The following is a 115,343-nucleotide window of genomic DNA, read 5'->3' on the forward strand; positions in this document are numbered from 1 at the left end:
AGGAGCGCCACATCAGCGACGAGGACATCCGCGATCCCGAGTTCCTGGCCAGGGTGCGGCGGGTGATGACGACGGGTGCGCCCGACACCCACGAGCCCGATCCCACGGATCCCGCCGACACGGTGCGCATCCACATCGTGCGCATCCAGCGGCGCTTCGCGGTGGTGCTCGCCGAGGATCTGGGCGAGGAACAGCGCGTGAACGCGATGCGACGGGACTTCATCGCGAACGTGAGCCACGAGCTGAAGACCCCGATCGCCGCGATCGGTCTGCTCTCCGAGGCCGTGCAGCAGGCCGCCGACGAGCCCGAGCTGGTGCGCGGCTTCGCGAAGAGCCTCGTGAAGGAGTCGCGCAGGCTCGGCGAGCTGAGCCGCGACATCATCCAGCTCTCCGAGGCGCAGTCCACGCTGCGCCCCGAGGATCGCGAGTCGGTCTCGCTGCGCGACCTCGTGCGCGGCGAGGTCGAGTCGCACCGGGAGTTCGCGGCGCAGCACGGCATCGAGTTGGTCGTGACCGACGATTCGGAGCCGGATCGCGACGCGACGATCCTCGGCCGCCCGACCTCGCTCGGCACCGCGGTCGCGAACCTGCTGAGCAACGCGATCCGGCACTCCCCCGAGGGCAGCCGGGTGGGGGTCGGCATGGAGCTCCAGCGCCGCAGCTTCCTCGTGACCGTCACCGACCAGGGCGAGGGCATCGCGCCCGAGCACCAGCCCCGCATCTTCGAGCGCTTCTACCGCGTCGACGGCGCCCGCACCCGCGGGGAGGGCGGCACGGGTCTCGGCCTCAGCATCACCCGGCACACGATGCGCGCGCACGGCGGCGACGTCGACGTGTGGTCGCAGCCGGGCGTCGGTTCGAGCTTCACACTCACCTTCCCCCTCCACGACCCGGAGGGCTCCTCGAAGAGCTCCAAGCGGGCGAAGAAGGCGCGACGCGCGACGCGCGGATCCGCCGAGGCGGCGCAGACCGCCGCCCCCGTTCCCCAGAAAGGACACCAGTAGTGGCACAGCACATCCTGCTCGTCGAAGACGAGGAGTCGATCTCCCGCCCGCTCTCGTTCCTGCTCGAGCGGGAGGGCTACCGCGTGACGGTGGTCGACAACGGCGCCGAGGCGGTCACCGTGTTCGGCGGCGCGCACCCCGACCTGGTGCTGCTCGACCTCATGCTGCCCGGCCTGCCCGGAACCGAGGTCTGCCGGGCGATCCGCCAGACCTCGCAGGTGCCCGTCATCATGCTCACGGCGAAGGACAGCGAGATCGACATCGTCGTGGGCCTCGAGCTCGGCGCCGACGACTACATCACGAAGCCCTACTCCACTCGCGAGCTGCTCGCCCGGGTGCGGGCCGCGCTGCGTCGCTCGGGTGTGAGCGATGAGGATCGCGAGGACGACCTCGACGAGATGGTGCTCGACGAGCTGGGGATCCGCCTCGACTCCGAGCGCCACGCGGTGACCGTGCGCGGCGAGGAGATCGCCATGCCGCTGCGCGAGTTCGAGCTGCTTGAGATGCTCATGCGGCACTCCGGCCGCGTGCTGACCCGCGGGCAGCTCATCGACCGGGTCTGGGGCAGCAACTACTACGGCGACACCAAGACCCTCGACGTGCACATCAAGCGCATCCGCGCCCGCATCGAGGAGGAGCCCTCGAAACCGAAGCTCATCTCGACGGTGCGGGGCGTGGGCTACCGGTTCGGGTAGGCCGCATCCCGGCCCCGTCCGAGCGGGCGCGGCGGGTCCTCCAGCACCGATCGACGTTCAGACACCCCTCTTCCGCGAAACGAGGTGCCCGAGCGTCGATCGGTGCCGCTGAGGGAAACATCGCGGGGGGGTATTGATGCGGCCGGGGCCTCGGTGCCGCTGAGGGAGCGTCGCCGGGGGTATCGGTGCGACCGGAGCATCGGTGCGGCCGAGAGAGCATCGGCCGGAAGAGGTGACCGACGCCCCCGGGGATGGCTGGAAAGAGGCCCCTACGCAGTGCGCCTCCGGGATCGTCGGGATCCCGGGGGCGCACCGCGTGCGGCGGAGGTTACTGGGGCTGATCCTCGTCGTTCTCGCCGACGTGGGACTGCGCGGCCTCCTGCTGCTCGGCGGTCGCCTGCTCGTCGCGCTCATCGGCGGCGCCGAAGTCGGCGGGCAGCACGTAGTCGCGGTACTCGGCGAGCGTGCCGTCGAGCACGGGGATCTGGTACTCGACCTCGGGGGTGCCGGCGGCCTGGAAGTAGGCGGTGACCGTCGCGCCCGCGGAGACGCCGGGCAGCGACACGAGCACGGGAGCCTGCTCGTCGTCGGGGTTGCCGAAGCGGGTGTTGCCCGTGGGGATGTCGAACTCGGCGCTGGCGGAGGCCGAGCCCTCGGTCACGAAGTTGATGGTGAGCTGCTGCTCGCTGCCGCTGCGGTTCACGGCGCTGAACACGACATTGAAGTTCTCGCCCGTCTCATCGGCGATCAGCATGATGTTGCGCACGTCGACGTTCTGGGTCGAGATGTCACGACCATCGCTGGGGGCGTAGGGCTCGAGCGTGCCCTGGGGCGCGATCAGGCTGCATCCGGTCGCGCCGAGCGCGAGTGCCGCCGCCAGAGCGATGGACGAGGCGATCCGAATCTTCAAGAGGTCCTCCGAGCCGTGGGTCGATGACGTGCGTCGCATACCGCGATCACAGTTTGAACTCATCATAACGGTCCGCGTTCGCCTCACGCAGCTTAGGTAAGCCTAAGTCAGAGATGACGAGTGTGGTATTCTAGTGGTTGAACTGCTGTAAAGGAGCCAACTCGATGCAATTTGAGGTCGGAGAGACCGTCGTCTTCCCCCACCACGGTGCCGCCAGGATCATCGATGTCAAGAAGCGCAAGCTCGGCGGTGAAGAGAAGCTCTTCCTGAAGCTGCAGGTCGATCAGGGCGATCTCACCATCGAGGTGCCGGCCGAGAACTGCGAACTCGTCGGCGTGCGCGATGTCATCGACAAGGAAGGCCTCGAGCGGGTGTTCGAGGTGCTGCGCGCCCCCTTCACCGAAGAGCCGACCAACTGGTCGCGCCGCTACAAGGCCAACACCGAGAAGCTCGCCTCGGGCGATGTGATCAAGGTCTCCGAGGTCGTGCGCGACCTGTGGCGCCGCGATCAAGAGGTGCGCTCGCTCTCCGCCGGCGAGAAGCGCATGCTCGCGAAGGCCCGTCAGATCCTCGTCTCCGAGCTCGCGCTCGCAGAGAAGACCGACGAGGAGAAGGCCTCCGAAGTGCTCGACCAGGTGCTCGCCTCGTAGCCGCAGAGCACTCGGGGATCCGCATCCCTCACCCGTGACGCCCCGCCCAGAGCGGGGCGTCACGCGTTTGCGCCCCGTCGCGGGGCGGCCGGGTACGCTGGGGCCATGAACCCACTCGCGAACGATCTGTCCGGATCGACCCCGCACGCGCTGCCCACCCTGGGAGTCGTGCTCGTCGCCGCGGGGCGCGGCGAGCGGCTCGGAGCGGGCACCCCCAAGGCCTTCGTCGAGCTGCACGGGCGCGCACTGCTCGAATTCGGGGTCGGCGTCGTCACCTCGCTGCCCCACCTGGGGCACCTCGTGGTCGTGGCGCCCGAGTCGCACGCCGCGATCGCGCTCGACATCGTCGAGCAGGTGCTGCCCGAGGGGTCGCCGTGGGAGGTCTCGGTCGTGCCCGGCGGCCGCGAGCGCCACGAGTCGGTGCGCTTCGGCGTGGAGGCGCTCCCCGAGAGCGTCGAGACCGTGCTCGTGCACGACGCGGCCCGGCCCTTCGCGAGCGCCGAGCTCTTCGAGCGTGTGATCGCCGAGGTGCGGCGAACTGGCGACGCGGTCGTTCCCGCGCTGCCGGTGGTCGACACCATCAAGCGGGTCGATGCCGACGGGATCGTGCACGAGACCGTGGACCGCGCGCCGCTCGTGGCCGTGCAGACCCCGCAGGGCTTCGCGCGCGAGACGCTCGCCGCAGCGCACTCCACCGCGCAGCTGCAGCACGAGGCGGGCCTCCCGACCGACGATGCCGAGGTCGTGCAGCGCGCCGGCGCGCAGGTGCGCACCGTGCCGGGCGAGCAGCGCGCCCACAAGCTCACCGCACCGGCCGATCTGGCGATCCTCGAGCACTTCCTCACCGCCAATCTGCTCGGCCTGGAGTCCGAGGCATGAGCGCGGCCGAGCCGGCTGCGAACCCCGGATCCGCCGCGGCGCAGATCCGCGTGGGCACGGGGTTCGACGTGCACGCGTACGATGCAGGATCACCGCTGCGCCTCGCCGGCCTCGACTGGCCCGGCGAGAGCGGCCTGTCGGGGCACAGCGACGGCGACGCCGTCTGCCACGCCGTCGTCGACGCGCTGCTCTCGGCGGCGGGGCTCGGCGACATCGGCGGCCTCGTGGGCGTGGACCAGCCGCGCACCGAGGGCGCCGCGAGCACCGGCTTCGTGCGCCTCGCGCTCGCGCGGCTGCAGACGCACGGCTGGCGCCCGGTCAACGTGTCCGTGCAGATCGTGGGCGACCGACCGAAGTTCTCACCCAGACGCGACGAAGCCCAGCGGGTCATGAGCGAGCTCGTGGGCGCGCCCGTGAGCCTCGGCGCCACCACGACCGACCACCTCGGCTTCACCGGTCGGGGCGAGGGGCTCGCCGCGATCGCGACCGCGCTCATCGAGCGCCGCGGATCTCAGCCCGCGTAGGAGCCGACGAGGCGCACCGCTCCCCCGTCCACGCCCTTCGCGCCCTGCGCGAAGCCCTCGAAGTCGCGCGACGACGTGGAGACCGTGCCCGCCACCCAGGTGTCGAGCCCCTCGCCGGTGAGTGCCGCGGCCACCTGCGGGGCGCGATCCGCGGCCACCACCGCGAACATGCCGACGCCGAGGTTCCAGGCGCCCTCGAGCGACTCGAGCGTGTGGCCGCCCAGCTCGGCGAGGTGCCGGAAGACGGGCAGCGGCGACCACGAGGTGCGATCCACCTCGACCCAGGCGCCCCTCGGCAGCACCCGCGCCAGGTTCGCCGCGATGCCGCCGCCGGTGACGTGGCTCAGCACGTGCACGGCGCCGTCGAGCGACGGATCCTCGAGCACGCGCAGCAGGGGCGCCGTGTACAGCGCGGTGGGCGTCAGCAGGGCCTCGCCGTAACTCGCCCCCAGCTCTGCGCTGCGGTCGCCGTAGCCGATGCCGCGCTCGGCGAGGATATGGCGCACGAGCGAGAAGCCGTTGGAGTGCAGGCCGGAGGCCGCCATCGCGAGCACCACGTCGCCGTGCTGCACGAGCGAGGGCTGCAGCATGCGGTCGGCCTCGACCACACCCGTCGCGGCGCCCGCCACGTCATAGTCGTCGGGCCCGAGCAGGCCGGGGTGCTCGGCGGTCTCACCGCCGACCAGCGCGGTGCCGGTGGCCTCGCAGGCCTCCGCGATGCCGCGCACGATGTCGGCGATGCGCTCGGGCACCACCTTGCCGCACGCGATGTAGTCGGTCATGAAGAGCGGCTTCGCCCCGACCACCACGATGTCGTCGACGACCATGGCCACGAGATCCTGACCGATGGTGTCGTGCTTGTCGATGGCCTGCGCGATCGCGACCTTCGTGCCCACGCCGTCGGTCGACGAGGCGAGCAGCGGGCGCTTGTAGCCGAGCAGCGCACTCGCGTCGAACATGCCGGCGAAACCGCCGACGCCCCCCAGCACCTCGGGGCCGTGGGTGCGGCCGACCGCCGACTTCATCAGTTCGACGGCGAGGTCGCCCGCCGCGGTATCGACTCCGGACTGGGCATAGATCGACGCGTTTTCGCTCACCCCACCAGCGTACCGTGCCGAACCGGGCGCGCCGGCGGCGAGTGCACGGCCCCGGGCGCAGGCGATCCCCCGCACCCAGCGGCGTGTGGGACACTAGAGCGTGCGTCTGTCTGACGCCCCATCGCATCCCAGGGAGCATTCACACCAGCATGTGCGGCATCGTCGGTATCGTCTCGCAAGAACCGGTCAACCAGCAGGTCTACGACAGCCTCCTCCTCCTGCAGCACCGCGGCCAGGACTCGACGGGCATCGCCACGCTCGACGGCGACTTCTTCCACGTCGTCAAAGCCAAGGGCCAGGTGCGCGAGGCCTACCGCACGCGCGACATGCGCACCCTGAAGGGCAACGTCGGCCTCGGCCACGTGCGCTATGCGACCCGCGGCTCGGCCGCCGCCGAAGAAGAGGCGCAGCCCTTCTACGTGGGCGCCCCCTACGGCATCATCCTGGTGCACAACGGCAACCTCACGAACACGCGCGAGCTCACCGCCGAGCTCTACAACGTCGACCGCCGCCACCTCAACACGCACTCCGACACCGAGCTGCTGCTCAACGTGCTCGCGAACGAGCTGCAGGCCGGGATCACCGGCCTCTCGCTCGACAAGGATCAGGTCTTCGAGGCCGTCTCCCGCGTGCACGAGCGGGTCGAGGGATCCTACGCCACCATCGCGCTCATCGCCGGCTACGGCCTGCTCGCCTTCCGCGATCCCCACGGCATCCGCCCTCTCGTGCTCGGCCGCCGCACCGCCGAGAACGGCGCCGACGAGTGGGTCGTCGCCTCGGAGTCGCTCGTGCTCGAGTCGGGCGGCTACGAGATCGTGCGCGACGTCGAGCCCGGCGAGGCGATCCTCATCTCCCCCGACGGCTGGATGTATTCGCAGCAGTGCGCGAAGACCACCCGCCTCGTGCCCTGCGCGTTCGAGTACATCTACCTCGCCCGCCCCGACTCGGTGCTCGACGGCATCGCCGTCTACGACGCCCGGCTGCGGCTCGGCGACGTGCTCGCCGAGGAGATCGCCGAGCAGCTGCCCGACGTCGACATCGACGTGGTCATGCCGATCCCCGATTCCGCCCGTCCGAGCGCGATGCAGGTGGCGCAGAAGCTCGGCATCGAGTACCGCGAGGGCTTCTTCAAGAACCGCTACGTGGGCCGCACCTTCATCATGCCCGGACAGGCGGTGCGCAAGAAGAGCGTGCGTCAGAAGCTCAACGCCATGAGCGTCGAGTTCAAGGGCAAGAACGTGCTGATCGTCGACGACTCGATCGTGCGCGGCACCACCTCGCGCGAGATCGTCGAGATGGCGCGCGCCGCGGGTGCGAAGTCGGTCGTCTTCGCCTCGGCGGCTCCCCCCGTGGTGTTCCCGCACGTCTACGGCATCAACATGCCGTCGCGCGGCGAGCTGATCGCGCACGGCCGCACCTCCGAGGAGATCGCCGCCGAGCTGGGCGCCGACCACCTCATCTACATGAGCGTCGAGGGCATGAACCGCGCCATCATGCAGGGTCAGGATCGCGTCACCGAGCTCGAGCAGAGCTGCTTCACCGGCGAGTACATCGCCGGCAGCGTCGACGCCGAGTACCTGGCGTGGGTCGAGGCGACGCAGGAGAGCTAGGGCCCAGCCCGGCGCCGATCGCACGAGCGCGGCCGACGCCGTCGCCGCGCAGGGATCCGTCTCGAGCGGATCGCCGGGCGGAGCGACGGGCTGAGGTGCGGGGAGGCGCCACGGGCTGAAGCGACGGGGACGACAGAGGCGGGCGCCGCGCTTCTCGCGCGGCGCCCTTTTCGAAGACCTTTTTGCAGGGCGTCGTCGAGCCAGGCGAGCGCCTCGTCGAACTCCTTGTCGCCCCAATCGCCGGAGGGGTCGTAGCCGAGGCCTGCGAGCACNGGCACTGGGCCAAAACAGTTTCGAAAAGGGTGAGGGCTCTGTCGTCGGTGAGAGCTCTAGGGCCTGTCGCCGGGGGTCGGATCGTCGCCGGGATCGCGGGGCTCGGTGCGGGGAGTCTCGTTCTTCGGCGCCTCGGGCGCGGCACCGGCGGGGCCGTTGCCCTTCGCGGTCGCGTCCGCGTCGTCGTTGCGCACCTCTTTCTTGAGGATGCGCATCGACTGTCCCAGGCTCTTCGCCAGGCCCGGCAGCTTCGGCGCGCCGAAGAGCAGCAGCACGATGAAGAGGATGACCACCAGTGTGGGGCCGTTGAGGTTACCGAGCATGCGGGAGCACTCCGATCGTCAGGGTCAGATCATTATGGCACGTCGGGGCGCGGCGGCTGCGGTGCGGCCTCCTGCGCGACGGGGGCGGCGGAGACCGCCGGAGCCGCCGCGGGGCGATCCTGAGCAGCCGCCTCCGTCGTGTCGGGATCGCTGCTCACCTCTTTCTTGAGGATGCGCATCGACTGCCCCAGGCTCTTCGCCAGCCCCGGCAACTTCGGCGCACCGAAGAGCAGCAGCACGATGAAGAGGATGACGACGAGGTGCGCTCCACCCAGGTTTCCTAGCATCGGGTGAACTCCGTTCGTGAGTGATGGGCCGATTATCGCACGTCGCGCTGAATGGCGATGCCGACGCCGCTGCCGCGCTTCGCGAGGAATCCGAGCACGAGCGAGAAGAGGCCGCCGACGCCCAGGCCGATCGCGGCGCCGATGATCGCGCTGAAGCCGATCACCTGGCCCATCGTGTACTCGGCGCCCTCGGGGATGGGGAAGAGCAGGCAGGCCAGCATGGCCACGATCGCCCCCAGGGCGGCGGCTCCCACGAGCACCCGGCCGTAGCGCACGGTGCGCTGCAGAGTGACCTCGTGCTCGGTCTCCTCGATCACGGGCACGGGCTCTGCGAGGGCCTCTTCGATCGCCTGCTGTGCGGAGATCTCGGCTTCGGGTTCGACGGCGGCGCGCTGCGGCTGCTCGCTCGCGGCATCGGGATTACTCATGCCTCCATTGTCGCAGCCGGCGACTGAGCGTCACCTCCGCTCGGCGTGCGAGACCGCCGAGTGCGCGCCTTCGCGTCGGGGCACGGGCGCTCGGCGGCGTGGGGCTCTCGGCGCTCCGCTCAAGCGGCTCGGGGCGCTCAGGCGAGCGGCAGCAGGCCGTGGAGATCGGCTCGGGATCCGGAGGCGACGACGCGCGAATCGGCGAGCGCGGTCTCCCAGTCGAGTTCGCCCGTCGCGAGCGCGATCCAGGTCGCCGGATCGGTCTCGATCACGTTGGGAGGGGTGCCCCGCGTGTGCCGGGGGCCCGCGACGCACTGGGTCGCTCCGAAGGGGGGCACGCGCACCTCGACCGAGTTGCCCGGGGCGCGCTCGGCGAGCTCCTCGAGCAGGTATCGCACGGCGGTCGCGAGCACGGTCCGGCCGGTCTCGCCCTTCCGCGCCGCGGCGAGCGCAGCGCGCCCGTCCTCGATCGCCACCTTCCGCTTCGCCACGTGATCCACTGTACCGCCGCCCCTCGCGCGTCCGGGTCCCGAGCCGAACCCGGAGCCTCGAACGGCGGCGCCTCGGCGACCGCTCTCGCGCGAAGCACCGATCGACGTTCACGCACCGAGAAGCAGCGGATCGAGGTGCCTGAGCGTCGATCGGTGCGCGAGAGCCGGGAAGGAAGCTCGAACGCGTGCGCGCAGAGCCCCGGATCGCCGCCCCACTATCCTGGAACGGTGAAGATTCTCGTCCTGGGGCCGGGTGCCCGCGAACACGCCATCGTCCTCGCCCTCCGCTCGGAGTCCGCCGATCACGAGATCGTCTGCGCCCCCGGCAACGCCGGCATCGCGGCGAGCGGCGTCGAGACCCCCGCACTGGCCTACACCGATCCCGAGGCGGTGGCCGCGTTCGTGCGCGAGCGCGGCTTCGATCTCGTGGTGGTGGGGCCCGAGGCCCCGCTGGTCGCGGGTGTGGCTGACCCGCTGCGCGCGGCCGGTGTGCCCGTGTTCGGGCCGGATCGGGCCGCCGCGCAGCTCGAGGGATCGAAGGCGTTCGCCAAGCGCATCATGGATGCCGCCGAGGTGCCCACGGGTCGCGCGGTGCGCGTCTCATCCGCCGATGAGGCGGGGGCCGTGCTCGACGAGTTCGGCGCCCCGTACGTGGTGAAGGCCGACGGCCTGGCCGCGGGCAAGGGTGTGCTGGTGACCGAGGATCGGGCGGCGGCGCTCGACCACGTGGCGACCTGGGCACCGCACGGCGACGTGCTGATCGAGGAGTTCCTCGACGGCCAAGAGGTGTCGCTCTTCTTCTTCGCCGACGGGCACGACGTGCTGCCGCTGACCCCCGCCCAGGACTACAAGCGCATCTTCGACGGCGACGAGGGCCCGAACACGGGCGGCATGGGCGCCTACTCGCCGCTGCCGTGGCTGCCGGGCGGCGTCGACGCCTTCGTCGAGGAGATCACCCGCACGGTCGCGCTGCCGACCGTGCGCCGGCTCGAGGCCGAGGGCACGCCCTTCACGGGTCTGCTCTACTGCGGGCTCATCGTGACCTCGAAGGGCGTGCGCGTCATCGAGTTCAACGCGCGCTTCGGCGATCCCGAAACCCAGGTGGTGCTCGCGCGCCTCGAGTCGCCCCTCAGCCGCTACCTGCTGGCTTCGGCGCGGGGCGAGCTCGCCTCGCAGCCCGCTCCCGAGTTCTCGGACGAGCCGGCCGTGATCGTCGTCGTCGCGAGCGAGGGCTACCCGGGTGAGGTCGTCACGGGACGCGAGATTACCGGCATCGAGGCCGCCGAGCGGCTCGCCGGGGTGCACGTGGTGCACGCCGCCACCGAGCGCGACGCCGAGGGGCGCTGGATCTCGACCGGCGGTCGTGTGCTCGGGGTGGTCGCCCGCGGCGCCGACTTCGGAGAGGCCCGGTCCCGCGCCTACGACGCCGTGGGGCGCATCGGTCTCGAGGGATCGCAGCACCGCACCGACATCGCGGCGCGCGTCGCCTAGGCGTCCCGCACGTCCTCGCCTCCCGCGAGGCGCTGCAGCACGAACGGCGCCCGCGCTCCGCGGATACGAGGGGTGCGGGCGCCGTCGTGTCGACGGCCCTTCTGGAAGACCGTTGATCGGAGACCGCTGATCAGAGACCTCGACTCAGCGCCCCCGACTCAACGCCCTCGCATGAGAGGCCCGGGTCAGAGGCCCCGGATCAGCGCGTCGAAGTCGGGGTCGCCCGTGAAGCCGGCGTCGTCGGTCTCGCGCCGACGGCCGGCCGGCTTCTGCTCGGCCGCGTCGGCAGCCTCTGCGTCGGCAGCCTCTGCGTCGGCGGCCTCTGCGTCGCCGCTCGCGTCGCGCTCGCCGGTTCCGCTCGCGCCGGCCGCTTCGTCGGAGTCGGCGGAGTCGTGCGCGGCCGCGAAACCTTGCACAGTCGCGGATCCTTGCGGGTCTTCGGCGTCGGGTGCAGCGTCGGGCGCGATCACGGGCACGACCCCTGTGTCGAGCTCGAGGTGCTCGCCGAGCTGCGGCTCGGCGTCGACCTCGATGGAGATCTCGGTCTCGACCTCGACGACCTCGCCGTCGATCTCCTCGGGCGCGAGCTCGATCGCCCCTGCAGGGGCCCCGCCGGTCTCGAGCGGCAGCCGCTCGACGGGCACCGTCTCATCGTTCGTCTCGGGCTCGACCGCGCCGGGGGCCTCGGCTGCAGCGCCCGGCTCCTCGGCCTCGTCGGACGGTCGCGGCTCGGGCTGCGGCGCCTCACCGGCGGCGATGGTGCCGGCGGCCACGGCGGCGTCGATGGCCTTCGACAGCGCGGCGAGCAGCACCTCCCAGCCCTGCTGCGAGGCGGCGGCGCGCTCGGCGGGGGCGGGCAGCGCGTCGAAGCCGGTCTCGGTGACGGTGACGCCCGTCTCGCTTCCCTGCGTGCGCAGCGTCAGCAGCACGGCGGTGTCGCGCAGGTCGCCGGCCTCGCGCCACGTGAACCCGATCGCGTGACCCTCGACCCAGACGTCGACCTGACCGGAGGCGTCGCGGCTCACCGTGGCGTCTCCGGAGCCCTCGCTCCAGCGCTCGGCGATCTCACCGCCGATGCGCGGCTCCAACTGCAGTTCGGGCCACCACTCGGCCCTCCTTCCGGGGTCGCTCACGTACGACCATACGCCGGCACGCGCGGCTCTCATCCGACTCCGCGCCACGACCGGTCCCAGCGGGATCATGTTTCTCCTCAGCGTCGCTCACCGGGTCGATATCTCCCTCGTGCCCGGCTCCCGGCGAGCACAGGGCACGGAGATTCCCCTCACTAGGAAGAGTAGTCCCACCCGCTGACAACGAGGTCTCATTCCGGTGGCAATTCGCGTGGAAGAATGGGATTCGTGACCGAACTCGCCTCGCCTCAGCAGCTCACCGGTTGGAAGCACGTCTACTCCGGGAAGGTGCGCGACCTCTACGTTCCCGCCGACGGCTCCGACGATTATCTGCTCGTCGTCGCGAGCAACCGCGTGAGCGCGTTCGACCACGTGCTGGAGCCGCCGATCCCGGGCAAGGGCGCACTGCTCACCGCCCTCTCGAACTGGTGGTTCGAGCGCATCGATCTGCCCAACCATCTGGCGGGGCCGGGGGCGCCCGCGATTCCCGACGAGGTCGCGGATCGCGCCGTCGTGACCCGCCGCCTCGAGATGCACCCGATCGAGTGCGTCGTGCGCGGGGCGCTCACCGGATCGGGCTTCGCGGAGTACCGTCGCACGGGCGCGGTCTGCGGGATCGAGCTGCCCGCCGGCATCGAAGACGGCGACCTGCTCGACACCCCCATCTACACACCTGCGTACAAGGCGCCGCTCGGCGAGCACGACGAGAACATCACCTACGAGCAGAGCGTCGAGCTGGTCGGCGAGGAGGCCGCCGCGGCCCTGCGCGACGCCTCGCTGCGCATCTTCACGGCGGCGCGGGATCTCGCCGCCGAGCGGGGGGTGGTGCTCGCCGACACGAAGTTCGAGTTCGGCCGCGACCCCCGCGCCGAGGGCGCCGCCGAGCTGGTGCTCGCCGACGAGGTGCTCACGAGCGACTCCTCCCGTTACTGGGACGCCGCGGCCTATTCCGACGAGCGGAAGCCGAGGAGGGATCGCCTCGCCTCGTTCGACAAGCAGATCGTGCGCGACTGGCTCGCCGCCAACTGGGACCGCACGGGCGAGCCGCCCGCGCTGCCCGCCGAGATCGTGTCGCGCACCTACGACCGCTACGCGGAGCTCTACACCCGCCTCACCGGCGCACCCGCCCGCTCCTGATTCCCCGCGGTTCGGCGTCCTGCGAATCGGGTCGCGGCTGCGGGTAGACTGGTGCTCGACTTCTGTGTTCTCGAGTTGGAGGCTCTCTAGTGCCCACGATTGTTGTTGATGTCATGCCGAAGGCCGAACTGCTCGACCCGCAGGGCAAGGCGACCACGGGGGCGCTCGCCCGCCTCGGCCACGACAAGTTCGAGAACGTGCGCATCGGCAAGCGCTTCGAGTTCACCGTCGACGGCGAGGTGACCGACGCCGTGCTGGCCGAGGTGCGCCAGGTCGCCGACGAGATCCTCTCGAACTCGGTCATCGAAGACGTCGTCGCGATCAGCGTCGACGGCGAGGCTCGCTGATGACCACCCGCATCGGCGTCGTCACCTTCCCCGGCTCGCTCGACGACCGCGACGCGCAGCGCGCGATCCGGCTCGTCGACGCCGAGCCCGTCGAGCTCTGGCACGCCGACCACGATCTGCAGGGCGTCGACGCGATCGTGCTGCCCGGCGGTTTCAGCTACGGCGACTACCTGCGCCCCGGCGCCATCGCGGCGGTCTCCCCCATCATGACCGAGGTCGTCGAGGCGGCGCGCAAGGGCATGCCCGTGCTCGGCATCTGCAACGGCTTCCAGGTGCTGGTCGAGTCGCACCTGCTTCCCGGCGGGCTGATCCGCAACGCCCACCAGCAGTTCATCCGCCGCGATCAGCGGCTCGTGGTCGAGAACGCCGACACCGCCTGGACCAACCGCTTCGAGCAGGGCGAGGAGATCGTGATCCCGCTCAAGAACGGCGACGGCGGTTTCATCGCCGACGACGAGACCCTGAAACGTCTCGAAGGCGAGGGGCTCGTCGCCTTCCGCTACGCGGGCGTCAACCCGAACGGGTCGCTCGACGACATCGCGGGTCTCACGAACGAGCGCGGCAACGTGGTCGGCCTCATGCCGCACCCCGAGCACGCGGTCGAGCCCGGTTTCGGCCCCGACATGACCGATGCCATGCGCTCCGGCGTCGACGGGCTGCGCTTCTTCGAGAGCGCCATCGCGGCGCTCGCGACGCGGGTGTAGTGCGTACGCGAAGCGTTCGAGCACGCCCGAGGCGCCGTCACAGCGGCAGCCCACGGAGCGAAGCGCGGGGTGGCGTGTGTAGCAACACACTGCGGTGAGGGGTGGAGGATCGTGCGATCCTCCACCCCTCGCCGTTTTGGAGGCCGACCTCTGGATATGGGATCTGCCGAAGATCGGGCGGATCCGGGCCGAAATCCCATATCTCCGGCAGATCCCATATCCACGGCAGGGCCAACCCTGCGACCGCTACGCGGGCCCGGCCTCGGCTGCGGCCCGCGCAGCCGCCGGCAGCGCTTCGATCACCCGCGAGATCGCGGCGTCGTCGTGGGCGGCCGTGACGAACCACGCCTCGAAGGCGCTCGGCGGCAGGTTGATCCCCGCGCCGAGCATCGCGTGGAAGAACGCCCGGTGGCGCTGCGTCTGCTGCCGCTGCACGGCGGCGTAGTCGAGGGGCGCCTCGGGAAATTCTCCGAAGAGCACGCTGAACAGCGATCCCGCGCGCTGCACGCGGTGCGGCACGCCGGCTGCGGAGAGCGCCGCGGCGACCTCGCTCGAGATCTCGTCGGCGGCGCGGCCGAGCGCCGCGTAGGCGGGCACGTCGGCGTGGCGCAGCGTCGTGAGGCCGGCGGCGACGGCGAGCGGGTTGCCCGAGAGCGTTCCGGCCTGGTACACCGGCCCGAGGGGCGCGAGCAGATCCATGATCTCGGCCCGCCCGCCGAGCGCGGCGAGCGGCAGTCCGCCGCCCACCACCTTGCCGAAGGTGAAGAGGTCCGGCACGAGCCCGGCGGCCACGCGGGCCTGCTCGATGCCCCAGTACCCCGAGGGGCCGGCCCGGAAGCCGGTGAGCACCTCGTCGAGGATCACGAGCGCGCCGTGCCGGTGCGCGAGACCGATCATGAAGTCGGTGAAGCCCGGCTCGGGCGGCAGCACCCCCATGTTCGCGGCCGCGGCCTCGGCGATCACCGCGGCGATGCGGTCGCCGTGCTCGGCGAACGCCGCGGCGAGTGCGGCCCGGTCGTTGTAGGGCAGCACGAGCGTCTGGGCCGCGGTCTCGGCGGTCACCCCCGCGGAGCCGGGCATCGCGAGCGTCGCCAGGCCGGAGCCGGCCTCGGCGAGCAGGCCGTCGGAGTGGCCGTGGTAGTGGCCTGCGAACTTGACGACGAGCGGCCGGCCCGTGGCGCCGCGGGCGAGCCGGATCGCGGTCATGGTCGCCTCGGTGCCGGTGGAGACGAGACGCAGGCGCTCGACCTCGGGCACGCGGACGATGATCTCCTCGGCGAGCTCGGCCTCTTCGGGCACCGAGGCGCCGAACCCGAGCCCTCTCGCCGCCGCGGCCTGCACGGCCTCGACCACGGCGGGGTGCGCGTGCCCCAGCAGGGCGGGCCCCCACGAGGCGACGAGGTCGACGTACTCGGTGCCGTCGGCGTCGGTGACGTACGGCCCGCGGCCCGCGACGAGGAAGCGGGGCGTGCCGCCGACGGAGCCGAACGCCCGCACCGGGGAGTTCACGCCGCCGGGGATCACGCGGGACGCGCGCTCGGCGAGCTGCGCGCTGCGGTCGGTCGATCCGGAGCTCATCGCAGCCACCCCGCGAGCTCGACGGCGAAGTAGCTCAGGATCGCATCGGCCCCCGCGCGCTTGATGCCGATCACCGACTCCTCGATGGTGCGGCGCCGGTCGATCCACCCGTTCGCCGCTGCGGCTTCGATCATCGCGGCCTCGCCCGACACCTGGTAGGCCCACACGGGCACGGGGCTCGCCGAAGCGACGTCGGCGAGCACGTCGAGGTAGCTCATCGCCGGTTTCACCATGACGACGTCGGCGCCCTCGGCGATGTCGAGCTCGGCCTCGCGCAGCCCCTCCCGCCGGTTCGCGGGATCCTGCTGGTAGGTGCGGCGGTCGCCCGACAGCTGCGAGTCGACGGCCTCGCGGAAGGGCCCGTAGAACGCGGAGGCGTACTTGGCGGAGTAGCCGAGGATCGCGGTGCCCTGGTGTCCGGCGGCGTCGAGCGCGTCGCGCACGGCGGCGACCTGGCCGTCCATCATGCCCGAGAGCCCGAGCAGCGCCGATCCGGCCTCCGCCTGCGCGAGCGCCATCGCGCGGTAGCGGTCGAGTGTGGTGTCGTTGTCGACCTCGCCGTGCGCGTCGAGCACCCCGCAGTGGCCGTGGTCGGTGAACTCGTCGAGGCAGAGGTCGGTCTGCACCACGAGCGCGTCGCCGACCTCTGCGGCGACGGCCCGGGTCGCGACGTTGAGGATGCCCCGGGGGTCGTCGGCGGCGCTGCCGCGAGCGTCGCGGACGGCCGGCACGCCGAACAGCATGATGCCCCCGATACCGGACTCGGCCGCCTCGACCGCGGCGCGGCGCAGGGAGTCGAGGGTGTGCTGCAGCACGCCCGGCATAGCGGAGATCTCGCGGGGTTCGCCGAGTCCCTCGCGCACGAAGGCGGGCAGGATCAGCTCGGCCGGGTGCAGCCGATGCTCCGCGGTGAGCCTGCGCATGGCGGGGGTGGTGCGCAGACGGCGGGGGCGGACTGTGGGGATCATGCGGAACTTCCTTCCGGGTGGTGCGGGGATTCGGAGCGGTCTGGGAGGCCGACGGCGCGTGCGGGCCCGGGGTCTACGGGGTCGGGGCCGGCCGGCTGCGCGGGCGCGGAGTCGCGGGCGAGAGTCGCGGCGAGGGTGTCGAGCAGTCCGGTCGAGGTGTGCCGGGGCGAGACGGCGTCGGCGCTCAGCCCGTGATCGGCGAGCGCCCGGGCCGTCGGCTGACCGATCGCGACGAGTCGTGTGCTCTCGGGGAGCGGCGAGAAGCGGCGGGCCGCCTCGGCCGCGCCGGAGCCGCTCATCACGAGGATCGCGTCGACGCCGCCGGCTCGCACCTGCGCCTCGAGCCGCGGATCCCGTGCGGCGGGGATGGTGCGGTACGCCGTGACCCGCTCGGCCGTGTGCCCCGCCGCGGCGAGCGCGCGCTCGAGCTCATCGCCCGCGATCTCGGAGAGCGGCAGCAGCACCCGCTGCGCGGGGGCGCCCGGGCCGACTGGACCGGAGCCGGAGCCTGCTGGGCCGGAGCCGGAGCCGAACGTCGCGAGCAGCGCCTCGGCGAGCCCGGTCGCGGAGAAGTCGTGCTCGGGCCGCGCATCGACCGTGAAGCCGCGCTCGCGCAACGCTTCGGCGGTGGCGGGGCCGACCGCGGCGACGCTCCCCGCGCTGGGGCGCGCACCGGCGTCGGCGACGGCGTGCGCCCCGTTCGCGCTCGTGATCGCGAGCCAGTCGTAGCCGCCGCGGTTCCAGCGCTCGACGGCCGCCGCGAGCGCGGCGGGATGCTCGGGAGCGGCGGTCACGGTGAGCGGGGCGATCATGGGGATCCCGCCGCGCTCGCGGATCTCGGCCGCCAGCCGCTCTCCGGCTTCGCCGCCGCGCGGCACGAGGATGCGGCACCCGGCGAGATCGCGCTCATCGGGTCGGTGTCCGGGCTGGTGATCGGGGCGGCGGAGGGTCACCGGGGCCCTCCGGGGCGCGAACCTCCGGGGTGCTCCGCGCCCGGTGCGGTACCCGCGCGCGGGGCGATCATCGCGGCTCCCTGGTCGAAGAGGCTCTGGGCGACGAGCCTGCCGAGGCGCTCCGGGATGCGCCGGTGCCCGGGATCCGCGGCGTCCCAGGGCAGTGCGTCCTCCGTGACGATCCGCTGGGCGCCGTCGAGGCTCGTCACCTCGGCGCGCAGCGCGAGGCGGCCGCTCTCCACGCGGGCGGTCGCCCCGACGGGGGCCGCGCACCCCGCCTCGAGCGTCGCCAACACGGCGCGCTCGGCGAGAGCGCTGGCGTGCGACTCGGCGTCGTCCAGGGCGGCGAGCGCTCCGGCGTAGGGTTCGCGGGCGAGGTCGTCGGCGCGCACCTCGACGGCGAGCGCACCCTGCCCGGGGGCGGCGGGCGCCTCGGCGAGCGGGAACCGCTCGGTGATGGCGGTCTGGCGCCCCAGCCGGTCGAGGCCGGCGCAGGCCAGCACGACCGCGTCGAGGTCGGCGCCGACCCGAGCGAGACGGGTGTCGACGTTGCCGCGCAGATCGACGACTTCGAGGTCGGATCTCCGCGCGCGGAGCTGCGCGGCTCGGCGCGGCGATCCGGTGCCGACGCGTGCGCCCGCCGGCAGCGCCTCGAGGGTCAGACCGTCCCGGGCGCAGAGCGCGTCGCGGGCGTCGGCCCGCGGGGGGATGGCGCCGATCTCGATACCGGGGCAGGGGCCCGTCGGCAGATCCTTCAGCGAGTGCACGGCGAGGTCGCACTCGCCGGCGAGCAGCGCGTCCCGCAGCGCGCTCACGAAGACGCCGGTGCCTCCGAGTTGAGCCAGCGAGGCCCGGGAGACGTCGCCCTGGGTCGTGACGATGACGAGCACCGCTTCGAGGCCCGTGGCCGCGGATACGGCTCGCGCGACGGTCGTGCACTGCGCGACGGCGAGCGCGCTGCCTCGGGTGCCGATGCGGATGAGGCCGGGTGCGGCCGCGACGGGCGCGTCGGATCGGCGTACGCGCGGCGCCTGCGCATCGGCGGCGGTCGTGCGTGCGGTCATCTGGGGCCTCCTTCGGGGTGCGGGGCTGGGACGTGCGCGGGCGCAGCGGGAGTGGGAGCGGGGCGCAGGATGCGCCGGGCGGCCGCGCGGGCGGCCGGGATGACGGAGGCGAGACCCGTGCCGCCGACCCAGTCCCCGGCGAATGCGACGCCGGGCGGCTCGGACAGGCCCGTGCGGTCGCTGCCGGTGGCGGCCGACGCTCGGACGGATCCGTTGTCCCACTCTCGGCGGAGCATACCGCGCACGGATGCCGGGTCGAGCTCCATTCCCAGGATGCGTGAGGCGTCCCGCAGCGCGAGCGCGAGCACCTCCTCGTCCGGCAGCCCGGCGGTCTCGGGGGCGCTGCCCAGGCGCCCGTAGGAGAGCCGCAGCAGGTGCCGGCCCGGCCCGAGCGATGCGGCACGCGCGGGCCACTTCGCGGTGACGTGGGTCAGGGCCTTCGCGCGGATGCGGGGGACGGCGTCGGCGGCCACCAGCGCGCCCGTGCCGCGGGGAGCCGCGTCGAGGCGCGGATCGTCGATCGCGAGTGCGACGATCTCGATGCGCGCCTCCGGCTCCGCGTCGGGGGCGCCGAGCATCTGCCGGGCCGCGCGCTCCGGAACCGCGAGGATCGCGGCGTCCGCGAGGGCCTCGGTCTCCGCGTCATCGGCGGCGGGGCCGGCGGTGGAACGTGCGGCGGCGAGGATCCGGATCCCGTCCGCCTCCCCGCGCTCCACCCGCCGCACTCGAGCGCTCGTGCGCACCTCGACGCCCAAGCGCTCGAGTTCATCGGCGAGCGCGTCGACGAGCTCGCCCATGCCGTCTCGGAGTCCGGCGACGGCTCCGCCCGCCGCGGCGCGGCTGTCGCGCAGCTCGCGGGCGGCTGAGATGAGCGTTCCGCGGCGCTCGAAGGCCTCGGCGAGGCCGGGCACCGCCTCGACCGGCAGATCGGCGGGGTCGGCGGAGTGCACCCCGAGCACCACCGGGCGTACGAGCCGGTCGAGCACGCGCGAGCCGAGCCGCGCGCGCACGAGGCGCGCGAGCGTCGCTCCGCGGCCGCCCGATCGGGGCAGCAGCGGTTCGAGGGCGGCCCGCAGCGACCCGCCGATGCCGAGCGCGCGCACGGCGTCGCGGGCGAGCGGCGCGGCGGGGATGCCGACCGTGCCCGCGGCCGGCAGCGGCATCGCGCCGTCGTCGGCGACCACCCATGAGCCGAGCGGCGCAGGGTTCACGATCTGACCGTCGAGGCCGAGCTCGGTCAGCAGCTCGGCGACGGCGCCGCCCCGCGTCGCGAACGCCTCGGCTCCGATGTCGAGCGGCACGTCGGCGACGTTCTCGCGGCGCACGCGGCCGCCGAGGCGATCCCGCTCCTCGTAGAGCACGACGCGGGCTCCCGCGAGCGCGAGCTCCCGAGCCGCGGTGAGCCCCGAGACGCCGCCGCCCACGACGGCGACGGCGATCCCGTCGGCGCGACGGCGGAGGCCGCCCGGCGCGTCACCGGATCCGTCAGCGCGCATGCGCGAGCTCCACGATGCGCGTGAGCACGCCGGGGTCGGTCTCGGGCGGGACGCCGTGCCCGAGGTTCAGCACGTGCGCCGGAGCACGCGATCCTCGTCGCAGCACGTCGTCGAGGTGGGCTTCGAGCCGTGGGGGCGGCGCCCCGAGGTAGGCGGGATCGAGGTTGCCCTGCAGCGGCACGGCGTCGCCCAGTCGGCGGCTCGCCTCGTCGAGCGGCGTGCGCCAGTCGACGCCGAGCGCGCCGGCCCCGATCGCGGCGAGCTCTTCGAGCAGGTGCCCCGAGCCCACGGCGAAGTGGATCGTCGGCACCGTCTCGTCGCGCGCCGCGTAGCCCTCGCGCAGCGGGTGCCGGTACGCGCGGCCGCGCACGGCGTCGAGCGTGCGGCGGGAGGCGGGGGCCACGTGCTCCCGGTAGTCCGCAGCGCTGAGCGAGCCGGCCCACGAGTCGAAGAGCTGCACCGCGCTCGCCCCCGCGTCGACCTGCCCCTCGAGGAAGACGCCGCTCAGCTCGGCCGTCCATTCGAGCAGCTCGCGCCAGACCCGCGGTTCGGCGTGCATGAGCGTGCGGGCCCGCAGATGATCGCGTGATGGGCCGCCCTCCACGAGGTAGGCCGCCAGCGTGAACGGGGCTCCCGCGAAGCCGATGAGCGGCGTGCCGCCGAGCTGGGCGACCGTCAGTCGCACGGCCTCGCGCACCGGGTCGAGGGCTTCCCGCAGGCGGTCCGCGGTGAACTCTGCGCGGCAGCGCGCCACGTCCGCGGCGGTGCGCACGGGCTCGGCGAACACCGGGCCGCGCCCGGCGACCAGGTCGACCTCGACGCCGGCGAGCTTCATCGGCACGACGATGTCGCTGAAGAACACGGCGGCGTCGACTCCGTGCCGCCGCACGGGCTGCAGCGTGATCTCGCTCGCGAGTTCGGGATTCACGCAGGCGTCGAGCATACGGTGGTCTGCGCGGATGCTTCGGTATTCGGGCAGAGACCGGCCCGCCTGGCGCATGAACCAGACGGGCGTGCGCTCCGGCCGGTGGCCGTGGAGGGCGCGGACCAGGGGGGCGTCGCTCGTGCGACCGTCGACGAGCGGGTGCGAAGCTGGGAGTGAGTTCATCGGTCGAGATGCTAGCTTATAGATCTGATGTGAAACATCAGATCTACTCAGCTTGGCGTGCCGCGCCCGGCAGACCTCCGAGCCCGATCCCGCCCAGAACACCTCCCGAGAACCCATGCTGCTCTGCCTCACCGTCGATCATCGAAACGCCGACCTGGCGCTGCTCGAGCGGATCGAGCGACGCACCGACACGGTGACCGCCGCGCTCAGCGACCCCGAGCTCGCCCGCGGCGCCGTCGTGCTCGCGACGTGCAACCGCTTCGAGGCCTACCTCGACGCTCCGGGGCTCGCGCCGGAGCAGGCGCTCGACGGCCTCGCGCGGGCGGCCGACCTGGCGCCCGCGGAACTCGCCGCGTCGTGCTCGGTGCACCGGGGCGACGCCGTCGTCGAGCATCTCTTCGCGGTCTCGAGCGGCCTCGAATCGGTCTCGGTGGGCGAGGGCGAGATCACGGGGCAGGTGCGGCGCGCCATCGACGCCGCGCGCGCATCGGGACGGTCGAGCACCGAACTCGAGCGGCTCTTCCAGCAGGCCATGGTCGTCTCGAAGCGCATCAAGCACCGCACCGGCCTGCAGACCCAGGGCCGGTCGCTCGTGCAGCTCGCACTGACCATGGTCGACAGCCGCGTGGGCGACTGGCAGGCCGCCCGGGTGCTGCTGATCGGCACCGGCGCCTACGCGGGAGCGAGCCTCGCCGCGCTGCGCGCCCGCGGCGCGCGCAGCATCGGGGTCTACTCCCCCTCGGGCAGGGCACGCGCCTTCGCCGACTCGCACGGCATCCGACCGGTGGAGCACGACGCGCTCGACGCCGAGCTGTGCGACACCGACCTGGTGGTGGCCTGCAGCACCGTGCACGAGCCGCTGCTCACGCGCGAGCGCTTCGACGAGACCGTCACCGAGGGCAGCCCGCCGTTCTGCTCCCGCTTCGGCAGGATCGCTCCGCCCGCGCGCAACCGTACCCGGCCCCGGCTGCTCATCGACATGGGTCTCCCGCGCAACATCTCCACCGACGTCGCCGGCGTCGCCGGCGTCGAGCTGCTCGACCTCGAGACGATCGCGCTGCACGCACCCATCCCCGAACTCGGAGCCGAGCTCGAGGCCCGGGACATCGTGCGCACCGCCGCCGCCGAGTTCGCGGCTCTGCGCGCCGAGCGGGGCGCCGTGCCGGCTCTGCGCGAACTGCGGTCGTTCGTGAACGGGATCCTCGAAGAGGAGATCGCGAGGATCCGGGATCGCGAGGCCGTGGACTCGAACAGCGCGGGCGTCGCGGCTGAGACCGAGGCCGCCCTGCGCCACCTCGCGGGGCGTCTGCTGCACCGGCCGACGGTGCGCCTCCGCGAGCTGGCCCGGGAGGGGCGCGCCGCCGAAGGGGTCGCCGCCGTCGCCGCGCTTCTCGGCGAGGAACCGGCACGCGGCGGACCAGGATCCTGATCCCGCATCTCGGACCGCGCCGATCCTGCGGATCCGACGGCAGCGCCACGGTCCGAAACATCGGCGCACCCCGCGGCACGGGCCGAGCCCCGCGGCCGCACCCGTGTGCCGAGCCCCGGGCCCGCACCCGCCGGCAGCGTCGGCGGCCTACGGCCGGTAGTAGACCGCGACGCGGTGCCCGCCGTGCTCGACCACGTCGACGGGGGTCTCGAAGACGCGCTCCAGCACCTCCGACGTGATGATCTCGTCGGGCGTGCCCGAGGCGACGACGCGCCCCTCGGCGAGCGCGACGATCCGGTCGGCGTAGGCGGCCGCGAAGTTCACGTCGTGGATCACCAGCACCACGGTCTTGCCGAGCGCGTCGGCGGCCGCGCGCACCTGCCCCATCATGCTCACCGCGTGCCGCATGTCGAGCCCCGTCAGCGGCTCGTCGAGCAGCACGAAGTCGGTGTCCTGCGCGAGCACCATGGCCACGAAGGCGCGCTGGCGCTGACCGCCGGACAGCTCGTCGATGAACCGGTGCTCGAACCCAGCCAGGTCGAGGAATGCGATGGCGGCGTGGATCGCACGCTGATCGGTCTCGGTGAGCCGGCCCGCCGAGTGCGGGAAGCGCCCGAAGGTGACGAGCTGCTGCACGGTGAGGCGCGCCATGAAGTGGTTCTCCTGCTTGAGGATCGACACCACCTGTGCGAGCTGCTTCGACTTGGCCGTGCGCACGTCGAGGCCGCCCACGCTCACGCGCCCGCTGTCCGGCTCGAGCAGTCGTCCGATGATGGTCAGCATGGTCGACTTGCCGGCCCCGTTCGGGCCGATGAGCGCGGTCACGCCGCCCCGCTCGATGCTGAGATCGACGGGGCCGAGCACCCGATGGCCGGAATAGGTCTTCTCGACGCCGCGCAGCTCGATGCCCGCGACCGAGCGCGGCGGCCCGTCAGGTGCGGCGGCGCTCCTAGCGTCGGCCGGGGCTGCCGCCCCGGCTCCGATGTGTGCGTCGGTCAACGCATCCCCTTTCTCAGCAGGACGATGAGGAACAGCAGGCCGCCCGCGAACTCGATGATCACGGTCACGAGGCCGGCCGCGGCGAACAGGTGCCTGAGCACGAAGGTCGCTCCGAGCAGCGTGACGAGCCCGATGCCGATGGCGAGCGGGATCGTCTCGGCGTGCGAGTCGCCCCGGGCGAACTGGTACGCGAGGGTCGCGACCAGGAAGCCGTAGAAGGTCATGGGCCCGACCATCGTGGCCGACACCGAGACCAGCACCGCCACGAGCACGAGCACGGTGACCACCTCGCGCCGGTAGTTCACGCCCAGCCCGACGGCGACGTCGCGGCCCAGGGCCACGACGTCGTAGGTGCGCCGGCGCAGCCACACGAACACGAGGATCGCGCAGACGATGGCGCCCGCGATCGGCAGGTAGTCGGGGTTACCCTTGCTGATGCTGCCGAAGAGGCGAGCGCTCAGCACGTCGAACTCGCTCGGGGTGAGCGTGCGCTGCATGAAGGTCGACACCGACCCGAAGCCGATCCCGAGCACCACGCCGACGAGCAGCAGCAGGTGCAGGTTCGCGCGCGTCCCCGAGAACAGCCATCCGTACAGCAGGGTGGCGAACAGCACCATCAGCACGCTCTGGGCGATGATCTTCGGGATCCCCTCCATGCTCGCGGCCGTCGTGCCGAAGACGAAGACGAGCGCCGTCTGGGTGAGCACGTAGAGCGCGTCGAACCCCAGGATCGAGGGGGTGAGGATGCGGTTCGAGGTGGCCGTGTGGAAGAGCACGGTGGCGAGCGCCTGGGCGACGGCGACGAAGGCGATCGTGCCGAGCGACGTGAGGCGCGACTGCACGATGACCCAGAACCCCGAGCTGCCCGCGGGCGCCGGATTGCCGTAGACGAGGATCGCGACGGCGAAGGCCGCCGCAGCCGCGAACACGACGACGACGGGGAGCGCGTCGCGCCAGCGCGAGGAACGCGACGACGGCGCGAGCGGGGGCTCCCCCGTGCTCGCGAGCCTGACGATGCTGCTCTCCATGATCACCTCTCCCGCTGCCGCAGCAGGAGCGTGACGAACACGACGGCGCCCACGAGGCCGAGCACCATCGAGACCGGGATCTCGAACGGCATGATGATGAGGCGGCCGATGATGTCGCAGACCACCACGAGCGCGATCCCGCCCAGGCACACCCAGGGCAGATTGCTGCGCACGTTGTCGCCGCGGATCATCGAGACGATGTTCGGCACGACGAGACCCAGCAGGGGCAGGAAGCCGACGACCACCGTGGTGACGCCCGCGGCGACCGCCACGAGCGCCGTGCCGCCGATCAGGATCGCCTCGTAGCGCACGCCCACGCTCGTCGCCACGTCCTTGCCGAGCCCCGCGACGGTGATGCGATCCGCCATGAGGAAGACCAGGATCGTGACGACCGCGACCACCCACAGCACCTCGTAGCGGCCGCGCACCACGGCGGTGAAGCTGCCCATGAACCACGTGCCGAGCATCTGCAGCAGGTTGAACTGCGCGGCGAGGAAGGTGGTGAGCGAGCTCACGATCGCGCCGAGCATGATGCCGATGAGGGGCACGACGAGCGTGGTGCGGATCACGATGCGTCGCAGGATCAGCATGAACAGCATCGCACCGACGAAGGCGAAGCAGCTCCCGATCACCATCTTGCCGACGAGCCCGAGCCCCGGCAGCAGCAGCGCCGAGAGCAGCAGTCCGAGCGCCGCCCACTCGGTCGTGCCCGAGGTGGTGGCGTCGACGAAGCGGTTCTGGGTGAGCATCTGCATCACGAGGCCGCTCGTGGCCATCGCGGCGCCCGCGAGCACGAGCGCGAGGGTGCGGGGCACGCGGGTGATCCAGAACATCTCCGAGCCGAAGTCGTTGCCCGTGATGTCGTAGACGCCGATCGCGAGCGACGCGGCGAGCAGACCGAGCACGACGACCGCCGCGACGACGAGCAGCCAGGGGCGCCGCCTCGGCGGGGCGAGCTCGGGGGCCACGGGCCGCGTGCCGCCGATCACCGCCGTGCCACCGGCCTCGGCGCCGGCGGGGGCCGAGGCGGTGCCGGCGGTCGCGGCGGCGGTCGCGGTGCCGGCGGTCGCGGTGCGGCGGACGCGGCGAGCGGGGCGCCCGTTCTCGCGAACGGGCGCCCCGCTGTCGGGCCCCTCGGGGGTCATGGCCGAGCGGCTCATGCGGCGGAGAATGCCTCCTGGAGCTGCGTGAACAGCTTCGTGTAGGCCTGGACGCCCTCGGTCAGGTAGAAGTTCGGATCGAGCACCACGATGCGGTCCTGCTGCACGGCGGGCACGTTCTGCAGCGCCTCGGAGTTCTTGATGAGCTCGTCGGCGGGAGCCGAACCGGCCTCGCGCTCCTCGGGAGCGAACGCGGCGTCGCGGTCGAGCGCCACGATCCAGTCGGGGTTCGAGTCGGCGATCGCCTCGACGCTGATGTCGTCGCCCTGGTGGTCGTCGGTCGCGCCCTCGACCTCGAGCGCGGGCTTCCAGCCGAGCGCCGGGAACACCGGGCCGAGGCCGCGGCCCACGACGGGCGCGAGGTAGCCGATCTGGCCGGCCGAGGTGTTGACGGCCATGACGGTGTCGGTGCCGTTGTAGGCCTCCTTCGCACCGGCGATCGCCTCGTCGAGGCCCTCGTTCAGCTCGGTCGCCTCGTCCTCGTGGTCGAAGATCTGGCCGAGGATCTCGGTCTGGCGCTTGAGCTCGTCGAACTCGTCCTCATCGTCGCGGGGAGAGATCTCGATGACCACCGCGTCGGGGTTCTGCTGCTTGATCTGGTCGTAATAGTCGCCGAAGCGGTAGCCGCCGATGATGAGGTCGGGCTGCTCCGCGACGATCACCTCGAGGTTCGGCTCGCGGTGGTTGCCGACGTTGGCGACCTCGGGGTCGTCGATGTAGTCGGGCCACACCGAGCCCATGACGTCCTTCGGCACAGCCGCGAGCTCGACGTCCCACTCGTCGAGGGTGTCGAAGATCGTGTTGTCGAGCGCGACGACGGTCTCGGGGTTGACCGGAACCTCGACCTCGCCGTGGTTGTCGGTGATGGTGACGGTGGTGGCGTCGGCCGACTCCGCGGGCTCCTCGCCTGCGGGGGCGCTCGATGCGCAAGCCGAGAGGACGAGTGCGGCGCCCAGGGTCAGCGCGACTGCTGCGCTACGGGTGGTGCGGATGGACACTGGTGTTCTCCTGAGGTTGGGCTGGCAAAAAGAAAGCACCGACGCGGTGCGCGCATCGATGCTTCGCGATCCCGGGCGACGCGATCACGACCCCCCGGAACCTCTGAGTAAGCCTATACATACATTCATCTGATGTTCAACCCGATTTCGGTTCAGCGTCACGGAAGCCCAGATCAGACGGGCAAAGCGTAGACCATCAAGAGCCTCCGCTCGCCCATCGCGATGAAGTCCCGCTCACGCTCGCGCACCCGCTCGAACCCCAAGCGCTCGTAGAGCCGCTGAGCGGCCACCATCTGAGAGGCCGTGTGCAGCACCAGCCGGCTCACCCCGCGCTCCCGGGCGAGCCCCGCGCAGTGCCGCACGAGCAGTTCGCCGATCCCCCGGCCCCGCGCCTCCCGGGCGACGCCGAGCAGCCGCAGATCCATCTCGTCGGCCTCGCTGTCGCGCTGCAGGCGTCGCCCCGGATGCGGGGTCGTCACACTGCCGAGCACTGCACCGCTTCCCTGATCAGCGGCAACCCACAGCTGCGCCGTCTCGGCCCGGCCGCGCACGTCCGCGATCTCGTCGAGGTAGGCGGGATCGAGTCGGTAGTCCCCTCCGTAGGCCGCCCGCATCAGCTCACCCGTCGCGTCGATCTCGTCGACGCGCATCCTGCGGACCTCTACGCCCGCGGTCACCCCCGGGGCGGCTGGAGCGCGGAGAAGTCGGGCTGGCCGTCCGGGCCCGCGGGAAGCGGACGCCCGTCGGGGAAGGTCGGCCAGGGCAGCAGCTGCTGCGGGTGCTCGACCGCAGGCGCCTGCGGCGCGGGCTGCGGCGCGAGCTGCGGCTGGGCGGGTGCGGGCGAGGGGCGGAGCGGCTGCGGGGCCGCCGCGGGGGCGCTGCCCCGAGCGGCGCGCGCGGCTTCACGAGCGGCCGAGCCGTACGACCAGCGCAGCAGCAGCGTGATCGAGAGGCCGAGAGCGGTGAGGATCAGCAGCGCGGTCGCGATCTTCCAGTACAGATCCGGGATGTGCAGATCGAAGGCCTCGATGCCGACCGGAGCGGTGAAGAGGATCCCCGAGAGCACCGCGAGCACGCTCGTCACGAACGCGAACCGCGTCACGACCGCGGGCAGCTTCGCGCCCATGCCCAGCAGCAGCTGGCAGCACAGGATCACGAGCCTCGTGACGAGGATCACGAACACCGACTTCCAGAAGATCTCGAGCATGAGTCCGAACGACGCGTACGGCGTCATCCAGATCACGATGAGCAGCAGCCCCAGGATGTAGGCGTTCGCGATGAGCGCGACGGGCGCGTACCACTCCGACTTCTGCTCGCGCCGCGTGTCGAGGGCGGTGAACAGCACGAACACCGCGAAGAGCGCGAACGTCGAGAACACGCGCTCGAACTTGCCCTCGAAGTCGCCGATGAACAGCAGCGAGATCGACGCCACCGTGAGGCCCGCGAGCAGGATGATGCTGACCTTCAGAAAGGTCGAGAGCCCCTCGCCGGACGCCTCGGGCTTGGCGGCCCGCTTGCGCTTCTTCGCCGGTGCCGCCTGCGGAGCGCGCGCCGCAGCGGCGCTCTCACCCGCACCGCTCTGCCACGAGAAGGCCTCCTGCCGGCCGCCCTGCTGCGACGCCTCCGGCGCGGGCTGCGACGCCTGCGGGTTCGGACGGGGTGCGTTCGTGTTCGGATCGCTCATGCTCCAAGTCTTGCGCGTTCCCCTGTGAAACGGCAACCGTGGCGTCATTCTCGCGACTCCGACCCCTCGAGGCGGCCCCGCACGGGGCGGGATAGACTGGAGACTGCATGTTTCGGCTCGCGAGCCGATCCCGATCTCTCACTCACTGGAGCACACCGAGCGTGACCGACACCGCCGCCCCCACCCACGCCCCTCGCCCCGACACGGTGGCCGACGCGATCGCCACCCCTGAGAAGGAGCAGCCCTACGGCGCCCTCGGCCTCAAGCCCGACGAGTACGAGCGGATCCGCGAGATCCTCGGCCGCCGCCCCACCTCGGGCGAGCTCGCCATGTACTCGGTGATGTGGTCCGAGCACTGCTCCTACAAGTCGTCGAAGATGTACCTGCGCCAGTTCGGCAAGAAGGTCAACGACAAGATGCGCGAGCGCCTGCTCGTCGGCATGGGCGAGAACGCCGGCGTGATCGACATCGGCGAGGGCTGGGCCGTCACCTTCAAGGTCGAGAGCCACAACCACCCCTCGTACATCGAGCCCTTCCAGGGCGCGGCGACGGGCGTCGGCGGCATCATCCGCGACATCATCTCGATGGGCGCGCGCCCCGTCGCGGTGATGGACCAGCTGCGCTTCGGCGACATCGACGACCCCGACACCGCCCGCGTCGTGCACGGCGTCGTCTCCGGCATCTCCTCCTACGCGAACTGCCTCGGCCTGCCGAACCTCGGCGGAGAGACCGTGTTCGACCGGGTCTACCAGCAGAACCCCCTCGTCAACGCGCTCGGCGTCGGCGTGCTGCGGCACGAAGACCTGCACCTCGCCAACGCCTCCGGCACCGGCAACAAGGTCGTGCTCTTCGGCGCCCGCACCGGCGGCGACGGCATCGGCGGCGCCTCGATCCTCGCCTCCGACAGCTTCAGCGAGGGCGGCCCGACGAAGCGCCCGGCCGTGCAGGTCGGCGACCCCTTCGCCGAGAAGGTGCTCATCGAGTGCTGCCTCGAACTGTTCCGGGGCGAACTCGTCGAGGGCATCCAGGACCTCGGCGCGGCGGGCATCTCGTGCGCCACCTCCGAGCTCGCGGCCAACGGCGACGGCGGCATGTTCATCGAGCTCGACAGCGTGCTGCTGCGCGACCCCTCGCTCACCGCCGAGGAGATCCTCATGTCCGAGAGCCAGGAGCGCATGATGGCGGTCGTGGCCCCCGAGAAGCTCGACGCGTTCCTCGCCGTCACCGAGAAATGGGACGTCGAGACCAGCGTGCTCGGCGAGGTCACCGACAGCGGCCGCCTCGTCATCAACTGGCGCGGCGAGGAGATCATCAACGTCGACCCCCGCACCGTCGCCGTCGACGGCCCCGTCTACGAGCGCCCCGTCGCCTACCCGTCGTGGATCGACGAGCTGCAGGCCTCGGGCGTGCGCGCCTCCGGCCTCTCGCGCGCCGGGTCGGGCGACGAACTGCGCGAGCAGGTGCTCGCCGTGGCAGGCTCCCCCAACCAGGCCTCCGTCGACTGGATCACCAACCAGTACGACAAGTACGTGCTCGGCAACACCGCACTCTCCTTCCCCGACGGGGCGGGCATGATCCGGGTCGACGAGCAGACGGGCCTCGGCGTCGCGATCTCGACCGACGCCAATGGCCGCTACTGCCAGCTCGACCCCTACGTCGGCTCGCAGCTCGCCCTCGCCGAGGCCTACCGCAACGTGGCCGCCTCCGGCGCCGTGCCCACCGCGGTGACCGACTGCCTCAACTTCGGCAGCCCCGAGAACCCCGAGGTCATGTGGCAGTTCTCGCGCTCGGTCGAGGGTCTCTCCGACGCCTGCCTCGCGCTCGAAGTGCCCGTCACCGGCGGCAACGTGTCGCTCTACAACCAGACCGGCGACACCCCCATCCACCCCACGCCCGTCGTGGGGGTGCTCGGCATCATCGACGACGTCGCCCGCCGAGTTCCGAGCGGCTGGCAGGATCAGGGCGAGCACCTCTACCTGCTCGGCACCACCCGCGACGAGCTCGACGGCTCGGCCTGGGCCGAGGCCGTGCACCAGCACCTGGGCGGCCGGCCGCCCGTGGCGGTGCTCGACGACGAGCGCGCGCTCGCCGAGCTGCTGCACGCGGGCACGCAGGGCGGTCTGATCTCGGGCGCCGTCGACCTCTCCGAAGGCGGCCTCGCGCAGGCGCTCGCCGACGGCGCGCTGCGCTTCGGCGTGGGCGCGCGCGTCTGGATCGACGAGATCGTGTCGCGCGACGAGGTCGACGACACCGCCGCGCTCTTCTCGGAATCGCAGGCGCGCGTGCTCGTCGCGGTGCCCCACGAGGAGGAGGTGAAGTTCCGCGGCCTGTGCTCGGGCCGGGGCTTCCCCGTGCTGCGCATCGGCGTCACCGACGGCGTCGGGCCCGACGCCGTGATCGAGGTGCAGGATCGCTTCACGCTGCCGCTCGCCGAGCTGCGCGGCGCCTCGCAGGAGACCCTGCCGTCGCGCTTCGGCGCCGTCATCGCGGAGTGAACGGGGCGCCGCCGGCACGGGGCGCTGCGGATCGGGGCGCCGAGGGTCGGACGCCGCAGAGCTGGGCGCCGCAAGGCGGCGCCCAGCGAAGCGGCGCGCCTGACAAGCAGGGCTCCTGACGAGCGGGGCTCCTGATGAGCGGAGTCTCGCCGAACCGCATCCCCGCTTGTTAGGGTGAGATCATGTCTCTCCGATGGGGGCGGCCGACCGTGATGCTCGCCGCGATCGCACTCGCCGCATCGGGGTGCGCGCAATCCGGGGGCGAAGGCGTCGATCGGACGGGGGCCGAACTCACCACCCCGATCGTCTTCGCCGCGGTTGCGAGCGTCGACGAGGGGGCGTGCCCCGCGGACCGGCCGAACACCTACGAATCACGCCTCAGCGGGGCGCAGTGCGTTGTCATCGACCCCGATGCGGTCGTCGAGGCCGAGAGCGGCAGCGTCGCGCTCGTCGCGGCGAGCGAGCAGACTCCCGATGTGCCGCAGTCGATCGAGCTCGTGCTCGAGGACGCCTCCTCGGAACGGCTCCGGGAACTCACGGCGGCACTCGCCGAGCAGTCGTCACCGCGCAATCTGCTGGTGATCGCGGTGGAGGGCGAGGTCGTGGCGATGCCCGCGGTCATGGACGAGCTCACCGGCCGAACCGTCAGCATCTCCGGCGACCGCCTCACAGCGCTCTACGACAGGCTCACCGCCTGACGGCCCGCGCACGCGCACCGCTCGGGGCCGGGCTCTACAGGGCGGTGAGCAGGGGCGCCACGCGCGCGATGACCGCGGCGTTCAGATCCTCGGGCGGCTGGGCGGCGTCGAGCACGAGGAAGCGGTGCGGATCGGCCTCCGCGAGCTCCAGGAACCCGGCTCGGACGGCCCGGTGGAAGTCATCGGCCTCGGACTCGAGCCGGTCGGTGCCTCCGCGCGATTCGAGTCGCGCGGCCGCGTCTGCCGGGTCGAGGTCGAGCAGCACGGTGAGCGCCGGGCGCAGCCCCTCGGTCGCCCACTCGCTGATCCGACGCACGTCGACGACGTCGAGCACGCGGCCCGCGCCCTGGTACGCGAGCGAGGAGTCGATGTAGCGGTCCTGCACCACCACGGCGCCGCGCTCGAGCGCCGGACGCACCACTCTCGCGACGTGCTGCGCACGATCCGCGGCGTAGAGCAGCGCCTCGGCCCGCGGATCGACCTCGCCGACCTCCTCGCCGCCGTGCAGCAGCAGCCGGCGTATCTCGACGCCGAGTCGTGTGCCCCCCGGCTCGCGGGTGCGCACGACCTCGTGCCCGCGCGCTTCGAGCCAGGCGCCGAGCAGTTCGGCCTGCGTGCTCTTGCCGGCGCCGTCGCCGCCCTCGAGGGTGATGAAGATTCCGCTCATGGTTCCACTCTTCCACTCCTCGGCGCCCGGCGCGAACCCCGCGCCCTGGCCCTGCTCTCGCGGAGGCCGCTCCTCTGCACGGAACGCCCGGCTCCGCCACCGGCCTCGAGAGGCGGAAATCGCATGCCTCCCCTGGTCATCGCGTGCGTTTTCCGCCTCTCGACGGGCCCCGCACGGGCCCGGACCCGAAGCCCCGGGCGGCCTCGGGCGGGATCGGCTACTGCGCCTGGGCGGCCTTCTTCGCGGCGTTCGCCTTGCGCGTCTCGGCGGCCTTCTTCGCGGCGGCCGACCGAGCCGGGTCGACGGCCTTCTTCGCGGCGCTCTTCTTGGCCGCGGGCTTCTTGGCCGTCGTCGTTTTCGCTCCCGAAGCCGCGGTCTTCTTCGCCGCCGTCTTGCGCGCCGGGGCCTTCTTCTTGGCGGGGCCCTTGGCCCGCTTGATGGCGAGCAGTTCGGTCGCGCGCTCGAAGGTGATGTCATCGACGCTGTCGCCGCGCGGGATCGTCGCGTTGGTCTCACCATCGGTCACGTAGGGCCCGAAGCGGCCGTCGCGCACGCGCACCGGCTTGCCGCTCACGGGGTCGGCGTCGAACTCCTTGAGCGCGCTGGAGGCCCGGCGCGCTCCGTACTTGGGCTGCGCGAACAGCTCTTGCGCACCGGCGAGGTCGATCGAGAAGATGGCGTCCTCGCTGGGCAGCGTGCGGGTGTCGGCGCCCTTCTTGAGGTACGGGCCGTAGCGGCCGTTCTGCGCGGTGATGTCGGCGCCCGACTCGGGATCCTGCCCCACGGTGCGGGGCAGTTCGAGCAGCGCGACGGCGGTGTCGAGATCGACGGTCGCCGGGTCCATGCTCTTGAAGAGCGACGCGGTGCGAGGCTTCTGACCCTTGGGCAGCTCTTCGCCGTCGTCGGGGAGTTCGGTGACGTAGGGCCCGAATCGGCCGTTCTTGGCGACGATGCGCTTACCGGTCTGAGGGTGCGTTCCGACGACCCGGTCTTCGGCGGGCTCGGCGTCGGCCAGTTCGTGGGCTTTCTCGGGGGTCAGCTCGTCGGGGGCCATGCCGTCGGGGATGTTGACGCTGCGCGGTTTGAGCGCGCCGTCGTCGCCGACCTCGCACTTCTCGTCGAAGACCTCGAGGTACGGGCCGTACTTGCCGTTGCGCAGCGAGATCTGGTCGTCGATCTTGATCGTGTTGATCGCGCGGGCGTCGATCTCGCCGAGGTTGTCGACGACGCCGCGCAGACCCGGGTGGGTCTCGGTGCCGAAGTAGAACTCGCCGAGCCACTTGCCGCGCGCGGCCTCGCCGGCGGCGATGCGGTCGAGGTCGTTCTCCATCTCGGCGGTGAAGTCGTAGTCGACGAGCTCGCTGAAGTGCTCCTCGAGCAGGCGCACGACCGAGAAGGCGATCCAGCTCGGAACGAGGGCCTGGCCCTTCTTCGTCACGTATCCGCGATCCATGATGGTGCTGATGATCGCGGCGTACGTCGAGGGTCGGCCGATGCCGAGCTCCTCGAGGCGCTTGGTGAGGCTCGCCTCGGTGTAGCGCGGGGGAGGGCTGGTCTCGTGCCCCTTGGCCTCGGGGTCGGCGACACCGAGACGCTGTCGTTCGGAGAGCTGCGGCAGCGACACGTTCTGCTCGGCGTCGCCGCGCTTCTCGTCGCGCCCCTCCTCGTAGGCGAGCAGAAAGCCGGGGAAGGTGATGACGGTGCCGCTGGCGGTGAACTCGAGCGCGGTGGGCGCGTTCGCGCCGGGCTCGGCCACCGAGGCGCCGACGGTGACGGTGTCGGTCGATCCCTTGGCGTCGGCCATCTGGCTCGCGACGGTGCGCTTCCAGATCAGCTCGTAGAGCGCATACTCGCCCTGGGTGAGCTTGCCCTTCAGCGAGCTGGGGCGCTGGAAGACGTCGCCGGCGGGCCGGATGGCCTCGTGCGCCTCCTGCGCGCCCTTCGACTTGCCCGTGAAGACGCGGGGCTTCTCGGGCAGCGTTTCGCCGCCGTAGAGCTCGGCCGCCTGCTTGCGGGCCGCCTGGATGGCCTGGCTCGACAGCGTCGGCGAGTCGGTGCGCATATAGGTGATGTAGCCGTTCTCGTAGAGCGACTGCGCGAACGACATGGTCTGGCGCGAGCTGTAGCGCAGCTTGCGCGAGGCCTCCTGCTGCAGGGTGGAGGTGGTGAAGGGCGCGGCGGGGCGCCGGGTGTGCGGCTTCGTCTCGATCGAGAGCACCGTCGCGGGGGTCTCGGGGGTGAGCAGCGCGGCGAGGCGCTCGGCGCGCTGCTGCTCGAGAGCGACGACGTTCGCCTTCAGCGCCCTGGCGGTGAGCTCGCCGTCATCGCCGAAGTCGCCGCCGGAGGCGAGACGCTGGTCGCCGAGGCGCACGAGCCGCGCCTCGAAGGCGGTGGGGTCGGCGGCGTCGGTTCCGGGGCGGAACGTGGCGGTGAGATCCCAGTACTCCGCGGAGCGGAACACCTGCCGCTCGCGCTCGCGGTCGACGACGAGGCGGGTCGCAGCCGACTGCACGCGGCCGGCCGACAGCTTGGGGGCGACCTTGCGCCACAGCACCGGCGAGATGTCGTAGCCGTAGAGGCGGTCGAGGATGCGACGGGTCTCCTGGGCGTCGACGAGCGAGATGTCGAGGTCGCGCGTGTTCTGCTTCGCCTGCTCGATGGCCTCGCGGGTGATCTCGTGGAAGACCATGCGGCGCACGGGCACCTTGGGCTTGAGCACCTCGAGCAGGTGCCACGCGATGGCCTCCCCCTCGCGGTCCTCATCGGTGGCGAGCCAGAGCTCGTCGGCTCCCTTCAGCGCCCGCTTGAGCTCGGAGACCGTCTTCTTCTTGTTGTCGTTGACCACGTAGTAGGGAGCGAAGTCGTTCTCGACGTCGACGGCGAACTTGCCGAAGGGGCCCTTCTTGAGCTCGCTCGGCAGCTCCGACGGTTCGGCGAGGTCGCGGATGTGGCCGACCGACGCGATGACCTCGTAGTCGTCGCCGAGGTAGGCGCCGATCGTGCGCGCCTTGGTCGGCGACTCGACGATCACGAGTTTCTTCGTACCCTCCACGGGTCTCCTTCGTTGCTCCGAGCTCACGGCTGGCGGGTCGCCTTCGCGGCGACTGACGGTTCATGCACCGACACGCGGTTCTGCACCGACACGATACACACTCTCGCGTAAGAAACCACTATCGGCGATTCCCGGCGATCCTCTATTCATACCACCGGCCCCGCGCGCCGAGCGCATCCCCATCATCCGATGATCCGGTGCGCTCAGGACCGCCCGAGGTAGGCGAACGGATCGATATCGGGGTAGGCGTTCGACGGCGACGAGGAGAGCGTGAAGTGGGTGTGAGGGCCCGAGGTGCAGCCGCTCATCCCGGCGCTCGCGACCCGCTGCCCCGCCCGCACCCGCTCGCCAGGTGCGACGCCGAAGCGCTGCGGCGAGCCCGGGGACACGTGGTTGTGGGAGCTGTAGATCGTGCGTCCCCCGACCTCGTGACGCATGAGCACGGTGTGGTTCGCGCCGCGCCACCACTCGGGCCTCGCGAGACACGCCTCGGGTACGCCTCCGCCGTCGGGCCCCGCTCGCACCACGACGCCCTCGTACGGTGCGTAGAGCGCGCCCTCGCCTGTCACCGCGAGATCGATGGAGAGGCCGTCGTGGAAGCCCTGCGAGATCGCCCGCAGGTCCGACGGCCAGGCCCAGCCGTTCGCACCGACCGCCCCGTCGGGTGCCGACGCCGCGCGGGGCAGCAGCCCCGCGCGCGCGACGGCGAGCGCACCGCCGAGCGGTGCCGGGACCCGCACCTCCACACGCGCTTCGGCGGTAGCGCTCGACACCTCGCACTCCGAGATCTCGCCCCTCGCCTCCACGACGACCCGCTGCGCCAGAGCGCAGGGCTCGCCGTCGATCCACCCGGACGCCGCGTCAGCAGCGGCGAGCGCGGCGGCGTCGGCCGCGCCCGCCGCTCGGTGCCCGGCTTCGAGCTGCGCGCTCGCCGCGATCACCGGGGGCCCGAGGCAGAGCGCGGCGGCGGCGCAGGCCAGCAGCGCGGGGGCGCTCACGGCGTGCCCTCGTGCTCGCCGCTCACCGCCGCGCAGGCCCGGCTCTCGATGCCGATCGCCGAGAGCATCCCGCCGCCGGGATGGGCCCCGAGGGTCACGCAGTGCAGCGGTCCGGTGCGCTCCCTCCGCACCGAAACGCCGGCCGCAGCGTCATCGAGCCGGGCGCGCGCCCGGTCCATGTCGCCCCGCGCCTCGAGCCGGGCCACCTCGGCCGCCAGCGTGACGAGCGTGATGCGGTGGGCCGCGATGAAGATGCCGCCGATCGCGAGACCGAGCACGACGAGCACCGCGGGCATCACCACGGCGAACTCGGCCGTGACGGTGCCGCGCTCGTCGCCGCGCAGCGATGCGAGCAGCTCGCGCGCCCGCGTGGGGCGGGCGCCCACGGCCGCGACGCGGGCGCCCACGGCCGCGACGCGGGCGCTAGCCGCCGGTGCCCAGGGCATTCTCGACCAGCTGCACGAGCATGGTGCGGATCTCATTCGAGCGCATGATCGCGACGAGGAGCCCAGCGAAGGCGACGGCTGCCATGATGACGACCGCGTACTCGGCGGTGATCGCCCCGCGATCGTCTTCGAGCAGCTCGCGCGCCGCGCCGCAGGCCGGTGCGGCGCGGTCGGCGTGCTCGGTGGACTCGAGGCTCCCCTCGGGCGGCGTCCGTCGAGCCGGCCGGTGCCGCACCGCGACGCCGCGGTCGGATACGAGTTCGAGTCTGGTCTTCATGGGGTTCTCCCTTCGTCGCGCACGGCCCGGCGGGTGCCGGTTCCCCCATCATGCGGTGTCGGAGGGAGGCGACCTCGCCGGAATGAGCGATCTGTGGAGAAGCGACGCCGGACAGCTTCGAATGGTCGCTTGTGAGCGGAGTGAACGGTGACGGTCGCGCCCGCTCACCCGCCCAGCATCGCGATGAGCACGGGTACGACCCCGAGCACGATGAAGGCGGGCAGCACGCACACCCCCAGCGGCACGAGCACCCGCACGCCCATGCGCTCCGCCTCCTGCTCCAGCTCGGCCTGCGCCCGGGTGCGCGCGGCCGCGGCCTCCTCCAGCAGCAGCGGTCGCAGCGGAGCGCCGGTACCGGTCGAGGCAGCGATGGTCGTCGCGAGCAGTTGCGAGCGTTCGAAGGCCGAGAAGGGCACCCACTCCGCACCGAACGCGTCGACGGCGTCGACGGTGCGCAGCAGCGCCGAGCCGGGCGGCGCCCCTCCCCCCAGCGCGATCCACGCGAGCTCGAGTTCGAGCCCGGCCACGCAGTCCTGCCGTTCGAGGTTTCGCAACAGCGCGCGGCACCAGGCGATCCCCGCGGTGAGCAGCAGCACTCCCGCCCCGAGCAGGGCCACGCCCAGCGGGCTCAGCAGCACCGGGACGGGGTCGAAGCCCAGCAGCGCACCGAGCAGCAGCGCGAGAGGCGGCAGCGCAGAGACGAGGCGCACCGTCGCGCGCGGGCCCGACAGCAGCACCGCTCGGCGCTCCCTCAACTGCTCCAGCGCCCGCAGCGCCGCACCGATGCGCTGCAGCGCCGGGGCCAGGGGCGCACCGCTCTGCTCGGCGAGCCGCCAGGCGATCGCGAGCACCCGCCACTCCGGCGCCGCGCATTCCGCGAGCGCCTCCGCTACGGGGGTTCCGGCCGCGATGCGCGCGGCGGCGCCCTCGAACTCGGTTCCGGCGGCACCCGGAGCGGAGGGGCCCCCGACATTCGCACGCGCCCGGGTGCCCGCCGCATCGGGAGGGACTCCTGCCGATGCGCGAGCGGCGCTCGACCGGCGAGGAGAGGCGCGCGGCAGGCGGGGAGACGCGCGCGCTTCCCATGCAAGTTCGGGAGACGAGCCCGCCTCCGCCGCGACCAGTTCGACCGAGCGGTTCGCCGTCACGCCTCCGCGCAGCAGCGACGCGCAGCGCAGCGCGACCGCCGCGGCGGTGCTCGCCCCGGTGACGCCTCCCTCGCCGCGGCCACGCACTCCGTCTCTCACAGCCGCACCTCCTCGATGCCGAGCAGCCCGTCGCGGTCGAGTCTCAGCCTGCCGACCGCCACCACGCGGTGACCGGAGCCGCCGCGCTCGAGGTGGATGACGCCGTGCAGCGCCGAGGCCGCCTGCCTGGCCAGCGCCCGCGGGTCGAGACCGGCGAGCGCCCCGAGAGCTTCGAGCCGGGCCGGCACGTGCGCGATCCGGCTCGCGTGCAGCGTGCCCGCGCTGCCGTCGTGCCCCGTGTTGAGCGCCGAGAGCAGCGTGGCCACCTCTGCGCCCCGGCACTCCCCCAGCACGATGCGGTCGGGGCGCATGCGCAGCGCCTCGCGCAGCAGGCGGTCGAGCGGCACCTCTCCGACGCCCTCGGCGCTCGATCGCCGCGCCTCGAGCGAGATCGCGTGGGGGTGTCGCAGCCGCAGCTCGGCGACGTCCTCGATCACTAGAATCCGCTCGGCGGGGCGGGCGAGGTCGAGCAGCGCCCCGAGCACCGTCGTCTTGCCGCTCCCCGTTCCGCCCGTCACCAGCAGGTTGCGCCGCGCGGCGACGGCGTCGCGCAGCGCGCGGGCCATCGCCTCGTCGCAGAGCCCGCCGCTCGCGAGCGCGTCGAAGCGCGGCGGCGAGATCCGCGGCACGCGGATCGACACCGCAGCGCCCTCCACCGCCACCGGCGGCAGCACGGCGTGCACCCGGATGCCGTCGCCGATCCGCACGTCGGCGCACGGGTGCAGCTCGTCGACGTGCCGCCCGCCAGCCGCGATCAGCTCGCATGCCAGGCGGTGCACGGCGTGCGGGGTCGCCCGCCACCCGACGACCGGTTGCAGCGCGCCGCTGCGGTCGATCCAGAGCCGCCCCTCGCCCGCGCGCACCTGCACCAGCAGGTCGCGCAGAGCCGGGTCGTCGAGCAGCGGCAGCAGCCCGCCGAGGGCCCGCCGCGCGGCGATCCCGAGCATCTGCGTGCGCGCGGGCGATGCGCTGAGCGCGAGGGCGGAATCGGCGGTCATGCCCCCACCCAAGCAGCATCCCGACCCTCCCGGGCCCGCGGGGGAGCGAATTGTGGACAAGCTGCGCAATCCATGCACACGACTGGATTGTGAGCGAAGTATCGGGCGACGGTGACCGCTGGAAAGGTATAGCCTGAAACCGCATTCACTCGCGCGCTCGCGGGATCTACGGCCTCGGCCGCGACCCCGGGCAGCGCACCCGCGATACGGATAAGGGCGTCCATGACTGATCAGAACGGCACCATCGAAAGCCACCCGCTGCAGCACGGCGAGGAGGTGGAGGCGTACCCGCCATCGGCCGAGTTCCGCGCACAGGCGAATGTGAACGATCCGGCCGTCTACTGGCACGCTGCGCAGGATCCCGAAGCCTACTGGGCCGAGCGCGCCCGGCAGCTCAAGTGGTCGAAGCCGTTCACCGAGATCCTCGACTGGTCGAACCCGCCGTTCGCCCGGTGGTTCGCCGACGGCGAGCTGAACGTCGCCGCCAACTGCCTCGATCGGCACGTCGCCGCGGGGATCGGGGATCGCGTCGCGATCCACTTCGAGGGCGAGCCGGGCGACACCCGCACGATCACCTACTCCGAGCTCACTCACGAAGTGAAGCGCGCCGCGAACATGCTCACGAGCCTCGGCGTCTCGGCGGGCGACCGGGTCGCGATCTACATGCCGATGATCCCCGAGACCGTGATCGCGATGCTCGCGGTCGCGCGACTCGGCGCAGCCCACTCGGTCGTGTTCGGCGGCTTCAGCGCCGAGAGCCTGCGCGCCCGCATCGACGACGCCCAGGCCGAGCTCGTCATCACCGCCGACGGCGGTTACCGGAAGGGCCGCGTCTCGGCGCTCAAACCGACCGTCGACGACGCCCTCGCGCTCGACACCGGCACGCCGCTCTCGGTCGAGCGGGTGCTCGTCGTGCAGCGCGGCGGCAACGAGGTCGTGATGCAGGAGGGGCGCGACCTCTGGTGGCACGACGAGATCACGGCCTTCGACGGCCAGCACGAAGCCAAGGGCTTCCCCGCCGAGAACCCGCTGTTCATCCTCTACACCTCGGGAACCACCGGCAGGCCGAAGGGCATTCTGCACACCTCCGGCGGCTACCTCGCGCAGGTCTCCGCCACGCACAGCGACGTCTTCGATCTCAAGCCCGAGACCGACGTCTACTGGTGCACCGCCGATGTGGGCTGGATCACCGGCCACAGCTACGTCGTCTACGGCCCGCTCGCCAACGGCGCCACGCAGGTGATGTACGAGGGCACCCCCGAGACCCCCGACTGGGGGCGCTGGTGGAGCATCATCCAGAAGTACGGCGTCACGATCTTCTACACCGCCCCCACCGCGATCCGCGCCTGCATGAAGGTCGGCCGCCAGGTGCCCGAGCAGTACGACCTGTCGTCGATCCGCGTGCTCGGCAGCGTGGGCGAGCCGATCAACCCCGAGGCGTGGCGCTGGTACCGCGAGGTGATCGGCGGCGGGTCGGCCCCCATCGTCGACACCTGGTGGCAGACCGAGACCGGCGCCATCATGATCGCGCCGCTTCCCGGTCTCACGGCGTTGAAGCCCGGCAGCGCGCAAGTGCCGCAGCCCGGCGTCACCGCGACGGTCGTGAACGACCAGGGCGAGCAGGTCGACCACGGCCAGGGCGGCCTGCTGGTCGTGCAGCGCCCGTGGCCCTCGATGGTGCGCACCATCTGGGGCGACGATCAGCGCTTCATCGACACCTACTGGGCCCGGTTCGGGGATCAGTACTTCGCCGGCGACGGCGCCCGCTTCGACGACGACGGCGACATCTGGCTGCTCGGCCGGGTCGACGACGTGCTGAACGTGTCGGGTCACCGGCTCTCGACGGCCGAGATCGAGTCGGCCCTCGTCGAGCACCATGCCGTCGCCGAATCAGCGGTGGTGGGCGCCCACGACGAGACCACGGGGCAGGCCGTCGTCGCCTTCGTGATCCTGAAGTCGCGGCAGACCCTGCTCACCCCCGAGCAGGCCGAGGCCGAGCTCAAGCAGCACGTCGCCGCGCAGATCGGGGCCATCGCACGCCCGCGCCAGGTGCTCGTGGTGTCCGAGCTGCCGAAGACCCGCTCCGGCAAGATCATGCGACGGCTGCTCAAAGACGTGGCCGAGGGCAAGGAGGTGGGCGACACCACCACCCTCGCCGATACGAAGGTGATGTCGACGATCCAGGACCAGCTCCGCAGGTAGCTAGCCCGCTCCCGAGCACGAGCAGAGCCCGGCGTTCCCCCTCGGGGAGGCCGGGCTCTGTCGCTGTCGGAGAGCCCGCGAACGAGCCGAGGGGCGGACCCGCGATGCGGATCCGCCCCTCGGCTTCTTGCGGGCGACGGCTCCGGAGTCTCCCGGCGCCGTTCGTGCACATGGCGCCCGGTGTCAGTCCTCGACCTTGAACACGAACTCGATCTCGACGGGGGCGTCGAGCGGCAGCACGGTGACGCCCACCGCGGAGCGCACGTGGATGCCGAGGTCGCCGAAGACGCGGCCCAGGAACACCGACGCGCCGTTCGCAACGCCGGGCTGGCCCGTGAAGGAGGGATCGGAGGCCACGAACGCCGTGACCTTGACGACCTGGGTGATCTTGTCGAGCGAGCCGATCACGCCGCGAGCCGCGGCGAGCGCGTTGAGCGCGCAGAGCCGTGCGAGCTCCTCCGCCTGCTCGGGGGAGACGAGCCCCTCCCCCTCGCCCACCTTGCCGGTGGCGGGCAGCTGGCCGCTCACGAACGGGAGCTGCCCCGCGGTGTACACGTAGTTGCCGTCGCGCAGCGCGGGCACGTATGCGGCGACCGCCGCGGCCACCTCGGGGATCTCGTAGCCGAGATCGTTCAGGCGCTCCTCGATCACAGACGTCATTTCAGGCCTTTCTCTTCAGATATGCGACGTTGCCGCCCGCCGGTCCCTCGATGATCTGCACGAGCTCCCAGCCCTGGGCGCCCCAGTTGTTGAGGATCTGGGCCTCGTTGTGCAGCAGCAGCGGCGTGACGAAGTACTCCCAGCGAGGTGCTTCGGTCGATTCACTCACGTGCGGATCTCCCTCGGTATGCGGTGACGAATTCGTTGCGGGCGACGGCGCCGCGGGCCGCAGGGGCCCCGCGCTTTGCTGTTTTGTCAGCTATGTCGCTTACCCTAGATTCTATGACCCGTCAGACATCAAGGTCCGCGCGCGTGCGCACCTTCAAGCCGCGCAGCGCGAGTGGGGCCCTCGGGGGCATTCTCGGCGCCCTCGCCATGAGCGTCATCGCCGGAGTGCTCGTCACCGCCGCGGTGACCCCGGTCGTCGCGCTGAGCGGCCACACGGCCAAGACCGCCGTCGACATCTTCGAGAAGCTGCCCGCGCATCTCGATCCGGGCCAGCTCGCAGAGCCGTCCACCCTCTACGCGACCGCGGCCGACACCACCGTGTACGAGCTCGCCACGTTCTACGATCAGAACCGCGAGTCGGTCGACTGGGACAGCATCTCGCAGTTCGTGAAGGACGCCGCGGTGGCCGAGGAGGATCCGCGCTTCTACACCCACGGCGGTGTCGACATCCTCGCCACGAGCCGCGCCGTGCTGCAGAACGCCGCCGGGCAGAACCTGTCGGGCGCCTCGACGATCACCATGCAGTACGTGCGCAACGTGCTCGTGCAGGAGGCGTACTCCATCCTCGACGAGGAGGAGCGCGACAAGGCCTACGAAGATGCGATGCGCCAGGATGCCGACCGCAAGCTCAAGGAGATGCGCTACGCGATCAGCATCGAGAAGCAGTATCCGAAGGACGAGATCCTGCTCGGCTACCTCAACATCGCGCTCTTCGGCCGTCAGATCTACGGCATCGAGTCGGCGGCCCAGTACTACTACGGCAAGTCGGCGAAGGAGGTCACGCTGGCCGAGGCCGCGAGCCTCGTGGCGATCGTGAACAACCCGTCGCTGTACCAGCTCGACGTCCCCGAGAACATCCCCGCCAACCAGGAGCGCCGCGACAAGATCCTCGGCAGCATGCTGCGCCACGGCAAGATCACGCAGGCCCAGCACGACGAGGCCGTCGCCACCCCGATCGAGCCGAACATCACACCCCGCGTGGCCGGCTGCTTCGTCGCCGAGCAGAACTTCGGCCTGGGCCACTTCTGCGACTACGTGCTGCGCTACATCAAGCAGGATCCCAACTTCGGCGATACCCCGGCCGAGCGCGAGTTCCGGTTCAGCCGTGGCGGGTTCCAGATCTACACCACCATCGACCTCGACATGCAGGGGGCGGGCCTCACGGCGATGCGCGAGACCGTGCCCGCGCTCATGGACGGCATCAAGGTGGGCGGGGCGAGCGTCAGCACCCAGGTGGGCACCGGAAGGGTGCTCGCGATGGTGCAGAACCGCCCGTTCAACGACGCCGAGTCCTTCCTGTCGGTGAACCCCGAGTACACCACCGTGAACTACAACACCGACTACGACTACGGCGGCTCCCACGGCTTCCAGGTCGGCTCGACGTTCAAGCCAGTCACCCTCGCCGAGTGGATCCGCACCGGTCACTCGATTCGAGACGTGGTGCAGATGGACGGCCGCACCGTGCAGCTGCAGTCGTTCCGCGACTCGTGCTCGCCCGACGGCGTCTACGGCTACGGCCCGTGGACGTTCTCGAACGACAACCTCGGCGTGCGGGGCAACCGACCGGTGCTGACGGCCATCACCCAGTCGGTGAACGGCGGCATCGTGTCGATGCAGCAGAAGATGGATCTCTGCGACACCTACAAGCTCGCCGAGAAGCTCGGCATCCACCGCGCGGCGAAGCAGGAGCACGATCCCAACTTCGACAACTACGGTACGACCAGGCTCACGCGCGTACCCTCGGGCACCTTCGCCGGCACCGACGAGATCGCGCCCATCACCATGGCGTCGGCCTTCGCCGCGTTCGCGGGCGACGGCACGGTCTGCACGCCGGTGCCGATCGACCGGATCCTCGATTCGGATGACAAACCCGTGCCGTTCACCCCGAGCAAGTGCACCGAGGGCGTCGCGCCGGAGGTCGCGGCCGGCGTGGCCTACGCGCTCGAGGAGACGGTGAGAACCGGCCTCGCCGACCACGCGCGCTCGCCCTACGGGGTGCCGCACCTCGCGAAGACCGGCACCACCGACGACGTGATCGACAACTGGACGGTGGGCGCGAGCACCACGGTGGCGACGGCCACCTGGGTGGGCAACGCCGACCCGATCTGCTACGACAACGGCGTGTGCGAGCGCGTGTCGACGCAACCCTTCGGCGGCCTGATGTTCGCCGACCAGACCATCTGGCCCGCGATGATGAACGTCGCCGACCAGAAATACGGCGGCACCGCGTTCCCCGAGCCTTCCGCGGCCTCGATCCGCCAGACGATGGTCGCCGTGCCCGATGTGAAGGGCAAGCCCTTCGACGAGGCGTCGAAGCTGCTCACCGATGTCGGGTTCTCCGTCTCGGACGGCGGCGAGATCGATTCCTCGGTCGCGCAGGGCCTCGTCGCCCGCACTGACCCCGAGGGCGGCGCCGAAGTGGGCCTCGGCTCCGGTGTCACCCTGTACCGCAGCAATGGCCAGGCCGCTGCCGTGCCCGACGGGCTCGTCGGGGCGACCGGCGACGACGCGAAGGCGACGCTGACGAGAGCCGGATTCTCCTCGGTCGGCTTCGTCTGCGAGGGCGAGGGCAAGACGAATCCCCGCAAGGATCTGGTCGTGTCGAGTGCTCCGGCGAGCGGCGCCGAAGCCCGTGTGAGCGCCCAGGTGACGCTGACGCTGGCCTGCGAAGACAAGGACTGACGGTGGCGTCTGCGCAGCGCTCCGCTGCGGCCGTTCTCGGAACGGCCGCAGCGGGGGTCGCCGTCTGGTCGACCCTGATCGAGCGCCGGCTCTTCACGGTTCGGCGACACACCGTGCCGCTGCTCTCGGAGGGAGCCGCCCCGATCCGGGTGCTGCAGCTCTCCGACCTGCACCTCGCCCCGTGGCAGTCCCGCAAGATCGACTGGGTGCGCTCGCTCGTCGAGCTGCACCCCGACCTCGTCGTGCTCACCGGCGACCTCATGGGCCATCTGCAGGCCCGGCCCGCGCTGCTGCGGGCGCTGCGCCCCCTGCTCGAGCGCACCCCCGCGGTCTTCGTGCACGGCTCCAACGACTACTACGGTCCGATCTTCAAGAACCCGGCCAGGTACCTCATGGAGCCCAGCGGGCTCAGCACGCGCAAGCCCGACATCGACAACGTCGCGCTCACCCGAGGCCTCGAAGGGCTCGGGGCGATCAACCTCAACAACTCGGCGGCTCGGCTCGAGCTGCGCGGCACGCGAATCGAGTTGCTCGGCCTGAACGACCCGCACATCCGTTACCACGACGCGAGCGCGATGCGGGAGGCGCTTCACGCGCTCCCTGACGAGGGCGCGGATGAACGCCCCGAGCGGGCCGAGCCAGCCGCGCCGCCGCAGCGAACCGAGGGCCGCGAGCCGCACAGCGGGCGGCACGCCGCCTCCGAGGCCGGCTCTCCCCTGCGCCTCGGAGTGGTGCACGCCCCCTACCAGGAGGCGCTGGGGGAACTGCTCGACGACGGCGCGGAGTTGATCCTCGCCGGTCACACGCACGGCGGCCAGGTGCGCGTTCCCGGTGTGGGCGCGCTGACCGCCAATTGCGACCTGCCCACCGCGCAGGCGCGCGGTCTCAGCGTCTGGTACGACGCGCACCGAGCCGCGTTCCTGAACGTGAGCGCCGGGCTCGGCAACTCGATCTACGCGCCCGTCAGGTTCGCCTGCCGCCCCGAGGCGTCGCTCATCACGCTCGAGGCGTCCCACTAGCCCGCATGCGGGGCGGGCCTCCTCAGCCCGCCTGCGCGCTCCCCCGGTGCGGATGAGCGTCCGTCGGCGCTGAGCAGACGCCCGCGCGCGAGCAGAGGGGCGGAGATCCGACCCGGATCCCCGCCCCGCGGCCGCTGCCGCTGCCGCGAGGCTATGCGGCGAGCTTGGCTGCGACCGTCTCGGCGATCTGCACGGCGTTGAGCGCCGCGCCCTTGCGGAGGTTGTCGTTCGAGATGAAGAGCGCGAGACCCCGCCCCTCGGGCGCCGACTGATCCTCGCGGATGCGGCCCACGAACGAGGGGTCCTGCCCCGCCGCCTCGAGCGGCGTCGGCACGTCGTTCAGCTCGACGCCGGGCGCCTCGGCGAGCACCTCTCGGGCGCGCTCCGCCGAGATGGGGCGAGCGAACTCGGCGTTGATCGACAGCGAGTGACCGGTGAAGACCGGAACGCGTACGCAGGTGCCCGCGACGCGCAGCTCGGGCAGCTCGAGGATCTTGCGGCTCTCGTTGCGCAGCTTCTTCTCCTCGTCGGTCTCGCCCTCGCCGTCTTCGACGATCGAGCCGGCGAGCGGCAGCACGTCGAAGGCGATGGGCTTCACGTAGACCTCGGGGTCGGGGAACGCCACCGCCGAGCCGTCGTGCACGAGGCGCTCGATGCCGCCCGCCTCGACCGCGGCGACCGCCTGGCCCGCGAGCTCGCGGGCCCCGGCGAGCCCCGAGCCCGAGACGGCCTGGAAGGTGGTGACGATCAGGCGCTCGAGCCCGGCCTCGCCGTCGAGCGCCTTCATGACCGGCATGGCGGCCATCGTGGTGCAGTTGGGGTTGGCGATGATGCCCTTGCCCGCCGCCACGATGTCGTCGATCGCGTGGGGGTTGACCTCGCTCACCACGAGCGGCACGTCGGGATCGAGACGCCACGCGCTCGAGTTGTCGATGACGATCGCCCCCGCCTCGGCGAACGCCGGCGCGTACTTCCTGGAGGCGGTGCCGCCCGCCGAGAAGAGGGCGATGTCGATGCCGCTCTTGTCGGCGGTGTCGACGTCTTCGACCGTGATCGACTCGCCGCGGAACTCGAGCACGCTGCCCGCCGAGCGGGCGCTCGAGAAGAGTCGGAGGCTCTTGATCGGGAAGTCGCGCTCGTCGAGCAGGCGGCGCATGACCGCCCCTACCTGGCCGGTGGCGCCGACGACGGCGACGTTGAAGCTCTGCTGCTCTGCCATGTCTGGGTTCTCCTTCTAGCGGCCGGTGCCGGCGTAGACCGTGGCCTCGGTGTCGGAGTCGAGGCCGAAGGCGGTGTGGAGCACGCGCACGGCCTTGTCCATGAGGTCGGCTCGGGTGACCACCGAGATGCGGATCTCGGAGGTCGAGATCATCTCGATGTTGATGTCGGCCTCGTACAGCGCGCGGAAGAGCTGCGCCGAGACGCCGGTGCTGGTGCGCATGCCCGCGCCGACGACCGCGACCTTCGCGATCTGGTCGTCGTACTGCAGGCTCTCGAACTCGAGGGTCTCGCGCTCGGCCTCGAGGGCGTCGATCACGCGGCGTCCGTCGCCCAGCGGGATGGTGAACGAGATATCGGTGCGGTTCGTATCGGCGGCCGATACGTTCTGCACGATCATGTCGACGTTGGCGTGGGTCTTCGCCACGATCTCGAAGATCTGGGCGGCCTTGCCCGGGGCGTCGGGCACGCCGCCGACGGTGACCTTGGCCTCGCTCTTCTCAGCGGCGATACCTGTGATGACCGGCTCTTCCACCTGATCTCCCTTCGGATGCCCCTTCTGGGGGTCGTAGACGATGGTGCCCTGCTCGTCCGAGAACGAGGAGCGGACGTGCAGTGCGACGCCGTGGCGGCGCGCGTACTCGACGGCGCGCAGGTGCAGCACCTTGGCGCCGGCGGCGGCGAGTTCGAGCATCTCCTCGGCCGAGATCGCGTCGATCTTGCGGGCCTGGGGCACGATGCGGGGATCCGTGGTGAAGATGCCGTCGACGTCGGTGTAGATCTCGCAGACGTCGGCCCCGAGCGCGGCGGCGAGCGCGACCGCGGTGGTGTCGGATCCGCCGCGCCCGAGGGTGGTGATGTCCCGGGAGTCGCGGCTGAAGCCCTGGAAGCCGGCGACGATCGCGATGGCGCCCTGATCGAGGGCCTCGCGCACCCGGCCGGGGGTGACGTCGACGATCTTGGCCGAGCCGTGCTCGGCAGTCGTGATCATGCCGGCCTGGCTACCGGTGAACGACAGCGCCTCGATGCCCATGCCCTTGATCGTCATGGCGAGCAGCGCCATCGAGATGCGCTCGCCCGCTGTGAGCAGCATGTCGAGTTCGCGGGGGGCCGGGATCGGCGTGCACGCGGCTGCGAGGTCGAGCAGTTCGTCGGTGGTGTCGCCCATGGCGCTCACCGCGACGACGACCTCGTTGCCCGCCCGGCGGGTCTCGACGATGCGCTTGGCGACGCGCTTGATGCTCTCGGCATCCGCGACCGACGAACCCCCGAATTTCTGCACGATCAACGCCACGCGGGTCCTCCTCAAAACTACGCGAAAGTCCAGTCTATCTGACTGCACGGCTCGGAGAGGTGCGAGGCGCTGCCGAGGAGCCGCCCTGCAATGAAGCGCGGCGCCCCGCGCCGGGGTGCGCCGCTCAGCGGGCCTCCGCGATCGCAGACACCCAGATGCCGACGAGGGCGACCGCCGCCATCATGAGCATGCAGGCGGCCATCCACCACAGCCGTGTCGGGCGGCGCCGGATCGCGAATCGCAGCACGACCAGGGCCGCGTAGAGCAGGACCACCGCCGCGATCGTCACGATCGCGATCGGCGAGGAGGCGCCGCCCGCGACCGCGAGCATCACGAGCGGGATGAGGCTCGCGACCGCGAAGCAGCCGCCCACCACGATCCAGATCAATCCGGTCGAGGTCTGCAGCGCGGGCTGGTTGCTCATGCTCATGGGGTCGCGGCGGCGGCGCTCCTCCGCCGATGTCGGATCGTGCTCGCTCATGGCGCTGCCTCGGTTCGCTCGGTCGCGAGCTCAGGCCCGGTCTACGAGCTCGCGCTCGGCGCTCGCCGCATCGTCGGCCGAGTGGCGTGCGCAGTGCGCGCAGCAGTAGATGGTGCCGTCGGCCTCGACCCCGTGGCCGAGGACGCGGCACCCGCAGTGGGCGCACTCCGGGGCGATGAGAGTCACCGCGCACTCGAAGCTGTCGAAGGTGCGCGTCTCGTCGCCCTTCGTCACTGTGAAGGTCTTGTCGTAGTCGTTGCCGCAGGTATCGCAGATGGACATCATCGGTCTCCTCTCGGGGGCCGGTCGAGCCGAGCCGCCGCGGCGACTGCGCTCTCGCCCCGCCCCTCCAGGATCGCTCTCGGGGCCGCCCGAAGCCAGGGGTGGCCGGAGGGAGGACACGCGGGTATCCTGTGGGTCCGCGGACGCGCGAGACGGGTCTCCCGTCGATGCCGACGCCTGCCTGCAGCCGCAACCCCTAGTCGATGCTGCGGCGCCCCTCGAAGGCGCGGCCGAGGGTGACCTCGTCGGCGAACTCGAGGTCGCCGCCCACCGGCAGACCCGAGGCGAGGCGCGACGCCGGCACCTCGATGCTCGTGAGCAGCCGCGAGAGGTAGGCGGCGGTCGCCTCTCCCTCGAGGTTCGGATCGGTGGCGATGATGACCTCGCGCACCTCGGCCTCCCCCAGCCGCCGCATGAGTGCGGGAATGCTGAGGTCGTCGGGGCCGATGCCGTCGATGGGGCTGATGGCGCCGCCGAGCACGTGATAGAGGCCTCGGTACTGGCGCGTACGCTCGATGGCGACCACGTCTTTGGGCTCCTCGACCACGCAGATGAGGGTCTGGTCGCGGCGGGGATCGCGGCAGATCGAGCACCGCTCCTGCTCGGTGATATTGCCGCACACCTCGCAGAAGCGCACCTTCTCGCGCACCTCGGAGAGCAGTTCGGCGAGGCGGGAGACGTCGAAGTTCTGGGTCTGGAGGATGTGGAACGCGATGCGCTGCGCCGACTTCGGGCCGATGCCGGGCAGCCGACCGAACTCGTCGATCAGGTCTTGGACGATGCCGTCGTACACGAGTGGTGTCTCCTCGAGATGGGGGTCTGGTGCGAGTCGGGTCAGGGTGCGCGCGGGGGCAGCGGGCGCTCTTCGACGAAGCGCGCGCCGAGCACCTCGCGCACCACGGCCTCGCCGTACCGGGTGAAGGCGGGGGCGGCGCGTTTGGCGCCGGCCCGGTCGGGAGCGTCGTCGGGAACGTCCGCGCCGGCCGCCGCAGCCGCGGGGACGTGGGCGGGGGTGGCCGCGGGGGCGGAGGCGGCCGCAGGCGCCGGGGCAGCCGGATCGGTGCCGGCCGCCGCGGAAGGGCGGGGCGGGGCCGTTTCACCGCTGCGCCGGCCCGGCGCGGGATCTGACTGCGGGGCGGTGGGTGCGGGATCCGCGCCGGCGTAGGGGTCGTTCCCCATGCCCGCGTAGGGGTCGCCGTCGGGGTCGTACGACGCCGGGATGTAGTCGTCGTCGGAGGCGGCTCGCGGCTCGGACGCCTGCCTCGCGGTCGCGACCGAAGCATTCGAGGCCGGAGCAGTGGTCGACGCCACGGGTGCGGCGCCGGGTGCAGGCGCCGCGGCGGCGCCTCCGGAGGCGCCGCCATCGGTGGCGCTCCGCGCAGCGGCTGGCGCGCCGGCCTCGGGCGCGGAACTCGCGAGCGGCCTCGCGTCGGTCGGGGGCTCGGGCGGGGGGTCGGCCCAGGCCGGCGCGGCGAGCGCCGGGCCGAGGCCGCTGAGGCGGGCGGCGGCCCGGGCGACGGGGTCGTCGGGATCGTCGCCCTGCGACGCGGCGGACGACGCCGAAGCGGCGGAACTCGGGGCGGGCCCCGAGGGCTGCGTGTCGGAGTCTTGCGATGAGGGGGTCGCCTGGCCCGCTCGGTGGGGCTCCTCTGAGTCGGGCTCCCGCTGCGGTTCGCTCTGCCCGCCCTCGCCCTGGGGCGCGGTCTCGCGGCTGCCGGTTCCTGGGGCAATGCGCTTGGGCACGTACTTCACGTTGATGCCGATGGCTGCCTGAATGGTCTCGCGCAGCGGTCCCGCGCCGGACGATTTGAACGCGGCGAGATCGGACTGGGAGGCGAGCCCGACGGTGAGCACGTCGCCGTCGAGGCCCATCGGCGTGACCACGCGCACCGCGTTCCACGCCTCGCGGTCCGCGTGCAGGATCTCCTCGAGCAGTTCGGGCCACAGCTCGACCAGGTCGTCGAAGCCGCCGGGCGCGGCCGACTCGGCATCGGGCTGCGGGGCGGCCGACGGCTGCGGCTCGGCCGCGGCGGCCGCTGCCGGTTGACCCGCCGTCGCGTCGGAGGCGGGCGAGGTGTCCGGGTCGGTCTGCTCGGGTCGGCTCTCGCTCGCCTGAGCGGCCTGCTCGGGCTGAGCGGCCTGCTCGGGCTGTCGACTCTTCGGCTGGGCGGGCTCACTCTGTCGGGGCGCGGGCGCGGGCTCGGGCTCGGCGGGAGCCCGGAACGCCGAGTCGCGCCCGATCCCCTCGAGCTGGGCTACGCTCAGCACATCGGAGATGGGGCGGCCGAACCCCGCGGCGCCCGCGTTGGGGTGGGTCTCCGACGAGTCCGAGTTCTGCGGCTCGGGCGCCGCCGCGTCGCCCGCGCCGGCCGGATCGTCGCGCAGGAACTCCCGGATCGACGCCGCGGTCTCGGCTGCGTTCGGCTGCGCGCCGCCCGAAGCGGCGTCGCCGGACTGCTCGGCAACGGGCGAGGCGCCGCTCGCCTCATCGCTCGGCTTCGCGGCTGCCGGCTGCGATGCGTCGAGCGCCCCTCGCGCCGCGGCGACGGCGGCGAGCGGATCCGGCCGCGGTTCCCGCGTCGCCGGCGCCTGCTGAGCCGCGGGGGCCGCAGGGGCCGGGGCGGTCGCCGTATCGGTGCGCTGCGAAGCGGCCGCGGTCGGAGTCGAGGCCGCGGGCCGCTGCGCGGGGGCGCCACCGGCCCGCTGCGGCGGGGGCGCCACCGCCTGGGAGGCCCGCTCGACCAGCGCACGGGCGATCATGAGCTCGAGCTGCAGCCGGGGCGCCGTGGCGCCCGCCATCTTGTCGAGCGCGCCGCTCACCACGTCGGCGATGCGCGACAGCTCGCCCGGCCCGAAGCTCTGCGCCTGCTCGAACATGCGCGTGAGCTGGTCTTGCGGAACGCCCCTGAACACGGCGGCGGCGCCGTCGACCGTGGTCGCGCTCACGACGATGAGGTCGCGCAGCCGCTCGAGCAGATCCTCGACGAAGCGGCGCGGATCCTGCCCCGTCTGCACCACACGATCGGTCGCGCGGAAGGCCGCGGCCGAGTCGTGGGCGCCCAGTGCGGCCACGACGTCGTCGAGCAGCTCGGTGTGGGTGAAGCCCAGCAGACCGGCCGCCCGCTGCGCGGTGACGAGATCGCCCTCGGAGCCGGCGATGAGCTGGTCGAGGATGGAGAGCGTGTCGCGCACCGATCCGCCGCCGGCCCGCACCACGAGCGGCAGCACCCCCGGCTCGACCCTCACTCCCTCGCTGTCGCAGAGCGACTGCACGTAGTCGATGAGGGTGCCGGGGGCGATGAGGCGGAACGGGTAGTGGTGGGTGCGCGAGCGGATCGTGCCGATGACCTTGTCGGGCTCGGTGGTGGCGAACACGAACTTGACGTGCGGCGGCGGCTCTTCGACGATCTTCAGCAGTGCGTTGAAGCCGCCTGGCGTCACCATGTGCGCCTCGTCGATGATGAAGATCTTGAAGCGGTCGCGGGCGGGGGCGAAGACCGCCCGCTCCCGCAGGTCTCGGGCGTCGTCGACGCCGCCGTGGCTGGCCGCGTCGATCTCGACCACGTCGAGCGATCCGCCGCCGTCGCGGCTCAACTCGCGGCAGCTCGCGCATTCGCCGCAGGGCGTGTCGGTGGGGCCCTCGGCGCAGTTGAGGCAGCGGGCGAGAATGCGGGCCGAGGTCGTCTTGCCGCAGCCGCGAGGGCCGCTGAAGAGATACGCGTGGCCGATGCGCCCCGTGCGCAGGGCGGTCATGAGCGGTTCGGTCACCTGGGACTGACCGATCATCTCGGCGAACGATTCTGGCCGATAACGGCGATACAGTGCGGCAACCACGGGGTCCATGCTACCGGCGACCACCGACATTGGGCTGGGTCGGGGTGTCAGCCGACGAGCGCCCGGGTCTGGCGCGCGATCTCGGCCTCCTCGTCGGTGGGCACGACGAGCACGTCGACGCGGGAGTCGTCGGAGCTGATGCGGCGGGCTCCCCCGGCCCCCGAGGCGTTGCGGGCCGGGTCGATGCGGATGCCGAACCACTCGAGCCCGGCGCAGACCTCGGCGCGCACGGCCGCGTTGTTCTCGCCCACACCGGCGGTGAACACGATCGCATCGGCTCCGCCCAGTTCGACGAGGTAGGCGCCGAGGTAGCGGCGGATGCGGTGCACGTACACCTCGATGGCCAGAGCCGCCGCCGCGTCGCCCGCGTCGGCGGCGGCGCGCACGTCGCGGAAGTCACCGGTGCCGGTGAACCCGACCAGGCCGGACTCGTGGTTCAGCAGCCGATCGAGGTCGTCGATGGAGGAGCCCTCGCGCAGCAGGTGCAGCAGCACGCTCGGGTCGAGGTCGCCGCTGCGGGTGCCCATCACGAGCCCCTCGAGCGGGGTGAAGCCCATCGACGTGTCGACCGAGCGACCGGCCTCGATCGCGCACGCCGAGGCCCCGTTGCCGAGGTGCAGCACGATCTGACGCAGCGACTCCACGGGCCGACCGAGGAACTCGGCCGCCCGGCGCGACACGACCTGGTGCGAGGTGCCGTGGAACCCGTAGCGCCGGATGCCGTAGCGCTCGGCGACGCGGGTGTCGATCGCGTAGCTGTATGCCGCTTGCGGCATGGTCTGGTGGAAGGCGGTGTCGAAGACGGCGACGTGCGGCACGTCGGGGAACAGCGCACGCGCCGCGACGATGGCCTGGTGCTGGCCGGGGTTGTGCAGCGGGGCGAGGGCGCCCATTTCGAGGATCTGCTCGGCCACGACGTCGTCGATGCGCGTCGGTGCGGCGAACACGCTGCCGCCCTGCACCACCCGGTGCCCGACCGCCGCGATGCCGAGCTCGGCGACCGGTGTGCCCGCACGCGCGAAGGCCTCGACCATCTGGGCGAACGCCGCGGTGTGGTCGGCGACCCGCACCCGCCGCTCCTCTTCGCGCCCGTCGCCCCCGCGATGCACGAGGCGCCCCTCGGGCTCGCCGATGCGCTCGATGAGCCCCGACGCCAGGCGCGCCTCGGTCTGCGGGTCGATCAGCTGGTACTTCACGGACGACGAGCCCGCGTTGATCACCAGAATGCTGCTCACGGCCACTACTCCATTCCCGCCTGCACGGCGGTGATCGCCACCGTGTTGAGGATGTCTTCGACCGTCGCCCCTCGGGAGAGGTCGTTGACGGGCTTGGCGAGCCCCTGCAGCACCGGGCCCACGGCCACGGCGCCGGCGGAGCGCTGCACGGCCTTGTACGTGTTGTTGCCGGTATTCAGGTCGGGGAATATGAAGACCGTCGCCCGACCCGCCACCGCCGACCCGGGCAGCTTGGCCGCGCCGATGACGGGATCGCTCGCGGCGTCGTACTGCAGCGGGCCCTCGATGAGCAGTTCCGGTCGCGCGGCGCGGGCGAGGGCGGTCGCCTCGCGCACCTTGTCGACGTCGGCGCCCGATCCGGATTCCCCCGTCGAGTACGACAGCATCGCTACCCGGGGCTCGACCCCGAACTGCGCCGCGGTGTCTGCCGACGAGACCGCGATGTCGGCGAGCTGCGCCGCGGTGGGGTCGGGGTTCACGGCGCAGTCGCCGTAGACGAGCACCCGGTCGGCCAGTGCCATGAAGAACACGCTCGACACCACCGAGACGCCGGGCCGGGTCTTGATGATCTCGAGACTCGGCCGGATCGTGTGCGCGGTCGTGTGCGCGGCCCCGGAGACCATGCCGTCGGCGAGATCGAGGTGCACCATCATGGTGCCGAAGTAGCTGACGTCGCGCATCACGTCGCGCGCCTGCTCGAGTGTCGCGCCCTTGTGGGCGCGCAGCCGGGCGTACTCGGCGGCGAAGCGCTCGCGCAGGGGCGAGACGGCCGGGTCGATCACGTCTGCCGCGTCGATCGAGAGGCCGAGCTCGCCGCCGCGCTTGCGCACGGCCGCCTCGTCGCCGAGGATCGTGAGCTTCGCGGTGCCGCGCGCGAGGAGCGTGCTCGCGGCGCGCAGGATGCGATCGTCGTCACCCTCGGGGAGCACGATGTGCGCGTGCGCCGCGGCGGCCCGGTCGAAGAGCTCGTAGGCGAACATGACGGGTGTGCGAACGCCCCCGCGATGCAGTCGCAGTCGCTCCCGCAGCACGGTTCCGTCGACGTGCTGGTCGAAGAGCGCGAGCGCCGTGTCGAACTTCGCGGGCGACTCCTCCGTCAGCAGTCCGCGGGCGCGCGAGATGCGTCGTGCGGTGTCGAAGGTTCCGAAGCCCGTGCGCACGACGGGCAGGGTCGAGTCGATGCCGTCGAGCAGCTGCTCGACGGAGCGCGGCAGCTCGAAGCCCCCGTTGAGCACGACCGCTGCGATGGTGGGGAAGGTGGGGGCCTCGTGCGCCATCGTCACCGCGAGCAGGGTCTCGGCGCGATCCGCCGCGATCACCACCGCCGCGCCCTCGAGCAGTCTCGGCAGCACGTTCTCCATCGACATGCCGGCGATCACCACGTCGCGCACCTCGCGGGCCAGCAGCTCCTCGGAACCGCGCACCAGTTCGCCCTCGACCGCCTCGATGAGCCCGGCGACCGGGGGCGCGACCAGCAGCAGCTCCTCGGGCACCGCCCAGACCGGCATGCCGTCCGGCAGGGCCGCGGCCACCTCGCGCTCGATCTCGGCGAGGCGGTGCGGATCGGCGCGGTTCACGAGCGCCGCGAGCACGTCGGCGTGCTCGGCCCGCAGTTCGGCGATGCCGAGCTCGGCGAGCTGCGCGATCTCGCCAGGCGTGCGAGCCGGCTGCTGGCCCAGGTGCTCGGCCTGCTCGTTCGATCGGCCGCCGAGCACGAGCAGCACCGGCGTGTCGAGGTTCGCGGCGATCCGAGCGTTGAACGAGAGCTCGGTGGGAGCGGCCACGTCGCTGAAGTCGGAGCCCACCACCACCACGGCGTCGCAGCGATCGCGAAGCTGACGGTACGCCGCGACGATGCGCGTCATCGCGGCCTCGGGGTCTGAGTGGGCCTCTTCGTAGGTGACGCCCACGCACGCCTCGTACGGCACGTCGGCCGTCGTGCGGGAGTGCAGCAGGTCGAGCACCCGGTCGCGCTCGCCCGCCGATCGGATCAGGGGGCGGAACACCCCCACCCGGGGAGCGTCGGCGCGCAGCGCATCGAGCACGCCGAGGGCCACGGCGCTCTTGCCGGTGCGCCCCTCGGCCGAGGTGAGATAGATGCTTGCAGCCACGCTCCCACCCTATGCCCCGGGATCCGCCTGGGGCTCGCCGCTCCCGAGCATGCCCTCGATATGGGATCTGCCGTAGGTATGGCCTCCCGCTCCGATATCCCCATATCTTCGGCAGATCCCATACCAACGGCGGAGGCCGGGGTCGGATCGGATCGGATTGGGGGTGGGTGTGGGGTCGCTATGCGTCGAGGCCCAGTTCGGGATCCGGCAGCCCGTACTCGTGCTTCAGCGCCGAGCGGGCCGCGTACCAGCCCGAGAGCCCGTGCACGCCCGGCCCCGGCGCCGTGGACGACGAGCAGAGGTAGATGCCGGCCGCGGGGGTGCGCCACGGTTCCGTCGAGATCACCGGGCGCGAGAGCAGCTGCCAGGGAGTCACGGCCCCCGCGGTGAAGTCGCCGCCGACGTAGTTGCGGTTGTAGCCCGCGAACTCCGCGGCCGTGATCACGCGCACGTCGAGGATCCGGTCGCGGAACCCGGGGGCGAACCGTTCGATCTGGTCGATCACGGGCTGCGCCATGTCGACCGTCGACCCGCTCGGCACGTGCGTGTAGCTCCAGACGGGGGTGAGTTCGAGGTCGCCCTCGCGCACCGGCGCGCGCGCGGGATCGAATGCGGCGGCCTGCGCGAGCAGCACGTACGGGTGCTGCGGGTGCCGGCCCCGCGACACCTCGAGCTCGGTCGCGGCCACCTCGGCCCGGGTGCCGCCGAGGTGCACCGTGGGGGCCTCCGCGACACGGTGATCCCGCCACGGGATCGGCCCGTCGAGCACGAAGTCGACCTTGGCGGCCCCGTCTCCGTACCTGAAGCGGCCGAGCGCTCGCCGGTAGCGGCCGGGCAGTGCCGATCCCGCGATCCGCATCAGGCCGCGAGCCGAGGTGTCGAAGAGCTTGACCCGGAAGCCGCTCAGCTCGCGCACATCGGAGACGGGGTGCCCGGTCTCGATCCGCCCGCCGTGAGCGAGCAGATCGGCCGCGAGCGCGTCGGTGATGGCCCGGGATCCGCCCACCGGCACCGGCCAGCCGCTCGCGTGACCGAGCGCGCCGAGCACCAGACCGACCCCGGCGGATGCGAGGCCGGGCATGCGGCCGATGCTGTGCGCGGCGACCCCGGAGAGCAGCGCCGGCGCAGCCTGCTCGCGGAAGCGGGCGTTCCAGAGCGGTGTGCCCTGCTCGAGGGTGCGCAGGCCGGTGAGGATCGCGGCTGGTAGGTCGCTCGGCCAGCGCAGCATGGAGCCGCCGAGGGCGAAGTCGACGACCCCCTCCAGTCGGCGCAGGAAAGGGCGGTAGAGGCGAGAGTAGGCTGTCCCGTCGCGGCCCAGTTCCGCGGCGGTGCGCTGGAGGTCGCGGTAGGCCACGGCGGCCCGGCCATCGCCGCCGCCGGCTGCACCGTCGAGCGGGTTGGCGTAGGAGGCCTCGGGCACCACGAAGCCCATGCGCCGCTCGAGTTCGAAGGCGCGGAAGAAGCCGGTGGCGAGGGCCATGGGGTGGATCGCCGAGCAGACGTCGTGCAGCACGCCCGGGCGCACGAGGTGCTGGGTGCGGGCGCCGCCGCCGATGGTCTCGGCCGCCTCGTACACGGTGACGGGAACTCCCGCGCGGGCGAGGGTGACCGCCGCGGCGAGGCCGTTGGGCCCTGCCCCGATGACGGCGGCGCCGGCTGAGGTCATGCGCCCAGCGTAGCGTTAGGGACTTACATCAGCCCAGGCAAATAGGCATAGACAGGCCTCGCATGCACGCCTAATACAGCGCCGGGCCCACCGACGCCAGTAGGCGAATAAGCAGAGAAAGACCCCCCATGCACCTGGCAGAGCCCGACTACCCTTGCTTCGTTTCCGACCTGGGGGAGTTCGCCGAGATGCCACCGCATGGGGGGCCTCACTAGTCTAGCCGATGTCGTCGCCTGCTTCGTCCATGCCGTTCGCGGCGGCGCGCTTGCGGCGCTGTGCGACGGCCAGTGCGACGGCGGCTCCGCCGAGCACCACGAGGGCGACGGCCCCGATGATGAGCGGGGTGCTGCTCTCTCCGCCGGTCTGGCGCAGGTTCTTCGCTCCGGCGGATTGCGGGTCGGGTGCGGGCTGGGGCACCGGCTGGGGTGTGGGCACCACGGGAGCGTTCGCGGTGGTGACGGGGAGCACGGCGGCGGTGCCCGCTTTGCCGAGCACGGAGAATGGGGTGAGGCGCACCGTGTAGGCGGTTGCTGGGCTCAGCCCGGTGAAGGCGTGGCTCAGCTGGTCGGCTGCGAGCTGAGACGCTTCGACGGCGTTGGCGGGTACCGGCTCTCCGGTGAAGAGTTCGATCACGTAGCGGTCGGCGTCGATCGCCGCCTGCCATCCGAGGGTGAGCGAGGTGTGGGTGACCGCGGTGGTGGCGAACCCGGCGATCTGGCCGGGTGTCGGCGAGTCGGCGTAGATCCGTTCGAGCAGGGCGTTCGCGTCGACGATGCCCGCGCCGAACACCTCGGCGTCGGAGAAGCCGGGCGCGTAGGGGTTCACGGGCCCGCCCGCGGCGGTGCCGCGCGCCGTCTCGAGTACGAGCTGTCCGAGCGCCGCTCCGCGGAGTCCGGGCGCGTAGGAGAGGCCGAGCGCCGCCACGGCGGCCGCGTTCGGCGCTGCGGCTGAGGTGCCGTAGAAGCGGTATTCGGGAGCTCCGGGCGCGCCTTCGTCCTCGCCGAAGAAGGTGGTCTGGGTGCCGTCGACCGCCGCGACATGGGGAGTGGGCACGATCACGGGTTGCGGCAGGCGCGCCGAGGGGGCTGCCGCATCGGTGCGCACCGGCTCGTAGAGCAGGGTGCCCGGGCCGAGCGAGCTGTAGTCGCGCACCTGCGCGGGGTCGTCCCAGTGCAGCGAGGCGACGCTGATGGCCGAGCCGTCTGCGCCGTGGCCGAACACGGTCTCGCCGACCCAGTCGGTGGCGGCCGCGCCGAGCTCGGCGTTGCCGAGGTGGGCGCGGTCCGCGATGGCGCCGCCGCCGCGGATGAAGGAGAGGAACACGGCGGGCTGGCGCGCGGCGGGGTCGGGGTCGTGCGCGGTGCGCACCATTACCATGCGCACCTCGGTGTTCTCGTCGACCGTCACAGCGCCCATGAAACCGGGGTGCGTGGGGCCGAACTGCCCGACCTGCCCGATGAGCTCGACATCGTCGGTCGCAGCGTCGACCACCTCGTAGAAGCGCAGCACGTAGCCGGTGGTGACGCCGTGCAGCGGCTCGCCGATCGAACCGATGGGCTGGAGCTGGGCTTGCCCGTTGTAGAGGTTGTCCCTGATCTGCAGTGTGTCGTAGGGGGTGTCGGCCGCGGGGTCGGGGTCGAAGTCGAGGCAGTCGACGGTCTGTCCGTCGAGGGGATCGCCGCTGGGGTCGAGCAGCCATGCGGGGCACGCGGTCGGCCGGTAGGCGGTGGTCTGCCAGGACGAGATCGGCTTGCCCGTGCTCGCGCCGCTCGAGCCGATGCCGGTGGAGTTGCCGGCCGAGGTGAAGTACGTGATGCCCTGCGCCTTCACCTCTTCGATCGCGACGGAGATGAAGCCCTGCTGGTAGTAGGTCTCGGACGGCCAGGTGATGTCGTCGACGATGATGTCGGCGCCCGCCTGAGCCAGATTGAAGATGTTCTGGGCCATCCCGATGTCGCTCGAACCGGCGTCGGCGAAGAGCAGCTTCGCCCCGGGGGCGATGCCGTGCACGAGCTGGGCCATGGCGCGGCCCTCGTCCGAACCGGACTGCTGGTCGGAGACGATCTCGACGGGAAGGGTGCGCCCGCAGGGGTTTTCGGGCCCGGGCAGGGCCCCCGACTCCACGTCGTTCTGCCAGGACGTGGGCGCCGTAGTCTTGGCGAAGGAGTCGGAGATGATGCCGATGGTGACGCCGGTGCCGTCAACGCCGAAGCCGCTGCGGGCGTCGTCGGCGTTCAGGGGCGCGTCGGCCTCGATGGGGATCGGCCCACACGGGGCTCCGGCGGGCGTCGCGGCGGCCGGAGCCACAGCGGGCGCGGCACCGGTGAGGGCCGCGATCTCACCGCGCAGGCCGACGACGGCGGTGGAGCGGTCCGTTCCGGTGAAGGGCTTCAGCGCGGGGATCGCACTCGCGACGCCCGGCACCGCCGCGAGCGCTTCGAGGTGCTCGGGCGCGATCTTGACGGTGGCCGCGGCGAACATCTCGAGCACGGTCTCGATCTCGGCGCCGCTCGCTCGGACCGCCGCCAGCTGCGCTTCGTCGGGAGCGGCATCGAACATCACGGAGACGGTGATGCGCTCGGCGCTGTCGAAGGTGAGGCTGCCTTCGCCGTCGACCGGCAGGGCCGCGGCTTCGGCGATCTCCTCGGGTGTGGCGGCCCCCGATGCGGCGGCCTCGGCGATGCGCCCGGAGAGGGTGCTTGCGGGATCCTGCTCCTCGCCCTCCGCGTGTGCGGCGGGTGCCGCGAACAGTATCAGCAGCGGGATCGCGGCGCACGCTGCGATCCCTCGGCGCATCGATGCGCGCATGGTCTCCCCTTTTCCGCGGCTGCCGCTCGGCACCCGACGAGGGAGAGGCTATCGGAATATTTGCACACCGTCCATCACAAAGGGAGGTAATGCCCATCCCACCGGGGCGGAGCTTTCCGGGGAACGCCGAGCGGCGGACCGGGCGGGACACGGCCCCGGATCGGCAACGGTCCGGGAGGGCGACCGTTTCCGGTCGCCCTCCCGGGCCGCACGATCAGCGCTGAGGCCGGGATCAGCCCTCGGGCTGCTCCGGCTGCACCGTGGGAATGGATCCCGTCAGCAGTTCTTCGGCGTGCGCCTCGTCGACCTCGCCGGCGAACTGCGCCTGATAGAGGCGGTAGTACGCCTCGCGCCTCGCCAGCAGCTGCTCGTGGGAGCCCTGCTCGACGATGCTGCCGTTCTCCATCATGAGGATCGTGTCGGCGTCGCGGATGGTCGAGAGGCGGTGCGCGATCACGAACGACGTGCGGTCGGTGCGCAGCGCGCGCATGGCCTGCTGCACGAGCACCTCGGTGCGCGTGTCGACCGAGGAGGTGGCCTCATCGAGGATCAGCAGCGACGGGTTCGCGATGAAGGCGCGGGCGATCGTGAGCAGCTGCCGCTCGCCGGCCGACAGCGACGAGGCGTTCTCGGAGATCACCGTGTCGTAGCCGTCGGGCAGCTGCCGCACGAAGCGGTCGACCATTGTCGCCTTGGCCGCCTCGACGACCTCGTCGTCGGTGGCGTCGAGCCGTCCGTAGCGGATGTTCTCGCGGATCGTGCCGTCGAACAGCCACGCGTCCTGCAGCACCATGCCCACCTGGCCGCGCAGTTCGGCGCGCGAGAGTCGCGTGATGTCGACGCCGTCGAGCAGGATGCGCCCGCTGTTCAGCTCGTAGAACCGCATGATGAGGTTGACGAGGGTGGTCTTGCCGGCGCCGGTCGGGCCCACGATCGCGATCGTGTGCCCGGGCCTGGCCTCGAGCGAGAGACCCTCGATGAGCGGGGTCTCGGGATCGTAGCTGAACGAGACGTCGTCGAACTCGACGTGCCCGTCGGTGCGCTCGGGCAGCCGCTCGGAGGCGGTGTCGGGCTGCTGCTCGTCGGCGTCGAGCAGCTCGAAGGTGCGCTCGGCCGAGGCCACGCCCGACTGCAGCATGTTCGCCATGCTCGCCATCTCGCTGATCGGCTGCGAGAACTCGCGCGAGTACTGGATGAACGCCGTGACGTCGCCCAGGGTCATCTGCCCCGCGGTGACGCGCAGGGCGCCGACGACGGCGATGAGCACGTAGCTGAGGTACTGCACGAACTGCATGGCCGGCATGATGGTGCCGGACAGCGCCTGCGCCTTGTAGGCGGCGTCGAAGAGCCCCTCGTTGCGGCGGTCGAACTCCTCGGCCATCTCGGCGTCGCGGTTGAAGATGCGCACGAGCTCGTGCCCGGTGAACGACTCCTCGATGTGCCCGTTGAGGTCGCCCGTGTGCTTCCACTGCGCGACGAACAGCTTCTGGGCCCGCACGCCGACCACCCCCGCGATGATGCCCGAGAGGGGCAGCGCGATGAGCGCGATCAGCGCGAGCTGCCACGACACGATGAACATCATCGCGGTGATGCCGATCACCGTGAGCAGCGACTGCACCAGCTGCGAGAACGCCTGCTGCAGCGCCTGTTGGATGTTGTCGACGTCGTTCGTGACCCGCGAGAGCACGTCGCCGCGCTGACGCCCGTCGAAGTAGCTGAGGGGCAGCCGGTTGATCTTGTGCTCGATGTCGCGGCGCAGCTGGTAGACGATGCGCATCACCATGCGGTTGAGGATGTAGCCCTGCAGCCACATGAGGAACGACGCCACGAGGTAGAGCGCCAGCACCGCGAGGATGAGGCGGCTCAGCAGGCCGAAGTCGATGCCCTCGCCGGGCACCACGTTCGCCCCCTCGAGCATGTCGGCGAACTGCGTGTTGCCCTCGTCGCGCGCGCCCTGGATGATCTGCTCGATCGGCACTCCGGCGGGTAGCTGCTTGCCGAGGATGCCGTTGAAGATGACATCCATCGCCTGGCCGAGCACCTTCGGCGCGACCACCGTGAGCACGACCGAGCCCACGACGAGCAGCACCACGAGCGAGAAGAGCCACTTCTCGGGCGCGAGGAGGCCGACGAGCCGCTTCGCCGACGGCCAGAAGTGCTTGGCCTTCTTGACCGGCTGCGAACCCGACCAGTCGTCGGCGTCGGGCTGGTAGTCGTCGGGCAGCTCGAACTCGTCGGCCTGCACCGCGGCCTCGGCCTGCGCGTTCTTCTTCTCAGCCATCAGGCCGCCTCCGCCTCTTCGAGCTGCGATCGCACGATCTCCTGGTACACCTCGCTGGTCTCGAGCAGCTGCTCATGACTGCCGCGCCCCACGATCTCGCCGTCTTCGACGACGAGGATCTGATCCGCGTCGGTGATGGTCGACACCCGCTGCGCCACGATGATCGTCGTGGCGCCCCTCGTGGCGTCGGGCAGAGCCGCCCGCAGCTTCGCATCGGTCGCCACGTCGAGCGCCGAGAACGAGTCGTCGAACAGATACACGCGGGGCTTCGCCACGAGCGCGCGGGCGATCGACAGGCGCTGGCGCTGGCCGCCCGAGACGCTTGTGCCGCCCTGCGAGACGGGCTCTTCGAGCTGCAGCTCTTTGGCGCGCACGAAGTCATCGCCCTGGGCGACGCGGAGCGCCTCCCACAGCTCGTCGTCGCTGGCATCGGACCGGCCGAAGCGCAGATTGGAGGCGATCGTGCCGGAGAACAGGTAGGGTCGCTGCGGCACGAGGCTCAGTGCCTCGGCGAGCTGCGCGCGCGTGAGCGCCGAGATGGGAGCGCCGTCGACCGTGATGGATCCCTGCTGCGGATCGTAGAGGCGCAGCATCAGATTGAGCAGAATCGTCTTGCCCGCGCCGGTCGAGCCGATGATCGCCGTGGTCTGGCCCGGCTCGGCGACGAAGCTCACGTTCTTGATGACCGGCTTCTCGGCGCCGGGGAAGCCGAAGGTGACGTGATCGAACTCGACGCGCCCCCTGGCGGGCGTCGGCATCGTCTCGGCTGTCGGGAAGGAGAGCGTCGACTCGGTGTCGAGGAGCTCGCGGATGCGCTCGGCGCAGACCACGGCTCGCGGGATCATCATCGTCATGAAGACGCCCATCATCACCGCCATGAGGATCTGCAGCAGGTACTGCAGGAACGCGGTGAGCGAACCGACCTCGACGAGGCCCTGATCGACCCGGTGCCCGCCGAACCACAGCACGGCGGCCGTGGCGCAGTGCAGCACCATCATGATGACGGGGAACATGAGCACGAAGATGTTGCCCACCTTGACCGAGACGTCGGTGATGTTGCGGTTGGCTACCTCGTATCGATCGGCCTCGAAGTTCTCGCGCACGAAGGCGCGCACGACCCTGATGCCCATGATCTGCTCGCGGAGCACGCCGTTGATCGCGTCGACGCGATCCTGCATCGTGCGGAACAGGGGCAGCAGCAGCCACACCAGGAAGCTCACGATGACCGCGAGCACCGCCACCGAGACCCATACGAGCCACGACAGGCCGGCGTCTTCGCGCAGCGCCATGATGATGCCGCCGATCGCCATGATCGGCGCCGAGACCATGAAGTTGAGGGTCATCAGCACGAGCATCTGCACCTGCTGCACGTCGTTGGTGCCGCGTGTGATGAGCGTGCCCGCGCCGAACTTCGTCGCCTCGAGCGTGCTGAGCGAGTCGACCTTGCGATAGACCTCGCGGCGCAGATCGCGGCCCACGCCCATCGAGGTGCGTGCACCGAAGTAGACGGCGGCCGCCGCCGTGAAGAGCTGCCCGAGCGACACGATCAGCATGAAGCCGCCCGTGCGCCAGATGAAGTCGGTATCGCCCTGGGCGATGCCGCGGTCGATGATCTGCGCGTTGAGGCTGGGCAGCCACAGCGCGGCGATGGTGGAGAGCAGCTGCAGCACGAGCACGGCCGCGATGAACGGCCAATACTTCTTCGCGTGCCGAAGCGTGAGGGAGATGAGGGCCACGAGGATCCTTTCGTCGTGTGCCATTCTGATGCGCACCACCGACATTCGCGGTCGGCCGGAGGCGGCGAGAGGATCCGGAGCGCGGCGGAGGGGATCCCGGATCGGATCAGAACAGCCGGGCAACTGTACCAGCTTCGAGCCGCGGGCGCCACCCGGGCGCCCGGCACTACCCGGGCACCGGGCGTCCGAAGACGGGAGGGGCGGGATCACCCGAAGTTTTCGAAGATCTTTTCTGCAAACGACGNGCGGTTTGCCGTAAAACAGCTTCGAAAAGGGCGCCGCTAGAGCGAGCGGCGGCGCAGTGCCTGCGAGCCGATCGCCGCGCCGCCCAGCACGATCGTCGCGAGCGCCGCGATCCCGGTCCCGAGCACCGCGGTCTCCTCGGCGCCGGTGCGGGCGAGCTTCGCGCCCCCGGCCCCGCCGCCCGATGCGAGCGTGATGGTCTGCCACCCGATGAGCGTCCCGTCCGCGGCGTAGACCGCGAGGCTGTGCACCCCGCTCATGTCGGCCGGCAGCACGACCTCGACCGTGCCGGCCGCGCTCACGAGGTGCGCGCCGAGATGTCGGGGCTCGGAGAAGATGTAGACGTCGACGGTCTGGCCCGCCCACTCGGTGCCGACCTCGATCGTGATCGTGGCGCCCGGAGCGGCGGTCGGCGCGGCGCTGATGAGCCCCTCGGTCTCGGGGGTCAGATCGGACGGATTCGGAGCCGGCACGATCGGGGCCGGCGCGGTGGCGAAGGTGGTCGCGTGCCCGTTGAACGAGACGTTCTTCACGAGCGCCGCCCCCGCTTCGACGGTGAACCCGTGACCGATGATCTCGTAGTCGCCGAGCGCGGCGATGATCGCGTTCAGATCGGTGTAGGTGTTCGCCGGCACGGCGCCGAGGTCGCGCGATGAGGCCCACGGCAAGCCCGAGGTCAGCCGGCCGTCGGCCGGCACCGCGGCGCGCAGCGTGGTGAACTGCTGGCCGATCCGTCCCTCCTGCTGGAAGAAGACGGGGATCTGGGCTTCGAAGCCCCGGGCGCCCGCCTCGGCGGCGCCGTCGATGACGAAGCCCTCGTCGAGGATCTGCGGCAGCGAGTTGCGGGGGCGGGCATCGTCGGCGTAGCCGTTGATCAGCTGCGACTTGCCGGTGACCCGCAGACCGCTGACGTGATCGCCGCTCGGCGCGACGACCGACTCGAAGGTTCCGCGCGCCGCGGCATCCTCGACCTCTTCGTGCCAGCCGGCGTAGGCGTCCTCGCTCAGCTCGGCGCGCACGTAGATGCTGTCGGCGTGCACGAAGCCGGTGTCGGTTCCGCGCGGATCGGCGCTCGCCGGCGGTGCGGCGTAGAAGCGGGTGGTGACGCCGCCCGCGGTGAACGACGAGACGATGAGCTCGCTCGTCGGCCGGTCGACGAAGAAGCCCGCGCCGATCGCCCGCGGATCGCCGTTCGCCTCGAGCGCGGCGATGATCTGCGCGAGCGGGTACTCGTACTCCGCCCTGATCTCGGAGGCGGACCCCTCGGCCGGGATCGTGGCGGACGAGATCCACCGGTTGTCGTCGTGCGCGACGTTCTTGCGCAGCATGGTGAACTTCCAGGCGGCGCCGTCGTGGCCGTAGAACACCGGGATCTGGTAGGTCGTGCGCGACGGGTCCGAGATGGAGAGCGAGAGGCTCGCCGCCAGCTCGGCGATGGAGGCGGGATCCGCGAGCGCCTCGCCCGGCCCGACGAGGTCGTTATAGTTGCCCTTGATCGCGTGCACGACGCTGCCCGCCCCGACCGTGAAGCCGTTCGGGTGCTGCGCGGCCACCCCGTTGCTGCCCGGCTCGGGATCGAAGTGCCACTGATTGTAGAACTGGGACTCGGTCGCTGCATCGGTGGTCGTGACGATCTCCGCCGCCGGCAAGTAGACGTCGCTGCTCGGAACGGCCGTCGCTGCGGCGCCCCCGAGCGCGAGCGCCGAGACGGTGAGTCCGATGGCGGTCACCGCGGACAGTGCGCGCTTCAGTTTCATGTGGTTCAGTCCCCCAGGTCTGCGTTCGAACGAGGGCATCGTCGATACCGCCCGCGGCGCCCCCGCAAGCCATAGTAGACGGGATCCAATTTTTTTCAAGGTCTGAAACCGAATCGAGACCCGGGCACCGCACCCCGATCGCACCGGACGCCGGATCCGCTCCCTCCCCCGACACGCAGCAGGGGCGGGATCACCCGAAAGTGATCCCGCCCCTGCGTTGCTTCGCGTTGCGAAGAGCGGCAGTCTCGGAAGACTTAGGCGAGCTTGACGCCCGCGCCGGCCTCCTCGAGCTTGGCCTTGGCCGCCTCGGCGTCCTCCTTCTTCGCGCCCTCGAGCACGTTCTTGGGAGCCTCCTCGACGAGGGCCTTCGCCTCGCCCAGGCCCAGGCCGGTCAGCTCGCGCACGACCTTGATGACCTGGATCTTCTTGTCGCCGGCCGACTCGAGGACGACGTCGAACTCGTCCTTCTCCTCGACGGCCTCGGCAGCGCCACCGGCGGCCGGAGCAGCGGCGACGGCGACCGGGGCGGCAGCCGAAACGTCGAAGGTCTCCTCGAACGCCTTCACGAACTCCGAGAGCTCGATGAGGGTGAGCTCCTTGAACTGCTCGAGCAGCTCTTCAGTCGAAAGCTTAGCCATTGTGTATCTCCTTGATGTTTGCCCTCACGCGGTGCGCGAGAGGCGGGTGTATGTGTATCGAACCGGCGTGCGCCGAATCCTTACGCGTCCTGCTTCTCCTGCAGCGCGCCGAAGCCGCGTGCGGCCTTGGCGGGCAGAGCGTTGAACAGCTGTGCCGCACCGACCAGAGCAGCCTGCATGGCGCCGGCGGCCTTGGCCAGCAGCACCTCGCGGCTCTCGAGATCGGCAAGCTTGCCTACCTCAGCGGCGGTCAGGGCGTTGCCATCGAAGTAGCCCGCCTTCACCACCAAAAGAGGGTTTGCCTTGGCGAAGTCACGCAGAGCCTTGGCGACCGAGACGGTGTCACCGTGCACGAAGGCGAGCGCCGAAGGACCGGCGAGCTCGTCATCGAAAGCGGTGATCCCGGCGTTGTTGGCCGCAATCTTGGTCAGCGTGTTCTTCGCCACAGCGTACGTCGCGTGCTCGCGGATGCTGTTGCGGAGATTCCGCAACTCGGCAACCGTGAGACCGCGGTACTCAGTCAGCAGAACGGCGGTCGACTCTTCAAACTTCTGCTGAAGATCGGCAACCGTAGCGTCCTTCGTAGCCATGGCGCTCCCTAGCTTGTCGTACCCGTGCGGCGGCTGCCGCTCGGGGGCCGTGCCGCTCGGATGCTCCCCTGAAACGGGAAAAGCTCCGGCGCGCACGCACGGAGCTTCTGTGAAGAACGGGATCCGATCCCACTCTCAAGGAGTTCGTACCTGCGCAGGTCTTCGCTCTCGCGAACGTTCCGGGATCCTCACGGACCCTACCGACGGTCTTTGGCCGTCGGCAACTCTATCACACGAACCGACGATCGGCGATTCGGGGCGCGGGACCGGAACCAGGGCGAACACCCGGGCGATCCTCGGCTCCCGCACCCCGATCCCCGAGAGATCAGTTCGCCGGCTTCAGCATATAGCCCGCACCCCGCACCGTGTGCACCATCGGGTCGCGACCCGCATCCACCTTCTTGCGCAGATAGGAGATGTAGAGCTCGACCACCGTCGACTTGCCGTTGAAGTCGTAGGCCCACACGCGGTCGAGGATCTGCGCCTTCGACAGCACGCGGTTCGGGTTGCGCATCAGGTAGCGCAGCAGCTCGAACTCGGTGTTCGTGACCGTGATCGGCTCGCCTGCGCGCTCCACCTCGTAGCTGTCCTCGTTGAGTGTGAGATCGCCCACGCGCAGCACCGGATCGGGTTCCTGCGCAAGCGCCACCTGAGAGCGGCGCACCAGCCCGCGCAGGCGGGCGATGAGCTCCTCGAGGCTGAACGGCTTCACCACGTAGTCGTCCCCGCCTGCGGTGAGTCCGTTCACGCGATCCTCGACCGAGTCGAGCGCCGTGAGGAACAGCACCGGGAACATGCGCCCGTCCGAGCGCACCCGGGACAGCAGCTGCATCCCGTCGAAGTCGGGCAGCAGAATGTCGAACACGGCGACATCGGGCTCGAAGGAGCGGATCTTCTGGAGCGCTTCCTCGCCGTTCACGGCGGTCTCGACATCCCACCCCTCGTACCGCAGCGCCATTGCGACGAGCTGCGTGATCGATTCCTCGTCATCGACGACGAGAGCGCGCACTTTCCCACCATCGGCGCGCTTCAATGCCTGAGATTCCATGTTCTGAGTGCCCTTCTCATCTGGCACGAATCGCGCTGAGAAGAAGTCAACGCCGAAGCGCACCAGATCGATATTTCCCCCCCGAGACCCGAATTCATGTGTGCACTCGGGGAACTTGTCTTCACGAGCCTAGTGCTTTCCTTTCCAGAGTTGCACCCAACAGCTGATGAGCATCCAGCTCTCTCGCTGTATTGTCAGCGAACTTTCCGATTCGCGGCAGGTAATCCGGCCTGTGCAGGGCTTTTGCGCGACAGTAGGGAGTTTTCGGGGCTCTCGGGCGAGCCCGGATCGCCGTCTCGGGCGAGGCATGGAAGACTGGTGCGGTGACCGATCTGCTCCCCGCCTACCTGCACCGGATGGTGACCGACGGCACGGATCGCATGGCCTGGATGCGCGCACGAGCTCGCGGCATCACCGCGACCGATGTGGCGAAGCTGACCAGCCGGCGCTCGATCGAGGCCGCCGCCCACGAGAAGCTGCACGGCAGCCGCTTCACCGGCAACGCCTACACCGCGCACGGCAAGGCGCGCGAGCCCGAGATCGCCGCGTGGGTGCTGCGGGAGCACGAGATCTCGCCGAGCCAGGCCCTCTTCCACGCCGAGGCCGATCTGCGGCACCTCGCCACCCCAGACGGGCTCGCCCATCGGGACCGCGGCACCGTCGAACTCGCCGAGATCAAGACCACCAACAAGGAGTGGCGCTCGATCCCGCGCAACTATCTGCGCCAGGTCTGGTGGCAGCAGTACGTGCTCGGCGCCGAGCGCACGCTCGTGGTGTGGGAGCGGCACGAGAACTTCGTGCCCGTCGGCGATCCGGAGTGCCGCTGGGTGGATCGCGACGAGAGCGAGATCGAGCGGCTCGTGAACCTCGCCGGGCAGCTGATCGACGTGCTCATCACCCGCACGACCTGAGACCGCGAACGTCCCGCGGTCTCCTCGCAAGCCGCTGAGCAATGAGCGGCCGGGCGGCGCGGCTCATCGACGGGCGCGCATCACCAGAACGAGACCGGCCCGGCCTGATCCTGCGGGAGCGCGGCCGCGGGGGCCGCCGCAGCGCCCGGCAGGTTCGCGAGCCGCTGCTCGACCCGCGCCGAGTGCTCGTAGTTGCGCTCCATCAGCTCTTGCAGGGCGTCGGCGACGCGCTCGCTGTCCGGCACGTCCACCAGCGTGAGGCTCTCGGCCCCGTGCAGCAGCTCGATGTCGCCCGCGCCCCACACCCGCTGGCCCAGCCCGCGGCGCGAGCGCACCTCGCGCACCCGCCCGAGCGGCACCTCGCTGCGCTGCCGCGAGAAGAGGCCCTGGCGCCGGATCACGCGCCGCGTGGTCACCGTGGTGCGGTGGGCGAGCCAGGAGAAGACGGGCAGCACCCCGAGCAGCAGGGCGAGCAGGATCCCGCCCGCGGCGGCCGCGAGGTTCATCCACGCGGCGGGGAGCGCGCCCACCCAGAAGCCGGCGGCGCCGGCGATCGCGACCAGTGCGAGCACCGGCCACACGAGACGCCGCCCGTGCCGCCGGAACCGCAGCACCACGATCTCCGGCTGCGAGTAGCTCGCCGGAGCGGGGCCGAGCACCGACTCGACCTCCGCCGTCATCGATCGTGGGCTGCGGGAGGGCATACCCCTATTCTGCCGGGTTCTGCTGAGGCGCGGCGCCGAAGCCGTCGAGGCCGTTCACCGCGGTGCTCCCCGCGCGCTGCGCCGCGTCACCCGCGGCGTCGGCGACGGAGCCCGCGGCGTCGGCGGCCTCCGACGCGGTGCGGGACGCCGTAGCCGCGAGGTCCTGAGCCGCGTCGGCCAGGCGCTCGGCGGTGCGGGGGTCGTTGCCCGAACCGCGACCGGAGACGGCCTCTTCCCGCTGCGCGGGATCCGAATCGGCCCGGTCGGCCTGCGGCTTCGCCTGGGAGGCGCGCCCGGCGGCGGCGCCCGCGGCGCCGCCCGCGACCACGCCGTTGAGCATGCCGACGAGATCGATGCCCACGGTCTCGCGCGCCATCTCGAGCATGCCCTTGATGTTGCCCATGGCGTCGCCGGTCACCTTCGACGAGCCGTCGGCCGAGACCACGGTCATGTTGTCGATCGCGCCGATCGCCTGCGCGTACTCGCCGGCGATCTCGGGCAGCAGGTGGATGAGCTCCTGCGCGAGCACCGCCTGCGACTGCGTCTCGAGCGCGCGGGCGCGGGCGTCGATGGCCGCGGCCTCGGCCGTGCCCTTCGCCTCGAGCGCCGCGGCCTCGGCGCGACCTTCCGCTTCGAGCGCCTCGGACGCCGCGATACGGGCGGCCCGGTTCGCGAGACCCTCGCGCTCGATCGCCTTGGCGCGGCCCTCCGCCGCGGACACCGAGGCGGTGGCCTCGGCCTTCGCGAGCGCCTCGACCCGGTAGGCCTCGGCCTCGGCGACGGCGCGCACGTCGGCGTTCAGCTTCTCGGTGCGCAGCGCCACCTCCTTCTGCGCGGTGATCTGCTGCTGCTCGACGATGGCCTGCTGCTGGATGGCCTGCTCGAGGGGCTCGGCCGCCGAGGCCTGCGCCGTCGCCTTGTCGGTCTCGGCCTGGATCTCGGCCTGGCGCAGCTTCAGCTCGCGATTGCGGTCGAGCAGCACCTTCTCGGCCGAGATCTTCGCCTCCTGCGAGGCCTGGTAGGCGTTGGTCTCGGCGATGTCGGCCGCCTGGCGCACCTTCGCCGCCTCGGGGCGACCGATGTTCGCGATGTAGTCGGCGGCGTCGCGGATCTCCTGGATCTGCAGGGTGTCGACCACGAGGCCCTGCTTGGTGAGCGCTTCCTCGGCGGCCTCGAGCACGCTCTGGGCCACAACCGCGCGGTCGCGAATGATCTGCAGCACCGTCAGCCCGCCGATGATCGAGCGCAGCGAGCCCGACAGCACCTCCTGCGTCGACTCGTCGATCTCGTCGGAGTTCGAGAGGAATCGCTGGGCGGCGGCGCGGATCATCTCCTGCGTGCCGCCCACCTTCACGACGGCGACGGCCTGCGCCTGGATGGTGATGCCGTCGGTGGTCTGCGCCTCAGTGGTGATGGAGAGGCGGCGCGAGCGCAGCGAGATGGTGAACGACTTCTGCACGAACGGCACGACGAACACGCCGCCGCCCGTGACGACCTTCTGCCCCGACAGGTCGCGCGACTTGTGCCCTGCGGCGTCGACGACCTCCTTGCCCTTGCCTCCGGTGACGATGATCGCCTCATCCGGTTTGGCGATGCGGTACCGCTTGATGATGACGAGTGCCACCAGTACCAGCGCGATGACCGCGCCGAAGATACCGATGATCGCCGGGCTTGCGAGCAACATTCATTCTCCGTTCATTGAGGGGGGTCTGCTGCGGGATCGGGGCCGGACGGGCCGGGCGCCTGCTCCGGAGCGGCGGGCGGCACGAGCGGCTCGACGCGCACCGATGTGGAGGTGACGGTCTGGGTGACGCGCACCGCCGCCCCGCGCGGGATCGCGGTGTCGGCAGATGCGGCCAGCGAGATGCGCTCGCCGTGGCGCGTGATCGCGACCTCGCCGAGCCCGCCCTCGGGGATCGCGAGCACGACCGCGCCCTCGGATCCCACCAGGTCGACGCCGCTCACGGCTGTGCTCGACTCGGCTCCGCGGATCATGCGCGACAGCCACCAGGCGGCCGCGCCTCCGACCACGCCCGCCAGGGAGCCGACGATCGCGGCCATCGGCGTCGCCATGCCGGCGCCCACGCTCGCGAACGAGGTGAAGCCGAAGATCGCGGTGAACGCGGCGATGGTGGTGAGGCTGAGGGGGCCGTCGCCGAAGTCGAAGGCGTCGAAGATGCCGTCGAGCAGCAGGGACACGAGCAGCAGCACGCCGCCGACGATGCCGATGATGAGGAAGATGCCGCCCGTGACCAACGAGCCGTCGAGCAGTCGCTCGAACCAGTTCATGATGCCGTCCATCGAGGGCCTCCTCTCATGCGGTCCGGTACTGGCAGCGTATCAAGGCGCCCGGCGGGGCGTCACGGACGGGTGTCGCGCGGCGCCGTGCAACCGCGGCACCGCGCCGATCAGTTCGCGACCGTACGCGGTGCGGGGGGCGGTGAAGAAGGCGGATCCGCCGCTCTCGACGGCCTCGCCCCCGCGCATCACCAGCACCGCCTCGCACAGCTCGTGCACGACGGCGAGGTCGTGCGAGACGAGCACGAGCGTCACCCCGGGCTCGCGCCGCAGCTCCTGCAGCAGCGCGACCACACTCGCCTGCACCGACACGTCGAGCGCGCTCGTCGGCTCGTCGGCGACGATCACCCGCGGCTGCACCGCGAGCGCGCGGGCGAGCGCGACCCGCTGGCGCTGACCGCCGGAGAGCTCGTGCGGGTACGCATGCGCGAGCGCGGGATCGAGGCGCACCGACTCGAGCAGTTCGGCGATGCGGGCGCGGCGCGGCGCGGCGCGGCGGACGAGCCCGTGCACGCGCAGCAGCTCCTCCAGCGTCTGCGCCACGGTCATGCGCGGGTCGAGGGACGAGTATGGGTCCTGCGGCACGAGCTGCACCGCCCGCAGCTCCGCGCGGCTCCGCCGAGGCGGCTGGGGGCGGCCGTCGAGCAGGATCTCGCCCTCGGTCAGCGGCAGCTGCCCGACGATGGCGCGGGCGAGCGTCGTCTTGCCCGACCCCGACTCCCCCACGATGCCGAGCGCGCCGCCTCGCGCGACCGCCAGCGAGACGCCGTCGACGGCGACCGACCGACCGTACCTCACCTGCGCGCCGCGCACCTCGAGCGCGGGCTGCGACCGCTGCCCGTCTTCGCGCCCCGCGGGTTCCGCCTCCAGGGGCTCGGCCGCATCCGCGGGATCGGGGGCGGGATCGGGCAGCGTCGGCACGGCCTCGAGCAGGCTGCGGGTATAGGGGTCGCGGGCGCTTCGCACCACCTGCTGCGTCGCACCCGTCTCGACGGCGCGCCCGCCGCGCATCACGACGATCCGCTCGCACATCGAGGCGACGACGGCGAGGTCGTGGCTCACGAACACGAGCGTGATGCCGCGGGTGCGGCGCAGCTCGTCGAGCAGATCGAGCACCCGGCGCTGCACGGTCACGTCGAGTGCGGTGGTGGGCTCGTCGCAGAGCAGCACCGCCGGGTCTCCGGCGAGGGCCATGGCGATCACCACCCGCTGCCGCTGACCGCCCGAGAGCTGATGCGGGTAGGCGCGCGCGATGCGCTGCGGGTCGGGCAGGCGCACCTGCTCGAGCAGTTCGAGCACGCGCCTGCGTGCCGCCCCGCGGGGCCCGCCGTCCGAGGCCTCGACCGCCTCGCGCAGTTGCACGCCGACGCGCGTCAGGGGGTCGAGGGCCGTGAGCGGGTCCTGGAAGACCATGCGCACCGGCCCGCCGGCGGCGGCCGCGCCCTCCGCGACGCGCGTGCCGGCGGGCAGCATGCCGAGCAGGGCGCGGAGGGTGAGGCTCTTGCCCGATCCCGACTCGCCGACGATGCCGAGCGCCTCGCCGGGCCGCACCTCGAACGAGACGCCGTCGACGAGCGCGGGCCTGCGGCCCCCCGAGTCGCGCGCGCCGTGCCCGACCGCCTCCACCCGGAGGCCGCGCACGCGCACCTCGCCCGGCTCGAGCCGTCCCGCACCGTGCGGGGCCGACGGCCCCGACCTTCGAAGACGGGTCGCGAGCCGCTGCCCGCCGAGCGGGAGACCGCCGCGCCCGTCGCCCCGCTCGCCGCGGCGGGCGACGCCCTCGTCGCCGATGCGCAGCGCGTCGCCGACCCCGTCGCCGAGCAGCGAGAGGGCCACCCCCGTCAGCACGACCGCGAGGCCGGGCAGCGCCGACAACCACCAGTGGGTGGTGATGAAGGCCTGCCCGTCGGAGATCATGGTGCCCCAGTCGGGCGTGGGCGGTTGGATGCCGAGGCCGAGGTAGCCGAGGGTGACGATCGCCACCATGATGAGCACGATCTCGGTGGCGAGCAGCACGATCGCCTGCGGCAGCACGTTCGGCAGCAGGTGCCGCAGCAGCACGCGCGCGTGAGACAGCCCGCCGCCGCGCGCCGCCTGCACCCAGCCCGCCTCGCGCAGCGACGCGGTCATCGCGCGCAGCACCCGGGCGTATCCCACCCACCCCACCAGAGCGAAGGCGACGATGATGCCGCCCTCGCCGGCGCCCACCGCGAAGACGATCGCGATGACGATCACGTAGAAGGGGAAGGCGATCACGGTGTCGATGACGCGGGAGCCGACCCAGTCGACCGCGCCGCCGAAGTAGCCGGTGACGAGGCCGACCGTCACCCCGATCGCGAACGGCGCGAGCGCGGCGAGCACCGCCACGCGCAGGTCGGTCTGCGCGGCGAAGAGCATGCGCGAGAGCACGTCGCGGCCCAGCTGGTCGGTGCCGAACCAGTGCTCGGGCGAGGGCGGCAGTAGACCTCCGGTGAGGTTCTGCGCGTTCGGAGGGTACGGCGCCAGCGCGGGGGCGAGCAGCGCGGCGAGCAGGATCAGCGCGAACAGCGTCGCCCCCGCCACGAATGCGGGTGACCGTCGCAGGCGGCGCAGGGCGTTCATCGCGCGGCCCCCTCGGCGGCCGACCGCGTCGCCTCGGGCTGCTCGCCCACGCGCAGGCGCGGATCGAGCAGCGCCGCGAGCACCCCCGCCAACGTGGTGACCAGCACCACCAGCACGGCGCAGGTGAGTGCCACGCCCTGCACCACCGGGAAGTCGCGGCTGCCGATCGACTGGAACAGCAGCGTGCCGAGCCCGTCGATGCCGAACACCTTCTCGACCACCAGGGTGCCGCCGATGAGGTACGCCGTGTTGACGCTCAGCAGCGTGAGCGTGGGCAGCGCCGCCCCGCGCACCACGTGCCGCCAGAGGATGCGGCGCTCGGGCACGCGCGCCGCGCGCAGCGTCGTCACGAAGTCGGCGCCCAGCACCTCGAGCAGCTGGGCTCGCAGCGAGCGGATGAGCGGCGGGGCCATGCCGAGGGCGACGGCGAGCGCGGGCAGGAAGAGGCTGCGCAGCGGCTCGCCGGGGCCGGATCCGACGCCGCCCACCGGGAACCACCGCAGCTGCACCCCGAACACGATGATGAGCAGCAGGCCGATCCAGAAGAGGGGCATGCCCATGCCGACGGCGGGCAGCACGCGCACCGCGTGGTCCACCCAGCTGTCGCGGCGCAGCGCGGCCGCGAGCGCGAGCGGCACCGCGATGAGCACCGCGAGCGCGACGGCGAGCACCACGATGCCGAGGCTCACCGGCGCCTTGGCGAGGATCAGGTCGCGCGTCGGAACCCCGGTGACGAGCGAGTCGCCGGTGTCGAAGCGGGTGGCCACCTGCACCGCGAAGTCGGTGAACTGCCGCCACAGCGGCTGATCGAGCCCGAGCTGCGCGCGCAGCTGCGCGACCGACTCGGGGGTGGCCCGCTCGCCGAGGATCATGGCCGCGGGATCGCCCGGCACCATGCGCAGCAGGAAGAAGACCGCGACCACCACCCCGAGCACGACCGGCACGATGCGAGCGGCGATCCTGCCCGCCGCTCGCAGCACCCGTCGCGCCCGCTGGTTCTTCACGGTCTCACCCTACTTGCGACCTCCGACATCGACTCGGCCTGCCGACGCGGCCCGCCCGCGGGCTCCGCCCCGCAGCGGCGCGCCCGAAGACCGCAGCGGAGCCGCGATGCCCCGCCTCGCACGAGACGGGGCCTCGCGGCTCGCGCCTCGGGCGCCAGAGGCGCCCTACTGCCCGCCGCCGGTCAGCCAGACGTCCTCGAAGCGCACGCTCGAGTTCGGCAGCACGGTGAAGCCGTGCACGTCGCCGGTCGTGGCCTTCAGGTTGGCGGGGAAAAACAGCGGAATGTAGGGCGCGTCGTCGGCGAGGATCTGCTGGATCTCGCGGTACACGGCCTCCCGCTCGTCGCCGGCGGGCATCGTGCGGCCCTCGTGCATCAGCTCGGTGACCCGGTCGTCCGTGTAGTGCGTCCAGTACGACTTGCTGAAGCCCTCGGGATCGGCCTGGAAGGTGATGAAGCCGTTGGGGTCCGGGGCGTCCGACTGGCCGCTGTTGATCATGAAGTCGTAGTCGTAGGCGAAGAAGCGCTCGCGGAAGACCGCGATGTCGAGCTGCTCGATCTCGACGTCGATGCCGATCTGCGCCAGTGACTCCTGCACGATCTGCGCGATCTGGGCGCGCTGCGAGTTGCCGCTCGCGATGAGCAGCGTCGTCTCGAACCCGTCGGGATAGGCCGACTGGGCGAGCTCGGCCTTCGCGGCGTCGACGTCGAAGTCGAGCGCCTCGACCGTGTCGTTCGCCGAGTAGGTGATGGTGGGCGGCAGCAGCGCGTTCGCGACCTCGGCGGTGCCGAAGGTGGTCGCCGAGGTGATGCCCTCGCGGTCGAGCGCGTGCGCGATGGCGCGGCGCACATGGGGATCGGCGAACTGCTCGCGCTGTGTGTTGAAGAAGATCTGCTCGGTCGACCAGCCGTCGGTCTGCGAGAGCACCGTGTCGGCTGCCGCGTCGACCTCGGCGGCGTTCGCGGCCGGGACGGTGTCGATCGCGTCGATCTGGCCGGCGGCCAGCTGCTGCCGCAGCTGCGTGTCGTCGGCGATGAACTTGTAGACGAGCCCGTCGAGGTAGGGCTTGCCCTCCTGCCAGTAGTGCTCGTTCTTCACAAACGAGATGTCGCCGTTGGGATCCCACTCGTCGACCGCGAAGGGGCCGGTGCCGACCGGATTCTGGAAGAACTCCTCCTCGGTCGCGCCGCCGAAGTCGGCGGGGAGGATGCCGTTCGAGAAGCCCGACAGCTCCGACAGGAACGGCGTGTACGGCGTCTCGAGCGTGATCGTCACCTCGCGCTCGCCGGTGGCCTCGATGCTCGCGATGGGCGCGGTCAGCGGCAGCGGGCCGCCCACCTCGAGGTGGCGGTTCAGCGAGAACACGACGTCGTCGGGGGTGACGTCGTCGCCGTTCGAGAAGGCGAGGCCCTCGCGCAGCGTGAAGGTGTAGACGAGGCCGTCGTCGCTCTCGTCGTACTCGGCCAGCCAGGGGCCGATCTCGCCGTGCTCGTCGAACGCGACGAGCGGCTCGAAGATCTTGTCGATCGCGAAGGCGTTGTTCGCGGTGATCTGCTGGTTGAGATCGAGGTCGTTCACCGAGGCGACCCGGCCGAAGGTGAGGGTGCCGCCTGTGACCGGGGTGGCGGAGTCGCCCTCGCCCTGCGGGCTCGCGCCTCCGGCGCAGGCGCTGAGCAGCAGGGCCGCGGCGGCGAGCGAGGCGGTCGCGAGCGCGAGGCGTCGGCGCGTCTCGGTGTGGGGCTGTCTGGGCACGGGGGCTCCTCGGGGTGCGATTCGGGATCGGGCGCTGGCGCGCCGCATCGTGGTCTATCTCAATACGCTAACCGAGCGCTTATCAATGGACCACTTCTGCGCGACGTCGCAGAACCACCCTCGCCCCGAGCCTCCCCGCCCTCGCGCGCTTCCAATCACGACGGGGTGACTCTCGACCGTGTGTCTCCCCGGCACGGGGCCGGAAGGGACCCGATTCCGACGGGGCGAAGGCATCGACAGCGCACACTGAGGAGCAGCCCTCCGAGCCGGGCGGTTGCGGCGGGGCGGGAGCCGTGCGGGAGCCGTGCGGGAGCCGGGCGGGCGATCAGACCGCGCTGGGCGCAGCGGGGCCGATCAGCCGCGCGCGCAGCGCAGCGGGGTCGATCGCACTGCCGCCGAGCAGCACCGCGGCGATGGACTCGGGATCGCTCAGCGCGCCGGGCTGCGAGGGGTCTCGGCGCAGGATCACACCGTCGGCGACGGCGCCCTCGACGATCCGCCCGGCGAGCGCAGCGGGATCCGGCGCACCAGTGCGCTCCCGAACCGCAGCGGGATCCGGCGGCGCGACCCGCGCGAGCAGTTGCGCACCCGAGCGCGTGGCCGCCAGCAGCGCCTCCCCCGGCGTGAGCCCCGCACCGACGAGCGCGTCGAACTCGCGGGCGTTGGCGCCGTGCTGCTGCGGGGTGCCGTAGTCGGTGCCGAGCGCGACCCGCAGCCCCGCATCGCGGGCGCGCAGCACGGCGCGCGGGTGCGCGCCGACCGCCTCGTCGACCCGCGCCCGGAGCGCCGCGGGCAGCGAGCCGGCATCGATCATGCGCTGCACGAGCCTGTAGATGCGCAGCGTCGGCACGAGCGTCATGTCGCGCTCCGCGGCCCGCGCGGCCTGCTGGTCGCTGAGGAAGATCCCGTGCTCGATGCTCAGCGCCCCGGCCTCGATCGCGTCGTCGATCGCCCGGCCGCCCCACGCGTGCACCATCACGCCGGCGCCCGCTCGCTCGGCCCGCACCGCGGCATCGCGCACCTCGGTCGCGGTGAACACGGGATCGAGCCCCGCGCCGGGCGGCGATCCGATGCCCGCCGTGCCGTAGAGCTTCACCCAGCGCGCGCCCGCCTCGAGCACGGCTTCGACGGCGCGGTCGAGGCCGCCCGCTTCGTCTGCGGCCCGCCGGTCGATGATGCGGACCGAGAGTTGGGTCCGGGGCCGCGCGGAAGGCGGGATCGTGCGCAGCGCGTCGGCCGCGAGACCTCCGGCGTCGCGCGCGCTCGTGAACCCCGCCGCGAGCGTCAGAGCGAGGGCCCGCTCCGTGGCGGCGAGCGTCTGCGCCTCGCTCAGACGAGCGCGGTCGTCGGCGTCGAAGGCGTGCCACGCGGCGTGCAGGTGGGCGTCGACGAGGCCCGGGATCAGCCAGAGCTCGTCGGCGCCCCAGCTCGTCGGGGCGAGATCGGTCTCGCGCTCGCGTCCCCCGAGCGAGAAGACGCCGGCGCCCCACGAGACGCGGCACGGCGCGGTGAAGCCGCCGCGCTCATCGAGGATCCGGATCCCGCGCACCGCGTCGCCGCCGCTCGCGGATGGCACCGTCCCACTGCTCACGCTCACTCCATCCCGTTGCCATCGCACCACACCCGCAGCACGCTCGCGCCGCTCACGAACGGCGCTCGCACGGGCTGCGCCGCCGATCCGAGACGGCGAATCGCCACCGCCCGCGATCGCAGCAGCAATCTAGCACTCCCGATTCGGGGGAGGCTCGGCTGCCGCGCAGCAGCGTTCACGCGAAGCCGCGCAGCAGCGCAGCCGCGCAGCCGCGTTCCCGCGTGGACCCTGGGCGCCCGCGGCCGAGCGCGCGTGCGGGGTCGAATAGAATGGTGCGGTGACCAGCACCTCCGACGTTCAGCCCACCCCCGCCGCCGCAACCCTGCAGCTCGTGCGCGGACTCTTCCACCTCGTCGCCGTCGCATCGGTGACCGTGTGGGGCTTCGTCGCCTGGCCGCTGCCGCTGCCGGGTCTACTCACCGGCTTTGGGTTCCTCGCGCTCTCGGTGCTGCTGTGGGCGCTGTTCCTCTCGCCGCGCCCCGTGCTGCGCACCGACCGCTTCGCGCAGGCCCTCTTCGAGCTGCTGCTGCTCGCGGCCGCCGTCGCGGCGCTGCTCGCGCTGGGCGTCTTCTGGGTCGCACCGGCGATCTACGGCGTGGCCGGCGCGGTGGTGGGCTACCTCGCCTCGAACCGCCGCGGCTAGACGCGGCGCCCTCGCGCGACAACCTTGGCAGCGGCAGGGGCTATGCGATAGGTTACGAACTGGCTGCAGCCGCACAGCAGCCCGCTCTATCGATGCTGTTGGGAGTCGCCGAACGTGGCAGATCATGGTCCGCACCAGGAGGGTGCCGCTGCCGCTTCAGACGAGCAGCGCTCGCTGGGGATCCGACTGCGCAAACTGCGAAAGAGCAAGCAGCGGTCGCTCAAGAGCATCGCCGCGGATGCCCAGGTCTCCGAGAGTTTCCTCTCCCAGGTCGAACGCGGTCTCACGAGCCCGTCGATCGCGTCGCTCCGCCGCATCTGCCTGGCGCTCGGAGAGAACATGGGGGCGCTCTTCGCAGAGGAGTTCGATTCGAGCGAAGCCGACGACCGGCTCGTGCGAGTCGCAGACCGTCGCAGGATATTCAGACCCGACGGCAGCGCCGACTACCTCCTCACGCCGCCGCTCGCCCGACATCTGGAGATCCACCACAACGTCGTCGCGCCGGGTCGGACCTCGGGCCCCGAGCCCTACACCCACGAGGGCGAAGAGGAGTGCGTCCACGTGCTGGAGGGCTCGCTCCAGTTTCAGTGGAACGGCACGACCTACGACCTGCACTCGGGCGACGCGATCCTCATCGATCCGAAGGTCGGGCACTCCTTCGCCAACATCACCGACCGCAGCGCCGTAGTGATGTGGATCATCTCCCCCGCCCGAAGCGACATCTGATCCATCACCGGCGCATGGTGCCGGTGACATCGACCTCGATGAGTGTCGGTTCGTTCTTCGCGAGCGCCCACTCGAGCGCCTCGCGGAAGCCGATCTCGTTCATGCCGTCGGCGACGACGGATCGTGCTTCGATGCGGAACCCGCGGGCGAGCGACACGAAATCAGGAGCGGTGAAACTGACCCCCACGGGCGCGATGCCAGCACTGTCCATGCCGTCACGGATCTCCTGGTATCCGCCATTCGTGAACACGATGGTGACGACGGGCAGGCCGAGCTCCGCAGCGGTCGCGAGTTCCTGCACGCTGAAGAGCATCCCGCCCTCACCGGTGATCGCCACGACCCGATCCACCTCTCCGGTGAGAACGGCCCCGATCGCCGCGGGGATCGCGTACCCGAGCGTGCCGTAGCCCGCGGGGTAGAGGAAGCGGTTGGGCCTCTGAGCCTTCCAATAAGTCGCCGTACCGAAGTAGGTCACCTGCGACGAGTCGCCCGCGATCGCGACGTCGAGGGGATCGGTGAGGTCCTGCACATGCTCGTGAAATCTTCGGTAGCCATCCCCATAGGCGGCGAGGTCGGCGGCGACAGCCTCCAGGTCCGCGGCATCCCACGCATTCGAAGCGGATCCCGCACCCCGCCGTTCCGCTACCGCAGCGGCAAGTCTCGGCATGACGAGTTCCGAGCGTCCGAGCAGCGGAAACGGGGCCCGGGCGTTCGCGTGCATCATCTGCGCGTCGACATCCACCCGGATCATCGTCTCGCCCAGCGCGGGGCAGGGCCCCCAGAACTCGGAGCTCCCGAGATCGGACCCGACGACGAGCACCGCGTCGGATCGCTCGAGCATCTGCTTCGCCGCGTTCACGCGAAGCGACACCCCGAGCGACAGCGGGTGCGTCTCGTCGAGCACCCCCTTCGCGTTCGCGGTCGTCACCACGGGCGCCCCCAGCGCTTCCGCGATCTGGCGCACCGAGCCCGCTGCTTCAGGATTGGCGCCGCCTCGCCCCGCGACGATCACGGGGCGTTCGGCTTCGACGAGCCGCTGCGCTGCTCGATTGATCTCCGCCTGGGCGGGCCAGCCGCTCCCCGTGTCGAACGCCGGAAGCTCGCCGAGGATCAGTTCCTCCTCCGCGGTGAAACGATCGAAGGGCACCTCGAGGTAGGCCGGCAGGGGGCGCTCTGTCTGCCAGGATCGCGCGACTTCGTCGATGAACGAGACGGCTGCGGCTCCACTCTGCGCCCGGCGGCTGCGCACGAGCCGGCTCATGAGCCCCAGCTGCGACGGCAGATCGTGCAGCCAGCCCGCTCTTCCGTCCGCGCCGCCCTCCGGGATCCCGGGGGCGATCGCCAGCACCGGCACCGACGCTGCGAGCGACGTGGCGAGGGCGGTGATGAGGTTCGTGATTCCGGGTCCCGTCGTCGTGACCACCACAGCGGGTCTGCTGCTGACCCGGGAGTAGGCGTCGGCCGCGTAACCGAGCCCCTGCTCGTGATGGGCGGATATCACCTCGATGCCGGCCGTGCCGAGCGAGCGGAAGAGCTCGAGGTTGTGCGTACCGGGGATGCCGAACACGTGTTCCACGCCGTACTGCGTGAGCCGGCGGGCGATCGCATCGGCAAGGGTGACGGTGTCGACCGGGGATTCGCTACGGAGCATCGAGTATCGTCCTCACTGGGCCGGAATCGGTGTCGGGGTGCCGACGGCGAACGAGCCGTGCAGCACGTCGCCACCGACCACGGTGGCAAGGGTCGCGACCTGGTCGAACTTCTCGGGGCCGATCGCGAACGGATCTCGATCGATGATCGCCAGGTCGGCGAGGAGCCCCGGTGCGATGCGGCCCTTCCGCGTCTCCTGCTTGGTCGCGTAGGCGGCGTCGACCGTGAATGCGCGCAGCGCCGTCTCCACGTCCACGGTCTCTGCGGGATTGACCTCGACCCCGTTCTTGTTCTGCAGCTGCAGCATGCACCGCATGGTGAACCACGGATTCGTGGTGAACGGCTGAGCTCCGGCGGTATCGGAATTGCCCGGGATGCGACCCTGAATCCGCTCGAGCGTCCGCAGCGCGTACTTCGCGGCCCCGGGCGGCTGTCGTCGGGCCGGATCGTCGGGCTCGGCGAACACGAATCCGGGGTTCGGCACGGCGAGTCCCCCCGCCGCGACAAGGCGCTCGAGGTTGACGGTGCCGAAGCTCTCGTTGAAGAAGTGCTCGATGCGCAGACGATGGTCGAGGTCCGGGAACACCTGGTGCACTCGCTCCACCGCGGATACCGCGATCTCCTGCGCGAGGTCGCCTATCGCGTGCGTGCACACCTGCATGCCGGCGCGCACAGCGGTGACGAGCTCGTCGACGAGAGTCGGGTAGAGCCGGGTGAGCAGTCCCCACCCGTCGGCCGGCCCGGAGAGATCGTCGGTGCGGAAGGCGCCGTCACGGCCGCCGTCCATGAAGATCTTGATGCCCTGCACCCAGTAGCGGTCGTCGCCCAGCTGCCCGCCGAGCACCTGCATCACGCGCTGCGAGGTCTCGATGAGCGGCTGGTGACCCGGCTTCGCGGTGAGCAGCACGCCGAGGCGCGGGATCTCGCGCTCGTTCGCAAGCCCCTGCATGGCGCGCAAACCGTCCGCAGTGCAGCCGATCTCGTGCACTGTGGTGACGCCGTTCTTCAAGAACAGCTCACGCAGCGACTCGCGGATCGCCGGGGCGAGGCGGTCTCGCGAGTACGCGGGGATCGCGAGCAGATCCCACGCCTCCTCGAGCACGCCGTTGAGGCGCCCCTCCGCGTCGCGCTGAATGCGTACGCCCGGCCCGACCGCGGTGCCCGCATCGATTCCGCTCGCGTCGAGCGCGGCCTGATTGACCACATACTTGTGCATCGTCCATCGCACCGCGGCCGGGCGATCCGGGAACGCGGCGTCCAGTTGCTCCTTGCTCGGCAGGTTCTGGCCGAAGGTGCCCTGGCCGATCACCCAGTCCTCGGCGGGGAGGCCGGCCGCGCGTTCCACCAGGCGTGCCACGATCGCGTCGGGAGCGGTGAGCTCCCGCACGTCGATCCAGAAGTGCCGCGAGAGCGCGATCATCTCGACGTGCGTGTGCGCGTCGATGAAGCCGGGGAGCACCGAGGCTCCCCCGAGATCGTGTTCGGGCGCATCCTCCGCAGCCGCACGCACCTCGGCGAGGCTGCCCACCGCGAGGATCTCCCCGGCTGAGACGGCGATCGCCTCGGCACGGGGACGGTCCTCGTCCATGGTGATGACGCGGCAGTTCCGCAGGATGTACGCATCGGTGCCGGCGGTCATGGCCGCGGATCCCCGATGGCGTGGTTGCCGAGCTCGCGCGGCTCGACGCGGCCGCCGCGCCAGTAGAACTCCCACGGCTTGCTGAGCGTCTTCGAGTGGGAGATCGCCGAGAAGAGCTTCGAGCGGAGCGGCGTGAGGGGTCGCGGCCACTTGTAGTTGAGGATGTCATAGGCGGTGGTCAGCCCCTGCACCATGTTGATGCGCGGGCGCGTCGACATCTCCCAGTCGTGCAGCGCGTCGCGCACATCGTCCTCGGCGGCCAGGCACTCTGCCAGCTCCCATGCGGCGCAGATCGCCACGCCGGCGCCCTGACCGAAGTTCGGCGGTTGCGCGTGCGCCGCGTCGCCGATGATGGCGACGTTGCCTTTCACCCAGCTGTCGCAGTAGACGACCTCGTGGCGGTGATGGACCGACATCTCGGGGGTGACCGCGTCGAAGTACTGGGCGAGGTGCGGGAAGTGCCGCTTCCAGTACGCCTTGTCCAGGGGTACGCGGGTGGCGCGGCGATCCTTCTCGGGACCGATGATGAACATGTAGGTGTACTCGTCGGAACAGGGGGCGATGCCCACCCGCAGCTGGCCCGACCAGTGCTCGGTGCTGTAGGCGCCCTCGTTGGGGTGCTTGGGAACGAGCACGCGAGTGGCGCCGTCACCGAGACCCACCTTGAGGCGTGCCAGCTGCAGCGAGTCGCGCACGCGCGAGTGGAGGCCGTCGGCGCCGATCACGAGGTCGGCCTCGACGCGTTCGCCGTCGGCGAAGAGCAGCGCGCCCTTGGGATCCGCTCCCACCACGCGGCGCCCGGTATGCACCTTGGCGCCCAGCTCGAGGGCCTTATCGCGCAGCGCGTTGTGCAGTTCGGAGCGGAGCGCGACGACGAGGCGCTCGCCGCTCACGTCGCGGCTGGTGACGATCACCCGATCCTGATCGACGATGCGGGCGGCGTCGATGCGCACGCCCACCTGCTGGATGCGCTCGCTGAGCTCGAGCTCGTCGAGCACGTCGAATATGTTCTCCTTGATGTAGATGCCCGCACCGATCTCGCGCAGGTTGTCTCCCTGCTCGTAGACATCGACGTCGAAACCGAACTTCGCGAACGAGGCGGCGGCTGCAAGCCCTGCGATGCCGCCGCCCGCGACGGCGATGTGTTTGGTCATTGTCTTCTCTCTCCTCTGAATGGTCTTCTGAACCCCGGCGAATCCGGGGTGTCGTGGTGGCTCGAACCGGGCAACCGGTCTCCTCAGTCGGCCATGACGGTGATGTCGGCCGCCGCCAGGTGCACAGGCACCGTCTCACCGAGACTCACGCTGCTGCCGCTCCCCAGCGCGCGCCGCACGACGACTCCTCCGGTACCGGGAATCGCCAACTCGAGCTGCTCGTTCTCGCCGAGCAGGTTGACCTCTTCGACCGTGCCCTGCAACTGGAAACCGGGGGTGCCCTTCGGAAGCTCCCCGATCCTCGTCAATGCCGGGCGCGCGGCCAGCTTCACCTCTCCGCTCAGGGCCGACTCCACCTGCGCGGCCTGCGAGAAGGCCCGGAGCACGCCGCCCGAGAGTTCGCCGTCGAAGATGTTCGAGTCCGAGAAGAACTTGGCGACGAAGGAGTTGGGCGGAGTCCTGAACAGCTGCATCGGGGTGTCGAGGCCGGCGAAGTTCCCCTGGCTCATGATCGCGACCCGGTCGGAGAGCACGAGCGCCTCCTCCTGATCGTGGGTCACGTAGATCACAGTCGTGCCGATCTGGCGGTGCACGCGCTTGATCTCGGTTTCCATCTGCAGCCGCAGACTGCGGTCGAGCGCGCCGAGCGGCTCGTCCATGAGCAGGATCTCGGGTTCGTACGCGAGCGCTCTGGCAAGGGCGACGCGCTGCTGCTGCCCGCCCGAGAGCTGCGCAGGCCGGCGATCGCGCAGATGCTCGAGGCCCACGATCTCAAGCATCTCGGCCACACGGCGATCACGCTTGGGGCCGCGCACCTTGCGCACGTTCAATCCGTAGGCGACGTTGTCGGCGACGGTCATGTGCGGGAAGAGCGCGTAGTTCTGGAACACCATGCCGAGCTGGCGCTCCGATGGCGTGAGGCTCCGCAGATCGGTGTCTCCGATGCGCATCTCGCCGCTCGTCGCGTTCTCGAAACCGGCGATGATCCGCAGCAGCGTTGTCTTGCCCGAGCCGGAAGGGCCGAGCAGGGTGAGGAACTCACCGTCGCTGACGTCGAGGTCCAGTGCTTTCAGCACCTCGGTATCACCGAAGTTCTTGACCAGCCTGCGGATGTGCAGCTTCACGTCCACCGCCTGGTCAGCGATCGTTCCGCGCGCAGCAGTCATTTCTTTCCCTTTCGAAGCGTGGTGGCGAGCAGCATCAGCGCGGTCGTCACGAACATGAGCAGAGTGGCGATCGCGGTGATCGCGGGGTCGACGGCGTACTGCACCGAATCGAAGATGTACTTGGGCAGCGTCACGAGCCCGACTCCGCCGAGGAAGGTGATGAGCACCGCTTCATCGAAGCTGGTGATGAACCCCATCAGGAAGCCGGCGAGCAGCGAGGGCATCAGCAACCGGAGCGTGATCGTGAGCCAGGCCTTGAGTCGGGAGGCGCCCATCGTCATCGCGGCGAGCTCAAGGTCCGGTGCGATCTGTTCGAGTGACGTCGAGAGCACGATCACCACGAGCGGCAGCGCATATACCGAGTGGGCGAGGATCACGCCGACCTTCTCTCCGAGCAGCCCGAGCTGCGCGAACACGCCGTACAGGCCGACGGCGTAGGCGGCGACCGGAATCACGAGGGGCGCGATCGCGGAGCCCTCGAACAGGCCCTTGCCCGGGAGCGTACTGCGCTTGAGTGCGAAGACGAGCGGTAGCGCGACGAGCAGTGCGAGCGCACCGGCCCAGAGGCCGATCTCGATCGAGAGCATCGTCGGCTGGCCCCAGGTGCCTGAGGTGAAGACCTCGACGTATCGTTCGAACCCCCACCGCTTCGGCGGGAACGAGATCCTCGCGTCGTTGGCGAACGACATCACGACGATCGCGAGCGCCGGGGCGAGCAGGAACACCAGGCCGATGAGCGCGACGACCCTGCCGAGCCACCTGCTGATCTGGTCGATGACGCGCGGAGCGCGACGCAGGCTGTGACGTGTGGTTGCAGCGCTCATCCTCCGAGTCCTCCCTTCAGCGCTCGGGCGCCGACCGCGCGCAGCGTCACGAGCAGCACGACGAGCGCGGTCACGAGCAGCACGACGGACGACGCGGCGGCTCGCGGGTAGTTGAAGAAGCTGAAGATGTCGTCGCCGATCACCGAGGCCATGAACGGCACCTGCGCGCCGCCCAGCAGCACCGGGGTGATGTAGAAGCCGATGCTGATCGCGAACACGATGGCTGCGGCGGCGGCGAGACCCGGCGTCACATTGGGCAGCCAGATCTTCAGCATCGCGCCGGTGCGCGACGAACCGAGGATCCTCGACGAATTGAGGAGCTCCCGATTGAAGCCGGAGATCGTGGGATACATCGCGAGCACCGCGTAGGGCAGCATCGTGTAAGTCATGCCGAGCACCACGGCGAAAGGCGTGTAGAGCAGCGACAGCGGTTGATCTATCACGCCGATCGAGATCAGGAGCGAGTTGATCACGCCGTTCTTGGCCAGCAGTACCGCCCAGGCGTAGGTCTTGACGATCACCCCCATCCAGAACGGCAGCAGAATCGCAGCCCACACGAGGCCCTTCACCCACGCGCGCTGCGGAGTGGCGAGGATCCAGGCGAGCGTACCGCCGATCACCAGGCACAGCGCCGTCACGATGACCGACATCACCAGGGTGTTGACCATCGAGTTGCGGATCGCACCCGAGAGGAACACCGCGGCGAAGTTGGAGAATCCCCCCTCGCCCTGGGTAAAGGCGTCGACGGTCAGTTTCACCAGGGGGTACACCACGAAGAGGAGAACGAGGATGACGAGCGGAATCACCATCAGGATCGCCGTCGGTCTCGGCAGGCTCGCCGACCACGGTTTCCTCTTCCGACCTCCGCTCACGGTGGCCAGAAGCTGAGTGCTGCTGGGGTTGGACATACTCGTTCTCCTCTCCTTCGCGCGCCCGGATCAGCCGCGGAGGAACTCCTGCCAGCGGTCGTTCACTTCCTGGTAGTTCTCGACGTACCAGTTGAAGTTCATGCCGCCCAGCAACTCGCGGTTGGCCGGGAAATCGGCGAGCGTCTCGGCGACCTCGGGCTCGATGTAGTCGAACGAATCGGGGTTCGGCACCGAGTAGCCGAGCGCCTGTCCCCAGTTCGCAGCGGCCTCGGGGTGCGTTGCGATCCACTCGACGAACTCCCACGCGGCCTCCGAATCCTCAGAGCCCTCGACGACGTTCCAGAAGCCGGGGTTGTACAGCCCGCCCTCCCAATTGATCTCGAGGTTCTCCATGTCCTCCGCCACGGCGTAGGAGCGACCGCTGTAGCCGAAGCCCATGTCGACCTCGTTGGTCGAGAACACCTGCATGAACTGGTCGCCGCTGTTCCACCAGGTGCCGCCGGCGGCTTTGAATTCCTCCAGCTTCGCGAACGCGCGCTCCATATCGATCTCGTGAGTGGCGAGATCGGCCACATCCACGCCGGAGGCGACCTCCGCGAGGCTCAGATTCACCAGCGGCGAGGTTGAGATGCTGGTGCGGGATCCCGGGAACTGCTCGGTATCGAACATCTCCGCGGTGTTCTGCGGGCAGGCCTGTGCGGCAGCCGCGTTGCAGGCGGTGATGTATCCGAGGATCGACCAGGTGATGCCGAAGTCGGTGACGGCGTCCTCCGGCAGCACCTCGGAGATGCGCTCCCTCACGTCGTCCGGCATCTTCTCGATGAGACCCTTGTCGTACGCGATGTACGCGTCGGGCGCCGAAGTCGAGTCGAGCAGATCCCATTCGATGTTGTTCGCCTGCTGCTGCGCTTCCAGGCTGGCGACGTACTTGCCCGGAGCATCGACGATCTGCACGTCGTAGCCGGTCTCCTCCACGAACGGGTCCACGAGGAACTCCTGCGTGGCAGAGGTGAAGGGGTCGCCCCAGCTCGCGATGACGAGTGACGGATTCTCTCCGTTATCGGCTCCGCCGCCGGAGGTTCCGCCCCCGCTGGAGCAGGACACGAGGCCGAGGGATGCGGCCAGGCCGAGTGCGACCACTCCGCCGAGCCCCAGTCGACGTTGAATCTTCTTTGATTTCATTACGCTTCACGCCTTTCTTGATCTTTTTGCTACGGGAGGGGTGAAAGTTCTTGCCGACGAGTTCTGTCGTCGGTGTCGAGCGATGCGGGCCCGTGCGCCCCCGGAGGGCTCACGACCCAGAGCACCCGAGCGCTCTCCCCGCCCGCGTTGACCACGCGGTGCGGTGTCTCCGAGTGGAACGAGAGCGAGTCCCCGGAGTCGAGGAGGTGACGATCCTCGCCCAGTTCGACGCCGACGCAGCCGCTGAGCACCACGATCATCTCTTCATGGTGCCCGTGCGCGTACTGCCCGTGACCGGTGGAGCCGCCGGCCTCGAACACGACCTCGAGCATTTCGAAACGGCTGAGGCCGCGCGAGCCGACGATGGATTTGATCGCCCGGTCACCGAAGGGAAGGAGCGGTCGTTCGGCCGCGCGCACGACCGCGGAGTAGCCGTCGTTGCCGACGGCGCCGAAGACATCATGGATGTTCATGCCGAGCGCGTCGGTGATGAGCCGGAGCGAACTGATGCTGGCCTGGGTGCGACCGCGCTCGAACTGGCTGAGGAAGCTCTGCGAGAGACCGGTGGCGGCGGACATCTGCTGCAACGTCATCGCGGCGCCGCGACGCATGCGCCGGAGCACCGGCCCGATGTCTTCATTGCTCACGTGCATTGCCTCACTGCAGAAACTCGATCTCACGAACACCACGAGACTACATGATTGGTTAAGTTTTATACAGTGACGATTCAGTTACATCTTGAGAAAGATAGCGCATCCGCGAAATCATACGGATCACACGGCAGCCCTCACACAGAATCGCCGGGCGCATTGCAGATATACTGAATAATTATTCAGTCTCACTATCGCGCCGGTCCTCCCTCGCACAAGCGGCGGCGACCGGACCGCAGCGCACCCGACTCGCCGCGCTCCCGCTCCAGGCGGGGACAGCCGGATCGGGAGGTCGAGACGGCTCCGTCGGGCGGAGAACCTGTCGACTCCGATCCGGCGGGACCCGCGATCCCGGATCTTGCGTTGCGGGGCGAGAGCATCCGCGAGATCCAGCGCCTGCTCGGTCAGCCGCGATCCCGATGCCGCCGATGGCGCGGTGACCGGCGCGGCCGAGGAATACCGCCCGATCGTTCTCGGTTGAGAGGCGCATGCCCCACACCACGCCCGCGCCGCGCTCCGCTCCGACCCCGCTGCGGGCGGTCGCCGGAGCCGACGCGCACCAGCTCATCCTCGGCCTCGACACCTTCGGCGATGTCACCCGCACCGCCGACGGCGCGCCCGTGCACCACGCGCAGGTGATCCGCGACGTGGTCGAGCAGGCCGCGCTCGCCGAACGCTCCGGGGTCGACGCGATCACCCTCGGCGAGCATCACCGGGACGACTTCGCGCTGAGCAGCCCCGAGATCGCGCTCGCCGCCATCGCCGGCCGCACCGAGCGCATCCTGCTCGGCACCGGGGTGACGGTGCTGTCGAGCGACGACCCGGTGCGGGTGTACGAGCGGTTCGCGACGCTCGACGCCGTGAGCAGCGGCCGGGCCGAGGTGATCCTGGGCCGCGGCTCCTTCACGGAGTCGTTCCCGCTCTTCGGCTTCCGACTCGAGGACTACGACGCGCTCTTCAGCGAGAAGCTCGACCTCTTCTCCCGGCTGCGCGGCGAGGGCGCGGTGACCTGGTCGGGCAGCCACCGCAGCCGGCTCGTGGAGCAGGAGGTCTTCCCGAAGACCGAGCAGCCCGACGGGGTGCGCGCGTGGATCGGCGTCGGCGGAAGCCCGCACTCCGTGCTGCGCACGGTGCAGGTGGGCATCCCCATGATGCTCGCGATCATCGGCGGGGATCCCTCGCGCTTCCTGCCGTTCGCGAATCTCTACCGGCAGGCCCAGGACGAGCTGGGCCGGGATGCGATGCCGCTCGGCGTGCACTCCCCCGGCCACATCGCCGAGACCGATGCCGAGGCCCGCGATCAGCTGTGGCCGCACTTCGAGGCGAATCGCAACCGCATCGGCGCCGAGCGGGGCTGGCCGCGCACGACGCGGGCGGAATTCGAGCGCGAGGCCGATGAGGGGTCGCTGTACGTCGGTTCGCCCGAGACCGTGGCGCAGCGCATCGCGCGCACGGTGCGACTGCTCGCCGCCGACCGATTCGACCTCAAGTACGCCAACGGCACCATGCCGCACGAGCTGCTGTGCGCGAGCATCGAACTCTACGGGCGCAAGGTGATCCCGCGGGTGCGGCAGCTGCTCGCGGACTGAGCCGCGGGGCGTGATCTGCTCGCGGACCGCGGTGCAGGGTCTGCTCGCGGGCCGCGGGGCGGGGTCTGCTCGCGGATCGCGGTGCAGGGTCTGCTCGCGGACCGCGGTGCAGGGTCTGCTCTCGGGCCGCGGGGCGGGACCGTCGCGGCGCCGCCCCGATCTCTCGCGCGACCCGGCGCCCGCCCCGCCCCACCCAGCCACGCACACGCACCGATCGACGTTCGAGCACCCCGTTTCGCGAGAAACAGGTGCTCGAACGTCGATCGGTGCCGAACCGCGGACGGCCCGCGCTCAGCGTCTACGCGACAAGCGTGCGCCACGCCCCGGTCTCGGCATCGGTGGGCATGCCGTCGAGGATGCGGATCGTGCGCGCGTCGGGGTCGGTGATGATCGTGGCGAGCGTCGCCCACCGCTCGCCGTACGTCTTCGACATGTCGGCGCGGCAGGTGAGGGGCGGCTCCCCCTCGCCGCTCAGCAGCACCCGCACCAGCTCGTCGGCAGCGGCCGGCGCGCCCTCGGCGAGCCGCTCGCGCACGAGCGCGAGCCGCTCCGAGGAGTCGGGCTCGTAGATCTCCGACTTCTGCTCGGCGAGCGGCGTGCCGTGCTGGAAGTGGTTGGTGCGCTGCACGGATCCGTCCACCTCCTCGATGGGGAAGACTCCGGCGGGGCTCATCTCGACCGAGACGGCGCGCTGCGCGTCGAGCATGGTGAACGCCGACGACGACGCGACGGGCGCCTCTCGGATCAGCTCGATCGCCTCGTCGACGGAGCGGCACTCCGAGAGCACCACGCTCGAGAGCAGATGCATGGGCACCCCGTCTGGGCCGTCGCCGCGATGGCCGAGGATGTTGAAGTGCAGGGCGAGGCCGGCCTCGTTGACGCCGATCTTCGAGAGGATGCCCTGCTCGGTGAGCCCGGCGTAGCGCAGCCCGGGGCCGGTGACGGTGTGCGTGTGCCAGAAGGGGTCGAGCTCGATGTGCCAGTCCCAGGTCTGCACACCGACGCGGTGCCCCCCGATCTGCGCGGTGAGCGTCGAGCACTCGCTCGAGCCGCGGCCGCCGAGGGCGATGATCTCGGTGCGGGCGTTGAGCGCGACCACCTGCGCGAGCTCGATCCCGGCGCCCTCGGCGACGCCGGCGAGCTGCTCGACCAGCTGCGGGCGCCAGCCTTCGAGCGCCGCGATGACGCGCTCGACGCCCTCCCGCTCGTGCGCCTCGCTCACGCCGAGCACCCGGAACAGCTCGGCGTACTTCGCGTAGGCGGCCGGCAGCGTGGCCCGCAGCGCGGTGCCGCGGCTGAGCCCCAGCTCGCGCGGGGTGGCGCCCGAGACGTCGAGGTGGAGGCGTTCGGGTGTGGTCGTCATGGGGGTTCCTTCTGAGTGGGTGCGGAGTCGGGTGCTGCGGGTGCCGGCGAACCGGGATCGGGGCGTTCGAGCGCCCGGGGCCGGCGGCGGGGCCGGTCACCGTGCCGGCGGCGAGACCGGGTGCGGCCCCGCCGCCGCGGGGGGGGCGCTCAGCCCTCGCCGGCGAGCAGCGCCTCGCGCAGGCCGCGCCGGGGGCGCCAGCCCGGCCGGGGCGCCGAGGCGATGAGGAGACGCGTGTACGGCTGCTCGGGCGCGTCGAGCACGGCGCTCACGGTGCCGCGCTCGATGATGCGGCCCTTCCGCATCACCACCACGTCGTCGGCGATGTCGCGCACCACCGAGAGGTCGTGGGTGATGAAGAGGTACGAGAGGCCGTGCTCGGCGCGCAGCCTCTTGAGCAGGTCGAGCACCTGGGCCTGCACCGACACGTCGAGGGCCGAGACGGCCTCGTCGAGCACGATGATCTGGGGCTCGGCCGCGAGGGCGCGGGCGATGGCGACGCGCTGCTTCTGGCCGCCGGAGAGCGCGGCCGGTTTCGCGTCGGCGTGCCGCTCGGTGAGCCCGACCTCGGTGAAGAGTTCGAGCACGCGCGCCCGGCGCCCGGCCTTGTCGAGGTCGGGGCGGTGCGCGCGCAGCATCTCGTCGATCGTGGCCGACACTGGCAGGGATCGGTTGAGCGAGCCCTGCGGATCCTGGAACACCATCTGCACGAGCTTCGCCCGCTCGCGCAGCGCCCGCCGCGCCGTGGTCGGCTTCACGTCGGTACCGGCGATGCGCACGGTGCCCGAGTCGGCCGACTCGAGCCCGACGATCACGCGTGCGAGCGTCGACTTGCCAGACCCCGACTCCCCGACGACCGCGAGGCAGGTGCCCGCGCGCAGCTCGCAGGAGACGTCGTCGAGCGCGGCGACGCTGGCCCTGCGGCCGAGATGGAACGTGCGCTTGAGGTGCTCGACCTCGATGATCGGCTGCTCGCTCATGCGCCTGCCTCCTCGTCGTTCGCGTCCCCGGAGCCCGGGCGGCCCGCAGCGCCCGCGGCGTGCGCGCCCTCCTCCTGCGCGGGGTGCCCCGCGGGGTAGAGCATGGGCCGGGCGGCCATGAGCGCCCGGGTGTACTCGGTCTCGGGGTGATCCCGGATCTGCTCGGGTGTGCCGATCTCGAGGATCTCGCCGTCCTTCATCACGGCCAGCCGATCGCACACCGCGGCGGCGAGGTCGAGGTCGTGGGTGACGAAGATCATCGAGAGGCCGTGCTCGCGCCGCATCTCGTCGAGGATCGCGACGACCTCGGCCTGGGTGGTGACGTCGAGCGCGGTGGTCGGCTCGTCGGCGAGCAGCAGCTTCGGGCTGCCCGAGATCGCGCCCGCGATCACCACGCGCTGCAGCATGCCGCCGGAGAGCTGGTGCGGGTAGGAGCGCAGCACGCGTTCGGTGTCGGTGATGCCGACCTGGTGCAGCAGTTCCGCGGCCTTCGCCTCGGCGTCGGCCCGGCTCATGGTGCGGGCGTCGCTCATGCCCTCGACGAGGAAGCGGCTGACCGGCAGCACGGGGTTGAGCGCGCCGTGCGGGTTCTGGGCGATGAGCGCGAGATCGTTCGCGCGGATCCGCCGCAGCTGCTCGCCGCTCGAGGCGAGCAGATCGGTGCCGTCGAGCTCGATCCGGCCGTCGACGCGCGCGCCGGAGGGTTCGATGCCGAGGATGCACTTCAGCGTCATCGACTTGCCCGATCCCGACTCGCCGACGAGGCCGAGGGCCTCGCCCTGCGCGAGCGCGAACGAGTTGCCGTGCAGGATCTCGGTCTCGGCCCCGGTCTCGGGGTCGGACACCGTGAGCACGAGGTTCTCGATGTTCAGCATCAGCGGGTCCTCCCTGCCGCCCGGCGACCGCCGAGCTGTTCGCCGACGTAGCCGAATGCGGCCACGGTGATCACGATGGCGAGACCCGCGAAGATGCTCTGCTCCCAGTAGCCCTGCTGCAGCGATGCCTGGCCGTTCGAGACCATGAGTCCCCAGTCGGCCGTCGGCGGCTGCACGCCGAGCCCGAGGAACGACAGCGCCGCCAGCTCGATCATCGCGTAGCCGAAGTTGATCGTCATACCGGTGAGGATCTGGGTGCGCACGTTCGGCAGGATGTGCCGCGCCGTGATGATGAAGCCCGAGATGCCCTGCAGCTGCGCGGAGGAGACGTAGGGCAGGTTGCGCTCCCGCAGGGCGACCGAGCGGATGACGCGCGCCGAGTAGGGCGTGAAGCCGATCGCCAGCGCGATCGAGGCGGTGAGCAGCGAGGGGCCGAAGATGGCGACCGCGAGGATCGCGAGCAGCATGTTGGGGAACGCGAAGAGGATGTCGAGGATCCGGCTGATGAACGCGTCGACCCGGCCGCCGAACCAGACGGCGGTGAGCGCGAGCACCGTGGCCAGCACGGCGGTGATCACGATCACGAGCAGCGGCCCGATGAGGCTCGTGCGGGCGCCCCAGATGATGCGCGAGAGGATGTCGCGCCCCGACTGGTCGGTGCCCATGAGGTGCGCGAGGCTCCAGGCCTCGTGGCGCGCGGTGACGCTGCCCTCGTACGGGTCGTAGGGGGCGATGACGGGTGCGAGCGCCGCCATCAGCACGACGACCAGGATCACGCCGAGGCAGACGATGCCGATGGGGCCGAGCCGCTTCGCGACGACGCGCCAGCCCGTGACCGGCACGTCGCCCCGTTGCTTGCGCAGCAGCTGCACCGCGACGGTGTCCTGCGACGTGGTGTTGGTGGACGGTTTGCGCGTGAACTTCTGCTGCGTCATCGTGCCGCTCCCTTGCTCAGCCGGACCCGGGGGTCGATCACCGCGTAGAGCAGGTCGACGATGAGGTTGATGAGGCCGAAGGCCAGCACCATGATGAGCGCGATCGCCTGCACCACCGCGAAGTCCTTCTTCTGCACCGAGTTGACGAGCAGCGAGCCGATGCCGTCGAGGGTGAAGGCGTACTCGATGACGAAGGCGCTCGCGAGCAGGCCCGCGATCTGGGTGCCGAGCACCGTCGAGACGGGCAGCATGGAGTTGCGGATCGTATGTCGCCAGAGTACGAACTGCTTCGGCACGCCCCGGGCGATGGCCATGATGACGTGCTCGGATCCCTGCTCCTCTCGCACGGCGGTGCGCGTGATGCGCGCCACGACGGAGATGCCGGGGAAGGCGAGCGCGAGCGCGGGGAGGGTGAGGTGCCAGAGCCTGTCGGCGAAGCCCTCGCCGGACCCCGACACCGGGAACCAGCCGAGGTTCGAACCGAAGATCGCCATCAGGATGAGCGCGGCGAAGAAGGTGGGAACCGCGAAGCCGAGGTTCGAGCCGAAGACCACGAGCTTCTCGAAGACGCCCGAGCGGGTGGCGGCGAGCACCCCGAGGCCCACTCCGAAGACGATGATGAGGATCGCGGCGAAGGCCGCGAGGAACAGCGTGGTCGGCAGGCGCGACATGACGAGGGTCGACACGTCCTGCTGGGTGAGCAGGGAGCGGCCGAGGTCGCCCTGCACCACCTCGACGAGCCAGTGCCAGTAGCGCAGCAGGAAGGGATCGTCCAGACCGTACTGGGCGCGGATCGTGGCGAGCACCTCGGGGCTCACCGTGCGGCCCTGCACCAGGAACTGCTCCGGGCTGCCCGGAGCGAGGTACATGCCGGCGAACACGATGAAGCTGGACACGACGAGCACCGCGATGAGCGCTCCGATCCGTTTCAGCACGTAGATCATGGACGATCCCTTCCTGCCGGAGTCACCGACTACTCGGCGGAGCCGAGGTCAGCGGCCCACGGGTAGTAGAGGTACACGAACGAGGCGGGGGCGCCGGTGATGCTGTCGTCCATGTACATGCGCACCGCGAGATCGGTGACGGGCACCCACGGCTGCTGATCCATGATCAGCGCCTCGGCCTCGACCGTGAGCTCGGCGCGCTTCTGCGGGTCGCTCTCGGCGAGCGCCGCGTCGAGGGCCGCGTCGACCGCGGGGTCGGAGAACTCGGAGTAGTTCTGGTCGCTGCCGGTCTTGGCCACGCTGATGAGGTGCAGCAGCGGGTCGGGAGCGCTCAGGTAGTTCGTCGTGACGAAGCCGTCGTAGCCCTCGCGGGCGGCGGGGTCCGAGAAGAAGACGCCGAACTGCGCGCTCGGCACGCCGACGGGCTCGAGGGTGATGCCGAGCTCCTTGGCGCCGTTCGCCATCTCGTTGAGGATGTCGGCGTAGAAGCTGCGCTCGCTCGGGTACGCGATCTTGATGGGCTGCGAGAGATCCGCGTCGCTCTTCTCGAGCTCGGCCTTGGCGGCCTCGAGGTCGTAGCCCAGGTCGGGCAGCTCCTCGTCGCGCAGCTCGGCGACGCCGTCGATCGCGTCCCAGGGCGCCTGCGGCACCACCGAGCGCGACGGCGTGCCGGTGCCCTCGAAGACGGTGTCGGCGATGGCCTGGCGATCGGTGGCGCGGGTGATGGCGCGGCGCACGTCGGGATCGCCGAAGATGCCGTTGCCGGTCGAGATGATCGCCATGATCTGCATGCCCTCACCGAAGTAGAGGCTGCCCGAGGTGCTGTTCGAGAGCTCGCTCAGCGCGGGGAGCGGCACGTCGTAGGAGCCCTGGATCTCACCGGCGGCCAGCGCCGTGGAGATCGCGGTGGGGTCGACCACGAAGCCGATCTCGACCTGCTTGGCCTTGGCCTGCTTCTCGGCGTTCCAGTAGCCGTCGTAGCGGTCGAGGGTGATCGACTGCCCCTGCTTCCAGTTGCCGGGGGTGTACTGGAAGGGGCCGGTGCACATCACGCCGGTGTCGGGGTTGCCGTAGTTCTCGCCGGCAGCCTTGCGCTGCTGCTCCTGCACGACCACGCCGAGCACGGTCGAGAACGAGGAGGGCAGCAGCTGGTCGGGGGTGTTCAGCGTGACGGTGACCTCCGAGTCGCCGCTCTTGACGACGTCGGCGATGTTCGCGGTGACGCCGCCGGTCCAGTAGCTGCCCTCGGCGGGATCGTTGTGGCGCTTGAGCGAGTAGACGACGTCCTCGACGGTCATCGGCGTGCCGTCCCAGAAGGTGACGTCGTCGCGGATGCCGATCCTCCAGGTGAGGCCGTCCTCGGTCTCGGCCCCCGTCGCGAGGTTGGGCTCGATCGAGAAGTCGGGCTGCATCTGGAAGAGCGGCTCGCAGAGGTTCGTGACGACCGTGTTCTCGGAGTAGTTGAACGCCTTGGCGGGGTCGAGGCTCGCGAGCTCGCCGTAGGTCGAGTTCCAGGTGACCTTGTCGGCCTCGCTCGTGGCGGCGGGCGTGGTCTGCAGCAGCTCGAGGTCGGCGCCGCCGCTCTCGCCGCCGCCCCGGCTTCCCGACGCGCAGCCCGCGAGGGCCAGACCCGTGATGGCAAGCAGGGCGATCGATGCCCGTGTCTTTGCGAGTTTCACGTTGTTCTCCATTCGAAGTTTCATCTTTGAATCCCCTTGGTCCGGCACAGCGCTGGACGAAGACCCACCGAGGATGCTAGCACCCAAAACGATTTGTGAAAAACGGTTTGGGTGCAACTTTTCGGTAACGGTCCAGGGCCTTCGCGGTGCTTTCGGGGCGGGTGCCGGGCCGGGACCGGGCTATCCTGACGGAGTGCAGCACAGCGGCAGACCGACGATCAAAGATGTGGCGAGGGCCGCAGGCGTCTCCCCCACCACCGTCTCGCACGCCCTCAACGGCAAGGGCGTCGTGCGCCGCGAGACCGTCGAACGCATCGAACGCATCGCCGCCGAGATCGGCTACCGCCCGAGCGCCATCGCCCGCGGCCTGCAGAACTCGCGGCTCGGTCTCCTCGCGCTCGTGATCCGCCCCTTCCACAGCCTCGACACGTTCCTGCCCGAGGGCGTCGACTACTTCCTCCGCATCGCGGGCGCCGCATCGCTCAGCGCCATGGAGCGCGGGTACAGCATGATGCTCATCGACGACCCCACACGGCCAGGGGTGCCGTTCAGCGCACTCGCCGCCGACGCCTACATCGTGACCGAGCCGTTCGAGAACGACCCCGTGCTCACCATGCTCTCCGAGCAGCGCATCCCGTTCGTCACGGTGGGCGCCGACCCCGCGCGACGCGACCTCTTCCCTGCCATCGACGAGGCCGCCGGGCAGCAGGCCATGACCATGATCGACCACCTCTCGCAGGCCGGAGCGCAGCGCATCGCCCTCGTCACGGGCACCGACCGCAACGACTGGAATCTCGGCTCGCGGCAGGCCCTCGTCGACTGGTGCGAGGCGCGCGGGCAGCAGCCGCTCGTGCTGGCTCTGCCCGAGGCGGAGGGCGAGCAGGTCGGCGAGCGGGTCATCGACCACTTCTTCTCCGGCGACCCGGCCGAGCGCCCCGACGCCATCTTCTGCCTCACCGGCCGCCACGCCGCCGGCGTGACCGAGGCGGCGATCCGGCGGGGCATCCGCGTGCCCGAGGATCTGCTCGTCTCCGCCGGCTCCGGGGCCATGCAGAACCGCACCTCGAGCCCCACCGTCACCACCCTCGACCTGCGCCCCGAGGAGACCGCGCAGCTCGCGGTCGAGGTGGCCGTCGCACTCGCCGAGGGCCGCCCGGTGCAGGAGCCGCTCGCCACCCCGACCGCGCGGCTCGACATCCGCGAGTCGACCACCCGCGCACCCGGCGGCGCGCGGCAGCCACCCGGCCGCGCGCGGTAGCCACCCGGCCGCGCGCGGTAGCCACCCGGCATCGCCGATGCACCGATCGACGTTCGAGCACCGCGTTCTCTGCCTACCGGGTGCGTGAACGTCGATCGGTGCGGAAGCAGCATCGGCGCGGAAACAGCACCGAACGCGCAGAGGGGGCCGGCGCCGAAGCGCCGGCCCCCTCTGCGGATCGCGGAGCGCGGAGGCTCAGGCCAAGCGGGCCTGCAGGTTCTCGTCGATCGCGGCGAGGAACTCCTCGGTGGTGAGGAAGCCCTGATCCGGGCCGACCAGCAGCGCGAGGTCCTTCGTCATCTTGCCCGACTCGACGGTCTTGATGACCACGTCCTCGAGGGTGTTCGCGAAGTCGATCAGATCCTGGTTCCCGTCGAGCTTGCCGCGGTGCGCGAGGCCGCGCGTCCAGGCGAAGATCGAGGCGATCGGGTTGGTCGAGGTGGGCTTGCCCTGCTGGTGCTGGCGGTAGTGGCGGGTCACGGTGCCGTGGGCGGCCTCGGCCTCGACGACCTTGCCGTCGGGCGTGGCGAGCACCGAGGTCATGAGACCGAGCGAGCCGAAGCCCTGCGCCACGGTGTCCGACTGCACATCGCCGTCGTAGTTCTTGCAGGCCCAGACGTAGCCGCCCTCCCACTTCATGGCCGAGGCGACCATGTCGTCGATGAGGCGGTGCTCGTAGGTGAGGCCCGCGGCCTCGAACTGCTCCTTGAACTCGGTGTCGTAGATGTCCTGGAAGATGTCCTTGAAGCGGCCGTCGTAGGCCTTGAGGATCGTGTTCTTCGTGGAGAGGTACACCGGGTAGTTGCGCGAGAGGCCGTAGTTGAGCGAGGCGCGCGCGAAGTCGCGGATCGAGGCGTCGAGGTTGTACTGCACCTGGGCGATGCCGTCGCCCGGCGACTGGAAGACCTCGAACTTCTGCGGCTCGCCGCCGTCCTTCGGGGTGAACTCGACGGTCAGCGTGCCCTCGCCCTGGAAGCGGAAGTCGGTGGCGCGGTACTGGTCGCCGAAGGCGTGGCGGCCGATGATGATCGGCTTGTTCCAGCCGGGCACGAGGCGCGGAATGTTGGAGATGATGATGGGCTCGCGGAAGATGACGCCGCCGAGGATGTTGCGGATCGTGCCGTTCGGGCTGCGCCACATCTTCTTGAGGCCGAACTCCTCGACGCGGGCCTCGTCGGGGGTGATGGTCGCGCACTTGACGCCGACGCCGTGCTTCTGGATGGCGTGGGCGGCGTCGATCGTGACCTGATCGTCGGTCGCGTCGCGGTTCTCCATGCCGAGGTCGTAGTAGTCGAGCGTGACGTCGAGGTAGGGGTGGATCAGGCGGTCCTTGATGAACTGCCAGATGATGCGCGTCATCTCGTCGCCGTCGAGCTCGACGACCGTACCTTCAACCTTGATCTTCGCCAACGCTTCTCCCACTCTCGTATTCGTATGTATGAAGCCGCCGCCCATCCTACCCGAGAGCGGCTGGGATCTCTCGACATCGAGATAAATCGGGACTCACCCCGCGCGCAGCACCTCGACGATGCGCAGATCGGGATCCAGCGCGACGGCGTGCATGCGCCTGCCGACGGCGAGGTCGCCGACATCGTGCCAGCCCATCGCGCGCGCCGGGTTCGCGGCGGTCAGCCGCACCGCGTCGATCAGCTCGGCGTCGCCCGCGCAGTCGCCGGCCCATCGGCGGAACAGCCCGTCCATGGTGGCGGTGCTGCCCGCGATCGTGTCGGTGCCGGCCACGCGCGCGACACCCCCCGCGACCTCGACGTCGAGCGCGCCCAGGCGGTAGGCGCCGTCGCCGCAGCCGGCGGCCCCCATTGCATCGGTCACGAGCAGCGCCCGCCCCTCGCCCGCTCGACCCGCGGCCCATCGGGCGAGCGCGGGGTGCAGGTGGGTGCCGTCGGCGATCAGCTCGATCGAGACCCGCGGATCCTCGAGCAGCGCGAGCACCGGTCCCGGTTCGCGGTGGTGCAGCGGGCGCATCGCGTTGAAGAGGTGCGTGGCGACCGCGGCGCCGGCGTCGATCGCGCGCACGACGCGCTCGTAGTCGGCGTCGGTGTGCCCGATCGCCACCACGACGCCCGCGCGCACGAACCGCTCGATGGCTTCGAGGGCGCCGGGCAGCTCGGGTGCGATCGTCACCATCGCGATCGCGTTCGGGGTCGCTCCCGATCCGCCGTCCTGGGCCGCCCCGGTCCGTCCGCCCGCCGCGTCCGTCTGCTCGGCGGCCGGGAGCGACCCCGCGCGCAGCAGCGCGTCGATCTCGGCGGGGTCCGGGTGCCGCAGCAGCCCGGGGTCGTGGGCGCCCGCCCGCGCCGGGCTCAGCCACGGCCCCTCCAGGTGGATCCCCCTGATCTCGCCGACGGCGACGAGCGCCGCGAGCGTCTCGACGCCCGCGAGCAGCCCCGCAGGGGCGTCGGTCACGAGGCTCGCCATGCTGGTCGTCGTGCCGTGGGCGAGGTGCACGGCGCGCGCCCGGCGCGCGAGCGTCTCCGACCCCTCCGTGTACCCGGCCCCGCCGCCCCCGTGCACGTGCACGTCGACGAAGCCGGGAACGAGCGTCGCCCCGCCCAGCTCGCGGTCGGGCTGCACGGCGGGCCGCCCGCCGCCGACCCCGGTGATCGCGCCGCGCTCGAACGATACCCAGCCCGGCGCGTGCACGGCCGCGGAGGTCACGACACGGTCGGCCGCCACGGTTCCGGTGTCGGGCAGCGCGATCACGCCGCACCGCCCGGCAGATGCTCCTGCACGTACTCGTAGTAGTCGGAGAGCCGCAGCTGCGACGCGGCGGCGCGGTCGATCACCACGTCCGCGCGCCGGTGCAGCTGCAGAGCGCTCGCGGGGCAGACGCCCGCGAGCGGGCCCTCGACCATCCGCGCCACGGCGTCGGCCTTGCCCTCACCCTGCGCTACGAGCAGCAGTTGCCGCGCGTCGAGGATCGTGCCGAGCCCCTGCGTCACGCAGTGCACCGGCACCTGGTCGGGCGCGCCGAAGAAGCGGGCGTTGTCGGCGCGGGTCTGCGGCGCGAGCGTCTTGACGCGGGTGCGCGAGGCGAACGACGAGGTGGGTTCGTTGAACCCGATGTGCCCGTTGGCGCCGATGCCGAGCAGTTGAAGGTCGACGCCGCCGGCCTCCTCGATCATCCGCTCGTAGTCGGCGCAGGCCGCTTCGAGGTCGGCCGCGGCTCCGTCCGGCACGTGCACGCGCTCGGGGTCGAGGCCGAGCGGTTCGGTCACGGTGCGGCGGATCACGGAGTGGTAGCTCTCGGGGTGGTGCGGGTCGAGGCCGACGTACTCGTCGAGTGCGAAGGCGGCCACGCCCGAGACGTCGAGTTCGCCCGCGCGCACCCGCGCGGCGAGTGCGGCGTAGGTGCCGAGGGGCGAGGATCCGGTGGCGACGCCCAGCGCCGCCGGGCGGCCGCGCGCGGCGCTGGATCGGATCGCATCGGCGATCCGATCGGCGGCGCACTCCGCGACGGCGTGCGCGTCGGGAACGATGGTGATCTGCACGGCGGCTCCTGGAGGGCTCGGGAGGGTGGATCTCAGCGGCGAAGCCGACGCTGACCGGGCTCGGACGCGGCGCGCGAGAAAAGGACTAGACCAATCTATGAGGCCTAAGATAGGCGTAGACCAATCGAGGTGTCAAGCAGATGACCAACACGCCGAAGTACTACACGCAGAAGCTGCGCATCCTCGACCTCATCGAGGGAGCGCAGCCCGGGGATCCGCTGCCCGCCGAACGCGAACTCGCCGAGCACTTCCGCACCTCGCGCACCACGATCCGCCAGGCGCTCACCGAGCTCGTCGCCGAGGGCCGCATCGAGCGCACCCAGGGCCGCGGCACCTTCGTCAGCCACCCGCCGCCGATCACCGTGCGTCAGCTCACCTCGTTCAGCGAGGATCTCGGCGAGGCCGGGCTCGACGACGAGGTGCTCGGGATCGCCGCGCAGCCCGCAGACGCCGAGGTCGCGCGGGCCCTCGAGGTGCCCGCGGGAGCCGGGATCACCCGCATCGACCGCCTGCGCCGCCGCGACGGGGTCGCCCTCGCCCGGGAGACCGCCCACCTGCCCGGGGCCTACCCGGGCATCGCCGCGGAGCTCGCCCGGCGCGGGTCGCTCTACCGCACGCTGCGGGAGGCCTACGGCGTCGAGCTCGACTCGGCCGACGACGAGATCGGCACCGAGCTCGCCGGCCCTGCCGAGGCCGGCCTGCTCGGCATCGACGTGGGCCGGCCGCTGCTCGTCGTGCGCCGCACGGCCAGGCGCGCCGACGGCGCCCCGGCCGAGTTCACGCGCTCGGCCTTCCGCGGCGATCGCTTCCGCTTCCGCGCGAGCACCGCGCGCGGCTGACGCCGCGCGACGGCGTCACCGCAGGTCACGGTTCGGTCACGGGCGCCGGATCCGCAGGATCCGGGGTTGCGAATATTTAGTTCGTTAGCTTTACTAACTCACATGACGGTCGCAATGCCGCGCTCCGAGTTCGCTCCCGAGCCGCCCTCCAGCACGCAGGGAGCCCCCGCGTCCCCCCGCCCCGCCCCCGGGGCCTCGACCGGCGGCTACACCCCGGCGGCATTCGGCTCCCGTGCGCTGCGCACCGGCCTCAAGGCCACCCCGGGCGACGCCAAGCAGCACAACCGCACGCTCGTCCTGCAGACCCTCTACGTCTCCGGCCCGCTCAGCCGGGCCGAGATCGCCCGCACGACCGGCCTCACGAAGGTCACGATCTCCGCCATCGTGGCCGAACTCATGGCCGAGGGGCTGCTGCACGAGCTCGGCCCGCAGGAGTCGCAGCGGCCGGGCAAACCGGCGATCCTCGTCGATCTCGCCCGCGACGCGTTCGTCGTGGTCGCGCTCGACCTGAGCGATCACCGCCTGCTGCGCGGCGCCCTCATGAGCATCGACGGCGACATCGTGCTACGAGCCGAGATCGAACTCGGCGACGCCACCGGCGACGCGGCGTGCGAGCTCGCCGTCGGCCTCGCGACCGACCTGCGCGACCGCGCCGCCGTGCCCGTGCTCGGCCTCGGAGTCGGCACGCCGGGCGTCGTCGACGACGCCGGCACGGTGCGCACGGCGCCGAATCTCGGGTGGCAGGACTTCCCGCTGCTGCGCATCCTCGAGGAGCGCACGGGGCTGCCCGCGGTCGTCGCCAACGACGCGAACGTCGCGGCCCTCGCCGAGTACAGCTTCGGCGACTCGAGCGACAACTTCATCCTCATCACGATCGGGCACGGCGTCGGCTCGGGCCTCATCATCGGCGGCCAGCCCGTCGCGGGCAGCCGCTTCGCCTCCGGCGAGATCGGACAGGTCATGGTCGGCACCGACCTCGGGCTCGAGGCCCCCTACTCGCGCGAGCAGGTGCTCGAGCACTGGCTCTCGGTGCCGCCCCTCACCCGCTCGCTCGAGGCCGCCGGCCCCGAGGGCCGCGACCGGGTGCTGCGCGAGGCCGGACAGCGTCTCGGCGTCGCGCTCGCACCCGTGGTGGGCGCGCTCAACCTCGCCGAGATCGTGCTCGCCGGCCCGACCGAGCTGATCGAGGGCACGCTCGCCGACGCGACGCTCGAGATCCTGCGCCGCCGCACCATGCCCGACACCCACGACGGCCTCGTGCTGCGCACGAGCACCCAGGGCGACGACCTCATCCTGCGCGGCGCCACGGCGACCGTGCTGAAGGACCGGCTCGGCGTCAGCTGAGCCGCACGATCCGCATCCCGAACCACAACCCCACATCGATCGCGAGCCGGCAGCAGCCGGACCGCATCCCGCGCACCTCGGGCCCGCAGGCCCGCGGAGCACACCGAAAGGAAAGCACCATGAAGAGAAAGCTCACCGGCCTCACCGCGGCGGCCGTGGCCTCGGTTCTGCTGTTCACCGGCTGCAGCCAGGGCGGCGGGGGCGAGCAGGGCGGCGACGGCAAGTCGATCACGCTGTGGCTCGCGGGCGGCGACACCCCCGACGAGCTGCGCGAGTACCTCAAGGACGAGTTCGCCGAGCGCACCGGAGCGACCCTCAAGATCGAGGAACAGGGCTGGGGCGACCTCGTGACGAAGCTCACGACCGCGCTGCCCGACGAGAACAACACCCCCGACGTCACCGAGATCGGCAACACGCAGTCGCCTACCTTCACGAACGTGGGCGCCTTCCTCGACCTCAGCGACATGTACGACGAGCTGGGCGGCGGCGACCTGCTGCAGTCGTTCGTCGAGGCGGGCAGCGTCGAGGGCAAGCAGTACGCGCTGCCCTACTACTTCGGCTCGCGCTACATGTTCTACCGCAAGGACGTCTGGGACGCCGCAGGCGTGCAGGTGCCCCAGACCCTCGACGAGTTCAACGCGGCGGTCGCCACCATCACCGAGAAGAACCCGAAGTCGATCGAGAAGTTCTCGGGCTTCTACCTCGGCGGCCAGGACTGGCGCGACGGCATCTCGTGGATCTTCGCCAACGGCGGCGACATCGCAGCGTTCGAGGGCGGCGAGTGGAAGGCGACGCTCGACTCGCCCGAGTCGCTCAAGGGCCTCGAGCAGCTGCAGCAGATCTACCGCACCGCCTCCAACGCGCCAAACGACGCGAAGGACGCGAACCAGTACCAGTTCCTGAACGATTCCGATCAGGTGAAGGACGAGGACGGCAACGTCACCGATGATCTCTCACTGGCCGCCGCCACGATCATGGCCCCGGGCTGGGCGCACTGGTCGATCGGCGACCTCGTCGAGGGCGAGGACGGCGAGCCCGCCCGCGAATGGAACGACGACGTGTTCGGCACCTTCGTGCTGCCGGGCAACGACGGCAAGCCGGCACCGGTGTTCGCCGGCGGCTCGAACATCGCGGTCTCGGCGAAGTCGAAGGAGCCCGAACTCGCGAAGGAGCTCATGCGCATCATCTTCTCCGAGGAGTACCAGACGATGCTCGGCGAGAACGGGCTCGGCCCCGCGAACCAGCAGTACACGTCGTCGCTCGGCGACGACCAGTTCGCGGAGGCGCTCATCGAGTCGGCGTCGAACTCGAAGCTCACCCCCGCCGCCCCGGGCTGGGCCGCGATCGAGTCGAAGAACATCATGGAGGAGTTCTTCGCGCAGATCCGCGACGCCGACGACCTCGAACAGCTGGCCAAGGACACGAACGCCAAGCTCGATCCGCTGCTCAACCAGAAGTGATGCCGAGGGCGTAGGCCCGCGCGTCGCCCTGCGCGGCTCGCGAGTCGCAGGATTCGCCGCCCGACGGCCCGATCCTGCGACTCGCCCCTCGCGGCACCGACGAGAGGCTTCGCCCACCCCGACCAGAAAGGCCGGCGATGACCACCACCGGCACCCCGCAGACGCCGAGACGGCGCAGGATCCGCCTCACCCCGTACGCGCTGCTGCTGCCCGCCACGCTGATCGTGCTGCTCGCGCTCGGCTACCCGATCGTCTGGCAGCTCGTCACGTCGATGCAGCAGTTCGGCCTCGCCCAGCAGTTCGGGCAGCCAGCGGAGTGGGTGTGGTTCTCGAACTACGTCGAGCTCTTCTCGAGTTCGACGACGTGGCTCGTGGTGATCCGCTCGGTCGCGTTCTGCCTCATCACGGCCGCGGTCACGATGGTGGCCGGGGTCGGCCTGGCGCTGCTCATGCAGGCGGTCGCGACGCCGATCCGGCTCACGCTGCAGATCTCCCTGCTGCTCGCGTGGGCCACCCCGGTGGTCGCGGCGATGACGATCTGGAACTGGATCTTCGACTGGCGTCGCGGTCTGGCGAACTGGATGCTCTCGGGGATGGGCCTGCCGATGCAGGGCCACAACTGGCTGCAGCACCCGCTGAGCTTCTTCGCTGTGGCGCTCATCATCGTGGTCTGGATGAGCGTACCGTTCGTCGCGTTCGCGGTGTACGCGGGACTCACCCAGGTCTCGGGCGAGGTGCTCGAAGCGGCGCAGATGGACGGCGCGAACCGCCGGCAGCGGCTGCGCTTCATCATCATCCCGATCATCAAACCCGTGCTCGGCATCGTGATGCTGCTGCAGATCATCTGGGATCTGCGGGTGTTCGCGCAGATCAAGCTGCTGCAGGATCGCGGCTCCATCGCCAGCCAGACCGACGTGCTGGGCACCTACATCTATCAGCTCGGCGTGGGGTCGAGCGACTTCGCCATGGCGAGTGCGATGTCGATCTTCGTGCTGCTGCTCACGATCGCGCTGAGCTGGGCCTACGTGCGCAATCTGCTGCAGGAGGATGAGGAACGATGACTCGCACGGAAACCGCGTCGATGACCGCTCCCGTCGAGGTCGTGCGCCGGCGCGGCCGGGGCCGCCCGGGAGGGCGCGCCGCGAGGGCGCTGTTCGGGGCACTCGCCCTGATCCTGGCGGCCGTCTGGGCGTTCCCCGTCTACTGGATGCTCAACTCGTCGCTGCTGCCGAACGCGGTGCTCGAGAAGACGACGCCGACGCTGCTGCCGTTCGGGGGCTCCCTCAAGAACTTCCAGTCGGTGCTCGCCGACGGGTCGTTCTTCAGCGCGCTCGGGATCAGCCTCGCGGTGGCGGGGATCGCGGTCTCGTGCTGCCTCGTCTTCGCGTTCCTCGCGGCGCTGTCGATCAGCCGCTTCCGGTTCAAGGGGCGCCGCAGCTTCGTGCTGGCGGTGCTGTTCATCCAGATGCTGCCCGCCGAGGGCATGTTCATCGCGCAGTACAAGCTGATGGGCTCGCTCAATCTGCTGAACTCGGTGATCGGCGTGAGCATCATCTACATCGCGGCGGTCGTGCCGTTCACGATCTGGATGCTGCGCGGCTTCGTCGCGGGGGTGCCGGCCGACCTCGAGGAGGCGGCCATGGTCGACGGCCTCAGCCGCACCCAGGCGTTCCTGCGCATCACGTTCCCCCTGCTCGCGCCGGGTCTCGTGGCGAGCGGCGTGTACGCTTTCCTGCAGGCCTGGAACGAGTTCACCGTCGCACTCGTGATCCTGCAGGACTCGGGATCGCAGACGCTGCCGCTCTGGCTGCGGGGCTTCATCCAGCAGTCGGCGTCGCGCGCCATCGACTGGGGCGACGTGATGGCGGCTTCGACGCTCGTCGCGGTGCCGGTGATCATCTTCTTCCTCTTCGTGCAGGGCCGTATGACGAGCGGTCTCGTGAGCGGGGCGGTGAAGGGATGAGCGCGCTCGACGGGCTCGCGCGCGAGGTGCGCGCGACGCTCATGCCGGGCTTCTCGGGCCACTCGGCGCCCGAGTGGGTGCTGCGGGCCCTGCGCGACGGTCTGCTCTCGGTCTGCGTCTACGGCGGCAATGTGCGGGATCGCGCGCAGCTGTCGGCGCTCGGCGGCGAGCTGCGCGCTGCGGCGCCGGGGGCGCTGGTCGCGATCGACGAGGAGGGCGGCGAGGTCACCCGCCTGCACTACCTGGAGGGCGCGCCGTATCCGGGCGCCGCGATCCTCGGCAGGATCGGGGATCTCTCGTACACCGAGGAGATCGGGCGTCACGTGGGCGGCGACATCCTCGCCTCGGGGTTCAATCTGACGCTCGCCCCCGACGCCGATGTGAACAGCAATCCCAGCAACCCCGTGATCGGCACGCGCAGCTTCGGCGAGGATCCGGCGACCGTCGCGCAGCACGTCGCGGCGTGGGTGCGCGGGCTGCGGGGCACGGGCGCCCGCGCCTGCCCGAAGCACTTCCCGGGCCACGGCGACACGGCGCAGGACTCGCACCTGGCGCTGCCCGTGGTCGACGCCGAGCCCGCAGTCGTCGAGGCGCGGGATCTGCCGCCGTTCGCGGCGGCCGTCGCCGCGGGCGCGGAGGCGATCATGACCTCCCACATCCTGCTGCCGCGGCTCGACCCCGAGGCTCCGGCGACGTTCAGCCGCCCCATCCTGCAGGGGCTGCTGCGCGAGCGGCTCGGCTTCGAGGGCGCGATCGTCTCCGATGCGCTCGACATGCGCGGCGCGAGCGGCGGGATCGGCATGCCGGAATCGGCGGTGCGGGCGCTCGTCGCGGGCTGCGACCTGCTCTGCCTCGGCACTGACACCACGTTCGAGCAGCTGCGGGAGATCGAGGAGCACGTGCTCGCCGCGGTTCGGGAGGGCCGGCTCGCGGAGGCGCGGGTGCTCGAGGCCGCCGAGCGCGTGCGGAGCCTCGCGGGCTCCGGATCCCGGGAGACCTCGGCGGAGCAGTCGCCCGTCGAGCCGTCCGCCGAGGAGGTCGCCCGGATCGTCGCCTCCTTCGACGGCGTCGCCGCGGCGCGCGACTGGCTGCGCGCCCACCCGGCGTCGACGGTGCTGCGCGTCGACGCCGAGGCGAACATGGCGGTCGGCTTTGCGCCCTGGGGGCCGTTCGCGGCCGCCGCGCACCCGCTCCCCCATCAGCGGGCGGCTGCGCGCGCCTTCTCGGAGCGCGTGAGCGCCCGGGTCGACGCGTCGTCGCCGATGCCGTGGCCGCTGCGCTCCGACGCGTGGAACGGCCTGATCGTGATCGGGCGCGAGCTGCACCGGCACGAGTTCGCGCGCGACGGCGTCGACGCCCTGCGCGAGGCGGGGATCCCCGTGCTGCTGGTCGAGACGGGTTGGCCGGAGGCTCCCGAGGCCGACCGCCGCCGCTACGCCGACGTCGCCTGCTACGGCTCGTCGGCGCTCGCCGGCGCGGCGCTGCTCGAGCTGCTCCGGCAGAGCGAGCCCGGCGAAGCGGGCGACGCCCGCGAACCGGGCGACACCCCCGACGGGGGTGCCGCATGAACGGGACGCTGCGGATCGGCATGGACATCGGCGGCACGAAGACCGAGGCAGTGGCCCTCGACCGCGAGGGGCGGGTCGTCGCCGGAGCGCGGATCCCGACCGAGGCCGGGGCCGACGGCGTCGTGAGCACGGCCGAGCGCGTGATCGCCCGCCTCGCCGAGCAGACGGGCCGCCGCACCGCCGAGTTCGCCTCGGTGGGCGTCGGCATCCCGGGCCGCATCGACCGCGAGCGGGGCGAGGTGCACAACGCCTACAACATCGGCGTGGAGCGGCTGCCTCTGGCGCGGCGGCTCGCCGAGGCCACGGGGCTCCCCGTGGCCCTCGACAACGACGTGACGGCGGCCGCCATCGGCGCCGCGCACCTCATGGGCCTCGACGGTGTGGTGGCCTACCTGAACCTCGGCACCGGCCTCGCGGCGGGGCTCGTGATCGACGGCACTCCGATCCGCGGGGCGCACGGCGTCACGGGCGAGATCGGCCACCTGCCGGTCGACCCGCTCGAGCGCCCCTGCCCGTGCGGGCAGCGCGGCTGTCTCGAGACGGTGGCGAGCGGTTCGGCGCTGAAGCGGTACTGGCCGGCCGGCGGCGACCACCCCGGCCGCCTGCTGCTCGCCGCGATCGACGCCGGAGACGCCGAGGCCGAGCACGCGTTCGAACAGCTCGTGCGCGGGGCTGCGAGCTGCGTGCGCCTGCTCGCCCTGACGCTCGATCCGCACACCGTGATCGTGGGCGGCGGCCTGCGTCTGCTGGGCCCGCGCCTGCTCGACGGCATCCGCACCGCACTCGATTCGTGGGCCGCCCAGTCCCCCTTCATCGACATGCTCGAGCTCTCCGGGCGGGTGCAGCTGCTCGCCGCCGACTCCTCGGCGGCCGCGGTCGGGGCAGCACTCGCCAGCGAAGGCCGGAGGCGCTAGCCTGGGACCATGAGCGCTCTGAGACTCGAAGAACTTTCCGCTGCGACCATCGTGGCCGTGAACACGCTCGGCCTGAAGCCCGGCCAGGAGCAGTTCATCACTCCCGTCTCCTACGCTGCAGCCGCCGCCGTCACCCCGGCGCACACCGCGTGGCAGCGCGTCGTGCTCGACGGCGACCGCGTGGTCGGCTTCATCCACGGCAACTTCGATCCCGACGCCCCGCAGGAGGAGTTCCGGGCCGCGCTCTGGCGCATCAACGTCGACGCCGAGGCGCAGGGCATGGGCGTCGGCACCTTCGCGGTGAACGCGCTCGTCGAGGAGGCGCGACGCCGCGGCGTCGGTCGCCTCACCGTGCTGTGGGAGCCGGGCGAGGACGGCCCCGAGGGCTTCTTCCTGCACATGGGCTTCAGCCCGATCGGCGAGACGCCGTACGGCGAGGTCATCGGCGCAATCGACCTCGCAGATTGACCCGCCCGCTCCGCTCGGGCCCGCTCGGCTCGGGCGGGCGCGGCATTCTGACGTCGGTCGCGTCGTCGGTGCTCTTCGGCGGCATCTACTTCGTCACGCCGATGCTCGCACCGGCGTCGGCCGAGTCGATCTGGGGCATCCGCAACCTCATCACGATCCCGGTGATCGCCCTCGCGCTGCTGGCGATCCGGCAATGGCACCTCATCACCGAGGTGGGTCGCCGCATCCGGCGCAAGCCGGTGCTGCTGCTCGGGATCCTCGTCTGCGGGGTGCTCGTCGCGGCGCAGCTGTGGGTGTTCAGCTGGGCGCCGCTGCACGGCCGCGGCATGCAGGTCGCGCTCGGTTACTTCCTGCTGCCGCTCGTGCTCGTGGTGGTGGGCCGTCTCCTCTACAAGGATCGCCTGGCGTGGTGGCAGTGGCTCGCCGCGGGCTGCGCGGCCGTGGGCGTCGGCTTCGAGCTGATCCGCGTGGGCGGCGTCTCGTGGGAGACGCTGCTCGTGGCGCTCGGCTATCCTCTCTACTTCGTGCTGCGGCGCGCGCTCGGGATCGGCCACCTGGGCGGCATGTTCTGGGAGTTCCTGGCCCTCGCGCCCGTGGCGGTCGTGCTGCTGGGGCTCGAGATCGCCGACGGTTCCGCGACGGCCGCGAACCCCGCCCTGTGGTGGGCCGCCCCGCTGTTCGCCGTCGCCTCGGGGGTGGCGCTCATGTTCTACCTCGCCGCGTCGCGGCTGCTCACGATGAGCCTGTTCGGCCTGCTGAGCTACCTCGAACCGGCACTGCTGATGGTGGCGTCGATGCTGAACGGCGAGCGGATCGCGGCCGGGGAGCTCGTCATCTACGGCGCCATCTGGGTGGCGGTGCTCGTGCTCGTGACGGGCGGGATCGCGCAGCTGAGAGCGAACCGGGGATCGGGGTCCTCGGAGCCCCCGCGAGATCGCGTGTAAGGTTCTCGCATGAGCGAAGCGACCGGCGCCTCCTGCGAGCACGAGACCCACGGCTACATCGACCACAAGGACGATCTGCTGAAGCGGCTGCGTCGCGCCGAGGGGCAGGTGCGCGGCGTGCACCGCATGGTCGAGAACGACGAGTACTGCATCGACATCCTCACGCAGGTGTCGGCGGCGACGAAGGCGCTCGAGCGGGTGGCCCTCGCGCTGCTCGACGACCACCTGGCGCACTGCGTCGCCTCGGCCGCCGCGGAGGGCGGCGAGGTGGCTGCCGAGAAGCTGCACGAGGCCTCGGCGGCGATCGCGCGCCTCGTGCGCTGATCCGTCTGCGGCTCCCCTACAAGCGGCGCGGCCCTGCAGGGGTGCGCGTTGGAGGTATCTTCGGAGGCATCTGTGAGGTCGCCATGAGCGGCGTAGACTGGGAAGCGCGCCCGCGCTGATCCGCTCAACCCGAAGGAACCCCTATGGTCAACGGCCCCGAACACGCGCCCGCAGACGAGAGCTTCGAGATGGCCGCGCCCGGCCAGGTCGACGTCACGCCCGAGATCGACGAGATCGCGGAGCTCAGGCGCACGGGCCGCGGGGCGAGAGCCGACGACGGCCCCGAGGCGCCGTGGCGGCAGGGCTACCCGTACGACACGAAGATCTCCCGGCGCAGCTACGAGCGCGAGAAGCGCAAGCTGCAGATCGAGCTGCTCAAGCTGCAGGCCTGGGTGAAAGAGACGGGCCAGAAGATCGTGATCCTCTTCGAGGGCCGCGACGCCGCCGGCAAGGGCGGCGCGATCAAGCGCTTCACCGAGCACATGAACCCCCGCGGCGCCCGGGTCGTGGCGCTCGAGATCCCCACCGAGCGCGAGCAGACCCAGTGGTACTTCCAGCGCTACGTCGCGCACCTGCCCGCGGCCGGCGAGATCGTGATGTTCGACCGCTCCTGGTACAACCGGGCCGGCGTCGAGCGCGTCATGGGGTACTGCACGCCGCAGCAGTACCTCGAGTTCACCCGCTCGGCCCCCGAGTTCGAGCGCATGCTCGTGAACTCGGGCGTGCACCTCATCAAGTTCTGGTTCTCGGTCGGCAAGGCCGAGCAGCACGATCGCTTCGTCTCGCGCTCCTCCGACGAGGTGAAGCAGTGGAAGCTGTCGCCCACCGACCTCGCCTCGCTCGACAAGTGGGACGCGTACACCGAGGCGAAGGAGGCGATGTTCTTCTACACCGATACGCCGCACGCGCCCTGGACCGTCGTGAAGTCGAACGACAAGAAGCGGGCCCGTCTCGAGGCGATGCGCTGGGTGCTCTCGCGCTTCGACTACCCCGACAAGGATTTCAAGCTCGTCGGCGATCCCGATTCCAAGATCATCGGCTCGCCCGCCACGGTTTACGATGAGGGTGAGACTCCCACCGGCACCTTCCCGGTGGTGGGCTCGCCGAGGTAGCCGAGCTCGCTCACTCGGCGCCCGCTAGCACCCGAGGAGCAGGCCACATGACCGATGATCGAACCCCCGCATCGTCAACGCAATCCGGCCGGCGCACAGCCGCTCCCCGGCGGAGGCGCCGCGGCCTGCGCAACACGCTCATCGCGCTCGGCACGCTCGTCGTGCTGCTCGGCATCGCCGCGGGCGTCGCCTACGCCCTGCTCGCGAGCACCTTCAACGAGGTGCAGCGCGTCAGCATCGAGCAGGATCCGTCGCTCGAACGGCCGGCCGCGGTGCAGCTCGCGGCCGGGGAGCAGGCGCCGATCAACATCCTGCTGCTCGGCTCCGACTCGCGCGAGACCACGGATCGGAACGCGGTGGCCGAGGATCTCCAGGGCTTCCGCAGCGACGCCATCATGGTCGCGCAGATCTCGCCCGATCGGCGGCACCTCACCGTGATGTCGATCATGCGCGACAACTGGGTCGAGATCCAGGGCCACGGCGAGGCGAAGATCAACGCCGCGGTCGCGTACGGCGGACTGCCGCTCGCGGTCAACACCGTCGAGAACTTCATCGGGGCGCGCATCGACCACGTC

At 71.1% G+C, this 115,343-nt stretch carries 101 protein-coding genes and 1 other RNA gene (2 of these 102 only partly in view); 33 read left to right on the forward strand and 69 right to left on the reverse strand.

Annotated elements, in window-relative coordinates:
* Nucleotides 1-1,004, forward strand: partial view of a sensor histidine kinase gene (locus tag H490_RS21845; protein WP_017883576.1) — the 3' portion only. It extends 226 nt beyond the left edge of the window; 1,004 of the gene's 1,230 nt are visible here — the last part of the coding sequence; the start codon falls outside the window, past its left edge; its stop codon occupies nt 1,002-1,004.
* Complete coding sequence (locus tag H490_RS21850) at nt 1,004-1,699, forward strand: response regulator transcription factor (RefSeq protein WP_017883577.1); 696 nt, start codon at nt 1,004-1,006, stop codon at nt 1,697-1,699. The genes H490_RS21845 and H490_RS21850 overlap by 1 nt, the downstream gene beginning before the upstream one ends.
* A 328-nt stretch (nt 1,700-2,027) precedes the next feature.
* On the opposite strand, the gene H490_RS21855 is transcribed toward H490_RS21850, so the two are convergent.
* Nucleotides 2,028-2,609 (reverse strand): hypothetical protein, encoded by a 582-nt coding sequence (locus H490_RS21855; protein WP_041205263.1) that lies wholly within the window; start codon nt 2,607-2,609, stop codon nt 2,028-2,030.
* A gap of 164 nt (nt 2,610-2,773) precedes the next feature.
* On the opposite strand from H490_RS21855, the gene H490_RS21860 reads away from it, so the two are divergent.
* The 3 genes from H490_RS21860 (at nt 2,774) to ispF (ending at nt 4,662) form a co-directional block, all read left to right on the forward strand.
* On the forward strand, nt 2,774-3,259 hold the full coding sequence (locus H490_RS21860; protein ID WP_017883579.1) for a CarD family transcriptional regulator: 486 nt from the start codon (nt 2,774-2,776) through the stop codon (nt 3,257-3,259).
* A 105-nt stretch (nt 3,260-3,364) separates the two neighbouring features.
* Nucleotides 3,365-4,138 (forward strand): 2-C-methyl-D-erythritol 4-phosphate cytidylyltransferase, encoded by a 774-nt coding sequence (gene ispD / locus H490_RS33060; RefSeq protein WP_017883580.1) that lies wholly within the window; start codon nt 3,365-3,367, stop codon nt 4,136-4,138.
* Nucleotides 4,135-4,662 carry a 2-C-methyl-D-erythritol 2,4-cyclodiphosphate synthase gene (gene ispF, locus H490_RS33065; protein ID WP_017883581.1) on the forward strand — a complete coding sequence of 176 codons (528 nt, stop codon included), beginning with the start codon at nt 4,135-4,137 and terminating at the stop codon, nt 4,660-4,662. Before ispD ends, ispF begins: the two co-directional genes overlap by 4 nt.
* On the opposite strand, the gene purM is transcribed toward ispF, so the two are convergent.
* Nucleotides 4,650-5,759 (reverse strand): phosphoribosylformylglycinamidine cyclo-ligase, encoded by a 1,110-nt coding sequence (gene purM, locus H490_RS21875; RefSeq protein ID WP_017883582.1) that lies wholly within the window; start codon nt 5,757-5,759, stop codon nt 4,650-4,652. The two genes, ispF and purM, sit on opposite strands and share 13 nt — an antisense overlap.
* Before the next feature lie 149 nt (nt 5,760-5,908).
* Between purM and purF the strand changes: the two genes are divergently transcribed.
* Nucleotides 5,909-7,369, forward strand: coding sequence for an amidophosphoribosyltransferase (gene purF / locus H490_RS21880; RefSeq protein WP_017883583.1), 1,461 nt, complete (start codon nt 5,909-5,911; stop codon nt 7,367-7,369).
* A 329-nt stretch (nt 7,370-7,698) separates the two neighbouring features.
* On the opposite strand, the gene H490_RS32510 is transcribed toward purF, so the two are convergent.
* From H490_RS32510 to H490_RS21900, 4 genes are all read right to left on the reverse strand, one after another.
* Nucleotides 7,699-7,965 carry a twin-arginine translocase TatA/TatE family subunit gene (locus H490_RS32510; protein ID WP_017883584.1) on the reverse strand — a complete coding sequence of 89 codons (267 nt, stop codon included), beginning with the start codon at nt 7,963-7,965 and terminating at the stop codon, nt 7,699-7,701.
* A 32-nt stretch (nt 7,966-7,997) separates the two neighbouring features.
* Entirely contained in the window at nt 7,998-8,252 is a 255-nt protein-coding gene (locus tag H490_RS21890) for a twin-arginine translocase TatA/TatE family subunit (RefSeq protein WP_017883585.1), read from the reverse strand.
* A 32-nt stretch (nt 8,253-8,284) separates the two neighbouring features.
* Nucleotides 8,285-8,680: a hypothetical protein gene (locus H490_RS21895; protein WP_017883586.1), complete on the reverse strand. Its 396-nt coding sequence runs from the start codon at nt 8,678-8,680 to the stop codon at nt 8,285-8,287.
* 137 nt (nt 8,681-8,817) lie between these two features.
* On the reverse strand, nt 8,818-9,171 hold the full coding sequence (locus H490_RS21900) for a sterol carrier family protein (protein ID WP_017883587.1): 354 nt from the start codon (nt 9,169-9,171) through the stop codon (nt 8,818-8,820).
* Nucleotides 9,172-9,399: 228 nt separating this feature from the next.
* Here H490_RS21900 and purD point away from each other — a divergent pair, with 228 nt between their 5' ends.
* Complete coding sequence (purD, locus tag H490_RS21905) at nt 9,400-10,662, forward strand: phosphoribosylamine--glycine ligase (protein ID WP_017883588.1); 1,263 nt, start codon at nt 9,400-9,402, stop codon at nt 10,660-10,662.
* A 185-nt stretch (nt 10,663-10,847) separates the two neighbouring features.
* On the opposite strand, the gene H490_RS21910 is transcribed toward purD, so the two are convergent.
* Nucleotides 10,848-11,828 carry an SRPBCC family protein gene (locus H490_RS21910; protein ID WP_193743392.1) on the reverse strand — a complete coding sequence of 327 codons (981 nt, stop codon included), beginning with the start codon at nt 11,826-11,828 and terminating at the stop codon, nt 10,848-10,850.
* Nucleotides 11,829-12,011: 183 nt separating this feature from the next.
* Here H490_RS21910 and H490_RS21915 point away from each other — a divergent pair, with 183 nt between their 5' ends.
* From H490_RS21915 to purQ, 3 genes are all read left to right on the forward strand, one after another.
* On the forward strand, nt 12,012-12,929 hold the full coding sequence (locus tag H490_RS21915; RefSeq protein ID WP_017883590.1) for a phosphoribosylaminoimidazolesuccinocarboxamide synthase: 918 nt from the start codon (nt 12,012-12,014) through the stop codon (nt 12,927-12,929).
* An 89-nt stretch (nt 12,930-13,018) separates the two neighbouring features.
* Nucleotides 13,019-13,276: a phosphoribosylformylglycinamidine synthase subunit PurS gene (gene purS, locus H490_RS21920; protein ID WP_031289871.1), complete on the forward strand. Its 258-nt coding sequence runs from the start codon at nt 13,019-13,021 to the stop codon at nt 13,274-13,276.
* Nucleotides 13,276-13,980, forward strand: a complete 705-nt coding sequence (purQ, locus tag H490_RS21925) for a phosphoribosylformylglycinamidine synthase subunit PurQ (protein WP_017883592.1) — start codon at nt 13,276-13,278, stop codon at nt 13,978-13,980. Before purS ends, purQ begins: the two co-directional genes overlap by 1 nt.
* A gap of 246 nt (nt 13,981-14,226) precedes the next feature.
* Here purQ and H490_RS21930 read toward each other — a convergent pair whose 3' ends face one another.
* Genes H490_RS21930 through hemE form a run of 6 tightly spaced genes read right to left on the reverse strand, consistent with a single transcriptional unit; the run spans nt 14,227 to nt 21,147 of the window.
* Nucleotides 14,227-15,558 (reverse strand): glutamate-1-semialdehyde 2,1-aminomutase, encoded by a 1,332-nt coding sequence (locus H490_RS21930; protein WP_031289872.1) that lies wholly within the window; start codon nt 15,556-15,558, stop codon nt 14,227-14,229.
* On the reverse strand, nt 15,555-16,526 hold the full coding sequence (gene hemB / locus H490_RS21935) for a porphobilinogen synthase (RefSeq protein ID WP_017883594.1): 972 nt from the start codon (nt 16,524-16,526) through the stop codon (nt 15,555-15,557). The genes H490_RS21930 and hemB overlap by 4 nt, the downstream gene beginning before the upstream one ends.
* Entirely contained in the window at nt 16,523-17,479 is a 957-nt protein-coding gene (locus tag H490_RS21940) for a uroporphyrinogen-III synthase (RefSeq protein WP_017883595.1), read from the reverse strand. The genes hemB and H490_RS21940 overlap by 4 nt, the downstream gene beginning before the upstream one ends.
* Nucleotides 17,476-18,543, reverse strand: a complete 1,068-nt coding sequence (gene hemC, locus H490_RS21945) for a hydroxymethylbilane synthase (RefSeq protein ID WP_017883596.1) — start codon at nt 18,541-18,543, stop codon at nt 17,476-17,478. The genes H490_RS21940 and hemC overlap by 4 nt, the downstream gene beginning before the upstream one ends.
* Nucleotides 18,540-20,039 (reverse strand): protoporphyrinogen/coproporphyrinogen oxidase, encoded by a 1,500-nt coding sequence (locus H490_RS21950; RefSeq protein ID WP_017883597.1) that lies wholly within the window; start codon nt 20,037-20,039, stop codon nt 18,540-18,542. The genes hemC and H490_RS21950 overlap by 4 nt, the downstream gene beginning before the upstream one ends.
* Entirely contained in the window at nt 20,029-21,147 is a 1,119-nt protein-coding gene (gene hemE / locus H490_RS21955) for a uroporphyrinogen decarboxylase (protein ID WP_031289874.1), read from the reverse strand. Before hemE ends, H490_RS21950 begins: the two co-directional genes overlap by 11 nt.
* A 115-nt stretch (nt 21,148-21,262) precedes the next feature.
* Between hemE and H490_RS21960 the strand changes: the two genes are divergently transcribed.
* Entirely contained in the window at nt 21,263-22,576 is a 1,314-nt protein-coding gene (locus H490_RS21960) for a glutamyl-tRNA reductase (RefSeq protein ID WP_017883599.1), read from the forward strand.
* Nucleotides 22,577-22,723: 147 nt separating this feature from the next.
* On the opposite strand, the gene H490_RS21965 is transcribed toward H490_RS21960, so the two are convergent.
* The 6 genes from H490_RS21965 to H490_RS21990 all read right to left on the reverse strand — a co-directional run bounded on the left by H490_RS21965 (nt 22,724) and on the right by H490_RS21990 (nt 28,445).
* Entirely contained in the window at nt 22,724-23,482 is a 759-nt protein-coding gene (locus H490_RS21965) for an ABC transporter ATP-binding protein (RefSeq protein ID WP_031289876.1), read from the reverse strand.
* An 89-nt stretch (nt 23,483-23,571) separates the two neighbouring features.
* The gene (locus tag H490_RS21970; RefSeq protein ID WP_031289877.1) at nt 23,572-24,603 is read right to left on the reverse strand and encodes an iron chelate uptake ABC transporter family permease subunit; all 1,032 of its coding nucleotides are present in this window, start codon (nt 24,601-24,603) and stop codon (nt 23,572-23,574) included.
* A 2-nt stretch (nt 24,604-24,605) separates the two neighbouring features.
* Nucleotides 24,606-25,763: an ABC transporter permease gene (locus H490_RS21975; RefSeq protein WP_238560316.1), complete on the reverse strand. Its 1,158-nt coding sequence runs from the start codon at nt 25,761-25,763 to the stop codon at nt 24,606-24,608.
* The gene (locus tag H490_RS21980) at nt 25,760-26,761 is read right to left on the reverse strand and encodes a siderophore ABC transporter substrate-binding protein (RefSeq protein ID WP_017883603.1); all 1,002 of its coding nucleotides are present in this window, start codon (nt 26,759-26,761) and stop codon (nt 25,760-25,762) included. Before H490_RS21980 ends, H490_RS21975 begins: the two co-directional genes overlap by 4 nt.
* 173 nt (nt 26,762-26,934) lie before the next feature.
* Nucleotides 26,935-27,411 (reverse strand): GNAT family N-acetyltransferase, encoded by a 477-nt coding sequence (locus H490_RS21985; RefSeq protein ID WP_017883604.1) that lies wholly within the window; start codon nt 27,409-27,411, stop codon nt 26,935-26,937.
* Between the two features lie 23 nt (nt 27,412-27,434).
* The gene (locus tag H490_RS21990; protein ID WP_031289879.1) at nt 27,435-28,445 is read right to left on the reverse strand and encodes a hypothetical protein; all 1,011 of its coding nucleotides are present in this window, start codon (nt 28,443-28,445) and stop codon (nt 27,435-27,437) included.
* A gap of 161 nt (nt 28,446-28,606) precedes the next feature.
* On the opposite strand from H490_RS21990, the gene purL reads away from it, so the two are divergent.
* Nucleotides 28,607-30,940, forward strand: a complete 2,334-nt coding sequence (gene purL, locus H490_RS21995) for a phosphoribosylformylglycinamidine synthase subunit PurL (RefSeq protein WP_017883605.1) — start codon at nt 28,607-28,609, stop codon at nt 30,938-30,940.
* Nucleotides 30,941-31,122: 182 nt separating this feature from the next.
* The gene (locus tag H490_RS22000; RefSeq protein ID WP_152424216.1) at nt 31,123-31,638 is read left to right on the forward strand and encodes a hypothetical protein; all 516 of its coding nucleotides are present in this window, start codon (nt 31,123-31,125) and stop codon (nt 31,636-31,638) included.
* Nucleotides 31,639-31,672: 34 nt separating this feature from the next.
* Here H490_RS22000 and tmk read toward each other — a convergent pair whose 3' ends face one another.
* The 7 genes from tmk to H490_RS22035 form a co-directional block, all read right to left on the reverse strand.
* Nucleotides 31,673-32,305 (reverse strand): dTMP kinase, encoded by a 633-nt coding sequence (gene tmk, locus H490_RS22005; protein WP_017883607.1) that lies wholly within the window; start codon nt 32,303-32,305, stop codon nt 31,673-31,675.
* A 217-nt stretch (nt 32,306-32,522) separates the two neighbouring features.
* Complete coding sequence (gene topA, locus H490_RS22010; protein WP_017883608.1) at nt 32,523-35,357, reverse strand: type I DNA topoisomerase; 2,835 nt, start codon at nt 35,355-35,357, stop codon at nt 32,523-32,525.
* 203 nt (nt 35,358-35,560) lie between these two features.
* Nucleotides 35,561-36,355, reverse strand: a complete 795-nt coding sequence (locus H490_RS22015; RefSeq protein WP_017883609.1) for a M23 family metallopeptidase — start codon at nt 36,353-36,355, stop codon at nt 35,561-35,563.
* Nucleotides 36,352-36,801 carry a TadE/TadG family type IV pilus assembly protein gene (locus tag H490_RS22020; protein ID WP_017883610.1) on the reverse strand — a complete coding sequence of 150 codons (450 nt, stop codon included), beginning with the start codon at nt 36,799-36,801 and terminating at the stop codon, nt 36,352-36,354. Before H490_RS22020 ends, H490_RS22015 begins: the two co-directional genes overlap by 4 nt.
* Nucleotides 36,779-37,078 (reverse strand): DUF4244 domain-containing protein, encoded by a 300-nt coding sequence (locus tag H490_RS32655; protein WP_017883611.1) that lies wholly within the window; start codon nt 37,076-37,078, stop codon nt 36,779-36,781. The genes H490_RS22020 and H490_RS32655 overlap by 23 nt, the downstream gene beginning before the upstream one ends.
* Before the next feature lie 164 nt (nt 37,079-37,242).
* The gene (locus H490_RS22030) at nt 37,243-38,325 is read right to left on the reverse strand and encodes a type II secretion system F family protein (RefSeq protein ID WP_017883612.1); all 1,083 of its coding nucleotides are present in this window, start codon (nt 38,323-38,325) and stop codon (nt 37,243-37,245) included.
* On the reverse strand, nt 38,322-39,323 hold the full coding sequence (locus H490_RS22035) for a CpaF family protein (RefSeq protein ID WP_017883613.1): 1,002 nt from the start codon (nt 39,321-39,323) through the stop codon (nt 38,322-38,324). Before H490_RS22035 ends, H490_RS22030 begins: the two co-directional genes overlap by 4 nt.
* 222 nt (nt 39,324-39,545) lie before the next feature.
* Between H490_RS22035 and acs the strand changes: the two genes are divergently transcribed.
* Nucleotides 39,546-41,525, forward strand: coding sequence for an acetate--CoA ligase (acs, locus tag H490_RS22040; protein WP_017883614.1), 1,980 nt, complete (start codon nt 39,546-39,548; stop codon nt 41,523-41,525).
* A gap of 183 nt (nt 41,526-41,708) precedes the next feature.
* Here the strand turns inward: acs and H490_RS22045 are convergent, their stop codons facing one another.
* Nucleotides 41,709-42,185: a RidA family protein gene (locus H490_RS22045; RefSeq protein ID WP_017883615.1), complete on the reverse strand. Its 477-nt coding sequence runs from the start codon at nt 42,183-42,185 to the stop codon at nt 41,709-41,711.
* 1 nt (nt 42,186) lies between these two features.
* Nucleotides 42,187-42,354, reverse strand: a complete 168-nt coding sequence (locus H490_RS32045) for a DUF4177 domain-containing protein (RefSeq protein WP_017883616.1) — start codon at nt 42,352-42,354, stop codon at nt 42,187-42,189.
* A gap of 113 nt (nt 42,355-42,467) precedes the next feature.
* On the opposite strand from H490_RS32045, the gene H490_RS22050 reads away from it, so the two are divergent.
* Nucleotides 42,468-45,095, forward strand: coding sequence for a transglycosylase domain-containing protein (locus tag H490_RS22050; protein ID WP_069187457.1), 2,628 nt, complete (start codon nt 42,468-42,470; stop codon nt 45,093-45,095).
* A 2-nt stretch (nt 45,096-45,097) separates the two neighbouring features.
* Nucleotides 45,098-46,114: a metallophosphoesterase gene (locus H490_RS22055; protein ID WP_017883618.1), complete on the forward strand. Its 1,017-nt coding sequence runs from the start codon at nt 45,098-45,100 to the stop codon at nt 46,112-46,114.
* A 151-nt stretch (nt 46,115-46,265) separates the two neighbouring features.
* Here the strand turns inward: H490_RS22055 and H490_RS22060 are convergent, their stop codons facing one another.
* The 17 genes from H490_RS22060 to H490_RS22135 form a co-directional block, all read right to left on the reverse strand.
* Nucleotides 46,266-47,333, reverse strand: coding sequence for an aspartate-semialdehyde dehydrogenase (locus H490_RS22060; RefSeq protein WP_017883619.1), 1,068 nt, complete (start codon nt 47,331-47,333; stop codon nt 46,266-46,268).
* 15 nt (nt 47,334-47,348) lie between these two features.
* The gene (locus H490_RS22065) at nt 47,349-48,626 is read right to left on the reverse strand and encodes an aspartate kinase (RefSeq protein WP_017883620.1); all 1,278 of its coding nucleotides are present in this window, start codon (nt 48,624-48,626) and stop codon (nt 47,349-47,351) included.
* A 124-nt stretch (nt 48,627-48,750) separates the two neighbouring features.
* Nucleotides 48,751-49,107 (reverse strand): hypothetical protein, encoded by a 357-nt coding sequence (locus tag H490_RS22070; protein WP_017883621.1) that lies wholly within the window; start codon nt 49,105-49,107, stop codon nt 48,751-48,753.
* Nucleotides 49,108-49,137: 30 nt separating this feature from the next.
* Complete coding sequence (locus H490_RS22075) at nt 49,138-49,389, reverse strand: hypothetical protein (protein ID WP_041205221.1); 252 nt, start codon at nt 49,387-49,389, stop codon at nt 49,138-49,140.
* A 196-nt stretch (nt 49,390-49,585) separates the two neighbouring features.
* Entirely contained in the window at nt 49,586-50,182 is a 597-nt protein-coding gene (gene recR, locus H490_RS22080; RefSeq protein WP_017883623.1) for a recombination mediator RecR, read from the reverse strand.
* A 41-nt stretch (nt 50,183-50,223) separates the two neighbouring features.
* Nucleotides 50,224-53,223, reverse strand: a complete 3,000-nt coding sequence (locus tag H490_RS22085; protein WP_416371705.1) for a DNA polymerase III subunit gamma and tau — start codon at nt 53,221-53,223, stop codon at nt 50,224-50,226.
* A 47-nt stretch (nt 53,224-53,270) separates the two neighbouring features.
* Entirely contained in the window at nt 53,271-54,458 is a 1,188-nt protein-coding gene (locus H490_RS22090; RefSeq protein WP_031289881.1) for an acetate/propionate family kinase, read from the reverse strand.
* Nucleotides 54,459-54,463: 5 nt separating this feature from the next.
* Nucleotides 54,464-56,569 (reverse strand): phosphate acetyltransferase, encoded by a 2,106-nt coding sequence (gene pta / locus H490_RS22095; RefSeq protein ID WP_017883626.1) that lies wholly within the window; start codon nt 56,567-56,569, stop codon nt 54,464-54,466.
* A 178-nt stretch (nt 56,570-56,747) separates the two neighbouring features.
* Nucleotides 56,748-58,235, reverse strand: a complete 1,488-nt coding sequence (locus H490_RS22100) for a phytoene desaturase family protein (protein ID WP_017883627.1) — start codon at nt 58,233-58,235, stop codon at nt 56,748-56,750.
* A 114-nt stretch (nt 58,236-58,349) separates the two neighbouring features.
* Nucleotides 58,350-58,446: signal recognition particle sRNA small type (gene ffs / locus H490_RS31325), an RNA gene on the reverse strand.
* A 5-nt stretch (nt 58,447-58,451) separates the two neighbouring features.
* Nucleotides 58,452-61,043: a S8 family serine peptidase gene (locus H490_RS22105; protein WP_017883628.1), complete on the reverse strand. Its 2,592-nt coding sequence runs from the start codon at nt 61,041-61,043 to the stop codon at nt 58,452-58,454.
* A 232-nt stretch (nt 61,044-61,275) separates the two neighbouring features.
* Nucleotides 61,276-63,324, reverse strand: coding sequence for an ABC transporter ATP-binding protein (locus H490_RS22110; RefSeq protein WP_017883629.1), 2,049 nt, complete (start codon nt 63,322-63,324; stop codon nt 61,276-61,278).
* A complete protein-coding gene (locus tag H490_RS22115; RefSeq protein WP_017883630.1) occupies nt 63,324-65,060 on the reverse strand; it encodes an ABC transporter ATP-binding protein in 1,737 nt (578 codons plus the stop codon). Before H490_RS22115 ends, H490_RS22110 begins: the two co-directional genes overlap by 1 nt.
* 281 nt (nt 65,061-65,341) lie before the next feature.
* Nucleotides 65,342-67,060, reverse strand: a complete 1,719-nt coding sequence (locus H490_RS22120; RefSeq protein ID WP_017883631.1) for a hypothetical protein — start codon at nt 67,058-67,060, stop codon at nt 65,342-65,344.
* 254 nt (nt 67,061-67,314) lie between these two features.
* Nucleotides 67,315-67,698, reverse strand: coding sequence for a 50S ribosomal protein L7/L12 (gene rplL, locus H490_RS22125; RefSeq protein ID WP_017883632.1), 384 nt, complete (start codon nt 67,696-67,698; stop codon nt 67,315-67,317).
* An 80-nt stretch (nt 67,699-67,778) separates the two neighbouring features.
* Nucleotides 67,779-68,288: a 50S ribosomal protein L10 gene (rplJ, locus tag H490_RS22130; RefSeq protein WP_017883633.1), complete on the reverse strand. Its 510-nt coding sequence runs from the start codon at nt 68,286-68,288 to the stop codon at nt 67,779-67,781.
* A gap of 325 nt (nt 68,289-68,613) precedes the next feature.
* Nucleotides 68,614-69,336 (reverse strand): response regulator transcription factor, encoded by a 723-nt coding sequence (locus H490_RS22135; RefSeq protein WP_031289882.1) that lies wholly within the window; start codon nt 69,334-69,336, stop codon nt 68,614-68,616.
* Between the two features lie 356 nt (nt 69,337-69,692).
* On the opposite strand from H490_RS22135, the gene H490_RS22140 reads away from it, so the two are divergent.
* The gene (locus H490_RS22140) at nt 69,693-70,247 is read left to right on the forward strand and encodes a YqaJ viral recombinase family protein (protein ID WP_041205270.1); all 555 of its coding nucleotides are present in this window, start codon (nt 69,693-69,695) and stop codon (nt 70,245-70,247) included.
* Nucleotides 70,248-70,327: 80 nt separating this feature from the next.
* On the opposite strand, the gene H490_RS22145 is transcribed toward H490_RS22140, so the two are convergent.
* From H490_RS22145 to H490_RS22175, 7 genes are all read right to left on the reverse strand, one after another.
* Nucleotides 70,328-70,951: a PH domain-containing protein gene (locus H490_RS22145; protein WP_152424217.1), complete on the reverse strand. Its 624-nt coding sequence runs from the start codon at nt 70,949-70,951 to the stop codon at nt 70,328-70,330.
* 4 nt (nt 70,952-70,955) lie between these two features.
* Entirely contained in the window at nt 70,956-72,635 is a 1,680-nt protein-coding gene (locus H490_RS22150) for an SPFH domain-containing protein (RefSeq protein ID WP_017883637.1), read from the reverse strand.
* 11 nt (nt 72,636-72,646) lie between these two features.
* Nucleotides 72,647-73,252, reverse strand: coding sequence for an NfeD family protein (locus tag H490_RS22155; protein ID WP_017883638.1), 606 nt, complete (start codon nt 73,250-73,252; stop codon nt 72,647-72,649).
* Between the two features lie 39 nt (nt 73,253-73,291).
* On the reverse strand, nt 73,292-75,850 hold the full coding sequence (locus H490_RS22160; protein ID WP_069187458.1) for an ATP-binding cassette domain-containing protein: 2,559 nt from the start codon (nt 75,848-75,850) through the stop codon (nt 73,292-73,294).
* Complete coding sequence (locus H490_RS22165) at nt 75,847-76,854, reverse strand: ABC transporter permease (RefSeq protein ID WP_017883640.1); 1,008 nt, start codon at nt 76,852-76,854, stop codon at nt 75,847-75,849. The genes H490_RS22160 and H490_RS22165 overlap by 4 nt, the downstream gene beginning before the upstream one ends.
* Nucleotides 76,855-77,019: 165 nt before the next feature.
* The gene (locus H490_RS22170) at nt 77,020-78,606 is read right to left on the reverse strand and encodes an ABC transporter substrate-binding protein (RefSeq protein ID WP_017883641.1); all 1,587 of its coding nucleotides are present in this window, start codon (nt 78,604-78,606) and stop codon (nt 77,020-77,022) included.
* A 325-nt stretch (nt 78,607-78,931) separates the two neighbouring features.
* Complete coding sequence (locus tag H490_RS22175) at nt 78,932-80,197, reverse strand: amidohydrolase family protein (RefSeq protein WP_228407095.1); 1,266 nt, start codon at nt 80,195-80,197, stop codon at nt 78,932-78,934.
* Between the two features lie 277 nt (nt 80,198-80,474).
* Here H490_RS22175 and H490_RS22180 point away from each other — a divergent pair, with 277 nt between their 5' ends.
* Nucleotides 80,475-80,840 carry a DUF2568 domain-containing protein gene (locus H490_RS22180; protein ID WP_017883644.1) on the forward strand — a complete coding sequence of 122 codons (366 nt, stop codon included), beginning with the start codon at nt 80,475-80,477 and terminating at the stop codon, nt 80,838-80,840.
* 114 nt (nt 80,841-80,954) lie between these two features.
* Entirely contained in the window at nt 80,955-81,566 is a 612-nt protein-coding gene (locus H490_RS22185; RefSeq protein WP_017883645.1) for a cupin domain-containing protein, read from the forward strand.
* 4 nt (nt 81,567-81,570) lie between these two features.
* Here the strand turns inward: H490_RS22185 and H490_RS22190 are convergent, their stop codons facing one another.
* From H490_RS22190 to H490_RS22225, 8 genes are all read right to left on the reverse strand, one after another.
* Nucleotides 81,571-83,217: a thiamine pyrophosphate-binding protein gene (locus H490_RS22190; protein ID WP_017883646.1), complete on the reverse strand. Its 1,647-nt coding sequence runs from the start codon at nt 83,215-83,217 to the stop codon at nt 81,571-81,573.
* A 12-nt stretch (nt 83,218-83,229) separates the two neighbouring features.
* The gene (locus tag H490_RS22195; RefSeq protein WP_017883647.1) at nt 83,230-84,855 is read right to left on the reverse strand and encodes an amidohydrolase; all 1,626 of its coding nucleotides are present in this window, start codon (nt 84,853-84,855) and stop codon (nt 83,230-83,232) included.
* On the reverse strand, nt 84,852-86,009 hold the full coding sequence (locus H490_RS22200; protein ID WP_017883648.1) for an FAD-dependent monooxygenase: 1,158 nt from the start codon (nt 86,007-86,009) through the stop codon (nt 84,852-84,854). Before H490_RS22200 ends, H490_RS22195 begins: the two co-directional genes overlap by 4 nt.
* A gap of 83 nt (nt 86,010-86,092) precedes the next feature.
* A complete protein-coding gene (locus H490_RS32865) occupies nt 86,093-87,175 on the reverse strand; it encodes an ABC transporter ATP-binding protein (protein ID WP_041205224.1) in 1,083 nt (360 codons plus the stop codon).
* On the reverse strand, nt 87,172-87,999 hold the full coding sequence (locus H490_RS22210; RefSeq protein ID WP_017883650.1) for an ABC transporter permease: 828 nt from the start codon (nt 87,997-87,999) through the stop codon (nt 87,172-87,174). Before H490_RS22210 ends, H490_RS32865 begins: the two co-directional genes overlap by 4 nt.
* A complete protein-coding gene (locus tag H490_RS22215; RefSeq protein WP_152424218.1) occupies nt 87,996-88,907 on the reverse strand; it encodes an ABC transporter permease in 912 nt (303 codons plus the stop codon). Before H490_RS22215 ends, H490_RS22210 begins: the two co-directional genes overlap by 4 nt.
* A gap of 30 nt (nt 88,908-88,937) precedes the next feature.
* Nucleotides 88,938-90,050, reverse strand: coding sequence for an extracellular solute-binding protein (locus tag H490_RS22220; protein WP_081611617.1), 1,113 nt, complete (start codon nt 90,048-90,050; stop codon nt 88,938-88,940).
* A gap of 29 nt (nt 90,051-90,079) precedes the next feature.
* Nucleotides 90,080-90,697 (reverse strand): helix-turn-helix domain-containing protein, encoded by a 618-nt coding sequence (locus H490_RS22225; RefSeq protein ID WP_193743394.1) that lies wholly within the window; start codon nt 90,695-90,697, stop codon nt 90,080-90,082.
* A gap of 491 nt (nt 90,698-91,188) precedes the next feature.
* Here H490_RS22225 and H490_RS22230 point away from each other — a divergent pair, with 491 nt between their 5' ends.
* The gene (locus tag H490_RS22230; RefSeq protein WP_017883654.1) at nt 91,189-92,289 is read left to right on the forward strand and encodes an Atu2307/SP_0267 family LLM class monooxygenase; all 1,101 of its coding nucleotides are present in this window, start codon (nt 91,189-91,191) and stop codon (nt 92,287-92,289) included.
* Between the two features lie 298 nt (nt 92,290-92,587).
* Here H490_RS22230 and H490_RS22235 read toward each other — a convergent pair whose 3' ends face one another.
* From H490_RS22235 to H490_RS22260, 6 genes are all read right to left on the reverse strand, one after another.
* Entirely contained in the window at nt 92,588-93,652 is a 1,065-nt protein-coding gene (locus H490_RS22235; protein WP_017883655.1) for a C45 family autoproteolytic acyltransferase/hydolase, read from the reverse strand.
* Nucleotides 93,653-93,801: 149 nt separating this feature from the next.
* Entirely contained in the window at nt 93,802-94,632 is an 831-nt protein-coding gene (locus H490_RS22240; protein WP_017883656.1) for an ABC transporter ATP-binding protein, read from the reverse strand.
* Nucleotides 94,629-95,507: an ABC transporter ATP-binding protein gene (locus H490_RS22245; RefSeq protein ID WP_017883657.1), complete on the reverse strand. Its 879-nt coding sequence runs from the start codon at nt 95,505-95,507 to the stop codon at nt 94,629-94,631. Before H490_RS22245 ends, H490_RS22240 begins: the two co-directional genes overlap by 4 nt.
* Nucleotides 95,507-96,442 (reverse strand): ABC transporter permease, encoded by a 936-nt coding sequence (locus tag H490_RS22250; RefSeq protein ID WP_017883658.1) that lies wholly within the window; start codon nt 96,440-96,442, stop codon nt 95,507-95,509. Before H490_RS22250 ends, H490_RS22245 begins: the two co-directional genes overlap by 1 nt.
* Complete coding sequence (locus H490_RS22255) at nt 96,439-97,386, reverse strand: ABC transporter permease (protein WP_017883659.1); 948 nt, start codon at nt 97,384-97,386, stop codon at nt 96,439-96,441. The genes H490_RS22250 and H490_RS22255 overlap by 4 nt, the downstream gene beginning before the upstream one ends.
* A 29-nt stretch (nt 97,387-97,415) precedes the next feature.
* Nucleotides 97,416-99,065 (reverse strand): ABC transporter substrate-binding protein, encoded by a 1,650-nt coding sequence (locus H490_RS22260; RefSeq protein ID WP_238560317.1) that lies wholly within the window; start codon nt 99,063-99,065, stop codon nt 97,416-97,418.
* Nucleotides 99,066-99,291: 226 nt separating this feature from the next.
* On the opposite strand from H490_RS22260, the gene H490_RS22265 reads away from it, so the two are divergent.
* Nucleotides 99,292-100,323: a LacI family DNA-binding transcriptional regulator gene (locus H490_RS22265; RefSeq protein WP_017883661.1), complete on the forward strand. Its 1,032-nt coding sequence runs from the start codon at nt 99,292-99,294 to the stop codon at nt 100,321-100,323.
* A 195-nt stretch (nt 100,324-100,518) separates the two neighbouring features.
* Here the strand turns inward: H490_RS22265 and H490_RS22270 are convergent, their stop codons facing one another.
* From H490_RS22270 to nagB, 3 genes are all read right to left on the reverse strand, one after another.
* The gene (locus H490_RS22270; RefSeq protein WP_017883662.1) at nt 100,519-101,733 is read right to left on the reverse strand and encodes an NADP-dependent isocitrate dehydrogenase; all 1,215 of its coding nucleotides are present in this window, start codon (nt 101,731-101,733) and stop codon (nt 100,519-100,521) included.
* A gap of 93 nt (nt 101,734-101,826) precedes the next feature.
* Entirely contained in the window at nt 101,827-103,044 is a 1,218-nt protein-coding gene (locus tag H490_RS22275) for an N-acetylglucosamine-6-phosphate deacetylase (protein WP_017883663.1), read from the reverse strand.
* A complete protein-coding gene (gene nagB / locus H490_RS22280) occupies nt 103,041-103,832 on the reverse strand; it encodes a glucosamine-6-phosphate deaminase (RefSeq protein ID WP_017883664.1) in 792 nt (263 codons plus the stop codon). The genes H490_RS22275 and nagB overlap by 4 nt, the downstream gene beginning before the upstream one ends.
* Before the next feature lie 140 nt (nt 103,833-103,972).
* Between nagB and H490_RS22285 the strand changes: the two genes are divergently transcribed.
* The 12 genes from H490_RS22285 to H490_RS22340 form a co-directional block, all read left to right on the forward strand.
* Nucleotides 103,973-104,671: a GntR family transcriptional regulator gene (locus H490_RS22285; protein WP_017883665.1), complete on the forward strand. Its 699-nt coding sequence runs from the start codon at nt 103,973-103,975 to the stop codon at nt 104,669-104,671.
* Nucleotides 104,672-104,785: 114 nt separating this feature from the next.
* On the forward strand, nt 104,786-106,015 hold the full coding sequence (locus H490_RS22290; RefSeq protein ID WP_017883666.1) for an ROK family transcriptional regulator: 1,230 nt from the start codon (nt 104,786-104,788) through the stop codon (nt 106,013-106,015).
* Between the two features lie 119 nt (nt 106,016-106,134).
* Nucleotides 106,135-107,475 (forward strand): extracellular solute-binding protein, encoded by a 1,341-nt coding sequence (locus H490_RS22295; protein ID WP_017883667.1) that lies wholly within the window; start codon nt 106,135-106,137, stop codon nt 107,473-107,475.
* A 137-nt stretch (nt 107,476-107,612) separates the two neighbouring features.
* Nucleotides 107,613-108,536, forward strand: a complete 924-nt coding sequence (locus H490_RS22300; RefSeq protein ID WP_017883668.1) for a carbohydrate ABC transporter permease — start codon at nt 107,613-107,615, stop codon at nt 108,534-108,536.
* Entirely contained in the window at nt 108,533-109,438 is a 906-nt protein-coding gene (locus tag H490_RS22305; RefSeq protein WP_017883669.1) for a carbohydrate ABC transporter permease, read from the forward strand. The genes H490_RS22300 and H490_RS22305 overlap by 4 nt, the downstream gene beginning before the upstream one ends.
* The gene (locus H490_RS22310) at nt 109,435-111,006 is read left to right on the forward strand and encodes a glycoside hydrolase family 3 N-terminal domain-containing protein (protein ID WP_017883670.1); all 1,572 of its coding nucleotides are present in this window, start codon (nt 109,435-109,437) and stop codon (nt 111,004-111,006) included. The genes H490_RS22305 and H490_RS22310 overlap by 4 nt, the downstream gene beginning before the upstream one ends.
* A complete protein-coding gene (locus H490_RS22315) occupies nt 111,003-111,920 on the forward strand; it encodes an ROK family protein (protein WP_031289900.1) in 918 nt (305 codons plus the stop codon). The genes H490_RS22310 and H490_RS22315 overlap by 4 nt, the downstream gene beginning before the upstream one ends.
* A gap of 9 nt (nt 111,921-111,929) precedes the next feature.
* Nucleotides 111,930-112,388 carry a GNAT family N-acetyltransferase gene (locus H490_RS22320; protein ID WP_017883672.1) on the forward strand — a complete coding sequence of 153 codons (459 nt, stop codon included), beginning with the start codon at nt 111,930-111,932 and terminating at the stop codon, nt 112,386-112,388.
* On the forward strand, nt 112,385-113,332 hold the full coding sequence (gene rarD / locus H490_RS22325; protein ID WP_017883673.1) for an EamA family transporter RarD: 948 nt from the start codon (nt 112,385-112,387) through the stop codon (nt 113,330-113,332). Before H490_RS22320 ends, rarD begins: the two co-directional genes overlap by 4 nt.
* A 9-nt stretch (nt 113,333-113,341) precedes the next feature.
* Nucleotides 113,342-113,656, forward strand: coding sequence for a metal-sensitive transcriptional regulator (locus tag H490_RS22330; protein ID WP_017883674.1), 315 nt, complete (start codon nt 113,342-113,344; stop codon nt 113,654-113,656).
* A 143-nt stretch (nt 113,657-113,799) separates the two neighbouring features.
* Nucleotides 113,800-114,768 (forward strand): polyphosphate kinase 2, encoded by a 969-nt coding sequence (gene ppk2, locus H490_RS22335; RefSeq protein ID WP_017883675.1) that lies wholly within the window; start codon nt 113,800-113,802, stop codon nt 114,766-114,768.
* 47 nt (nt 114,769-114,815) lie between these two features.
* On the forward strand, nt 114,816-115,343 hold the 5' end (the start) of the coding sequence (locus H490_RS22340; RefSeq protein WP_017883676.1) for an LCP family protein. The gene runs 552 nt beyond the window's last position; 528 of the gene's 1,080 nt are visible here — the first part of the coding sequence; its start codon is at nt 114,816-114,818; its stop codon lies beyond the right edge, outside the window.

Origin of the sequence: Leucobacter sp. UCD-THU, assembly GCF_000349545.1 — a bacterium.
GTDB lineage: Bacteria > Actinomycetota > Actinomycetes > Actinomycetales > Microbacteriaceae > Leucobacter > Leucobacter muris.

What these genes read in the sequence shown, in the direction of transcription:
- H490_RS21860 (WP_017883579.1), top strand. Translation starts at nt 2,774, where the DNA reads ATGCAATTTGAGGTCGGAGAGACCGTCGTCTTCCCCCACCACGGTGCC.
- ispD (WP_017883580.1), top strand. Translation starts at nt 3,365, where the DNA reads ATGAACCCACTCGCGAACGATCTGTCCGGATCGACCCCGCACGCGCTG.
- ispF (WP_017883581.1), top strand. Translation starts at nt 4,135, where the DNA reads ATGAGCGCGGCCGAGCCGGCTGCGAACCCCGGATCCGCCGCGGCGCAG.
- purF (WP_017883583.1), top strand. Translation starts at nt 5,909, where the DNA reads ATGTGCGGCATCGTCGGTATCGTCTCGCAAGAACCGGTCAACCAGCAG.
- H490_RS32510 (WP_017883584.1), bottom strand. Translation starts at nt 7,965, where the DNA reads ATGCTCGGTAACCTCAACGGCCCCACACTGGTGGTCATCCTCTTCATC.
- H490_RS21890 (WP_017883585.1), bottom strand. Translation starts at nt 8,252, where the DNA reads ATGCTAGGAAACCTGGGTGGAGCGCACCTCGTCGTCATCCTCTTCATC.
- H490_RS21895 (WP_017883586.1), bottom strand. Translation starts at nt 8,680, where the DNA reads ATGAGTAATCCCGATGCCGCGAGCGAGCAGCCGCAGCGCGCCGCCGTC.
- H490_RS21910 (WP_193743392.1), bottom strand. Translation starts at nt 11,828, where the DNA reads ATGAGAGCCGCGCGTGCCGGCGTATGGTCGTACGTGAGCGACCCCGGA.
- H490_RS21915 (WP_017883590.1), top strand. Translation starts at nt 12,012, where the DNA reads ATGGGATTCGTGACCGAACTCGCCTCGCCTCAGCAGCTCACCGGTTGG.
- purQ (WP_017883592.1), top strand. Translation starts at nt 13,276, where the DNA reads ATGACCACCCGCATCGGCGTCGTCACCTTCCCCGGCTCGCTCGACGAC.
- H490_RS21930 (WP_031289872.1), bottom strand. Translation starts at nt 15,558, where the DNA reads ATGAGCTCCGGATCGACCGACCGCAGCGCGCAGCTCGCCGAGCGCGCG.
- hemB (WP_017883594.1), bottom strand. Translation starts at nt 16,526, where the DNA reads ATGATCCCCACAGTCCGCCCCCGCCGTCTGCGCACCACCCCCGCCATG.
- hemC (WP_017883596.1), bottom strand. Translation starts at nt 18,543, where the DNA reads ATGACCGCACGCACGACCGCCGCCGATGCGCAGGCGCCGCGCGTACGC.
- H490_RS21950 (WP_017883597.1), bottom strand. Translation starts at nt 20,039, where the DNA reads ATGCGCGCTGACGGATCCGGTGACGCGCCGGGCGGCCTCCGCCGTCGC.
- hemE (WP_031289874.1), bottom strand. Translation starts at nt 21,147, where the DNA reads ATGAACTCACTCCCAGCTTCGCACCCGCTCGTCGACGGTCGCACGAGC.
- H490_RS21960 (WP_017883599.1), top strand. Translation starts at nt 21,263, where the DNA reads ATGCTGCTCTGCCTCACCGTCGATCATCGAAACGCCGACCTGGCGCTG.
- H490_RS21970 (WP_031289877.1), bottom strand. Translation starts at nt 24,603, where the DNA reads ATGGAGAGCAGCATCGTCAGGCTCGCGAGCACGGGGGAGCCCCCGCTC.
- H490_RS21975 (WP_238560316.1), bottom strand. Translation starts at nt 25,763, where the DNA reads ATGAGCCGCTCGGCCATGACCCCCGAGGGGCCCGACAGCGGGGCGCCC.
- H490_RS21985 (WP_017883604.1), bottom strand. Translation starts at nt 27,411, where the DNA reads ATGCGCGTCGACGAGATCGACGCGACGGGTGAGCTGATGCGGGCGGCC.
- H490_RS21990 (WP_031289879.1), bottom strand. Translation starts at nt 28,445, where the DNA reads ATGAGCGATCCGAACACGAACGCACCCCGTCCGAACCCGCAGGCGTCG.
- H490_RS22000 (WP_152424216.1), top strand. Translation starts at nt 31,123, where the DNA reads ATGTCTCTCCGATGGGGGCGGCCGACCGTGATGCTCGCCGCGATCGCA.
- tmk (WP_017883607.1), bottom strand. Translation starts at nt 32,305, where the DNA reads ATGAGCGGAATCTTCATCACCCTCGAGGGCGGCGACGGCGCCGGCAAG.
- H490_RS22020 (WP_017883610.1), bottom strand. Translation starts at nt 36,801, where the DNA reads ATGCCCTGGGCACCGGCGGCTAGCGCCCGCGTCGCGGCCGTGGGCGCC.
- H490_RS32655 (WP_017883611.1), bottom strand. Translation starts at nt 37,078, where the DNA reads ATGAAGACCAGACTCGAACTCGTATCCGACCGCGGCGTCGCGGTGCGG.
- H490_RS22035 (WP_017883613.1), bottom strand. Translation starts at nt 39,323, where the DNA reads ATGACCGCCGATTCCGCCCTCGCGCTCAGCGCATCGCCCGCGCGCACG.
- acs (WP_017883614.1), top strand. Translation starts at nt 39,546, where the DNA reads ATGACTGATCAGAACGGCACCATCGAAAGCCACCCGCTGCAGCACGGC.
- H490_RS22045 (WP_017883615.1), bottom strand. Translation starts at nt 42,185, where the DNA reads ATGACGTCTGTGATCGAGGAGCGCCTGAACGATCTCGGCTACGAGATC.
- H490_RS22050 (WP_069187457.1), top strand. Translation starts at nt 42,468, where the DNA reads ATGACCCGTCAGACATCAAGGTCCGCGCGCGTGCGCACCTTCAAGCCG.
- H490_RS22060 (WP_017883619.1), bottom strand. Translation starts at nt 47,333, where the DNA reads ATGGCAGAGCAGCAGAGCTTCAACGTCGCCGTCGTCGGCGCCACCGGC.
- H490_RS22070 (WP_017883621.1), bottom strand. Translation starts at nt 49,107, where the DNA reads ATGAGCGAGCACGATCCGACATCGGCGGAGGAGCGCCGCCGCCGCGAC.
- H490_RS22075 (WP_041205221.1), bottom strand. Translation starts at nt 49,389, where the DNA reads ATGTCCATCTGCGATACCTGCGGCAACGACTACGACAAGACCTTCACA.
- H490_RS22100 (WP_017883627.1), bottom strand. Translation starts at nt 58,235, where the DNA reads ATGACCTCAGCCGGCGCCGCCGTCATCGGGGCAGGGCCCAACGGCCTC.
- H490_RS22105 (WP_017883628.1), bottom strand. Translation starts at nt 61,043, where the DNA reads ATGCGCGCATCGATGCGCCGAGGGATCGCAGCGTGCGCCGCGATCCCG.
- H490_RS22110 (WP_017883629.1), bottom strand. Translation starts at nt 63,324, where the DNA reads ATGGCTGAGAAGAAGAACGCGCAGGCCGAGGCCGCGGTGCAGGCCGAC.
- H490_RS22120 (WP_017883631.1), bottom strand. Translation starts at nt 67,060, where the DNA reads ATGAAACTGAAGCGCGCACTGTCCGCGGTGACCGCCATCGGACTCACC.
- rplL (WP_017883632.1), bottom strand. Translation starts at nt 67,698, where the DNA reads ATGGCTAAGCTTTCGACTGAAGAGCTGCTCGAGCAGTTCAAGGAGCTC.
- rplJ (WP_017883633.1), bottom strand. Translation starts at nt 68,288, where the DNA reads ATGGCTACGAAGGACGCTACGGTTGCCGATCTTCAGCAGAAGTTTGAA.
- H490_RS22135 (WP_031289882.1), bottom strand. Translation starts at nt 69,336, where the DNA reads ATGGAATCTCAGGCATTGAAGCGCGCCGATGGTGGGAAAGTGCGCGCT.
- H490_RS22140 (WP_041205270.1), top strand. Translation starts at nt 69,693, where the DNA reads ATGGTGACCGACGGCACGGATCGCATGGCCTGGATGCGCGCACGAGCT.
- H490_RS22145 (WP_152424217.1), bottom strand. Translation starts at nt 70,951, where the DNA reads ATGCCCTCCCGCAGCCCACGATCGATGACGGCGGAGGTCGAGTCGGTG.
- H490_RS22150 (WP_017883637.1), bottom strand. Translation starts at nt 72,635, where the DNA reads ATGTTGCTCGCAAGCCCGGCGATCATCGGTATCTTCGGCGCGGTCATC.
- H490_RS22155 (WP_017883638.1), bottom strand. Translation starts at nt 73,252, where the DNA reads ATGGACGGCATCATGAACTGGTTCGAGCGACTGCTCGACGGCTCGTTG.
- H490_RS22160 (WP_069187458.1), bottom strand. Translation starts at nt 75,850, where the DNA reads ATGAACGCCCTGCGCCGCCTGCGACGGTCACCCGCATTCGTGGCGGGG.
- H490_RS22190 (WP_017883646.1), bottom strand. Translation starts at nt 83,217, where the DNA reads ATGCTCCGTAGCGAATCCCCGGTCGACACCGTCACCCTTGCCGATGCG.
- H490_RS22195 (WP_017883647.1), bottom strand. Translation starts at nt 84,855, where the DNA reads ATGACCGCCGGCACCGATGCGTACATCCTGCGGAACTGCCGCGTCATC.
- H490_RS22200 (WP_017883648.1), bottom strand. Translation starts at nt 86,009, where the DNA reads ATGACCAAACACATCGCCGTCGCGGGCGGCGGCATCGCAGGGCTTGCA.
- H490_RS32865 (WP_041205224.1), bottom strand. Translation starts at nt 87,175, where the DNA reads ATGACTGCTGCGCGCGGAACGATCGCTGACCAGGCGGTGGACGTGAAG.
- H490_RS22210 (WP_017883650.1), bottom strand. Translation starts at nt 87,999, where the DNA reads ATGAGCGCTGCAACCACACGTCACAGCCTGCGTCGCGCTCCGCGCGTC.
- H490_RS22215 (WP_152424218.1), bottom strand. Translation starts at nt 88,907, where the DNA reads ATGTCCAACCCCAGCAGCACTCAGCTTCTGGCCACCGTGAGCGGAGGT.
- H490_RS22220 (WP_081611617.1), bottom strand. Translation starts at nt 90,050, where the DNA reads ATGAAATCAAAGAAGATTCAACGTCGACTGGGGCTCGGCGGAGTGGTC.
- H490_RS22230 (WP_017883654.1), top strand. Translation starts at nt 91,189, where the DNA reads ATGCCCCACACCACGCCCGCGCCGCGCTCCGCTCCGACCCCGCTGCGG.
- H490_RS22235 (WP_017883655.1), bottom strand. Translation starts at nt 93,652, where the DNA reads ATGACGACCACACCCGAACGCCTCCACCTCGACGTCTCGGGCGCCACC.
- H490_RS22240 (WP_017883656.1), bottom strand. Translation starts at nt 94,632, where the DNA reads ATGAGCGAGCAGCCGATCATCGAGGTCGAGCACCTCAAGCGCACGTTC.
- H490_RS22245 (WP_017883657.1), bottom strand. Translation starts at nt 95,507, where the DNA reads ATGCTGAACATCGAGAACCTCGTGCTCACGGTGTCCGACCCCGAGACC.
- H490_RS22250 (WP_017883658.1), bottom strand. Translation starts at nt 96,442, where the DNA reads ATGACGCAGCAGAAGTTCACGCGCAAACCGTCCACCAACACCACGTCG.
- H490_RS22255 (WP_017883659.1), bottom strand. Translation starts at nt 97,386, where the DNA reads ATGATCTACGTGCTGAAACGGATCGGAGCGCTCATCGCGGTGCTCGTC.
- H490_RS22285 (WP_017883665.1), top strand. Translation starts at nt 103,973, where the DNA reads ATGACCAACACGCCGAAGTACTACACGCAGAAGCTGCGCATCCTCGAC.
- H490_RS22290 (WP_017883666.1), top strand. Translation starts at nt 104,786, where the DNA reads ATGCCGCGCTCCGAGTTCGCTCCCGAGCCGCCCTCCAGCACGCAGGGA.
- H490_RS22295 (WP_017883667.1), top strand. Translation starts at nt 106,135, where the DNA reads ATGAAGAGAAAGCTCACCGGCCTCACCGCGGCGGCCGTGGCCTCGGTT.
- H490_RS22300 (WP_017883668.1), top strand. Translation starts at nt 107,613, where the DNA reads ATGACCACCACCGGCACCCCGCAGACGCCGAGACGGCGCAGGATCCGC.
- H490_RS22305 (WP_017883669.1), top strand. Translation starts at nt 108,533, where the DNA reads ATGACTCGCACGGAAACCGCGTCGATGACCGCTCCCGTCGAGGTCGTG.
- H490_RS22310 (WP_017883670.1), top strand. Translation starts at nt 109,435, where the DNA reads ATGAGCGCGCTCGACGGGCTCGCGCGCGAGGTGCGCGCGACGCTCATG.
- H490_RS22315 (WP_031289900.1), top strand. Translation starts at nt 111,003, where the DNA reads ATGAACGGGACGCTGCGGATCGGCATGGACATCGGCGGCACGAAGACC.
- H490_RS22320 (WP_017883672.1), top strand. Translation starts at nt 111,930, where the DNA reads ATGAGCGCTCTGAGACTCGAAGAACTTTCCGCTGCGACCATCGTGGCC.
- H490_RS22330 (WP_017883674.1), top strand. Translation starts at nt 113,342, where the DNA reads ATGAGCGAAGCGACCGGCGCCTCCTGCGAGCACGAGACCCACGGCTAC.
- ppk2 (WP_017883675.1), top strand. Translation starts at nt 113,800, where the DNA reads ATGGTCAACGGCCCCGAACACGCGCCCGCAGACGAGAGCTTCGAGATG.